Annotated in this window: 96 protein-coding genes, 1 tRNA gene and 2 pseudogenes (1 of these 99 running past the window's edge); 43 read left to right on the top strand and 56 right to left on the bottom strand. The window is 70.9% G+C overall.

Going from position 1 to position 103,072, the window contains the following annotated elements; translation table 11 throughout:
• The 3 genes and pseudogenes from BM419_RS18580 to BM419_RS18570 form a co-directional block, all read right to left on the bottom strand.
• The coding region (locus tag BM419_RS18580; RefSeq protein ID WP_139257074.1) for a helix-turn-helix domain-containing protein at positions 1–252 on the bottom strand (252 nt) is incomplete at its 3' end.
• Between the two features lie 59 nt (positions 253–311).
• Positions 312–539: pseudogene (locus tag BM419_RS18575) on the bottom strand (IS630 family transposase); the annotation flags it as partial.
• A gap of 35 nt (positions 540–574) precedes the next feature.
• Positions 575–1,740, bottom strand: a protein-coding gene (locus BM419_RS18570) for an IS3 family transposase (protein ID WP_091927304.1) whose coding sequence is annotated in 2 segments (ribosomal slippage) — positions 575–1,476 and positions 1,476–1,740 — 1,167 coding nt in all. Because the reading frame shifts where the segments join, the coding sequence is not laid out codon by codon here.
• Between the two features lie 1,519 nt (positions 1,741–3,259).
• On the opposite strand from BM419_RS18570, the gene BM419_RS18560 reads away from it, so the two are divergent.
• The gene (locus BM419_RS18560) at positions 3,260–3,457 is read left to right on the top strand and encodes a hypothetical protein (protein ID WP_091927302.1); all 198 of its coding nucleotides are present in this window, start codon (positions 3,260–3,262) and stop codon (positions 3,455–3,457) included.
• Here BM419_RS18560 and BM419_RS18555 read toward each other — a convergent pair.
• The 11 genes from BM419_RS18555 to pdxY form a co-directional block, all read right to left on the bottom strand.
• On the bottom strand, positions 3,454–3,666 hold the full coding sequence (locus BM419_RS18555; protein WP_091927301.1) for a hypothetical protein: 213 nt from the start codon (positions 3,664–3,666) through the stop codon (positions 3,454–3,456). The genes BM419_RS18560 and BM419_RS18555 overlap by 4 nt on opposite strands.
• A complete protein-coding gene (locus tag BM419_RS18550) occupies positions 3,663–3,953 on the bottom strand; it encodes a hypothetical protein (protein ID WP_091927300.1) in 291 nt (96 codons plus the stop codon). The genes BM419_RS18555 and BM419_RS18550 overlap by 4 nt, the downstream gene beginning before the upstream one ends.
• Positions 3,950–4,192, bottom strand: a complete 243-nt coding sequence (locus tag BM419_RS18545; RefSeq protein ID WP_091927299.1) for a hypothetical protein — start codon at positions 4,190–4,192, stop codon at positions 3,950–3,952. Before BM419_RS18545 ends, BM419_RS18550 begins: the two co-directional genes overlap by 4 nt.
• 203 nt (positions 4,193–4,395) lie before the next feature.
• Positions 4,396–5,271 (bottom strand): class I SAM-dependent methyltransferase, encoded by an 876-nt coding sequence (locus tag BM419_RS31675; protein ID WP_139257073.1) that lies wholly within the window; start codon positions 5,269–5,271, stop codon positions 4,396–4,398.
• Between the two features lie 653 nt (positions 5,272–5,924).
• Positions 5,925–6,719: an ABC transporter permease gene (locus tag BM419_RS18530; protein ID WP_091927297.1), complete on the bottom strand. Its 795-nt coding sequence runs from the start codon at positions 6,717–6,719 to the stop codon at positions 5,925–5,927.
• 404 nt (positions 6,720–7,123) lie between these two features.
• Positions 7,124–7,213: transfer RNA gene (locus BM419_RS18525), tRNA-Ser, on the bottom strand.
• Between the two features lie 153 nt (positions 7,214–7,366).
• Positions 7,367–9,637 carry a glycogen debranching protein GlgX gene (gene glgX, locus BM419_RS18520; protein WP_091927296.1) on the bottom strand — a complete coding sequence of 757 codons (2,271 nt, stop codon included), beginning with the start codon at positions 9,635–9,637 and terminating at the stop codon, positions 7,367–7,369.
• Between the two features lie 124 nt (positions 9,638–9,761).
• A complete protein-coding gene (locus tag BM419_RS18515; RefSeq protein ID WP_091927295.1) occupies positions 9,762–10,745 on the bottom strand; it encodes an ABC transporter substrate-binding protein in 984 nt (327 codons plus the stop codon).
• Between the two features lie 180 nt (positions 10,746–10,925).
• Positions 10,926–11,660, bottom strand: coding sequence for an NUDIX hydrolase (locus BM419_RS18510; RefSeq protein WP_091927294.1), 735 nt, complete (start codon positions 11,658–11,660; stop codon positions 10,926–10,928).
• A complete protein-coding gene (locus BM419_RS18505) occupies positions 11,653–12,537 on the bottom strand; it encodes a PhzF family phenazine biosynthesis protein (RefSeq protein WP_091927293.1) in 885 nt (294 codons plus the stop codon). Before BM419_RS18505 ends, BM419_RS18510 begins: the two co-directional genes overlap by 8 nt.
• A gap of 54 nt (positions 12,538–12,591) precedes the next feature.
• Positions 12,592–13,440, bottom strand: a complete 849-nt coding sequence (gene pdxY, locus BM419_RS18500; protein WP_091927292.1) for a pyridoxal kinase PdxY — start codon at positions 13,438–13,440, stop codon at positions 12,592–12,594.
• 136 nt (positions 13,441–13,576) lie between these two features.
• Here pdxY and BM419_RS18495 point away from each other — a divergent pair, with 136 nt between their 5' ends.
• From BM419_RS18495 to BM419_RS18480, 4 genes are all read left to right on the top strand, one after another.
• A complete protein-coding gene (locus BM419_RS18495) occupies positions 13,577–14,098 on the top strand; it encodes a DedA family protein (protein ID WP_056523547.1) in 522 nt (173 codons plus the stop codon).
• Positions 14,099–14,131: 33 nt separating this feature from the next.
• Complete coding sequence (locus tag BM419_RS18490; RefSeq protein ID WP_091927291.1) at positions 14,132–14,908, top strand: cobalamin-binding protein; 777 nt, start codon at positions 14,132–14,134, stop codon at positions 14,906–14,908.
• Positions 14,909–15,022: 114 nt separating this feature from the next.
• A complete protein-coding gene (locus BM419_RS18485; RefSeq protein ID WP_091927290.1) occupies positions 15,023–15,535 on the top strand; it encodes an MmcB family DNA repair protein in 513 nt (170 codons plus the stop codon).
• 118 nt (positions 15,536–15,653) lie between these two features.
• Entirely contained in the window at positions 15,654–17,258 is a 1,605-nt protein-coding gene (locus BM419_RS18480; protein WP_091927289.1) for a Na+/H+ antiporter, read from the top strand.
• A gap of 15 nt (positions 17,259–17,273) precedes the next feature.
• Here BM419_RS18480 and BM419_RS18475 read toward each other — a convergent pair whose 3' ends face one another.
• Together BM419_RS18475 and BM419_RS18470 are read right to left on the bottom strand one after the other, a co-directional pair.
• Positions 17,274–17,552: a hypothetical protein gene (locus BM419_RS18475; RefSeq protein ID WP_020092471.1), complete on the bottom strand. Its 279-nt coding sequence runs from the start codon at positions 17,550–17,552 to the stop codon at positions 17,274–17,276.
• Positions 17,553–17,701: 149 nt separating this feature from the next.
• Positions 17,702–18,151 carry a GNAT family N-acetyltransferase gene (locus BM419_RS18470; protein WP_042671540.1) on the bottom strand — a complete coding sequence of 150 codons (450 nt, stop codon included), beginning with the start codon at positions 18,149–18,151 and terminating at the stop codon, positions 17,702–17,704.
• A 176-nt stretch (positions 18,152–18,327) separates the two neighbouring features.
• Between BM419_RS18470 and BM419_RS18465 the strand changes: the two genes are divergently transcribed.
• The 3 genes from BM419_RS18465 to glyS all read left to right on the top strand — a co-directional run bounded on the left by BM419_RS18465 (position 18,328) and on the right by glyS (position 22,086).
• Positions 18,328–19,236, top strand: coding sequence for a glycine--tRNA ligase subunit alpha (locus tag BM419_RS18465; protein WP_042671539.1), 909 nt, complete (start codon positions 18,328–18,330; stop codon positions 19,234–19,236).
• 254 nt (positions 19,237–19,490) lie between these two features.
• Positions 19,491–19,934 carry a DUF3828 domain-containing protein gene (locus BM419_RS18460; RefSeq protein WP_042671538.1) on the top strand — a complete coding sequence of 148 codons (444 nt, stop codon included), beginning with the start codon at positions 19,491–19,493 and terminating at the stop codon, positions 19,932–19,934.
• Positions 19,935–19,986: 52 nt separating this feature from the next.
• Positions 19,987–22,086: a glycine--tRNA ligase subunit beta gene (glyS, locus tag BM419_RS18455; protein ID WP_091927288.1), complete on the top strand. Its 2,100-nt coding sequence runs from the start codon at positions 19,987–19,989 to the stop codon at positions 22,084–22,086.
• 151 nt (positions 22,087–22,237) lie between these two features.
• On the opposite strand, the gene BM419_RS18450 is transcribed toward glyS, so the two are convergent.
• Together BM419_RS18450 and BM419_RS18445 are read right to left on the bottom strand one after the other, a co-directional pair.
• Positions 22,238–22,918 carry a 3-oxo-tetronate 4-phosphate decarboxylase gene (locus tag BM419_RS18450; RefSeq protein ID WP_091927287.1) on the bottom strand — a complete coding sequence of 227 codons (681 nt, stop codon included), beginning with the start codon at positions 22,916–22,918 and terminating at the stop codon, positions 22,238–22,240.
• The gene (locus tag BM419_RS18445; protein WP_091927286.1) at positions 22,915–23,922 is read right to left on the bottom strand and encodes a LacI family DNA-binding transcriptional regulator; all 1,008 of its coding nucleotides are present in this window, start codon (positions 23,920–23,922) and stop codon (positions 22,915–22,917) included. Before BM419_RS18445 ends, BM419_RS18450 begins: the two co-directional genes overlap by 4 nt.
• A gap of 308 nt (positions 23,923–24,230) precedes the next feature.
• On the opposite strand from BM419_RS18445, the gene BM419_RS18440 reads away from it, so the two are divergent.
• The 5 genes from BM419_RS18440 to denD all read left to right on the top strand — a co-directional run bounded on the left by BM419_RS18440 (position 24,231) and on the right by denD (position 29,638).
• Entirely contained in the window at positions 24,231–25,553 is a 1,323-nt protein-coding gene (locus tag BM419_RS18440) for an MFS transporter (RefSeq protein ID WP_091927285.1), read from the top strand.
• A 106-nt stretch (positions 25,554–25,659) separates the two neighbouring features.
• A complete protein-coding gene (gene ltnD, locus BM419_RS18435; RefSeq protein ID WP_091927284.1) occupies positions 25,660–26,568 on the top strand; it encodes an L-threonate dehydrogenase in 909 nt (302 codons plus the stop codon).
• 12 nt (positions 26,569–26,580) lie between these two features.
• On the top strand, positions 26,581–27,363 hold the full coding sequence (gene otnI, locus BM419_RS18430) for a 2-oxo-tetronate isomerase (RefSeq protein ID WP_091927283.1): 783 nt from the start codon (positions 26,581–26,583) through the stop codon (positions 27,361–27,363).
• A complete protein-coding gene (otnK, locus tag BM419_RS18425) occupies positions 27,360–28,634 on the top strand; it encodes a 3-oxo-tetronate kinase (RefSeq protein WP_091927282.1) in 1,275 nt (424 codons plus the stop codon). The genes otnI and otnK overlap by 4 nt, the downstream gene beginning before the upstream one ends.
• Before the next feature lie 26 nt (positions 28,635–28,660).
• A complete protein-coding gene (gene denD / locus BM419_RS18420) occupies positions 28,661–29,638 on the top strand; it encodes a D-erythronate dehydrogenase (protein ID WP_091927281.1) in 978 nt (325 codons plus the stop codon).
• Between the two features lie 4 nt (positions 29,639–29,642).
• Here denD and BM419_RS18415 read toward each other — a convergent pair whose 3' ends face one another.
• Both BM419_RS18415 and BM419_RS18410 read right to left on the bottom strand, forming a co-directional pair.
• Complete coding sequence (locus BM419_RS18415) at positions 29,643–30,044, bottom strand: type II toxin-antitoxin system VapC family toxin (protein ID WP_091927280.1); 402 nt, start codon at positions 30,042–30,044, stop codon at positions 29,643–29,645.
• Complete coding sequence (locus tag BM419_RS18410) at positions 30,044–30,283, bottom strand: type II toxin-antitoxin system VapB family antitoxin (RefSeq protein WP_056523518.1); 240 nt, start codon at positions 30,281–30,283, stop codon at positions 30,044–30,046. Before BM419_RS18410 ends, BM419_RS18415 begins: the two co-directional genes overlap by 1 nt.
• A gap of 83 nt (positions 30,284–30,366) precedes the next feature.
• Between BM419_RS18410 and recQ the strand changes: the two genes are divergently transcribed.
• The 5 genes from recQ to grxD all read left to right on the top strand — a co-directional run bounded on the left by recQ (position 30,367) and on the right by grxD (position 35,747).
• The gene (recQ, locus tag BM419_RS18405) at positions 30,367–32,208 is read left to right on the top strand and encodes a DNA helicase RecQ (protein ID WP_091927279.1); all 1,842 of its coding nucleotides are present in this window, start codon (positions 30,367–30,369) and stop codon (positions 32,206–32,208) included.
• A gap of 154 nt (positions 32,209–32,362) precedes the next feature.
• The gene (gene purL, locus BM419_RS18400; RefSeq protein ID WP_091927278.1) at positions 32,363–34,588 is read left to right on the top strand and encodes a phosphoribosylformylglycinamidine synthase subunit PurL; all 2,226 of its coding nucleotides are present in this window, start codon (positions 32,363–32,365) and stop codon (positions 34,586–34,588) included.
• A gap of 26 nt (positions 34,589–34,614) precedes the next feature.
• Positions 34,615–34,851, top strand: a complete 237-nt coding sequence (locus BM419_RS18395; protein WP_007568343.1) for a BolA family protein — start codon at positions 34,615–34,617, stop codon at positions 34,849–34,851.
• Between the two features lie 23 nt (positions 34,852–34,874).
• On the top strand, positions 34,875–35,369 hold the full coding sequence (locus tag BM419_RS18390) for a DUF29 domain-containing protein (protein WP_091927277.1): 495 nt from the start codon (positions 34,875–34,877) through the stop codon (positions 35,367–35,369).
• 39 nt (positions 35,370–35,408) lie between these two features.
• Entirely contained in the window at positions 35,409–35,747 is a 339-nt protein-coding gene (gene grxD / locus BM419_RS18385; RefSeq protein ID WP_012318124.1) for a Grx4 family monothiol glutaredoxin, read from the top strand.
• 156 nt (positions 35,748–35,903) lie between these two features.
• Here grxD and BM419_RS18380 read toward each other — a convergent pair whose 3' ends face one another.
• Positions 35,904–36,560, bottom strand: a complete 657-nt coding sequence (locus BM419_RS18380; protein ID WP_091927276.1) for a class I SAM-dependent methyltransferase — start codon at positions 36,558–36,560, stop codon at positions 35,904–35,906.
• 98 nt (positions 36,561–36,658) lie between these two features.
• Here BM419_RS18380 and rlmN point away from each other — a divergent pair, with 98 nt between their 5' ends.
• A complete protein-coding gene (rlmN, locus tag BM419_RS18375) occupies positions 36,659–37,933 on the top strand; it encodes a dual-specificity RNA methyltransferase RlmN (RefSeq protein ID WP_091927275.1) in 1,275 nt (424 codons plus the stop codon).
• Between the two features lie 103 nt (positions 37,934–38,036).
• Here the strand turns inward: rlmN and BM419_RS18370 are convergent, their stop codons facing one another.
• The 4 genes and pseudogenes from BM419_RS18370 to BM419_RS31670 all read right to left on the bottom strand — a co-directional run.
• Positions 38,037–39,161, bottom strand: coding sequence for a mechanosensitive ion channel family protein (locus BM419_RS18370; RefSeq protein WP_091927274.1), 1,125 nt, complete (start codon positions 39,159–39,161; stop codon positions 38,037–38,039).
• Between the two features lie 293 nt (positions 39,162–39,454).
• Positions 39,455–44,761: an alpha-2-macroglobulin family protein gene (locus BM419_RS18365; RefSeq protein WP_091927273.1), complete on the bottom strand. Its 5,307-nt coding sequence runs from the start codon at positions 44,759–44,761 to the stop codon at positions 39,455–39,457.
• Between the two features lie 126 nt (positions 44,762–44,887).
• On the bottom strand, positions 44,888–45,187 hold the full coding sequence (locus BM419_RS18360) for an antibiotic biosynthesis monooxygenase family protein (protein ID WP_010685588.1): 300 nt from the start codon (positions 45,185–45,187) through the stop codon (positions 44,888–44,890).
• A gap of 16 nt (positions 45,188–45,203) precedes the next feature.
• Positions 45,204–45,353, bottom strand: a pseudogene (locus tag BM419_RS31670) (Kdo hydroxylase family protein); the annotation flags it as partial.
• Positions 45,354–45,683: 330 nt separating this feature from the next.
• Here BM419_RS31670 and BM419_RS18355 point away from each other — a divergent pair.
• Positions 45,684–46,133 (top strand): RNA polymerase subunit sigma-70, encoded by a 450-nt coding sequence (locus BM419_RS18355; RefSeq protein ID WP_091927272.1) that lies wholly within the window; start codon positions 45,684–45,686, stop codon positions 46,131–46,133.
• Between the two features lie 136 nt (positions 46,134–46,269).
• Here the strand turns inward: BM419_RS18355 and BM419_RS18350 are convergent, their stop codons facing one another.
• Positions 46,270–47,268, bottom strand: coding sequence for a l-ornithine N(alpha)-acyltransferase (locus tag BM419_RS18350; protein ID WP_056523569.1), 999 nt, complete (start codon positions 47,266–47,268; stop codon positions 46,270–46,272).
• 172 nt (positions 47,269–47,440) lie between these two features.
• Positions 47,441–47,923: an Hsp20 family protein gene (locus tag BM419_RS18345; RefSeq protein WP_042673074.1), complete on the bottom strand. Its 483-nt coding sequence runs from the start codon at positions 47,921–47,923 to the stop codon at positions 47,441–47,443.
• A 217-nt stretch (positions 47,924–48,140) separates the two neighbouring features.
• Here BM419_RS18345 and BM419_RS18340 point away from each other — a divergent pair, with 217 nt between their 5' ends.
• A complete protein-coding gene (locus tag BM419_RS18340) occupies positions 48,141–49,175 on the top strand; it encodes an alpha/beta fold hydrolase (RefSeq protein WP_056523499.1) in 1,035 nt (344 codons plus the stop codon).
• Between the two features lie 4 nt (positions 49,176–49,179).
• On the opposite strand, the gene BM419_RS18335 is transcribed toward BM419_RS18340, so the two are convergent.
• Entirely contained in the window at positions 49,180–49,704 is a 525-nt protein-coding gene (locus tag BM419_RS18335; protein ID WP_091927271.1) for a SixA phosphatase family protein, read from the bottom strand.
• 214 nt (positions 49,705–49,918) lie between these two features.
• On the opposite strand from BM419_RS18335, the gene BM419_RS18330 reads away from it, so the two are divergent.
• Complete coding sequence (locus tag BM419_RS18330) at positions 49,919–50,842, top strand: class I fructose-bisphosphate aldolase (protein WP_056523495.1); 924 nt, start codon at positions 49,919–49,921, stop codon at positions 50,840–50,842.
• A 13-nt stretch (positions 50,843–50,855) separates the two neighbouring features.
• On the opposite strand, the gene BM419_RS18325 is transcribed toward BM419_RS18330, so the two are convergent.
• The 4 genes from BM419_RS18325 to BM419_RS18310 all read right to left on the bottom strand — a co-directional run bounded on the left by BM419_RS18325 (position 50,856) and on the right by BM419_RS18310 (position 56,755).
• Complete coding sequence (locus BM419_RS18325; protein ID WP_056523493.1) at positions 50,856–51,776, bottom strand: NAD-dependent epimerase/dehydratase family protein; 921 nt, start codon at positions 51,774–51,776, stop codon at positions 50,856–50,858.
• Between the two features lie 16 nt (positions 51,777–51,792).
• Positions 51,793–52,875, bottom strand: coding sequence for an MraY family glycosyltransferase (locus BM419_RS18320; protein WP_091927270.1), 1,083 nt, complete (start codon positions 52,873–52,875; stop codon positions 51,793–51,795).
• A gap of 41 nt (positions 52,876–52,916) precedes the next feature.
• Positions 52,917–54,602, bottom strand: coding sequence for a methyl-accepting chemotaxis protein (locus BM419_RS18315; protein ID WP_091927269.1), 1,686 nt, complete (start codon positions 54,600–54,602; stop codon positions 52,917–52,919).
• Positions 54,603–54,712: 110 nt separating this feature from the next.
• Positions 54,713–56,755, bottom strand: a complete 2,043-nt coding sequence (locus BM419_RS18310) for a protein meaA (protein ID WP_020092440.1) — start codon at positions 56,753–56,755, stop codon at positions 54,713–54,715.
• Positions 56,756–57,367: 612 nt separating this feature from the next.
• On the opposite strand from BM419_RS18310, the gene ccrA reads away from it, so the two are divergent.
• Together ccrA and BM419_RS18300 are read left to right on the top strand one after the other, a co-directional pair.
• Complete coding sequence (gene ccrA, locus BM419_RS18305; RefSeq protein WP_042672037.1) at positions 57,368–58,654, top strand: crotonyl-CoA carboxylase/reductase; 1,287 nt, start codon at positions 57,368–57,370, stop codon at positions 58,652–58,654.
• Positions 58,655–58,820: 166 nt separating this feature from the next.
• A complete protein-coding gene (locus BM419_RS18300) occupies positions 58,821–59,120 on the top strand; it encodes an alkylphosphonate utilization protein (protein WP_091927268.1) in 300 nt (99 codons plus the stop codon).
• A 33-nt stretch (positions 59,121–59,153) separates the two neighbouring features.
• Here BM419_RS18300 and BM419_RS32430 read toward each other — a convergent pair whose 3' ends face one another.
• Positions 59,154–59,330, bottom strand: coding sequence for a hypothetical protein (locus tag BM419_RS32430; protein WP_012318104.1), 177 nt, complete (start codon positions 59,328–59,330; stop codon positions 59,154–59,156).
• 224 nt (positions 59,331–59,554) lie between these two features.
• Here BM419_RS32430 and BM419_RS18290 point away from each other — a divergent pair, with 224 nt between their 5' ends.
• Positions 59,555–61,015 carry a serine protease family protein gene (locus BM419_RS18290; protein ID WP_091927267.1) on the top strand — a complete coding sequence of 487 codons (1,461 nt, stop codon included), beginning with the start codon at positions 59,555–59,557 and terminating at the stop codon, positions 61,013–61,015.
• A 100-nt stretch (positions 61,016–61,115) separates the two neighbouring features.
• Here BM419_RS18290 and BM419_RS18285 read toward each other — a convergent pair whose 3' ends face one another.
• From BM419_RS18285 to BM419_RS18255, 7 genes are all read right to left on the bottom strand, one after another.
• Positions 61,116–61,271 carry a hypothetical protein gene (locus BM419_RS18285; protein WP_007563230.1) on the bottom strand — a complete coding sequence of 52 codons (156 nt, stop codon included), beginning with the start codon at positions 61,269–61,271 and terminating at the stop codon, positions 61,116–61,118.
• Positions 61,272–61,392: 121 nt separating this feature from the next.
• A complete protein-coding gene (locus BM419_RS18280) occupies positions 61,393–62,442 on the bottom strand; it encodes a cysteine synthase A (protein ID WP_091927266.1) in 1,050 nt (349 codons plus the stop codon).
• Positions 62,443–62,481: 39 nt separating this feature from the next.
• The gene (locus tag BM419_RS18275; RefSeq protein WP_244491830.1) at positions 62,482–63,552 is read right to left on the bottom strand and encodes a sulfate/molybdate ABC transporter ATP-binding protein; all 1,071 of its coding nucleotides are present in this window, start codon (positions 63,550–63,552) and stop codon (positions 62,482–62,484) included.
• A complete protein-coding gene (gene cysW / locus BM419_RS18270) occupies positions 63,524–64,405 on the bottom strand; it encodes a sulfate ABC transporter permease subunit CysW (RefSeq protein ID WP_091927265.1) in 882 nt (293 codons plus the stop codon). Before cysW ends, BM419_RS18275 begins: the two co-directional genes overlap by 29 nt.
• A complete protein-coding gene (gene cysT, locus BM419_RS18265) occupies positions 64,398–65,252 on the bottom strand; it encodes a sulfate ABC transporter permease subunit CysT (RefSeq protein ID WP_012318099.1) in 855 nt (284 codons plus the stop codon). Before cysT ends, cysW begins: the two co-directional genes overlap by 8 nt.
• 11 nt (positions 65,253–65,263) lie before the next feature.
• A complete protein-coding gene (locus BM419_RS18260) occupies positions 65,264–66,274 on the bottom strand; it encodes a sulfate ABC transporter substrate-binding protein (RefSeq protein ID WP_020092431.1) in 1,011 nt (336 codons plus the stop codon).
• 412 nt (positions 66,275–66,686) lie between these two features.
• The gene (locus tag BM419_RS18255) at positions 66,687–66,872 is read right to left on the bottom strand and encodes a hypothetical protein (RefSeq protein WP_091927264.1); all 186 of its coding nucleotides are present in this window, start codon (positions 66,870–66,872) and stop codon (positions 66,687–66,689) included.
• Positions 66,873–67,070: 198 nt separating this feature from the next.
• Here BM419_RS18255 and BM419_RS18250 point away from each other — a divergent pair, with 198 nt between their 5' ends.
• The 5 genes from BM419_RS18250 (at position 67,071) to fdhE (ending at position 73,468) form a co-directional block, all read left to right on the top strand.
• Positions 67,071–67,412: a hypothetical protein gene (locus BM419_RS18250; RefSeq protein WP_091927263.1), complete on the top strand. Its 342-nt coding sequence runs from the start codon at positions 67,071–67,073 to the stop codon at positions 67,410–67,412.
• A gap of 153 nt (positions 67,413–67,565) precedes the next feature.
• Positions 67,566–70,646 (top strand): formate dehydrogenase-N subunit alpha, encoded by a 3,081-nt coding sequence (fdnG, locus tag BM419_RS18245; protein ID WP_091927262.1) that lies wholly within the window; start codon positions 67,566–67,568, stop codon positions 70,644–70,646.
• Positions 70,647–70,661: 15 nt separating this feature from the next.
• On the top strand, positions 70,662–71,594 hold the full coding sequence (gene fdxH, locus BM419_RS18240) for a formate dehydrogenase subunit beta (RefSeq protein WP_020092426.1): 933 nt from the start codon (positions 70,662–70,664) through the stop codon (positions 71,592–71,594).
• Between the two features lie 151 nt (positions 71,595–71,745).
• Positions 71,746–72,468 carry a formate dehydrogenase subunit gamma gene (locus BM419_RS18235; protein ID WP_020092425.1) on the top strand — a complete coding sequence of 241 codons (723 nt, stop codon included), beginning with the start codon at positions 71,746–71,748 and terminating at the stop codon, positions 72,466–72,468.
• Between the two features lie 4 nt (positions 72,469–72,472).
• A complete protein-coding gene (gene fdhE / locus BM419_RS18230) occupies positions 72,473–73,468 on the top strand; it encodes a formate dehydrogenase accessory protein FdhE (protein WP_091927261.1) in 996 nt (331 codons plus the stop codon).
• Between the two features lie 211 nt (positions 73,469–73,679).
• Here the strand turns inward: fdhE and BM419_RS18225 are convergent, their stop codons facing one another.
• The 4 genes from BM419_RS18225 to BM419_RS18210 all read right to left on the bottom strand — a co-directional run bounded on the left by BM419_RS18225 (position 73,680) and on the right by BM419_RS18210 (position 76,736).
• Positions 73,680–74,024, bottom strand: a complete 345-nt coding sequence (locus BM419_RS18225) for a hypothetical protein (protein ID WP_020092423.1) — start codon at positions 74,022–74,024, stop codon at positions 73,680–73,682.
• 199 nt (positions 74,025–74,223) lie between these two features.
• On the bottom strand, positions 74,224–74,709 hold the full coding sequence (locus BM419_RS18220; protein WP_012318087.1) for an SRPBCC family protein: 486 nt from the start codon (positions 74,707–74,709) through the stop codon (positions 74,224–74,226).
• A gap of 212 nt (positions 74,710–74,921) precedes the next feature.
• The gene (locus tag BM419_RS18215; protein ID WP_091927260.1) at positions 74,922–75,560 is read right to left on the bottom strand and encodes a L,D-transpeptidase; all 639 of its coding nucleotides are present in this window, start codon (positions 75,558–75,560) and stop codon (positions 74,922–74,924) included.
• 189 nt (positions 75,561–75,749) lie between these two features.
• The gene (locus BM419_RS18210; RefSeq protein ID WP_091927259.1) at positions 75,750–76,736 is read right to left on the bottom strand and encodes an NAD(P)H-dependent flavin oxidoreductase; all 987 of its coding nucleotides are present in this window, start codon (positions 76,734–76,736) and stop codon (positions 75,750–75,752) included.
• A 116-nt stretch (positions 76,737–76,852) separates the two neighbouring features.
• Here BM419_RS18210 and BM419_RS18205 point away from each other — a divergent pair, with 116 nt between their 5' ends.
• Both BM419_RS18205 and BM419_RS18200 read left to right on the top strand, forming a co-directional pair.
• Positions 76,853–77,743 (top strand): LysR family transcriptional regulator, encoded by an 891-nt coding sequence (locus BM419_RS18205; protein WP_091927258.1) that lies wholly within the window; start codon positions 76,853–76,855, stop codon positions 77,741–77,743.
• A gap of 99 nt (positions 77,744–77,842) precedes the next feature.
• On the top strand, positions 77,843–79,135 hold the full coding sequence (locus BM419_RS18200; protein WP_091927257.1) for an ArgE/DapE family deacylase: 1,293 nt from the start codon (positions 77,843–77,845) through the stop codon (positions 79,133–79,135).
• Positions 79,136–79,248: 113 nt separating this feature from the next.
• Here the strand turns inward: BM419_RS18200 and BM419_RS18195 are convergent, their stop codons facing one another.
• Together BM419_RS18195 and BM419_RS18190 are read right to left on the bottom strand one after the other, a co-directional pair.
• Positions 79,249–80,310 (bottom strand): SDR family oxidoreductase, encoded by a 1,062-nt coding sequence (locus tag BM419_RS18195; protein ID WP_091927256.1) that lies wholly within the window; start codon positions 80,308–80,310, stop codon positions 79,249–79,251.
• Positions 80,311–80,536: 226 nt separating this feature from the next.
• On the bottom strand, positions 80,537–81,871 hold the full coding sequence (locus tag BM419_RS18190; protein ID WP_091927255.1) for an omega-aminotransferase AptA: 1,335 nt from the start codon (positions 81,869–81,871) through the stop codon (positions 80,537–80,539).
• Positions 81,872–82,037: 166 nt separating this feature from the next.
• Here BM419_RS18190 and BM419_RS18185 point away from each other — a divergent pair, with 166 nt between their 5' ends.
• The 3 genes from BM419_RS18185 to BM419_RS18175 all read left to right on the top strand — a co-directional run bounded on the left by BM419_RS18185 (position 82,038) and on the right by BM419_RS18175 (position 84,302).
• Positions 82,038–82,598 (top strand): cupin domain-containing protein, encoded by a 561-nt coding sequence (locus BM419_RS18185; RefSeq protein WP_020092415.1) that lies wholly within the window; start codon positions 82,038–82,040, stop codon positions 82,596–82,598.
• Between the two features lie 118 nt (positions 82,599–82,716).
• On the top strand, positions 82,717–84,036 hold the full coding sequence (locus tag BM419_RS18180) for an MFS transporter (RefSeq protein WP_091927254.1): 1,320 nt from the start codon (positions 82,717–82,719) through the stop codon (positions 84,034–84,036).
• A 68-nt stretch (positions 84,037–84,104) separates the two neighbouring features.
• On the top strand, positions 84,105–84,302 hold the full coding sequence (locus tag BM419_RS18175) for a hypothetical protein (RefSeq protein WP_091682246.1): 198 nt from the start codon (positions 84,105–84,107) through the stop codon (positions 84,300–84,302).
• Between the two features lie 102 nt (positions 84,303–84,404).
• Here BM419_RS18175 and BM419_RS18170 read toward each other — a convergent pair whose 3' ends face one another.
• The 3 genes from BM419_RS18170 to BM419_RS18160 form a co-directional block, all read right to left on the bottom strand.
• Positions 84,405–85,274, bottom strand: coding sequence for an amidohydrolase family protein (locus tag BM419_RS18170; RefSeq protein WP_091927253.1), 870 nt, complete (start codon positions 85,272–85,274; stop codon positions 84,405–84,407).
• Between the two features lie 2 nt (positions 85,275–85,276).
• A complete protein-coding gene (locus tag BM419_RS18165; RefSeq protein WP_026604804.1) occupies positions 85,277–86,581 on the bottom strand; it encodes an MFS transporter in 1,305 nt (434 codons plus the stop codon).
• 139 nt (positions 86,582–86,720) lie between these two features.
• The gene (locus tag BM419_RS18160) at positions 86,721–87,254 is read right to left on the bottom strand and encodes a hypothetical protein (RefSeq protein WP_091927252.1); all 534 of its coding nucleotides are present in this window, start codon (positions 87,252–87,254) and stop codon (positions 86,721–86,723) included.
• A gap of 223 nt (positions 87,255–87,477) precedes the next feature.
• On the opposite strand from BM419_RS18160, the gene BM419_RS18155 reads away from it, so the two are divergent.
• Positions 87,478–88,227, top strand: coding sequence for a phosphodiester glycosidase family protein (locus BM419_RS18155; protein ID WP_091927307.1), 750 nt, complete (start codon positions 87,478–87,480; stop codon positions 88,225–88,227).
• A 9-nt stretch (positions 88,228–88,236) separates the two neighbouring features.
• On the opposite strand, the gene BM419_RS18150 is transcribed toward BM419_RS18155, so the two are convergent.
• The gene (locus tag BM419_RS18150) at positions 88,237–89,355 is read right to left on the bottom strand and encodes an NADH:flavin oxidoreductase/NADH oxidase (RefSeq protein ID WP_091927251.1); all 1,119 of its coding nucleotides are present in this window, start codon (positions 89,353–89,355) and stop codon (positions 88,237–88,239) included.
• 187 nt (positions 89,356–89,542) lie between these two features.
• On the opposite strand from BM419_RS18150, the gene BM419_RS18145 reads away from it, so the two are divergent.
• Positions 89,543–90,016: a phospholipase A2 family protein gene (locus tag BM419_RS18145; protein ID WP_020092407.1), complete on the top strand. Its 474-nt coding sequence runs from the start codon at positions 89,543–89,545 to the stop codon at positions 90,014–90,016.
• A 48-nt stretch (positions 90,017–90,064) separates the two neighbouring features.
• On the opposite strand, the gene BM419_RS18140 is transcribed toward BM419_RS18145, so the two are convergent.
• Both BM419_RS18140 and BM419_RS18135 read right to left on the bottom strand, forming a co-directional pair.
• Complete coding sequence (locus BM419_RS18140; RefSeq protein WP_091927250.1) at positions 90,065–91,993, bottom strand: propionyl-CoA synthetase; 1,929 nt, start codon at positions 91,991–91,993, stop codon at positions 90,065–90,067.
• Between the two features lie 205 nt (positions 91,994–92,198).
• On the bottom strand, positions 92,199–92,381 hold the full coding sequence (locus BM419_RS18135) for a YdcH family protein (RefSeq protein ID WP_012318068.1): 183 nt from the start codon (positions 92,379–92,381) through the stop codon (positions 92,199–92,201).
• Between the two features lie 131 nt (positions 92,382–92,512).
• On the opposite strand from BM419_RS18135, the gene BM419_RS18130 reads away from it, so the two are divergent.
• The 4 genes from BM419_RS18130 (at position 92,513) to BM419_RS18115 (ending at position 95,666) form a co-directional block, all read left to right on the top strand.
• Entirely contained in the window at positions 92,513–92,773 is a 261-nt protein-coding gene (locus BM419_RS18130) for a YdcH family protein (protein WP_081636461.1), read from the top strand.
• 78 nt (positions 92,774–92,851) lie between these two features.
• Positions 92,852–93,352 carry a 5-(carboxyamino)imidazole ribonucleotide mutase gene (purE, locus tag BM419_RS18125; protein ID WP_020092404.1) on the top strand — a complete coding sequence of 167 codons (501 nt, stop codon included), beginning with the start codon at positions 92,852–92,854 and terminating at the stop codon, positions 93,350–93,352.
• Entirely contained in the window at positions 93,349–94,461 is a 1,113-nt protein-coding gene (locus BM419_RS18120; RefSeq protein ID WP_091927249.1) for a 5-(carboxyamino)imidazole ribonucleotide synthase, read from the top strand. The genes purE and BM419_RS18120 overlap by 4 nt, the downstream gene beginning before the upstream one ends.
• Positions 94,462–94,793: 332 nt before the next feature.
• Positions 94,794–95,666, top strand: coding sequence for a tetratricopeptide repeat protein (locus tag BM419_RS18115; protein ID WP_020092402.1), 873 nt, complete (start codon positions 94,794–94,796; stop codon positions 95,664–95,666).
• A 108-nt stretch (positions 95,667–95,774) separates the two neighbouring features.
• Here BM419_RS18115 and BM419_RS18110 read toward each other — a convergent pair whose 3' ends face one another.
• From BM419_RS18110 to BM419_RS18095, 4 genes are all read right to left on the bottom strand, one after another.
• On the bottom strand, positions 95,775–96,929 hold the full coding sequence (locus tag BM419_RS18110; RefSeq protein ID WP_020092401.1) for an acyl-CoA dehydrogenase family protein: 1,155 nt from the start codon (positions 96,927–96,929) through the stop codon (positions 95,775–95,777).
• A gap of 74 nt (positions 96,930–97,003) precedes the next feature.
• Positions 97,004–98,200 (bottom strand): acyl-CoA dehydrogenase family protein, encoded by a 1,197-nt coding sequence (locus BM419_RS18105; protein ID WP_091682218.1) that lies wholly within the window; start codon positions 98,198–98,200, stop codon positions 97,004–97,006.
• 4 nt (positions 98,201–98,204) lie between these two features.
• Positions 98,205–99,392 carry an acetyl-CoA C-acyltransferase gene (locus BM419_RS18100; protein WP_091927248.1) on the bottom strand — a complete coding sequence of 396 codons (1,188 nt, stop codon included), beginning with the start codon at positions 99,390–99,392 and terminating at the stop codon, positions 98,205–98,207.
• 14 nt (positions 99,393–99,406) lie between these two features.
• Positions 99,407–101,476, bottom strand: coding sequence for a 3-hydroxyacyl-CoA dehydrogenase NAD-binding domain-containing protein (locus BM419_RS18095; RefSeq protein WP_091927247.1), 2,070 nt, complete (start codon positions 101,474–101,476; stop codon positions 99,407–99,409).
• A 336-nt stretch (positions 101,477–101,812) separates the two neighbouring features.
• Here BM419_RS18095 and BM419_RS18090 point away from each other — a divergent pair, with 336 nt between their 5' ends.
• Both BM419_RS18090 and BM419_RS18085 read left to right on the top strand, forming a co-directional pair.
• Positions 101,813–102,853: an NAD(P)H-dependent flavin oxidoreductase gene (locus tag BM419_RS18090; protein WP_091927246.1), complete on the top strand. Its 1,041-nt coding sequence runs from the start codon at positions 101,813–101,815 to the stop codon at positions 102,851–102,853.
• Positions 102,850–103,072 carry the start of an enoyl-CoA hydratase-related protein gene (locus BM419_RS18085; RefSeq protein WP_091927245.1) on the top strand. It continues 515 nt past the right edge of the window, so the window shows 223 of its 738 coding nt (coding positions 1–223); it begins with the start codon at positions 102,850–102,852; its stop codon lies off the right edge, out of view. The genes BM419_RS18090 and BM419_RS18085 overlap by 4 nt, the downstream gene beginning before the upstream one ends.

Here is a 103,072-nt window from a genome sequence, read left to right as displayed (position 1 = left end):
GTCCAGCGGCAACAGGGTATGCCGGCGGAAGGCGACGATGGTCGCCTCGTCCTCCAGTGTCAGGACCGTCGACCGAGCTTCTTTCGGCCCCATGGCAGCATCGGCCGTCGACTGCCGTCCGCGCCATTTCTGGATCGTCGTCGGGCTGACGCCGTAGCGCTTGGCCGCCGCTCTCACACTCTCTTGACGTAGCTGTATTGCGCGACGGATCGCCTCCGTCGTGCGGGCGCTGCCGTGGAGAATTTGGCCCATAGCGCATCCCTCGCCGCATGGTGGTCAACTGTACCACCACATCGCGGGATCAAACACCTAGTCTGGACGCCCTGCTCAGCCAGCCGGTCGCGCAGCTCGCGAAGGAAGAGACGCGGCTCCTGCTTGGAGATCCTCAGGATCAGCCCGGCATGCGCCTCGATGCGCTTCGAGGTGTGATCGCCGCCCATCGGCTTGGGCGCGACATGGCCCTCTTGGTGCGAGCGCTGCGACCAGCGGCTGGCGCTGGACACGCTGACCCCAAAGCGAGCTGCGGCTCGGTGGCACGAGTGATCGGCCCCCACGAGGTGGTCCAAGGTCAAAGTTAGTGCAGGGTTGGTCGCTGGACCACAGCGAGCTTGGCTGGTGCAGCCGGCCTAGCGGCTATAGCTGGCACGAACGCCTCTGGCGCTGGCGGCCGATAGCCCAATGCGCCATGCGGTCGAACCGTATTGTAGTGCCGTCGCCAGCCCTCGATCATGATCTGCGCCTCCTTGAGCGTGTAGAAAATCTCGCCATTCAGAAGTTCATTGCGTATCTGTGCATTGAAGCTCTCGACATACCCGTTCTCCCACGGTGAGCCGGGGGTAATGTAGGCGGTCTTTGCGCCCACCGAAGTGACCCAGGACTGCACCGACTTGGCGATGAACTCCGGGCCGTTGTCTGAACGAATGTGAGCCGGCACGCCGCGCAGGATGAATAGGTCGGACAGAACATTGATCACGTCGGCCGCCTTGAGCTTGCGATCCACCCGGATGGCCAGGCACTCGCGGCTGAATTCGTCGAGGACGTTGAGCATCCGGAACTTGCGCCCGTCGTGGGTGCGCGCCTCGACGAAGTCGTAGGACCAGACGTGATTGCGGTGCTCCGGGCGCAGCCGCATACAGGAACCATCCCCGTCCCACAGCCGTGCGCGCTTGGGCTGCTTGGCCGGGACCTTCAGCCCCTCCTGCCGCCAGAGGCGCTCGACCCGCTTGTCGTTGACCCACCAGCCAGCCGCCCGCAGCAGGGCAGCGACCTTCCGGTAGCCGTAGCGCCCGTAGGTGCGGGCAAGTTCGATCAACTCGGCCACGAGCGCGGCCTCGTCATCTCTGCCCCGCGGCAGCTTGCGCTGTGTCGAGCGATGCTGGCCGAGCGCACGACACGCGCGGCGCTCGGAGACCTTCAGCACGGTCCGAACATGCTCGATACAGGTGCGTCGGCGCGCGGGGCTGGTCAGTTTCCCCGGGCGGCCTCCTGCAGGATCAGCTTGTCGAGCGTAAGATCCGCGATCGCCTTCCGGAGCCGCTGGTTCTCGGTCTCCAGATCCTTCATCCGCCGGACCTGATCCGACTTCAGGCCGCCGTACTCACGCCGCCAGCGGTAGTACGTCACCTCGCTCACGCCGATCGCGCGGATCGCCTCCGCCACGCTCTGGCCTTGGCCGACCAGCACGTCCGCCTGCCGCAACTTCGCGACGATCTCCTCAGGCTTGGGTCGCTTCCTCGACATCGATCCGTCCTCCAGGCTCGAAAGCCATACCAAAGGGCGGACCACTCTCGCGGGGGTGGATCACGAGGCCCCTGCCGCCACGGCAGCCACGACACGCTCGCGTAAGTCGACCGACAGAGGTGAAGGCATGGGCATGCTCCTTCACCCGGCAACGCGCCACCCGCTAACCTGTCGCAAGCCGCCCGGGACCGGCTCTAGCTCGCGACTTCGGCGATTCATGCCGCGCGGTAGAGGGCATAGGCCTACCCGAATGCAGCCCTGATGCCGATGGCGGTGTCCGGCTTGGTGCAAGTGAATGCGGGAATTCAGCGGACCATCACGGTGGCCGTCAGCACTTGGGCGTGGGTCTGCTGTGATGCGCCCGCCCATCCTCTCCGTCCTGGTGGAGCTCGCCTACATCCCCATGAACTCGGCCTCCACACTGGCGCCCAAGAGGATCAGATTTGATCTGGCCGCGCGAGCCACCCCAGCCTCATCGCAATCGTGCGTGGCCTTGCAGGTCTTGCCGGGGCATGCCGCATTGGCCAACGAAGCTGGCTCCCTACACCAATGATTCAGACCCAGGGTTCGTGAAACCCGGAGAGACGCCGGCGGCCCTGGCACACGGCTGCCTCCTATTTCGGCGGCCCTCTTGTCGCTTGTCTTCCGGGCTCGTGTAGCCGCGTACCACAGCTCAGATTGCAGCCTGGGCGAGCATGTGTCATTCGATGATCTGCCGGTCAATTTAACGTGATCAACCATGCTCACAAAGTTGCTCAAGAATAGATTCCGCGCGAGCGTCGAGCAAAAGCCAAAGTTCGCGTTAGTGCAGTATGCAGCTGGCGGTGCACACCAAGAGATGCTTAACCTTACAAAAGAGCGTCACAGAGCTTATTGTGAACAAATAGGCGCTGAATATTTGTGCGACCATGCGGATACAAGCGACGAAAGGACATTTCACTGGAGGAAGATTAGGCTCATAGAAGATGCCCTCGTCTTAGGATTCGACAAGGTTATATGGCTCGATAGCGATGCCGTTATTGTGGACACTAAGGTGAATCTTTTCGATTTGATTGGATACGGGATAGGGGTTTGTGAATGTTTCGACTCGCCCACGATCCAGCGGCACCTCAATACTGGTGTTGTCTGGGCCGTCAACTCGCCGGAAGTTCTCGATTTCGTCAGAGAATGGAATCGCACGCCTCGTAACAGCGAAAATGCGTGGCAGGATCAAAATGCCTTTATCCAGCTGATGAAGGGGCGTCCTTACCGAGACCTACTCACCGTGTTGCCGAATAGGTTCAATCACGTCGAATTGCATATGGAGGCGCGAGATCCGGTCGTTCGCCATTATGCAGGAGACCCAGACAGAATTGCGAAAATGTGCGCTCTGTTGCGAAGTATATAGCACCGGATGCATTGGCCGTCGTTGATTGACCGATCAGCTCAAGATAGAAGTTGGGCTGTTCTGTTTTTACCATTTGCTGAATTTACCAGTCTCGATACCCTCGGCTGAGCACAGGCAGTTACCGGGTCAACCATGCACTTCGAGATCCGATCCACCGGCCGCCATCTCTGGACCTGGGTGCTGCTTGACGCGGAGCATATGACGGTGATGGAATCGGATCGGACCTGCCCGTCCGAGGCACAGGCATCCGCCGCCGCGCTCGCCTTCTCGCAGCTTGTGACGCGGGCTGGCAACACGCTGACCGCGCCGACGTCAGGTGGCCTACTTTAGGCCCTGGGCTCAAGCCCGCCGCGACGCCGCTCGGCTTGATCCTCGGCCGCGTGCTGCTGCTTCATGGCGATCAGCAGGTTGAGGTAGGCGATGGCATCCTCGTGGGTTTGCATGGCCCGCACGTCGCCGATCGCCTGCCCAATCTGCCATCGGTGCCAGGACCGCAGGTCGGACAGCGCCTGCACGTAGCCCTTCTGCTCGTCGGTCACGTGCCGCCCTGCACCAGCGGCAGCCCTGTCCGCGCGCTCCAAGCTTTCGCTCGGGCGCATGCGGCGGCCAACGCTTCGATCGCCTCGTCCCGGGTGTCAGCCATTCCCTTCAGCGGGCGCACGCCTTCGGCCTCGTGCCCGCGCTGGCAGCCGGTGCAGCTCCACGTCCATGTGCCATTCTGTGGGCCGCCGTCGGTCCGCTTGATGCGGCCGACGTGCTGGCCGGCTTCCTCGGCCACGAAGTCGTGGTGCGTGTCCGGGAACGTGCGGCGCCACGTGAAGGTCACGGCTCAGCGCTCTTGCGGATCCCGAGCGTGATCAGCAACTCGCGTTCACCAGGGGTCAGGTGCCATGCTCGCCGGCCAGTGCGGCCGCGAGTGGCGCGCTGCTCGACGTAGCCGAGCTCTTCCAGGATCGGCATGACGGTCGGGTAGGCCTCATGCCGCAGGCCGCCAAGGTTCTCGGCGACGGCGCGCAGAGCCTCAAGGTGACGGCCGCGCATCGGGGCTTTTGGTTCGGAAGGCATGGCGGCGCCGGCCTATCGCGAGACGCCGTCCTCGGCCAGCCCGCGGCTCGTTGCCAGGCGCCACAGCTCGGCATTCGGGAAGGCCAGGTCGCCGGTGTGCTAGCGGTTGAGATCGTCATTGACCGGGGCCACCGTGACTCCGGCGGCCCGCAGTGCCCCGACTGCTGAGGCACGCATCGATTGGTAGCTACCGCAGCAAACTCCTAATTGGTATTAATGTATCGCAGATAATCGACCGGGGGGTGAGCGCGTTCGCGTCCGATCCTTCGCATGGTGTCAACGGCGCTCTCCGACATCGAGAACAATGAGATAAGGGTGTCAAGCTCATCGTTCCGAGCAGCGGGACCTATTACTCCCAATCCAGAAGATGTTGCTGTTGCCAGCCAAAGCTTCATATTCGGGCTGCCCGTCTGAACGTATGCTTCTTTTAACGCCCCAGACAGGTCGAACGTAAGCACATCATGGAAAATATACGTCGTGTTAGGACCGCAGAGCGAAAAGACGCTGGAAAAATCTTTAATGACGCTTTCTTTATCATGCATGCCGTCGATAAGCACAAGATCCGGAACTTCGGTAAATTCCGATGCAACAACCCTATCATTGTCTTGAGGCGAGTAGCCCTTCACGACTTTGCAATTCAGATTGTGGCGCATTGCAATGGAATTGGTAAGATCGATGCCGGCCTCAGGCTCGATGGCAATTATATTTGCCTGCCCGAGCATCAAACTTAAACCTATGGTGCTCCAACCAAGTCCGTTGCCGATAATGAATACATTTTTAGCTGAAATGTTGCGGCATATCTGTCCAATTAATAGTAATTCGTCGTATCCAATGCCTGAATGTGGCGTCAGGAGACTGCCGTCCCTGTGATATTGTACAAACTGCGCACTCCTTACATTGTTGCAAAGGTAAGAATTAACACCTTGCGTAATCTCTATTCCTTCTGCGGCATAGATAGTTCTTACTCGACGGAGTAGCGAAAAATACTCGCCTTCTACGTTTGAGGCCGAAGCAACATTAGATTTGTTTCTTGATGGCCATTTTGAAATTAAAGCCGCAATTGCCTCCAGGTACTTCATCAACTTCTCCGAGAGCAAAGTGCAGAGTTGCACCGTCCAAAAGACGGAGGCCGCCTAGGTTTCCGCTTTCTCACCCTTTCAACGGATGCACCAGCAGGATTTCGATCCGCGCCATGTTGCGCTTCGAGGCTGTCTTGTCGTGGTCGGCGCCTCGGCGGCCCGGGTGTTGGTGCGGACCGTCTCGACGAGGTCAAGGGTCCAGCCCTTCGCGAGTGGGTAGTCATCGGTCGCTAGATCCGCGAGCACCGCATCAACCGCGGCGTCGATCTCCTGGTCGCTGATCCTCGGCGGCATTGTGCGGTTCGGAGATGATCGGGGGTTCTTTGGCCACGGGGTGGCCTATTGCAACCTAGTCGTCGTCGAGTTCACCAGAGCGAGGCGTAGAGCCAGCTCCATCAGCTCAGCGTCCGACAGAGACTCGCCGTCAACCAACCGGAGGGGATAGCTTTTGCTCCAGGGTTCGACCTTGCAGCCATAGGCTCGGAGCGCCGCAGCACATTTGTAAATCGGGCTTTGGGGTTCGCTCATGAGGCTGGGCGAGCGAGTGGAGTAGAGCGGCGTCGATACTGCACCGTGTACCGCTGACATGCCGGCTGCCGAGACGTTTGGCGCCATCGGCCGTCCGGCATGCTGTTTCCACCCGTTTCCCGCCTCTAGGCGTTCATCTTGCTAACGACGTGCTTGATAAGCAACAATCCGATGGTGGCTGAGGTTAAGGCAAACATCACAACGTAAAGTCCATCAACTTGGATGCCTGCATACGGATAATAAGCCGACCTGACCCATTCAGCGCACTGGAGCGCGGGATTGTATTTCATCCAATAGTAAATCTTGTCGGGCATGTAGCTTGGTAGAAACATCACGCCACTAGAGACATAAAGAATAATACTAAACAGAGCGTAGCCAATCATCCATCCTGGGAAGAAGCCAATAATAGCGACATTGATGGTTCCGATGCCAATGCCGAGTAGGATGGCGGCTACATATCCGCACATGGCAGTGAATGGATCTGCTGGGATAGGATTGCTGCCAATCGCGACTAGCACCGAGACGACTACTAAGAGCGCTAGAAAACCTGTTACGATCTCGACAAGGATGCGAGACAAAACGACATCGAATAATTTTACTTGTGGATAATAGGTTAGTGGTCGGTTCATGATCACTGACTTCATAACTTCGCGCGAGATGTACTGAAAAACTAGAACTGGAACTGCACCTGTCGCGAAGAATAAAGCTCTGTTGTCGCCCAACGGTGCGGCGAGTTTCTGAAACGTATAAATTGCGATCAGCATGAAGACGTGAACGCATGGCCAGAGCACGACGACGCCATAACCCCACAAAGACGCCCCAAATCGGGTTCGCATGTCTCGAAGGATCAGCGCGTGCAGGACGTGCAGATACGACTCGGCTGGGGTTTTCTCGTACCGAGCCGCGATTGGAAGTTCCATGGTACCTAGCCTCGATCGCTCGGCACTCCTCTCAGCAAAAAAGCGGGCGAAAGTGCGTTGACGGAGCGTCAAACGGTTTCGCTGACCGTCGAGGCCTTGAGCTTGGCCGCTGCGTCATGCTGCGGACCAGTTGGAGAGCCGCTGCCCCACCGCTGGTAAGCCTCCCACCTTAAGCTAAGGGGCTCGCCGTCCGATGGGCCCTGGCATGTCGGGAGAGATCCTTTGAACGGTCCGCCGACTCTTCAAGCCAACCCGACGAGCGAATCAGACCAAAATCCGCATCACCTGCTGGGAGTGCACCGTTCAGGTTGGAGGTACCGACGCCGGGAGCGTGCCCATTGGTGGGGCAGCTGGTGGGGTAGGATCCCCAAGCCAGAAAATTCTTCAATAAAATCAAAGCAAATTGGCGGAGGGAGCGGGATTCGAACCCGCGATACCGTTTCCGGTATACACACTTTCCAGGCGTGCGCCTTCAACCACTCGGCCACCCCTCCGTCCGCGAACCGAGCACCCGGGCGCGCACGCGGCGCGCTGGGCGCGGCCAGGGCCGCGCGGTGCCGTGCTGTTAGCCGGGTGTGCCGTCCGGCGCAAGGCGCTGACGGCCGGGCGATGCGAAAACCGCCCGGCCGCGTCCCTCACCCCTCGCCTCACGCCTCGGCGTCGTCGAGGTGGAAGCGGACATGCTCCACGTTCGCCCGCTCGAAGGCCTGCATCACGTGCTGGTAGGAGCGCTCCATGGCGTTGTCCTCGACCCCGGGGCTGTCCTCAGGCTTCAGCACGAACATAAGGAGGGAGCGCCCGGTCACGTCGTAGCCGGAGCCGAACTTGAAGCTCTCCACGTCCTGGCTGTCGGGCAGATTGGTGTCGAGGAGCCGCGTCCAGGCCACGCCGCCGACCGATTTCGGCAGCGTGAACGTCACGAGGTCGTGGTAGGCGTTGAACATGATCAGCAGCGTCGCGTCGCCGCCGCGGCGATGCAGGCCGGTGGCCTGGGCGCGCCCGTCGAGCTGGACCGCGAAGGCCCGGGCCTCGCCGTCCGACCAGTTCTCGCCCGCCATCTCGCTCCCGTCCGGCCGCAGCCACGTCACGTCCTTGACGCCGAACTCCTCGTCGTACTGGCCGGTGAGGAACCGCCCGCGGCTCAGGATCGGCAGGGCGTTGCGCAGGATGATCAGACGCTGGGTGAACTCGGCGAGATCCCGCTCCTCGTCGCCGATCGCCCCCCAGTCGAGCCAGGAGACCTCGTTGTCCTGGCAGTAGGCGTTGTTGTTGCCCTTCTGGGTCCGGGCGAACTCGTCGCCGGCGAGCAGCATCGGCGTGCCGCGGGACAGGAACAGGGTCGCCAGCATGTTGCGCATCTGGCGCAGGCGCACCGCACGGATCTCCGGATCGTCCGTCGGGCCCTCCACCCCGTAATTGTACGAGAGGTTGTGCGAGTGGCCGTCGCGGTTGCCCTCGCCGTTCGCCTCGTTGTGCTTGTCGTTGTACGAGACCGTGTCATGCAGGGTGAAGCCGTCGTGGGCGGTGAGGAAGTTCACCGAGGCCCAAGGCTTGCGCCCGCGCTTGTTGAACTTGTCGGCCGAGCCCGAGACGCGCGCCGCCAGATCCGGCAGCAGCCCGCCGTCGCCCTTCCAATAGGCGCGGACGTCGTCGCGGAACCTGTCGTTCCACTCGGCCCAGCCGGGCGGGAAGCCGCCGACTTGATAGCCGCCCGGTCCGCAATCCCACGGCTCGGCGATCAGCTTGACGTTGTTGAGCACCGGGTCCTGCCGGCAGGTGTCGAGGAAGCCGCCGCCCTCGTCGAAACCGTAGGGCTCGCGGCCCAGGATCGTGGCGAGGTCGAAGCGGAACCCGTCCACCTGCATTTCCTGCGCCCAGTAGCGCAGGGAGTCGGTGACGAGCTGCAGCACCCGCGGATGCGACAGGTTGAAGGTGTTCCCGGTGCCGGTGTCGTTGATGTAGTAGCGCGGATCGTTCGGCAGCAGCCGGTAGTAGGAGGCGTTGTCGACGCCCTTGAACGACAGGGTCGGACCCTTCTCGTTGCCCTCGGCGGTGTGATTGTAGACCACGTCGAGGATCACCTCGAGGCCGGCGCCGTGGAAGCGCGAGACCATCTCCTTGAACTCGGAGAAGGCGAAATCCGGCACCGCGGCGTAGCGCCGTGCGGGGGTAAAGAACGAGATCGTGTTGTAGCCCCAGTAATTCACCAGGTCCTTCTGCTGCAGGTAGTCGTCCTGCACGAAGGCGTGGACCGGCAGCAGCTCAACCGAGGTGACACCGAGGCTCTTGATGTAGTCGAGCACGTCCCTTGTGCCGAGGCCGGCATAGGTGCCGCGCAGCTTCTCCGGCACCCGCGGGTCGAGCTTGGTCATGCCCTTGACGTGGGCCTCGTACACGATGGTCTTCTCCCAGGGGATCAGCGGCTTGCGGTGCCGCCCCCAGGTGAAGGCCGGGTCGATGACGCGGGAGCGGCGCGTGTAGGGGGCGCTGTCGCGCTCGTCGAAGGTCAGGTCGTCGCCCGTCTCCATCTGGTAGCCGAACAGGGCCGGGTTCCAGGTGATCGAGCCGACGAGCCCCTTGGCGTAGGGGTCGATCAGCAACTTGTTGGGGTTGAACCGGTGGCCGGCCTTCGGCTCGTAGGGGCCGTGGACGCGGTAGCCGTAGATCGTGCCGGGGCGCGCGTCGGGCAGGTAGCCGTGCCAGATCTCGTCCGTGTACTCGGGCAGCTCGATGCGCTCGATCTCCTGCTCGCCCTGGTCGTCGAACAGGCAGAGCTCGACCTTGGTGGCGTGGGCCGAGAACAGCGCGAAATTGACCCCGAGCCCGTCCCAGGTGGCGCCGAGGGGATAGGGTTGGCCTTCCTGGATGCGCGAGCGGGTCGCGCGGGCCTGCGATGCGGGACGACGGGAATCGGGCATGGACACTCCGGAACGCGACCCGCCCGGCCACGTGCCGCTGCGGGGAGCCCCTGGTGAACGTGCCGGAAACAGCGAAGCTCCCGCAGTGCCGCAAAAATCGCGGGGCGTGACGACCGCGCCTCCCTCAGTTCAGAGCCGCTTCCGTGAAGCTCCGGTCCACAGCCCGGCCGACGTCGAGCGTCTTCGACAGGATGCCGTACCGTGTCGCCCGGTCCGAGGCGTCCTGGACCTCCTTGACGACGGCCTCGTCGAGCGCTATCGGGCGCGTCCGCTGCGCCGTGTAGGCCGCGCGCAGGACGTCCTCCGGCATCTTGGTCAGCGCGGCCGTGTTCCGGGCGTAGGCGTCGAGGTGGTCCAGCGACCAGAGCCGCGCCCGGTTCAGGCGGCTCAGGAAATCCTGCAGGGCCGCCCGCTTGGTGGCGATGGCGCTGTCCGAGGCGACGATGAAGGTGATGGTCGGCGTGAGGCCGGCGCCGTCCGCGATCGGCCGGGCCTTGTCCTTGAGCGTCGCGAACGCGACGTAGGGCTCCCAGACCGCCCAGGCATCCACCGAGCCGGCCATCAGCGCGACTTTGGCGTCGACCGGGTTAAGTGGCGCGAACGTGGCCTCGGACGGCGCGATCCCGGCCTTCTCCAGCGTCGCGCTGATCAGGAACTGGCCCCAGCCGCCGCGAGTGCCGGCGAGCCGCTTTCCCTTCAGGTCGGCGGCCGAGCGGATCGGCGAATCCGCGCGGACCAGGATCGCCTGCGTCCGCGGATCCGACTTGGTGCCGCCGATCGCCTTGATCGGCGCCCCGGCCGCGACGCCGGTGAGGAAGGAGAGGTCGCCGGTGTAGCCGACATCGAGGGCGCCGGCGTTGAGCGCCTCCAGGATCGGCGCGGCGGCGGGGAATTCCGACCACGCGATCCGGTAGGGCAGATCCTTCGCGTCGCCGGCGATCTCGAGGAGCGACCGGTTCCCGCCCTTCTGATCGCCGACCCGCAAGACGACCTCCTCCGCGCTGGCGGTCACCGCGGCCAGCGTCGTCATGGCTAGCGTCAGTGCGGCGGCGAGCAGCGCTCCGGCGAGCCGGCGGCTGCCGGGACGCGCGTGAGATCCGATGAGCATGAGGCCTGCCGCGATCCGCTGCCCGCGTTGTGCGGTTCTGTTCTGTGGAAAGCCAAGTTTATGCTTGCCGTCAGGGCGGTCAATGAAACGAAAATCTGTATTTCCCGCGGTCGATGCGCGAGATGACATCCGATCGACCTCCGCGGGGAGACGAATGTCTTTCCCCGCGCGCCGCGGCGGTCAGCGGGCGGGCGGGAACGCGTCCGCCAGGTAGGCCCGCACGAAGCCCGGCATCCGCGCGGCGTCGATGTCGTCGCGGCCCCGCACCACGTGCATCCGGGCGAGTTCCGGCTCGGCCTCGGCGCCGAGATGGTCGGCGATCCGCGCCACGAGCCGCGCGGCCGGCTCGGGGAAGCGCACCGGCCGCAGGAAGGCGAGCTGGCCCTCCCCCTCCAGCAGCACCCAGTCCGTCTCGGCCTCGTCCGGCAGCGCGAGGCCGGTCTCCTCGGCGAGTTCCCGGGCGGCGCTGCCAGTGAGATCGACCTGCGCCCCGCGCACGTCGTCCGGATCCGGTGTGCCGCAGGGGAAGTAGAGCTGGCCGGCATTGGCCGTGTGGGCGCCCATCTCACCGAGCAGGACGGCGCCGTCCGCCGTCCAGGGCACGATCGCCGCGAAGGCGTTGGCGATGCGCGCATCGGGGTGGGGCCTGTCCCGGTAGTAGGTGAAGGTCGCGTAGCGCGTCGCGAACAGGTCGAGCCGGGCGACCCCGTCGGCGACCGCGTGGTCGCAGCACAGCAGGACGGTCCCGTCGAACATGCCGGGGCTGCGGCGCAGCCGGGTCTGCCAGTGGGCCGCGATGGCGGCTTCGTGCACGCGCGGGAAGGCCCAGTCGTGGTCTACGAACCGCGCCGCCACCTCCGCGACGCGGGTGATCCGGAAGCCGTCGGAGACGCCGTCGGAGGAGCCTTCAGACATGCAGGCTGCCGTCCGACAGGATCACGGCGGCGCCGCCGATCTCGACGCCCTGCAGGGCGCCGGCCGCGATCGTGAGCTGGAGCGCGATGTCGCTCGGCCGCCCCATCGCCTCGCCCTGGCGGATCGCCACGTCGTGGGTGCCGTCGCCCAGCGCCTCGAACTGCATCAGCACCCCCGCGAAGGCGGAGGCCGCCGAGCCGGTGGCGGGATCCTCCGGCACGCCGACATTCGGCGCGAACATGCGGACGCGCCAGCGCTGACCGGTGCCCTCGGGATCCGGGGCGTAGAGGTAGAGCCCGTCGGCCGGATCGGGCGCCTGGGCCGTCCGGGCGGCGTCGAGGGCGGCGACCGACGCCACCGGCACGCAGGTGAAGGTCGGCCCCACGCCGTGGCGGCTCGGGGCGTGCCGGCCGGTGCCGATGTCGCCGGGTTCGAGGCCCAGGAGCCGCGCCAGCGCGGCGGGATCGGGGCCGGGACCGAGGTAGTCCGGCAGGACCGGGAGGCGGAACCGGGCCCGGCCGCCGGTCCCGTCCGCCAGGGTCTCGACCACGCAGGGGACGATGCCGATCCCCTCCTCCAGGCCGAAGGCCCGGGCATCGCCCCGTGTCGGGTCCTGCAGCGCCAGGAGCACGGCGGTGCCCAGCGTCGGGTGGCCGGCGAAGGGAAGCTCCCGGGCGGGGGTGAAGATGCGCAGCGCCGCCCGGTGCCGGGCCTCCGCGGGCGGAAGGACGAAGACCGTCTCCGACAGGTTGAACTCCCGCGCGATGGCCTGCATGGCTGCGGTGTCGAGCCCCTCCGCGTCGAGCACCACGGCGAGGGGATTGCCGGCGAGCCTCCGCTCGGTGAACACGTCGAGGGTGACGAAGCGGCGCGCCATCGTGTCGATCCTTTGCTCTCTGCGGACTTGGGCGGAGCGATTCGCCGGGGGGCCTCAGACCGCCTCGACCGGAAACCGCGCGCTCGGGTTCACGTACTCCTCCTGCGCGGCGACCGTCAGGATCTCCCGCGACCCCGCCTCGGCGGTGCGCTTGAGCAGCCCGTAGATCGAGGCCGCCGCCGCGCCCAGCGCCGCCTCGGCCGAGCCGGTCCGGGCGTAATGCACCAGGAACAGCGCCGCGATGCAGTCGCCGGCCCCGTTCACCGCGATGGCGAGCCGCGGCGTCCGGACCCGGAACACCCGCCCCTCCGCGCCCGCGAGCAGGTCGATGCTGTCGGCGGGCGTGTCGGCGCAGAGCGCCGAGGTGACCAGGACCACCCGCGGCCCGCGCGTCTGGAGCGCCGCGATCGCGGCCCCGGCCTCCGCCAGGGTGCCGCTCGGCATGCCGGTGAGCAGGCCGAGCTCGAACTGGTTGGGGGTGAGGATGTCGGCGGCCGGGACCGCGCGCTCGCGCAGGAACGCCTCGATGCCGGGCCGAACGTAGACGCCCTCCTCGACGTCGCCGATCACCGGGTCGCAGCAGTAGAGCGCCCGCGGGTTCGCCGCGCGCACGGCGTCCACTGCCTCCAGGATCGCTCCGCCGATCTCGGCCGAGCCCATGTAGCCCGACAGGACCGCGTCGCAGCCGCCCAGGACCCCGCGCTCGCCGATGCCGCGCACCACCTCGCGGATCATCGCCGCGTCGAAGACAGGGCCGCGCCACGCGCCGTAGCCGGTGTGATTGGAGAACTGCACCGTGTGGACCGGCCAGACCTCGACCCCGAGCCGCTGCATCGGGAACACCGCGGAGGCGTTGCCGACATGGCCGTAGGCGACGTGGGACTGGATCGACAGGACGTTCAACGCGGGACTCGCTCGTTGTCCCGCTACGGTTAGCCGGTTCCCGCGCCGGCCGCACCCCTGTCCCTTGCCGCCCTCCCCCGCGCGCCTCAGATGGGACCAACCCGCCCCCTATCCCTACAGCCCCGTTCGGAGCCCCATGGACATCGAAGCCCTGCGCACCTCGACCCTCGCCTTCGTGGAGGCGCACAAGGCCTGGACGCCGGTCATCGCGGGCGGCCTCGCCTTCTGCGAATCGATCGCGATCCTGTCGCTGTTCGTCCCGGCGACCGTGATCCTGGTCGGCATCGGGGCCCTCGTCGGCGGCGCCGACATCCCGTTCTGGCCGGTGGTGATCGCCGCGGCGCTCGGGGCCGCCCTCGGCGACTGGATCTCCTACGAGGCCGGGCGCTGGCTCGGGCCGGGGGCGAAGACCAAGTGGCCGCTGCGGCGCTATCCCGAGCTCATGGCCAAGGCCGAGGCCTTCATCGGCCGGTGGGGCATCGCCGCGGTGGCCCTGGGGCGCTTCTTCGGGCCGGCCCGCGCTCTGGTCCCGCTCTTTGCCGGGATCCTCGGCCTGGCGCGGCTGCCGTTCCAGCTGGCCAACGTCGCCTCCGCGCTGGTCTGGGCCTTCGTCCTTCTGGCCCCCGGGGCCGGGCTGCTCACGTGGCTCGACCGGTGATGCGGCTCGACCGATGATCCGGCCCGACCGCTGATGCGCCGCTTCCCGCCCGAGCGGATCGTCTGCCTCACCGAGGAGACGGTCGAGACCCTGTACCTCCTGGGCGCGGAGGACAGGATCGTCGGCGTCTCGGGCTACGCGGTGCGCCCGCCCCGGGTCCGCCGGGAGAAGCCGCGCGTCTCCGCCTTCACCAGTGCGGACATTCCGAAGATCCTGGCGCTGGCGCCGGACCTCGTCCTGGCCTTCTCGGACCTCCAGGCCGGCATCGTCGCCGACCTCGCCCGCGCGGGCGTGGCGGTCCACCTGTTCAACCAGCGCGACGTGGCGGGCTGCCTCGCGATGGTGCGCACGCTCGGCGCCCTCGTGGGCCTGCCGGAGCGGGCCGAGACCCTGGCGGCGGGCCTCGAGGCGCGGCTGGCCGCGGCCGCCGCGGAGGTGCGGGAGCGGCCGCCCCCGCGCGTCTACTTCGAGGAGTGGGACGCGCCGATGATCTCCGGCATCGGCTGGGTCTCGGACCTGATCGGCCTCGCGGGCGGCCGGGACGTCTTCCCAGAGCTGAGCCGCCAGCCGGCCGCGAAGGACCGGATCGTCACCGCCGAGCAGGTGATCGCGGCCGCGCCCGACGTGATCCTCGCCTCGTGGTGCGGCAAGCGGGTCAACGCCGAGCGCATCCGGTCCCGGCCCGGCTGGGCGGCGATCCCGGCGGTGCGCGACGGGCGCATCCACGAGATCAAGTCGCCGCTGATCCTGCAGCCCGGCCCGGCCGCCCTCACCGACGGGTTCGACGTGATCCGGGCCTGCCTCGGGTAATCGCGTTAAAGAGTTGCGTGGGGCGATGCCGCGCCGCAGGTGACGGACCGGGCGCGACTTGGCAGGATGTCCCGATTCGGTACAGACGCACCCGCAGACGCATCCCCGAGCTCGATGTCCGCTTCCCTCGGCCTTCCCGATTCCGCGCCCCCGGCCGTCGAGGCGCTGCTGCCGCCCGACCGGCGGCAATCGCCCACGGCCCTGCGCATCCAGCGCGGCGTGCGCCGGCTGTTCTCCGAGATGGGGTGCGTCAGCCTGCCGGAATTCTCTCTCGTCAACGGCCGCCGCGCCGACGTGATCGCGCTCTGCGGCGCCGGCAAGCTCACCATCGTGGAGATCAAGTCGAGCGTGGCCGATTTCCGCGCCGACCGGAAATGGCCGGATTACCGCGACTTCTGCGACCGGTTCTTCTTCGCCATCCCGGAGGACGTGCCCGAGTCGCTGATCCCGGAAGAGTGCGGCCTGATCGTCGCCGACGCCTACGGGGCCGGGATCCTGCGGGAGCCGCCGGAGCACCCGCTGAGCGGCGCCCGCCGCAAGGCCGTGACGCTGCGCTTCGCCCACAGCGCCGCGCGCATCCTGCACGCGCTGGCCGACCCGGGCGCCGTGCGGGAAGGGGCACTCTAGGGCGCGGCCCGCACCGCGACCCTCGGCGAACCTTCGGCCGACGCGGTATTCATCCGACAAGGAAACGTCCTAGAACGGCCGAGCTTGCCGGGCCTCCGGCGCCGGGCCCGATCCACCGATGACATCCGTCGCCCTGTTCGAGCTGATCCTCGGTCTCCTCGGCGCGGCCCTGCTGCTGTCGCTGGCGGCCGGGCGCCTCGGTTTCCCGCCGGCCGCCGCCCTCGTCGTCGGCGGCATGACGCTGGCGGTGGTGCCGGGCCTGCCGGCCTTCGATCTCGATCCGGACCTGATCATGGTCCTGTTCCTGCCGCCGCTCCTGCTCGAATCCGCCTACTTCACCGTCTGGCGCGACTTCCGCGCGAGCCTCGGCCCGATCCTGTCCTTGTCCCTCGGCGCGGTCCTGTTCACGACCCTCGTGGTCGGGCTCGTCGCCCACGCGGTGGTGCCGTCCCTGCCCTGGCCCGCCTGCTTCGCCCTCGGCGCCATCGTCTCGCCGCCGGACGCGGTCGCCGCCAAGGCGGTGCTGGCGCGCGTCGCCCTGCCCCGCCGGATGATCACGGTCCTGGAGGGCGAGAGCCTCGTGAACGACGCCTCGGGCCTCGTGCTCTACCGCTTCGCGGTGGCGGCGGCGCTCACCGGCACCTTCAGCGCCTGGGCGGCGGCCGGCAGCTTCGCGTGGCTCGCGGTGGCGGGTGTCGCGGTCGGGATCGCGTGCGGGGTGGCGGTGACCCTGGTGATACGCCGGATGCACGACGCCAACGCCATCACGGTGCTGAGCTTCCTCGCCGCCTACGTCGCCTACCTCGCGGCCGAGGAGATCCACGCCTCCGGCGTTCTGGCCGTGGTCGCTTGCGGCCTGATGATGGGCGGCCGGGAGCACGAGACCTTCGACGCGCATGCCCGCCGCCATTCCGTGGCGGTGTGGGAGTTCGTGGTCTTCGTGCTGGAGGCCCTGGTCTTCGTGCTGATCGGCTTGGCGCTCCGCGGCGTGCTCGCCCGGACCGGCGGCCAGATGGGCGCGCTCGCGGCGGAGCTGCCGCTGGCGCTCGCCGTCACGGCGACCTGCGTCGTCGCCCGTCTGCTCTGGGTGTTCCCGGCCGTCTACCTGCGGCGGCTCCTGTCGCCGCGGGTCCGCGCGCAGGAGCCCGCCCCGAACCCGGCCGTTCCGCTGATCGTCGGGTGGGCCGGCATGCGCGGGGTCGTCACCCTGGCGGCCGCCCTGGCGCTGCCGGTGGACTTCCCCGGCCGCGACGCGATCCTGGTCGCGGCCTTCGCGGTGATCCTGTTCACCGTGCTCGTGCAGGGCACGACTCTGGGGCCGCTGATCCGAAGCCTCCGCCTCGACCCCGCGGCGCACCTCCCCGAGGGCCACCTCGACGCGCCGATGGCCCGCGTCGTCGTGAACGAGGCCGGGCTCGCCGCCCTACAGGGCTTGGTGTTCGCCGAGACCGGGGCGCTGAAGCACCCGCGCCTCGTGGAGGAGTACCGTCGCCGGGTGCGGGCGGCCTCGCGGGACCGCGACGAGCGGGCGGCGCTGGAGGCCGAGAAGACCGAGCACTTCGCCGCCGCCCTGCTCGCCGTGCGCTCAGGCCGGTCGGCCCTGATCGACCTGCACCGGCAGAACCGGATCCACAGCTCGGTGCTGCGGCAGCTCGAGACGGAGATCGACTTGGAGGAACTCCATCTCAAGCGTCTGGCCGGGACCGCACCGGCCCACGGCTGAGTCGGGGCGCTGGCGTCAGTGGGCCGCGCACCCGTCCGCCGACTGGCCGTAGCCGCTGTAGACCACCCGGACCTTGCGCAGGCAGCTTCCCTCAGCCTTCGGCGCGGCCGCCACGGGGGCGACCTCTACCGGCTCGACCCGCAGGGTGGCGGCCACCGGCTGGTCTTCGGAAGTGGCGAGCGCACGGCTGGCGCTCATCACGAAGGGCGTGGCGGCCAGCGACGAGATGGCGAGCGCGGCGAAGACGGCGATGTTCTTGCGGCCGAAGCTGGTGCGGATGCGAGCATTGTACATGACGGGTCGTCCGACGTTCTGTATTCGGCAGCGCTGAGGTGCCGAGATCCCCTGTTGCGCTGATAACTTGGCCGTCAGCTCGGCGGTTCCGGTTTATTGCCAAAAAACCGCCACGCTTGGGTGTCCCGGCGCACGTCGGGCGCCGGCGCTCAGAAGATCCTGCGGTACTGAACGAAGCCCGACTTCTCGGCGATCCGGTCGTAGAGCTGCATCGCGTCCGCGTTGGTCTCGTGCGTCAGCCAGTGGACGCGCGAGCAGCCGGCGGCCTGCGCGGCCGCGTAGACGTGCTCGATCAGCCGACGGCCGATCCCGAGCCCGCGCGTGCCGTCCGCCACGAACAGGTCCTGGAGGTAGCAGTAGTCGCCGATCGTCCAGGCCGAGCGGTGGCGGATGTGGTGGACGAGGCCGACCGCCTCGGCACCGCGCCACGCCAGGGCGCCGTCCACCGGTTCGGCCGGATCGTTGAGGCGCTGCCAGGTCGTGTCGGTGACCGCGTCCGACAGGTCGACCTTGTAGAAGGACTGGTAGCCCCGCCAGAGCGGCAGCCAGGCGTCCCGGTCGCCGGGGCCGATCGGGCGGATCGCGAGGTCAGGATCCATGATTCTCTCCGTGGGTGCGCAGCCAGCGGACCATCATCGGCACCGCGTAGGCAACCCGGGCTGCCCGCGCCCCGCCCCCTCGGTCGACACCCTTCGCCTTGCACCCCCGGCCGCCCGCACCTAAACCGGCCCGCCGGCGGCCCCAGCCGCCGCGCGATCCCGAGCCGCCGAGACCGATGTCCGAGAAAAAATCCTTCCAGGGTCTGATCCTGACGCTTCAGGAATTCTGGGCGGCGCAGGGCTGCGTGATCCTCCAGCCCTACGACATGGAGGTCGGTGCCGGTACGTTCCATCCGGCCACGACCCTGCGGGCACTCGGCCCGAAGCCCTGGAAGGCAGCCTATGTCCAGCCCTCGCGCCGGCCCAAGGACGGCCGCTACGGCGAGAACCCGAACCGGCTCCAGCACTATTACCAGTTCCAGGTGATCCTGAAGCCGAACCCGCCGAACCTGCAGGAGCTCTACCTCGCCTCGCTCGCCGCCATCGGCGTCGACCTCAAGCTCCACGACATCCGCTTCGTCGAGGACGACTGGGAGAGCCCGACCCTGGGCGCCTGGGGCCTCGGCTGGGAGTGCTGGTGCGACGGGATGGAGGTCAGCCAGTTCACCTATTTCCAGCAGGTCGCGGGCTTCGAGTGCGCGCCGGTGGCGGGCGAGCTGACCTACGGGCTGGAGCGGCTCGCCATGTACGTCCAGGGCGTCGAGAACGTCTACGACCTCGACTTCAACGGCGCCGAGGGCGCCGACCGGATCACCTACGGGGACGTGTTCCTGCAGGCCGAGCAGGAGTACTCCCGCCACAACTTCGAGGCGGCTGACACCGCGATGCTGTTCCGCCAGTTCACCGACGCGGAGGCCGCCTGCCGATCCTACCTCGCGGCCGGCGCGCCGGACGCGGAGGGTGAACGCCACCGCATGGCGCAGCCGGCCTACGACCAGTGCATCAAGGCGAGCCACGTGTTCAACCTGCTCGACGCGCGCGGCGTGATCTCGGTGACGGAGCGCCAGAGCTACATCCTCCGCGTGCGCGAACTGGCCAAGGCCTGCGGCGCGGCGTGGTTGAGGACCGCCGCCGGCGGGGCGTGAGGTCGTCGCTGGCGCTCGACCAGACGGCTGCGGACGACGCAGTCCGGAGTGCCCGGATGCGCCGCCGTCTTTGCGAGCGCAGCGAAGCAATCCAGGGTCGCGCCTCGCTGCCAGACGTCCCGACGCCCTGGGTCGCTTCGCTGTGCTCGCGATGACGGAGCTGCCCCTCATCGCGGAGCCCCTTGAGCCCTCGCGCGTTGCAACCCCCGCCAACCGGCGCGCCTCGGCGCGTCCGCAGACGCGGGACATGCCCAATGAAGAAGACGATCCTCGCCCTCAGCCTCCTCGGATTCGGCCTCGCCCCCGCGCTGGCGGCCGATCCCGGGCCTGAGGCCACGGTGAAGAAGCTCTACGCCGAGCCGCACCCGAATCACTCCTCCGTGTACTCGAAGCGCCTGCAGGGCCTGTTCGACGCCGACGCGAAGCAGGCCAACGGCGCCACCGGCAACCTCGATTTCGACTACCGCCTGAACGGCGAGCCCCTGAAGCCCGACACGGTGAAGAACCTGACCTTCAAGGAGGCCACCGAGGGCAAGGACCAGGCGAAGGTCACGGTCGAGCGCAAGGGCGGCAACGGCGCCAACGTCATCGTGTACGACCTCGTGCGCGAGGACGGCGGCTGGAAGGTCTCCGACGCCCACGCGATCGGCGACCGGAAGTGGCAGCTCTCGACCATCCTCAAGGGCGAGTCGCGCTGAGCCCCGCGCGCCGACCCTCGACAGGGGTGCGGCGCGGCGATATGGCCGCCCCATGCCCGACCTCCTGCTCGAACTCCGCTCGGAAGAGATCCCCGCCCGCATGCAGCGGCGCGCGGCGGAGGATCTGAAGAAGCTCGTCACCGACGCCCTCGTGGCGCGCGGCTTCCTGTACGAGGGCGCCCGGGCGTTCTCGACGCCGCGCCGCTTGGCGCTCCACATTGCCGGCCTCCCCGCCCGGGGCGAGGCCGTGCGCGAGGAGCGCCGCGGCCCGCGGGTCGGCGCGCCCGAAGCGGCCGTCCAGGGCTTCCTGAAGGGCGCGGGCCTGACGAGCCTCGACCAGGCCACGACCGTCACCGACCCGAAGAAGGGCGAGTTCTACCTCGCGGTGATCGAGCGGCCCGGCCGCGAGACGCTCGACGTGCTCGCCGAACTCCTGCCCGAGATCGTCAAGAGCTTCCCCTGGCCGAAATCCATGCGCTGGGGCGCGGCCTCGGCCGAGCCGGGCTCGCTGCGCTGGGTGCGCCCCCTGCAGTCGATCGTCGCGACCTTCGGGCCCGAGACGGAGACGCCGGAGGTGGTCCCCGTCTCGGTCGCCGGGATTGCGGCCGGCACCGTGACCTACGGCCACCGCTTCCTCGCCCCCGAGGCGATCGAGGTGCGCCGGTTCGACGACTACATCCAGGCGCTGGAGCGCGCGAAGGTCATCCTCGACGCCGACCGGCGCAAGGACGTGATCCTGCACGACGCCCGCGACCTCGCCTTCGCCCGCGGCCTCGACCTCGTGGAGGACGAGGGCCTGCTGGAGGAGGTGTCGGGCCTCGTGGAGTGGCCGGTGGTGCTGATGGGCTCGTTCGACGAGTCCTTCCTCGACATCCCCGCCGAGGCGATCCGGGCGACGATCCGGGCGAACCAGAAGTGCTTCGTGCTGCGCAAGGGCGGCTCGGAGGACCTGGCTCCGGCCTTCATCCTGGTCTCGAACCTCGTCGCCACCGACGGTGGCCAAGCGATCACCGCCGGCAACGAGCGGGTGGTCCGGGCGCGCCTGTCCGACGCGAAGTTCTTCTGGGAGACCGACAAGGCGACCCGCCTGGAGGACCGGCTGCCCAAGCTCGACGCCATCGTCTTCCACGAGAAGCTCGGGACGCAGGGCGAGCGCATCGCCCGAATCGCGGCCCTGGCGAAGGACCTCGCGCCGCTGGTGGGGGCCGACCCGGCGCTCGCCGAGCGCGCCGCGCGCCTCGCCAAGGCCGACCTCGTCACCGAGATGGTCGGCGAGTTCCCCGAGCTTCAGGGGTTGATGGGCCGCAAATACGCGGCGCTCCAGGGCGAGCACGACAGCGTCTGCGCGGCCATCGAGGAGCATTACAAGCCGCTCGGCCCCTCCGACCGGGTGCCGAGCGATCCGGTCTCGATCGCGGTGGCGCTCGCCGACAAGCTCGACACGCTCGCGGGCTTCTGGGCGATCGACGAGAAGCCCACGGGCAGCAAGGATCCGTTCGCCCTGCGCCGGGCGGCGCTGGGCGTGATCCGGCTGATCCTTGACCGCGGCCTGCGCCTGCGGCTGCTGGAGCAGGTCGGCGCGGCGGATCGCGGCCTCGCCGGGCGGGCCGGTGCCGACGCGCGGGATCTCCTCGGCTTCCTCGCCGACCGCCTGAAGGTCTATCTCCGCGATCAGGGCGCCCGCCACGACCTGATCGACGCCGTCTTCGCCCTCCCCGGCCAGGACGACCTGCTGATGGTCGTGCGCCGCGTCGAGGCGCTCGGCCAGTTCCTCGACACCGAGGACGGCAAGAACCTGCTCGCGGGCTACAAGCGTGCGGCCAACATCCTGCGGATCGAGGAGAAGAAGGACGGCCGCGCCTACGATTCCGCGCCGGACGCCGCTCTCGCTGCCGCGGGTGAGCCGGCCGAGCGCGCCCTGGCCGAGGCCCTGGCGAAGGCGCGGGAGACCGCCTCGGCGTCCATCGCCCGCGAGGATTTCGCCGGGGCGATGCAGGCGCTCTCGACGCTGCGCGCGCCGGTCGACGCGTTCTTCCAGGACGTGACCGTCAACGCCCCAGACCCGAAGCTCCGCGAGAACCGCTTGGCCCTGCTCAACGCGCTGCGCGCCGCGACGCGGGAAGTTGCGGAGTTCGCGAAGATCGAGGGGTGAGGCGCAGACCACCGCAGCCCCATCCTACCATCCCCCCCCTCATCCTGAGGTGCCGGAGCGTCGCGGAGGCCTCGAAGGAGGGCTCCTTCGAGGCTCGCTGCGCTCGCACCTCAGGATGAGCGGGTCTGATGGGAGAGCGGACCCACCGCCCTCACCCGTGATCGTGGCCGGCATGGTCGTCCGGCTCCGGCAGGGTCAGGCCGAAATGGCTCACCAGATCGGCCACCTGCCCGGGGCTCAGCTGCCGCGGGTTGAGGTTGCGCAGGAGCAGGTAGAGCTTGGCGGTCTCTTCCAGCTCCTCGGTGGCGAAGACCGCGCCCTCCAGGCTGTCGCCGGCCACCACCGGGCCGTGATTCGCGAGCAGCACCGAGCTGTACTTCCCCGCCAAGCCCCGGATCGCGTCCGCCACGGCCGGGTCGCCCGGGCGATAGTAGGGCACGAGCGCCGTGCCGCCGGTCCGCATCAGGTAGTAGGGCGTCAGCGGCGGCAGCACCTGCCTGGGGTCGACCTCCGGCAGCATCGAGACCGCCACCGCGTGGGTCGAGTGCAGGTGGACGATGGCCTTCGCCTCGTTCCGGCTCTCGTAGAGTGCGCTGTGCAGCGGGATCTCCTTGGTGGGCTTGTCGCCGGAGACCAGCCGCCCCGCATCGTCCAGCCGCGAGATCCGCGCCGGGTCGAGGAACCCGAGCGACGCGTTGGTCGGCGTGACCAGCCAGCCGCCGTCGGGCAGGCGCAGCGAGATGTTGCCGGACGAGCCCGGCGTCAAGCCGCGCTCGAACAGCGAGCGACCGTAGCGGCAGATCTCCTCGCGCAGCCGGCTCTCGTCGCTCATGCGGTCGCTCCCTCGATCAGCTCGAATCCGAGATCGATTTTCCTCGGGCCTGCGCCGGTCAGGCAGGCGGCGGCCTGCCGGCCGATCTCCAGGCGCGGCGTGCGCACCGTAGACAGGGGCTGCGGCATCGCCGCCGCGAAGTCGAGCCCGTTGAAGCCGAACAGCGCGATCCGTCCCGGCACCGCCAGCCCCGCCGTTAGGCAGGCGAAGTAGCCGCCGAGCGCCATGTCGTCGTTGGAGAAGTAGACCGCGTCGAGATCGGGCACGCGCGCCAGCAGCGCCTCCAGCCCGGCCCGGCCCGAGGCCGGCGAGGACGGTCCCGTCCGGATCTCCTTGCCGTGGAGCGCCAAACCCGCCTGCCCGAGCGCGGCCTCGAACCCGGCGAGCCGCTTGCCCGCGCGCAGGTCGACCGCGAGGTCGTGGCCGAGATAGCCGATCCGCCGGTACCCGCGCGCCACGAGGTGGCGCGCGCTCGCCGCCCCCACGGCCCGGTTGGAGAAGCCGACCACGGCGTCGATCCCCTCCCCATCCGTGTCGATCATCTCGACCACGCGCACGCCCCCGGCCTTCGCCAGGGCCACCGTCCCGGGATTGTGCTCCAGCCCGGTGAGCAGCAGCGCCGCCGGCCGCCAGGAGAGGAGCGCGGCGGCCAGCGCCTCCTCCCGGTCCGGGTCGTAGTCGCTCACCCCGATCACGCAGGGGATGCCGTCGGCGTCGAGGGCGGCGGTGAGGCCGCGCAGTAGGTCGGGGAAGACCACGTTGGCGAGCGACGGGATGACGACCCCCACGAGCCGCGCGCTCGCCCCGTGGCCGGCGAGGCTGCCGGCGAGGCGATTCGGAACGTAGCCGAGACGGGCGACCGCCTCCGCCACCCGCTCGCCGGCGCGCTTGGAGTAGGAGCCGTGGTTGCGCAGGACCCGCGAGACCGTGCTCTCGCCGACCCCGGCCTCGCGGGCGACGTCGGTGAGGGTGACGAGCCGCCCCGGCGGCTGGATGTCGTCCATGGCCCCGCTCTCCCGGCGCGGTTTTTTTTTCACGACGCCCGTCGAACCTCCCGGCGTCCTTCCCTCATCCTGAGACGACCGCGAAGCGGGCCCCGAAGGAGGCCTCCGCCACGCTGCGGCGCCTCGGCATAAGGCAGGAATGGGAAGACCGTCCGCGTCGATCCACGACTGACATAGCGGCCTGCATTATCTCGCACAACCGGATTGGCAGCGCTGCCAAAAGGCGATATGGCACCGCCCCAGCGCCGCCCGACGAGCGGTGAAGAGCAATGTCCGGCAGCCGTGCGGCCCGGACCAGGGAGTACGCCATGTCGGTTCAAGCCGCCCCGCTGGGGGGCGCCACCGCACCCGCGGACGAGAAGTCCTTCGCCGACCGCACCTACGCGAAGGTGTTCTGGCGCCTCGTGCCGTTCCTGATGCTCTGCTACGTCGTGGCATATCTCGACCGGGTGAATGTCGGCTTCGCCAAGCTCCAGATGTCCCAGGAGCTGAAGTTCTCCGAGACGGTCTACGGTCTCGGCGCCGGCATCTTCTTCCTCGGTTACTTCCTGTTCGAGGTGCCCTCGAACGTGATCCTGCACCGGGTCGGCGCCCGGGTGTGGATCGCCCGGATCATGATCACCTGGGGGGTGATCTCCGGGGCGTTCCTGTTCGTGAACTCCGAGTGGAGCTTCTACGGAATGCGCTTCCTCCTCGGTCTCGCCGAGGCCGGGTTCTACCCGGGCGTCATCCTCTACACGACCTCTTGGTTCCCGGCCCATCGCCGGGCCCGGGTGATCGCCGTGTTCATGGCGGCGATCCCGATCTCCGGCATCTTCGGCAACCCGCTCTCCGGCTGGATCATGGACGCGTTCAACGGCGCCCACGGCCTGTCGGGCTGGCAGTGGATGTTCCTGATCGAGGCGGTGCCGGCGGTGCTGATCGGCCTCGCGGTGTTCTTCTACCTCGACAACCGCCCCGCCGAGGCCAAGTGGCTGACGGATTCCGAGAAGCAGCTCCTCGAGCGCGACATCGCGGCCGACAACCAGGGTAAGGAATCGAGCCCACACTCCATCGCCACCGTGTTCCGCAACGGCCGCGTGTGGTTCATGAGCCTGATCTACTTCGCCTTCGTCACCGGCCAGTACGGGCTGACCTTCTGGATGCCGACGATCGTCAAAGCGTCGGGCGTGCAGGGCAACTTCAACATCGGCCTGATCAGCGCGATCCCGTTCGTCTGCGCGGCGATCGTGATGATCCTGCTCGGCCGCTCCGCCGACCGGATGCGCGAGCGCCGCTGGCACCTGATCATCCCGGCGCTGATCGGCGCGGTCGCCTTCGTGGTCTCGGCCAATGCCGGCTCGACGACGCTCGCCATCGCGGCCCTGTCGGTGGCGGCGGCCGGCGTGCTGACCTGCTCGCCCCTGTTCTGGTCGCTGCCCACGGCGTTCCTCAGCGGCGCGGGCGCGGCGGCCGGCATCGCGCTGATCAACTCGGTGGGGAACCTCGCGGGCTTCGTCAGCCCCTACGTGATCGGCGCCCTGCGGGATGCCACCGGCAGCACCGCCACGGGCCTCTACGCGCTCGCCGCCATGCTGGTGGTCGGCGCGGTCTGCGTGTTCGTCACACCCGCCCGGATGGTCAACCGCTGACCTCTGATCCAGGCGCGACTTGGCCCCTCTCCCGCACGGGAGAGGGGACCCGCGCTTCGAGCGGCGACGCCGAGGCGCCCTTTCCCAGCTTCAGGAGCCGTCCCCGATGACCAACGCAACACCCCGCGCCGCGGTGATCGGCCTGGGCTCCATGGGCTCCGGGATGGCCGGCTCGCTCCTGCGGGCGGGCTTCGCGGTCTCCGCCTGCGACGTGAACCCGGAGGCGGTGGCGCGCTTCGCGACCGCCGGCGGCCGGGGCGCCGCGAACCCCGCCGAGGCGGCGCGGGACGCCGACGTGGTGGTGAGCGTGGTGGTCAACGCCGCCCAGACCGAGGCGGTCCTGTTCGGCGAGAACGGCGCCGCCGCCGCGATGCCGGAGGGTGCGGTGTTCGTCTCCTCCGCCACCATGGACCCGGCCGTCGCCCGGGCGCTGGCGGCGCGGTTGGAGGCCACCGGCCGCCACTACCTCGACGCCCCGATGAGCGGCGGCGCCGCACGCGCGGCTGAGGGCGGCCTCACCTTCCTGGCCTCGGGCTCGGCGGCGGCCTTCGCGAAGGCGCGGCCCGCCCTCGATGCCATGGCGGGCACGCTCTACGAGCTCGGCGACGCCGCCGGCCAGGGCGCGGCCTTCAAGATGATCAACCAGCTGCTCGCGGGCGTTCACATCGCCGCCGCCTCGGAGGCGATGGCCTTCGCGGCCAAGCAGGGGCTCGACCTCCGGCGCGTCTACGAGGTGATCACCAAGTCGGCCGGCAATTCGTGGATGTTCGAGAACCGGGTGCCGCACATCCTCGACGCCGACTACAGCCCGAAGAGCGCGGTCGACATCTTCGTCAAGGATCTCGGCATCGTGCAGGACATGGCCCGGGCCGAGAAGTACCCAGTCCCGGTGGCGGCGGCGGCCCTGCAGATGTTCCTGATGGCGTCGGGCGCCGGCATGGGTCGGGACGACGACGCCTCGGTGGCGCGGCTCTACGCCCAGGTCTCGGGGGCGAAGCTGCCCGAGAAAGCTTGAGGGGACAGAACCATGCCGCGCTTCGCCGCCAACCTGAGCCTCATGTTCAACGAGGTGCCGTTCCTCGACCGGTTCGAGGCCGCGGCCCGGGCCGGGTTCGACGCCGTCGAGTTCCTGTTCCCCTACGAGCATGCGCCGGACGACATCGGCGCGCGGCTCCGGGCGAACGGCCTGACCCAGGCCCTGTTCAACCTGCCGCCGGGCGACTTCGCCCAGGGCGAGCGCGGGATCGCGGCCTTTCCCGAGCGGTTCGACGAGCTGAAGGCGGGGGTCGACACGGCGCTCCGCTACGCCGAGGCGACCGGCGTCGGCCGGCTCCACCTCATGGCGGGCCTCGCCCCCTGGGACGATCCCAGGGCGGTCGAATCCTACCGCCGGGCCGTGACCTGGACGGCGGAGCGGCTGGCGCCGGTCGGCCTCGACCTCGTCCTGGAGCCGATCAACGGCCGCAACATGCCGGGCTATTTCCTCAACGATTTCGGCCGCGCGGCCGACCTGATCCGCGACCTCGCCCTGCCGAACCTGAAGCTCCAGTTCGACCTCTACCACTGCCAGATCCTGCACGGCGACGTGACCGTGCGGCTGCGCGCCCTGATGCCGCTCATCGGCCACGTCCAGACCGCGAGCGTGCCCGAGCGGCATGAGCCCGGGACCGGCGAGATGGCCGACTTCTTCCTGTTCGACGAGCTGGACCGGCTCGGCTACCGCGGCTTCGTCGGCTGCGAGTACATTCCGGCCGCCGACACCGTCGCGGGCCTCGGCTGGCTCGCCGCCTACAAGGGGAGCGCCCGATGAGCCTCGCGCTGGGATGCGTCGCCGACGACTACACGGGCGCCTCGGACCTCGCCAACACGCTGACCAAGGCGGGCCTGCGCACGATCCAGACCATCGGCGTGCCTGAGGACGGCCGGTCGCTGCCGGAGGCCGACGCGGTGGTGGTGGCCCTCAAGAGCCGCTCGATCCCCGCCGACCAGGCCGTGGCGCGCTCCCGCGAGGCGGAAGCCTGGCTGCGGGCCCGGGGCGCGGCCCACGTGATGTTCAAGGTCTGCTCGACCTTCGACTCCACCGATGCGGGCAATATCGGTCCCGTGATGGACGCCTTGCGGGCGGAGGCGGGCGAGACCGTCGCCCTCGTCACCCCGGCCTTCCCCGAGACGGGGCGGAGCGTCTACCAGGGCAACCTGTTCGTCGGCTCGGTGCCGCTGAACGAGAGCCCGCTCAAGGACCACCCGCTCAACCCGATGCGCGACGCCAACCTCGTGCGCGTGCTCGGGCGCCAGAGCGGCAGTCCCGTCGGCCTGATCGACACCGCCACGGTGGCGAGGGGCGCGGAGGCCGTGGCCGCCCGCCTCGACGCCCTCGCGCAGGAGGGCAAGGGCGCCGCCATCGCGGACGCGATCTTCGACAGCGACCTCGAGGTGCTCGGCCGGGCGATCGTCGGCCGCAAGTTCTCGGTCGGCGCGTCCGGCCTCGGCCTCGGCCTCGCCCGGGCGCTCGCGGCCGACGGGCGGGGAACCCAGGACGCCGCCGGCGCGGCCGTGGGCGAGCCGGTGGGCGGCGCCTCCGCCTGCCTCGCCGGCAGCTGCTCGCAGGCGACCCTCCAGCAGGTCGCCGCCGCGGAGGCGATCATGCCGGTGCTGCGCCTCGACCCGGTGCGGCTGCTCGCGGGCGACGACGTGGTCGCTGAGGCCCTGGCGTTCGCGGAGGAGCACTTGGCCTCGGGCCCGGTGCTGATCGCCACCTCGGCGCCGCCCGAAGCGGTGCGCGCGCTCCAGGCCGCCCACGGCGTCGATGCGGCCGGCCACGCCATCGAGGCGGCGCTGGCAGCGATCGCCGAGGGCCTCGTCGCCCGCGGGGTGCGCCGGCTCGTCGTCGCCGGCGGCGAGACCTCCGGCGCGGTGGTCGACCGGCTGGGCCTCACCGCCTTCCTGCTTGGGCCGGAGATCGCCGCGGGCGTGCCGGTGCTGCGCACGGCGGGCCGGCCCGAGCCGATGCTGCTCGCCCTCAAATCCGGCAATTTCGGCGGCGCCGACTTCTTCGGCCGCGCCCTCGACATGATGGCCTGACGCCACAACCCGACGGGAGGTTTTCCATGCACGCCCTGATTCTCGGCGCCGCCGGCATGATCGGCCGCCGCCTCGTGGACGCCCTGGTGAGGGATGGCCGGGTCGGCGGGCAGCCGCTCACCGCCCTCACGCTCCTCGACGTGGTCCCGCCGTCGGCGCCCGAGGGCTTCTCCGGCCCGGTGCGGGCCGAGGCCGCCGACCTCACGGCGCCCGGCGCCGCCGAGGCCACCATCGCCGAGCGGCCGGGGGTCATCTTCCACCTCGCAGCCGTGGTCTCCGGCGAGGCCGAGGCGAACCTCGAGCTGGGCTACCGGGTCAACCTCGACGGCACCCGCCTGCTCCTCGACGCGATCCGGGCGGCCAGCGCGGCGGACGGCTACCGGCCGAAGCTGGTCTTCACCTCCTCACTCGCGGTGTTCGGGCCGCCCTTCCCCAAGGTCATCCCGGACGACCACATCCTGCGCCCGGCCTCCTCCTACGGGGTCCAGAAGGCCATGGGCGAGCTGATGCTCGCCGACTACGCGCGCCGCGGCTTCCTCGACGGGATCGGCCTGCGGCTGCCGACGATCTGCGTACGGCCGGGCAAGCCCAACAAGGCGGCCTCGGGCTTCTTCTCGGGCATCATCCGCGAGCCGCTCGCCGGCCAGGAGGCGATCCTGACGGTGCCCGACACGGTCCGGCACTGGTTCGCCAGCCCTGCGGCGGCGGTGGGCTTCCTCACGCACGCGGCCGGGCTCGACCTCGCGGCGATCGGCCCGCGGATCAGCCTGACCATGCCGGGCGTCTCGGCGACGGTGGCGGAGGAGATCGAGGCTCTGCGCCGCGCGGCGGGCGACAAGGCCGTGGCGCTGATCCGGCACGAACCCGACGCCACCATCGCGCGGATCGTCGGCTCCTGGCCGGAGGCGTTCGAGCCGGAGGCCGCCCTGGCCCTGGGCTTCCGGGCGGATGAATCCTTCGACGCGATCGTGGCCCAGCACGTGGCCGAGTTCCACGGGGGCTGAAGCCTCAGGCGAGGGCGGAGCGGATGTCGGTCTGCGGGAAATCGTCGCCGACATAGAGCAGCGGCACGCCGTGCACCTGTGCGCAGGCATAGGCGAAGCAGTCGCCGAGGTTCAGGCGCGCCGGGTGGCGGCCCTTGCCGTAGCGGGCATGGGCCGCAACGGCGATGCGGATTTCGGCAAGGCCGAGGGAGACCATCCCAATACCGACCGTCTCGCGGAAGCTGTTCACGAGTCTCTCGGCGGTCTCAGGCGGCAGCGACCGAATGCGAGCCACCGCCACGACAGCCTCGAACTGGGCGAGGGCGCTGGTCAGACGATGCGGAGCTTGGCGGAGACAATCTGCCACCCGTTCATATCCCTGCTCCTGGCACAGGATCGCCACCAGCGCCGAGGCATCGATGAACATCAGTCCTCATAGAGGCTGTCGTAGAAGGTCTTGTCGGCCTTGAGGCCGGTCTTCGGGTAGGCGGCAAGGGCCTCCTGTATCGGGCGGATCTTCTCCAGAAATTCGGTCAGCGACTCTTCCCGCCGATCCAGCTCGTTCTGAAGCGCGATCCGCACCGCCTCGGTCTTGCTCACGCCGGCCCGCGATGCCAGCTTCTCGGCCAGCTGATTCACCACTTCGCTGCGGATGTTGAGCGGCACGATCGCCTCCGTGTAGACAGCTGAGGCTAGTGTCTACACATCCGCGCCGCAAGCCCGGTGCAGACACCCGATCAAGGATCCCGATGACCCGCCTCGACGAGGCCCGCGCCGCGCTGAAGAAGACGTTCGGCTACGAGGATTTCCGCCCCGGCCAGGACGAGGTGATCGGCGCGGTGCTCGACGGGACCGACGTGTTCGCCGTGATGCCCACGGGCTCGGGCAAGTCGATGACCTACCAGCTCCCGGCGCTGGTCGATCCGGGGCTCACCGTGGTGGTCTCGCCGCTGATCGCGCTGATGCACGATCAGGTCCAGCAGATGCGCAGCGTCGGCATCCGCGCCGCGACCCTGAACTCGACGGTCGGGGAATCCGAGTCCCGCGAGACGTGGCGCGCCCTGCGCTCCGGCGACCTGCGGCTCCTGTTCGTCTCCCCCGAGCGCCTGCTGATGGACGGCTGTATGGACGCCCTGCGCGGCGCCGGCGTCCGGCGGCTGGCCGTCGACGAGGCCCACTGCGTCTCGCAGTGGGGGCACGATTTCCGGCCGGAGTACCGTGAGATCGCCCGCGCCCGGACGGCGCTGGGCAACGTCCAGACCCTGGCGCTCACCGCCACTGCCGACGCCGCGACCCGCGCCGAGATCGCGGAGCGCCTGTTCCCGCAGGACCGGCCCCCGAAGATCTTCGTCCACTCCTTCGACCGGCCGAACATCCGGCTGACCTTCCAGCCCAAGGACAACCCGGCCCGGCAGATCGAGCGGTTCCTGAAGCACCGGCGCGCGGAGAGCGGGATCATCTACTGCTCGTCGCGCAAGCGCACCGAGCAGCTCGCCGAAACCCTCCGGAAGGACGGCTTCGACGCCCTGCCCTACCATGCCGGCCTCGACCAAGCGACGCGGATGGCCAATCAGGACCGGTTCCTGCAGGAGGACGGGGTGGTGATGACCGCCACCGTCGCCTTCGGCATGGGCATCAACAAGCCGGACGTGCGCTTCGTCTGCCACGCCGACATGCCCAACAACGTCGAGGGCTACTATCAGGAGATCGGCCGCGCCGGCCGCGACGGGCTGCCCGCCGACACCCTGACCCTCTACGGCCTCGACGACATGGCGCTTCGCCGCCGCCAGATCGACGAGAAGGAGATCTCGGACGACCGCCGCCGGGTCGAGCGGCGCAAGCTCGAGGCGATGATCACCCTGTGCGAGGGCGCCACCTGCCGCCGCCAGTCGCTGCTCGCCTATTTCGGCGAGTCGAGCGGCGCTTGCGGCCGCTGCGACCTGTGCCGCGGCGGCGTCACCCTCGTGGACGGGACGGTCCCGGCCCAGAAGATCCTGTCGGCGATCGTGCGCACCGGCCAGCGCTTCGGCGCGGCCTATATCTGCGACGTGGTCCACGGGAAGGAGAGCGACCAGATCCGCCGCAACGGCCACGCGAGCCTCAAGACCTTCGGGGTCGGGGCGGACAAGCCGGTGGCGGCGTGGCGGGCGATCCTGCGTCAGCTCTTCGCCGCCGGGGCGATCGCCGAGAACGCCGACGGCTACGGCGGCCTGTCCATGACCGAGAAGGGCGAGGCGATCCTGTTCGGCCGGGAGCCGGTCCAGCTCCGTCCCGATCCGGAGCCGAAGACCGAATCCCGCGAGCGCCGCCGGGCCGCCGCCCGCGAGGACGGCGAGATCGCCCTCTCGGAGACCGACGAGGCGCTGTTCCAGCACCTGCGCGGCCTGCGCGCCACGCTCGCTCGGGCCGAGGGCATCGCGGCCTTCATGGTCTTCCCGGACCGGACCCTCATCGAGATGGCCCGCCAGAAGCCCGTCGATCTCTGGGCGCTGCGCACCGTCCACGGGGTCGGCGAGCGCAAGCGCGAGGCCTACGGCGACAGGTTCGTGGCCGCGATCGCCGATTTTCTGGCCCATCCGCCGGCCGCGTGACCGGCACCCATACACGGCCAGCAGGGCCGGCGTATTGCAACGCGGTGGCGGAACGCACTAATCCGTCACCGTCGCCGCGCGCGGCCCGGTTCGGGTCGCGCATCGGGTCGAGGGCCCTGCCGGGGCTCCCGGACCGCCCTCGTCGAGACCGCCCATGTTCCGCAACGACGTTCCGATCACCCCCGAGCTCGTGGCCCAGCACGGCCTGACGCCGGACGAGTACGAACGCTTCCGCGGCCTGATCGGGCGCGACCCGACGCTGACCGAGCTCGGCATCGTCTCGGCCATGTGGAACGAGCACTGTTCCTACAAGTCCTCCCGCAAGCATCTGCGCGGGCTGCCGACCTCGGCGCCGTGGGTGATCCAGGGACCGGGCGAGAACGCGGGCGTCATCGACATCGGCGACGGCCACGCCTGCGTCTTCAAGATGGAGAGCCACAACCACCCGAGCTACATCGAGCCTTACCAGGGCGCGGCGACCGGGGTCGGCGGCATCCTGCGCGACGTCTTCACCATGGGCGCGCGGCCGATCGCGGCGCTCAACGCCCTGCGCTTCGGCTCCCCCGACCACCCGCGCACCCGCAGCCTCGTCTCGGGCGTGGTCGCGGGCGTCGGCGGCTACGGCAACTCCTTCGGCGTGCCGACGGTCGGCGGCCTGACCGGCTTCCACAAGCGCTACGACGGCAACATCCTGGTCAACGCCATGGCTGTGGGCCTCGCCCGCACCGACGGGATCTTCTACGCGGCCGCCGCCGGCGTCGGGAACCCGATCGTCTATCTCGGCTCCAAGACCGGCCGCGACGGTATCCACGGCGCCACCATGGCGTCGGCCGAGTTCGACGAGGAATCCGAGTCGAAGCGCCCGACCGTGCAGGTCGGCGATCCCTTCGCCGAAAAGCTGCTGCTGGAGGCCTGCCTGGAGCTGATGGCCTCCGGCGCGGTCATCGCCATCCAGGACATGGGCGCGGCGGGCCTCACCTGCTCGGCGGTGGAGATGGGCGCCAAGGGCGACCTCGGCGTCGAGCTCGACATCGACAAGGTGCCGGCCCGCGAAGAGGGCATGACCCCCTACGAGATGATGCTCTCCGAGAGCCAGGAGCGCATGCTCATGGTGCTCAAGCCCGGCATGGAGGCCGAAGCCGAGGCGATTTTCGTGAAATGGGGCCTCGACTTCGCGGTGATCGGCCGGACCACCGACACGCTGCGCTTCGTCATCAAATGGCACGGCGAGACCGTGGCCGACCTGCCGATCAAGGAGCTCGGCGACGAGGCCCCGCTCTACGACCGGCCGCACCTCGCCAACACGCACCAGCCGGTGATCGCGGCCGCCGATGTGGCGGCCCCGGCCTCGCTCACCGACGCGCTGAAGCGCCTCGTCGGCTCCCCCGACCTCGCCTCGAAGCGCTGGGTCTTCGAGCAGTACGACCACTTCATCCTCGGCAACACCGTCCAGAAGCCCGGCGGCGACGCCGCCATCGTGCGGGTCGAGGACGGGCCGAAGGGGCTGGCGCTCACCTGCGACGTCACCCCGCGCTACTGCGAGGCCGACCCGGTCGAGGGCGGCCGGCAGGCCGTGGCCGAGGCGTGGCGCAACATCACCGCGGTCGGCGCCAAGCCGCTCGCCATCACCGACAACCTGAACTTCGGCAACCCGGAAAAACCCGAGGTCATGGGCCAGCTCGTCGGCTGCCTCCAGGGCATCGGCGAGGCCTGCCGGGCGCTCGACTTCCCGGTCGTGTCGGGCAACGTCTCGCTCTACAACGAAACCAACGGCGTCGGCATCCTGCCGACCCCGACCATCGGCGGCGTCGGCGTGCTCGACGACGTGGCGCGCCACGCGACCATCGCCCTGAAGCGCGAAGGCGACGTGCTGGTGCTGATCGGGGACAGCGAGGGCTGGCTCGGTCAGTCGGCCTACCTGTCGGTGATCGAGGGTCGCGAGGAGGGGGCGCCGCCGCCCGTCGACCTCGCCCTGGAGCGCCGCAACGGCGACTTCGTCCGCGGCCTGATCCAGGCCGGTACCGTCGACACGGTCCACGACCTCGCGGATGGCGGCCTCGCCGTCGCGCTCGCCGAGATGGCCATGGCGGGCCGGATCGGCGCGGCGCTCTCCGACGTGCCGGTGGACCTGCCGGCCCACGCCTACCTCTTCGGCGAGGACCAGGGCCGCTACCTGCTGGCGGTGCGGCCGGAGGCGGCCACCGATCTACTCGCGGCTGCCGCGGCACAGGGCGTGGCCGCGGCCTCGGTCGGCGTCGCGGGCTCCGACCGTTTGACCCTGCCGGGCGGCGAGACCATATCGCTCGCCGACCTGAATACGGCGCACGAGGGCTGGCTGCCCGACTACATGGCGAGCCAACCGGCCGCGCCGGCCGCCTGAGCCCCGTTCTGACGAGGAGTTTCCCGATGCCGATGGATGCGGGCGAGATCGAGCGCATGATCCGCGAGGCCCTGCCGGACGCGCAGGTGGAGATCCGCGACCTCGCGGGCGACGGCGACCACTACGCCGCCACCGTCCTGTCGGCGGCCTTCAAGGGCAAGACTCGGGTCGCGCAGCACCAGATGGTCTACGGCGCCCTCCAGGGCCGGATGGGCGGCGTGCTCCACGCCCTTGCGCTGACCACGGGCGTCCCGCAGGATTGAGCCTTCTCGCGGGAGCGCTCCCGATGGATCGACCGAGTCTCTACGACGACGACATCGTGACCTGGGCCGAGGAGCAGGCGGCGGCCCTGCGCGCGCTGGCTGAACGGCCTGAGTTATCGAACGCGGTCGATTGGGAGAACGTTGCCGAGGAGATCGAGAGCAAGGGGCGTTCGCATCTGCTGGCCGTCGAGGGGCTGTTGATCCAGACGCTCGCCCACCTCCTCAAGCGCGCGTCCGCCCCGCTCGCGCCGGCCAGCCTGCATTGGCGGGAGGAGGTCGCGACCTTCCAGATCACCGCCTGGAACGCCTACGAAGCGTCGATGCGGCAAAGGCTGAACTGGAGCAGGATCTGGAAATCGGCCGTCACGGCTGCCGAGGCTGGTCTTAGCGCCTATGGGAACGCGCTGCTCCCGGGGCTGCCGGAAGCCTGCCCGATCCGTCCTGAGGATCTGCTGACCGAGACTTTCGATATTGAGCGCGCACTTCGTACGATCGCCGCTTCGGTTGCGCGCCGCTGAATCAGACCTCACATACGACCGACGAACAAGGACAGAGCGATGACCGACGTCAACACGACCATCCAGAACGAGATCGCCTCCCAGGACGTGGTGGTGTTCATGAAGGGCACGCCGCAGATGCCGCAATGCGGCTTCTCGGGGCAGGTGGTGCAGATCCTCAACTACCTCGGCGTGCCGTTCAAGGGCGTGAACGTCCTGGCCGACCAGGAGATCCGGGAGGGCATCAAGGCCTTCTCGAACTGGCCGACCATCCCGCAGATCTACGTGAAGGGCGAGTTCGTCGGCGGCTGCGACATCACCCGCGAGATGTTCCAGTCGGGCGAGTTGCAGACCTTCCTGTCCGAGAAGGGCGTGCCGGTGAAGACCGCCGCCGCCTGACTCTTTTGAGACTCGGCACATTGGATGAGGGCGCCCGCGGGCGCCCTTTTTCGTGCCCGTCTTTGCGAGCGCAGCGAAGCAACCCAGGGCAGCGCGAGCTCGGCGGGCGTGGCGCCGCTGGATTGCTTCGCTCCGCTCGCAAAGACGGCAACCGACTCAGCGTGGCTCGCGCGCGACAAACAGCGCCACGCAGCCGACGACCGTGATCTCGACCGACCGGAACCGCTGCTCCAGCGCCGCGCGCAGCTCCGGCAGGGTGTCGGCGGCGTTCGAGAACACCCCTTTTCGGTTGTAGACCCGCATCAGCGCCCGCGCCGCGCCCGTGGTCGGGACGCCGCCCGACAGGATCGTGGCGCCGAACACCACGCCGTCATCGGCCAAGCACGGTCGCACCGTGTCGAAGGCCTTCGCCTTGGCGGCGATATCGCCCGGCAGGCAGTGCAGCAGGTAGGTCATCCCGATCGAGTCGAACGGCGCGATGCCGCTGGCCGGCGCGCCGAGAACGTCGACCCGGTAGGTTTCGGGCCGGTAGCGCGCGATCCGGTCGGCCGCGAAGGCGAGGCTGTCGGCGTTGAGGTCCATCAGGCCGACCCGCGGCGCGGGCGTCGGGAACCGGCATCGGTCGAGGTACCAGCCGGTCCCGACCCCGACGTCGAGATGCGCGAGGCCCGCGTGCCGGTCGTAGAGATCCAGGATCCGCGCCGTGGGGCAGCGCCAGATCAGCGGGTTCGAAAGGCGCAGCACGACAAGGTCGTAGATCTGCAGCGTCCGCGGATTGTAGATCGCCTGCCCGGCTCGGGTGTCGGTCGCCATGGCTCTCCGTCAGGGCCCCTGTGGGCGGCACGCATTCGCCTTCGCTGCCGCGATCGCCTATATCAGACCCTTTCCAACGTATGGATCGTTTGAACGCCATGGCGACGCCGTCGCTCGATAGCGCCCGCGCGGCCGATGCCGCGATCGAGAAGGCGCCGGATCTCCTCCCCGAGGCGCTGCCCGGCCGCCGCCCCTCGCTGGTCGGCCTGACCCGCGACGCCCTCAAGGCGCAGCTCATCGGCATGGGCGTGCCCGAGCGCGAGAGCCGGATGCGCGCCGGCCAGGTCTGGCACTGGGTCAATTTCCGCGGGGCGTCCGACTTCGCCGAGATGACCAATGTCGGCAAGGCGCTGAAGGCGCAGCTCGCCGAGCACTTCACCCTGGAGCGGCCGGAAGTCGCGAGCCGGCAGGTCTCGCGCGACGGCACCCGCAAGTGGCTGCTGCGCATGGCGCCGACCAACCGGCAGGAGCACAATCGCGGCGCCGAGATCGAGTGCGTCTACATTCCCGGCCCGGACCGGGGCACGCTGTGCGTGTCCTCCCAGGTCGGCTGCACGCTGACCTGCTCGTTCTGCCACACCGGCACGCAGCGCCTCGTGCGCAACCTGTCCGCGGCCGAGATCGTCCAGCAGCTCGTCACCGCCCGGGATGAGCTCGGCGACTGGCCAGGCCAGATGCCGAGCCGCGACGCCGGCGGCTCCGGCGAGGTCGGCCGGCTCGTGACCAACATCGTGTTCATGGGCATGGGCGAGCCCCTCTACAATCTCGACGCCGTGGTCAACGCGGTCGGGGTGATGTCGGATCAGGAGGGGCTCGCCCTGTCCCGCCGCCGGATCACGGTCTCGACCTCAGGGGTCGTGCCACAGATCCCGCGGCTCGGCGAGCAGGCCAACGCCATGCTGGCGATCTCGCTCCACGCCGTGCGCGACGACCTGCGCGACGAGCTGGTGCCGCTCAACCGGAAATACCCGATTGCCGAGCTGCTCGCGGCCTGCCGGGCGTATCCGGGCCTGAGCAACGCCCGCCGGATCACCTTCGAGTACGTGATGCTGAAGGGCGTCAACGATTCGGACGCGGACGCGCGGGAGCTGGTGCGCCTGCTCAAGGGCATCCCGGCCAAGATCAACCTGATCCCGTTCAACCCCTGGCCGGGCAGTCGCTACGAGTGCTCGGACTGGGACCGGATCGAGCGCTTCTCCGAGATCGTGTTCAACGCCGGCTACGCCTCGCCGGTGCGCACGCCCCGCGGCCGGGACATCCTGGCGGCCTGCGGCCAGCTCAAGAGCGAGACCGAGAAGCTGCGCGCCCGCGCCCGGCTGATGCAGGAGGAAGGCATCGGCGTGGAGAGTTTCTACGCGGGCGCCGACGACTGACACCCGTCCTTGCGAGCGCAGCGAAGCAATCCAGAGTAGCGCCACGCTCACCGATGGCGCGCTGCCCCGGGTCACTTCGCTGCGCGCGCGATCACAGCGCGTCTCACGCCGCGAACCGACGCTCCTCCGCCCGACGAAGCGGCATCTCCTCGGTGCCGACCCATTCCGTCCGGTGCCGCGGCAGGGCCTCCGGGTGCTCGGCCTGGAGCCACGTGATCATCGCCTCGCGGACCACGCAGCGCAGGTCCCAGGCCTGGGGGGCGTTGCGGGCGCTCACCAGCATCCGGATCTCGATCGTCGCTTCCTTCGCATCCGAGACCTGAAGGTTCACCACCTTGCCGTCCCACAGGGGCGTAGCCCTGGCGATCTCGGCGAGCTTCTCGCGCATCGCTGCCACCGGCACCCGGTGGTCGACGTAGACGAACACGCTGCCGATCAGCGAGGCGCCGTCGCGGGTCCAGTTCTGGAACGGCTTCTGGATGAAGTAGGTCAGGGGCAGGACCAGCCGGCGCCAGTCCCAGAGGCGGACCACCACGTAGGTCGCGGTGATCTCCTCGACCCAGCCCCACTCGTTCTCGACGATGATCGCGTCCTCGATCCGGATCGGCTGCGTGATGGCGATCTGGATGCCGGCCACGAGGTTCGACAGGACCGGCTGCATGGCCAGACCGAGGACGAGGCCCGCCGCGCCCGCCGAGGCGAGCAGGCTGACGCCGTACTGGCGCACCGGCTCGAAGGTCATCAGCGCCACCGACAGGGTGACCAGCGCCACCAGCGTCACGCCGGCCCGCTCCAGGATGCGCATCTGCGTGAAGTGCTTGCGCGCCAGGAGGTTGTCCTCGGCGTCGAGCTTGAACCGCCGCAGGTAGATCACCGTGGCGATGTGGAGCGCGGTGGCGCAGCACCAGCCGGTCAGCGTCACGAAGGCCACCAGCAGGATCTGATTGAGGGCAATCCGCACCTCCCAGGACAGGTGCACGGTGGTCGAGGCGAGGCTGATCGCCACCACGATCAGGCCGAGGCGGCTCGGCCCGCGGGTGCGCGACACCAGCGAGCGCCAGAACAGGCTCTTGCCCGCGACCGCCCGCTTCATCGCCCGGTAGACCACCCCGTGCAGGGGCATCACCACGGCGCAGCAGGCGACGATGAGGATCAGGCTCTCGGCCCACCACGGCAGGTAGGCCAGCGCGCGGGCTGCAGAGCCGGCGAGCGCGTCGAGGTCCGGCATCGGGCATCGCTCCACGGGTTCCGAACGGGACCTGTGGGAATGGGTGGGCGCTCGCGGCGGTTCCGCAGCGCACCATGTGCCTGCCGCAACGCAGCAGCCCGGCCCGGCGGGTTGCGCCTCCGTGCTCGAGGCCGAGGCCGGACGATGCCCTCAGCACCACCGTCCTTGCGAGCGGAGCGAAGCAATCCAGGGAAGCGCCACGCTCACCGACGGCGCGCTGGCCCTGGGTCGCTTCGCTGCGCTCGCGATGACGGGAGGTTGAAGTCGAGCGGAGCGCGCGAACGCCGGCCGCCCTACTTGGCCGCCCCCACCGTCACGCTGCCCGAGGCGGTCCGGCCGAACCGCGCCGGCCGGTACATGTCTTCCACGGTGGCGCCCGGATGGACGTAGGTCCCCGGCGAGACCGCACGCACCGTGTAGGCCACCGTGAAGAAGGCCGACTGGCTCGGGTCGCGGTCGTAGGCGGCCACGAACCGGTCGTCCCGGAACTCGGTGTGGACCGGCTGCACGTCCGACTTGGCGAAGGCGAGCCCCTGGAGTGCGTCGGCGTCGAGGAGCTTCGGATTGTCGATCTCCAGCCCCGCCGGCAGCGGATCGACCAGCAGGAGCCGCGCCGCCTCCGCCTTGGCCTCGGTGACCTTGAGCACCACCACCAGCCTGTCGTTCTGGCGCAGGCCGCTCGCCGGATCGACGACGCTGCCGTCGAGGCGGCGGAAGCTGCGCTCGATCGTGTAGCCCTGCTGCGCCGCCGGCTCCGGCACCAGAGGGCTGCCGTTGACGGTCACGGCCACCTGCACAGGCGCGCGGCCGGTATTGGTGAGCTGAACGCCCCGGTCGGCCAGGGCCGCCTCCCGATAGACCCGGGCCAGCAGGCCGGTCTGCGGGGCGCCGTCCAGGGTGAACGAGAGGGTGCCCGCCTCGTTCGACAGGCTCTCGGCGGCGAGCACCAGCCAAGCATTCTCCTGCGTGCTCGTCGAGCGCTCGGATTGCTGCTCCTCGCCGAGCACGGAAGCCGCGGGGCCCAGCGCCCCCTGCGCCAGCCCGCTCTCGGCGGCGAGCGTGATCAGCCCGGCTCCGTCGCGCAGGCGGGAGCCGTAATCGGCGCGGTAGACACCCTTGTCGCGCTCAGCGCGCAGGACCGTGAGCGCCGATTCCATGGTCTTGGCGGCGCGGCCGCGGTCGCCGAGCAGCGCCAGGGCGGCGGCGAGCTGCGCGCGCCCGAGGGCGGAGGAGAAGTCGCCGATCTTGGTGTCGGCGAGGTAGCGCAGGTCGCCCATCACCGGCCGCCCGTTCCGGGCGAGCACGTACGCCGCGTAGGCGAGGTCGGCGCCGCCGTTGCGCACCTCGGTGGCGTTGGCCACCGCGTTGCGCAGGTAGTCGAGGGCCTGGGCGAAGGCCTTCTGCGGGACCGCGAATCCGCGCTCGCGGGCGCGAGTCAGGAAGTCGGTCACGTAGGCGTCGAGCCAGAGGTCGCTCGACCCCTGCGCCGACCACAGGCCGAAATCGCCGCTCGAATCCTGGCGGGCGAGCAGGCGCTCGATCGATTCGCGCACCCTTTCGTCCGCGCCCGCGTCGAGGGCGAGCTTCTCCAGGGCCGCGAGCTTGTTGACGTAGAGCAGCGGCATCGCCCGGCTCACCACCTGCTCGGAGCAGCCGTAGGGATAGCGGTCGAGCGCCCGGAGCAGGGCCGCCACGTCGACCCCCGGCAGGGCCGTGGCCGAGAGCGAGACGCTGCCGGTGCCCGGCTGCAGGTCGGCGAGGAGGTCCGAGGTCAGCGTCAGGTTCGCCCCCGGGGCGAGGCTGCGCACCGAGCGGCGCAGCAGGGCGCCCGTCCCCGGCGAGATCCCTAGGGCGAAGCTCTGGTTGAGTGCGGCCGGGAGGCCCGGCCCCGACAGGGCGAGGTCGAGCCGTGCCGTGCCGGGTCCGGCGGCGGTGAGGGGGATCGCGAACTGGCCCTTCGCGCCGGCCTCCAGCCGCAGCGTCTGGCGCAGCGCGCTGGCGCCGACCACGACCGGGCCGGTCGGGCTCAGGTCGACCGTGTACTCGCCCGCCTGCCCCTCGACGTTGTCGAGGGCCACGAACAGGCGCGAGCGGTCGCCGGTGTCGAGGAAGCGCGGCAGCGTGGCGCTGAGCACGACCGGATCGCGGATGATCACGTCGGCCTGCGCCTGCCCGACCCGGTCGCCGCTCCAGGCGGTGACCATGACGCGGCCGGTGCCGTTGAAGGCCGGGATCGGGAAGGTGACGCTGGCCGCGCCGTCCGGCCCCACGGTTACCACGCCGGAATAGAGCGCCAGCGGCGCCTGGGTCGGCGGGGAATCGGCGAGTTCGCCGCCGCCCGCGTCGCCGCCGGAGCGGATCGCCCCGGCAGAGCCCTGCATGCCGTCGATCAGGTAGCCGTAGAGGTCGCGGACCTCCGGTCCGAGCGCCCGCTGGCCGAGGAAGTACTGGGTCGGGTCCGGCGCCGCGTAGCGGGTCAGGTTGAGGATGCCGACATCGACCAGCGCCACGGTGATCCGCGCCGGCTCGCCGGCCTTCAGTCCGGTGAGCTGGACCGGCAGGGTCAGGTCCTGGCGCGGGCGCGCCCGCTCCGGCGCCTTCAGGGCGACCCCGAGGCTGCGCCGCTCCCGGTCCACCGAGAACCACGCCAGACCCAGCGCCCGGCCGGGCAGGCGCTTGGCCGCTTGGTCGAGGGGCCGGTAGGCGGTGGCCACTAGGTAGGCGCCGGCGCCCCACTCGGCCTTCACCGGAATGCTGACCGTGGTGCCGCCCTCCGGCACGCTGACCTCCAGGGTCTGGTGAACGCGGTCGCTGACGACCATCAGGCTGGCCTGACCTTTGAACTTCGGGCTGAGCTTGGCCCGCAGCGTGTCGCCGGCCGCGTAGGCGGCCTTGTCGAGGGTCAGGTCGAGCAGGTCGGGCGCCTCCGCGGTCTCGGAGCCACCCCAGCCCACCTCGAAGCCGAGGCTCGCACCCGCCTCCGGGGCGCCCGCGGTCGAGACCTCCAGCCGGTAGCGGCCGAGGCCGACCGGCGCCTCGATCCGGCTCGGGCCGGCGGCCGTGAGGTCGACGGTGCCGCTGGCGACGCGCCGGGCGGACTTCACCGCCTCGAACGACCAGCGCCCGTCCGCCCGGTACCACTGATAGGAGGAGTCGATCCGCGACAGGGTCCAGCTCACGCCCGGCCGGGCAACGAGCGCCCCGTCGGGGCGCGCGAACACCACGTCGAAGCCCGCGATCCCGCCCTCCTTGAGGTCGGTAAAGCCCTTGCGCAGGGCGAGGACCGGGCTCGCCGGGAGGATCGGCAGGGTCAGGCTGCGCGACAGCGCCCGGCCTCCGGGCTCGCCGACCGCCAGCGTGATCTTCGCCTCCAGCGCTCGCGGTGCCGCGACCTGGGGCACCGGCACCGTGACGGTGGCGGCGCCCTGCGCGTTCGTGGTGGCGTGGTCCTGCAACTCCTGGGTCGTCGGCTCCACGGCCTCGTCGTCGAGACCGATGGAATAAGTCTCCAGTCCCTTGATGCCGCTGGTGGCCGCCGCCTGCACGGTCACACTGCCCGACACGTCGAGATCGGAGCCCGGGGCGCCGTAGAGGTAGCGGGCGGCGACGTCGACCTGCGCGGCCTCGCCCCGGTTCAGGGCCGCCTGCCGGGCCTTGAGGGTCACCTCCAGCCGCTCGGGGACGTAATCCTCCACGAGGAAGCTGGTCTCGCCGATCGCGGGCGCCTTCGGGTCCGTGTAGGCGGAGACCCGCCACGTGCCGTGCATCGCCCCCGACAGGAGCGGCAGCGGCAGGGCCCGGCCGCCGAGCCCCTGGTCGGGCACCGAGACGCGCCGGTACTCGACGCCGTCCGGCCGCTTCACCACCAGGGTCAGCGGCAGGTCCGGCACGGCGGCGCCGCGGGGGTCGCGCAGCAGGGCGGTGAGCTGGACGGTCTCGCCCGTGCGGTAGACCCCGCGCTCCGGGAACAGGTAGGCGTCGAGGCCGCCGGTCTCGGGCCGTCCCTTCACGCCGCGGTCGGTGAGGTCGAAGGCGCCGAGGTTGAGGTCGAGGAAGCCGTAATCGCCGCCCGCCTGGGCGACCACGAGGCTCGGCGCCAGACCGCCCTCCCCGCGGGCGAGCCCGGGATCGAAGGCGACGTGGCCCTGCGCGTCCGTGGTCCGGGTGCCCAGCACCTCGTTGTTGCGGGCGACCAGCCGGATCTCGGCGCCCGGCATCACCTGCGCGGAGGCGAGCGAGCGCAGGACCACGGTGACCCCGTCCCGGCCCTTGGTGGCGGTCAGCCCCAGATCGGAGACCACGAACCACTGGGTCGCCTGGGTGTCGTACTCCTCGTCGGCGGCGGCCGTGCCGGAGGGGCGGGCCAGCATCACGTAGAGGCCGGGCTCGAGCTTGCCCACGGCCTGGAGGACCGGGAAGGCGGTGACGGCCTCCTGGTTCAGCTCGGCCTTGGCGGTGTCGAGGGTGCCCTTCCAGACGCGCTGACCCTTCTCGGACGCGATCGTCCGAGCGGTGGACCCGCTGAGCTGGCCCAGGAAATCCTCCGACCGCAGGGTCGGCAGCAGGCCGCGATCGCCGATCCGCAGCACCTCGACGTCGAGCTTGGGCGCGTTCACCGAGACCAGGGGCACGCCCGCCTGGCCGGTCCGGGGCAGGACGTAGTTGCGCCCGGTGAAGCGCACCTGCGGGGCGCGGTCGCGGACGTAGATCTCGTAATCGGCGGCCTTGAGCAGGCTCTCGCCGACCGCGGAGGGCAGGCCCTGGCGGACCACGATGGCGTAGCGGCCGCCGTGCTTGAGCCCGTCGACGCAGACCTGGGAGCCCTCCCCGGTCACGGCGGCCGCGCTGCTGCCCGAGACGGCGACGAAGGGAGCGTAGTCGGTCTTGGGGCGGATCGCCTCCGAGAAGGTGAAGCAGGCCCGGGGAGCGGCCGCGTCGGAATCGACCTTGTAGTCGAGGATGCGGAAGCCGTGCTGCGCCCGCACGGTCTCGTAAGTCTCCCGGACCGAACCGGTCTCGGCCAGCGCGAGGCTCGCCGCGTAGGCGTCGAGCGCCGGGCGCCAGGATTCCTGCTCGGCCTCGGCGGCGCCGAGCGCCGCCAGCGCGGCCGCGGCGTCGGCCGCCGTGCCGGCGCGCTCGTAGGCGCGGTAGGCAGCGGCCGTCACCCGCCCGCGCAGGCGCGACCGGCCCTGGTAGTCGTTGTCCTCGAGGGCACCCAGGGCCGCCGCGGCCCCCCGGGCATAGGCCTGCCAGTTGCGCGCGTCGGCGGGATCGGCCGCCACCGCGGCGGTCAGAGGCGCCAGCGCCTCGTCGGGCTTGTCGGCGGCGAGCAGGGCCAGTCCGGCGGCGCGGGACTGGCCGGCGGGCCGCAGCGGGCCGCCGGCCTCCGCCTTCAGCGCGGTCTCCAGGCGGACCGCCGCGCTGGCGAGGTCGGCCCGGACGAAGGTCCTGGTGAACGGCGCGGCGACGGCCGTCGCCGGGCGGGGCGCGGTGCGGGCCGCAGGTGGGGACAGGGCTGGCGCGGTCTGGGCGAGGGCCGGATTGCTGGCGATCCCTCCGAGGAGCGCCAGGGCACCCGCGAGCCGTCCGAGCCGCGCCATCAGCCTGTTCCCCACCCGCAATCCCGATGATTCGTTCCGGGTCCCGTCGCGCGGGAGCCTAGCACCGGCGGTCGGGCTCGCAACGCTTCGGATCGCTGTAGACCCTGCCCGGCCTCGCGCCGAGGCTCAGAACGCCTTCAGCACCTGCTCGGCGTGCTCGACGGCGACCGGGCCGGCGAAGCAGTGGGAGACCAGGGCGCGGTAATCCTGCCAGGGCTGCGAGCCGGTGAAGTCCTTGGTGTGGGCCTCCAGCGTGTCCCAGTGGATCAGCAGGCGGTAGCGCTGCGGATGCTCGATCGAGCGCCGAACCTCGAAGTGCCGGCAGCCCTTGGCCTGCTTGAAGATCGCCGAGGCCTCGGTGATGCCCTTCTCGAACTCGGCCTCGAGGCCGGGCTTGATCTCGATCTGCGCGATTTCGAGGATCATCGGTGCGGTTCCTGTCTCAGGTGCGACGGGCGCGGCCGAGCTTGGCCGCGAGGATGCGCTGCGGGCTTAAGGTGGGGTCGGCCTGGGCGGCGACCGGCAGGTAGGCGGTCTGCTCCAGCATGTAGCGGCCGCCCATGGCACCGTGCATCACGAGGTCCGAGAGGGTCCCGGGTGAAGGCACGGTAGCGGATCAGCAGCCGGCGCAGGGACTCCTGCACCTCCGGCGAGGCGGCCGCGCCGCGCAGCTCGGCCGCCTCGCCGGGGACAATTCTGCGGATCGGGGTGATCATCGTCTGCGCGCCGGCGGCCGTCACGGTCCGGCCCCCTCTAGCGGAGCCGCCGGCGGGAGGCCAGGGCCGCGCATTTCCGGTGGACGGCGGGTGTCATCCACCGGCGCGGCGGAGGGCACGCGCCGGATCGGCTTGCGCAACCGCTTCGTTCCCGGCACGTTCCCCGGCCAGCACCCGGCCCGAGAGCCCGGCGGAGGATGGCGCCGATGGCGACCCTGAAGGAATTCGAGGAGGCCCTGCGCGAGCACGGCATGAACATGGCGCTGGCGCTGCTGGAGCGCCTGCGCGAGCGCGACCGCGCCACCCGGACGGTGAAGCCCGCCCGGCGGCTGACCGGACAGAAGATGACCCCGGAACTCGCCCGGGCGATCCTGGACCTGCACGCCACGACGGGCATGACCCAGCAGGAGATCGCCTTCAAGGTCGGGGTCAACCAGGGCCGCGTGAACGAGGTGATCAAGCGCGGCAAGTGGCTGAGCGACGACCCGAACGCCCCGGAGGCCGTGGCCCGCGACAAGGCGGTGGCCCGGATGCGCGGCGACCCGAAGCCCAGGAAGGCCGCCGCCGCGCGCCCCTCCTCCGGGCGGGCCAAGGAGCGCAAGGCCGCGCCGCCGAAGGCGCGCAACCAGGGTCAGCTGGCTCTGGGGGATCTCTGAGGGGCTGCCGCACCGTCGTCCTCGCGCGGAGCGAGGCAACCCAGGGCAGCGCGATTCTGCGAAGCGCGGCGACGCTGGATCGCTCCGCTCCGCTCGCGAGGACGGTGCGGGCTCCCGCCTCCGAGGGCCCGCGCTCTTACCCGGCCGGCGCGAAATGGCCCCGGTAGCGCGCCCCGATCACCTCGACCGGCAGCGCGACGAACACGTCCGTCGTTCCGAACTGGCGGTCGATCACCGCGCCGTCGCCGAAGGTGGCGCCGAGGCGCAGGTAGCCCTTGATCAGGGGCGGCAGCGCCTGCAGGGCGGCCTTGGCGTCCACCGCCTCGCGCGGCATCCGGTCCATCGCCACCGCCCGCTCCGGCAGCGCCCGGGCCCGCCAGCCCTCCGGCGCGCGGGCATGGTGGTGCAGGAAGGCGAGCGGTAGAGCCAGCCGGTCCGGGTCGGTGCCCTCCAGGCTCGCGCAGCCGATCAGCGCGTCGATCCGGTGGTGCAGGACGTAGGCGTAGATCCCCTGCCACAGCAGCTCGACGGTCCGCTTGCTCCGGTAGGGCTTGAGCACGCAGGAGCGGCCGAGCTCGAGGAGCCGCCGATGCCCCTGCGCGGCGAGAAGCGGCGCGAGGTCGTACTCGCTCTCCGAGTAGAAGCCGGTATGCCGCTCGGCCACCTCGCCGCGCAGCAGCCGGTAGGTGCCGACGACCTTCGGGCGCGGCTCGACGAAGGGCTTCTTCCGCCGCGGCGCCGCGTGGTCGAGGACGAGGAGGTGGTCGCAGACCGCGTCGTAGCCGTCGACGTCGCGCCGGGACAGGGCGGCGAGCCCGGAGGGCACCGCCGACATCTCCTCGTAGAAGACCTTGTAGCGCAGCCGCTGGGCCCGCCGGATCTCCGATTTCCGCGTCGCCAGCCGGACCTCGAGGCTGCCGATGCGGCCGAGGCTGCGACCCTCGAACGGCTCGGGCAGGCGGATCGCCCGCTCGGCCGAGAGCACGTCGTCGATTCCGCCCACGCCCTCGACGCCCGGCAGCGGGACCGACCGGCGGCGCAGCTTGGCGATCGGCGCGCCGACGCCCCACTGCACGCCCCTGTGCCAGCCGGCTCCGAGCGCGCTGTAGGCTCCGCGGGCGAGATTGGCGACCATCGTCGGGTTCACTCCGGGTGCGCATCCGTGCACCGTCGAATCCGACAGAGAGCACGACGGCCACACGCCATTATGACAGCCGCCACGAGAAAGCGCCCCGGCCGGGGCCGGGGCGCTCCAACAACCTGATCGGTACCTGATGTGGACCCGACGGTTCCCGCGCGGGGCGGGGTCAGGCGGCCTGCTGGACCGCGTCCTTGCGGACGTCGCCCTCGATCACCGGGGCGCTGGGGCGCGCCGCCGAGGCGATCTCGATGCGACGGGGCTTCTTCGCCTCCGGAACCTCGCGGACGAGGTCGATGTGGAGGAGGCCGTTCTCGAGCGCCGCACCCGTCACCTGGACGTGGTCGGCGAGCTGGAACCGCCGCTCGAAGGCGCGGGCCGCGATGCCCTGGTGCAGGAACTCCGCCCTGCCCTCGGCCTTGCGCTCGCCCTTCAGCGTGAGCGCGTTCTCCCGCACCTCGATCGACAGGTCGGACTCGGTGAAGCCGGCGACCGCGACGGTGATGCGGTAGGCGTTCTCGCCGGTCCGCTCGATGTTGTAGGGCGGGTAGGTCGGGGCCGCCTCGGCGCTCGCGAACTGGTCGAGGGCGGAGAACAGGCGGTCGAAGCCGACGGTGGAGCGGTACAGGGGAGCGAGATCGAACTGACGCATGACATATCCTCGTCTGAGCAACATGCAATTCCGGTCCGCCCGATGGGCCGGACCCGTCTCTCGTGCCGCCTGACGGCCGGCACAGACGAGATATCGGAGGGGGAAAATCGCGCTTCAAGACCCCCGGCGAGGGTCGGAAACGAGATTTTTTCGCTACGGTCGCAGAGTGCATCCGGGCGTGTATCGGACGATGCGCGGAGGCGCTGAGGTGAGGCCAGTGAGACGCTTCGACGGTGACACCGGGCGCGAGCCGCCGCTCCTGACGCTGCGCAGCACGCCCGACAACCCGGTCCCGCCGGGCGGCACGCTGATCGCCGTCGGCACGCGCGACGACTGCACCCTGCGGGCGGCCTACTGGCAGACCACGGCGCGCACCTGCCGGGGCACGGTCTGCCTGCTCCAGGGCCGGGCCGAGTTCATCGAGAAGTACTACGAGACGATCCACGAGCTGCGCGCCCGGGGCTTCGCCGTCGTGGCGTTCGACTGGCGCGGCCAGGGCGAATCGGACCGCCGGGTCGACGACCCCCACAAGGGCCACGTCGCCCGGTTCGACGATTACCGGCTCGACCTGCGGGCGGTGGCCGAGACGATCCTGGTGCCGCTGATGCCGGAGCCCCATGTCGGCCTCGCGCATTCCATGGGCGGATGCGTCGCGCTCCTCGCGGCCCTCGACGGCGCGCTGCCGTTCCGGCGGCTGGTGACCCTGGCGCCGATGCTTTCGATCCGGATGGTCCGCTGGCCGGCCGGCGCCGCGATCCTGTCGCGGGGCCTGCAGCGGCTCGGCCTCGGGAGCCGCTACATCCCGTTCGGCAAGCCGGTCTCGATCGCCACCAACCCGTACGCCGGCAACCGCCTGTCGCGCGATCCCATCCGCTACGCCCGCAACGCCGCGGCGGCGCGGCAGGTCGGCGCCGGCGCGGTCGGCGACCCGACGATCGCGTGGCTCGCCGAGGCGTTCCGCGCGATGGCGCGGCTGCGCGACCCGCGGGCGGCGCCGCGGATCGGGCTGCCGACCCTGATCGTCGCGGCGGGCGCCGACCCGGTCTGCGGCACGGCGGAAACCGAGCGCTTCGCCGCCCGGCTGAAGGCCGGCCATATCCTGGTCCTGCCGGATTCCCGGCATGAGATCCTGACCGAGCGCGACGCGATCCGGCAGGATTTCTGGGCGGCCTTCGAGGCCTTCGTGCCGGGCTCGCCCCTGCCGACCCACGCGGAGGTCGAGGCGCACGCCGTGGCGGTGCCGGTCGCCTGAGGCGTCAGCCGCCGAGATCCGGGTCGATGTCCCGCGGGCGCACGTACCGGTCGAGGTGCCCGCGGTCCGGCGCGATCTCCGCCCAGCGGTCGCCGTCAAAGTCGATCACCACGAAGGCCGCGGTCGGGAATTCCAGGGCCAGCCGGTCCCGGGCCGCCCGCGGTCCCGAGCCCGCGAGGATTGCGGCGAGGTCGCCGAGGCCCGGATTGTGGCCGACGACGATCAGCGTGGCGGCCGCGTCGGGCGCCTGCCGGATCACCCCGAGGATCCGGTCCGCCGGCGCCTCGTAGATCTCGGAATGCCAGCGCGTCTCGGGGCTGCCGAGGGCCGCCTCCATCGCGGCCCAGGTCTCGCGGGTCCGCGCGGCGGTGGAGACCAGGGCGAGGTCCGGACATAGGCCCTCCCGCGCGAGGTGGGCGCCCACCGCCGGGGCAGCCCGTTTCCCGCGCGCGTTGAGCGGGCGCTCGTGGTCCGCCACGCCCGGCGGACGGTCGGACTTGGCGTGCCGCAGCAGGATCAGCCTGCGCATGAGCGAACCTCTGACGCGTCTCGTGGGCCGGTCTCGGGGCTGCCGGTCCGGGCGCGCGCGACCGGACCGGGCGGCGCCCGCTCCCGCCCGGTTAGCCGAAAGCACCGCGTGCGGGAACCGCGGCTTTGCCCGCACCGTTCCGACCGGGAGCCGTCCGCAGCACGGCCCGCGGCCTGATCCGCGGCGCGACGGTCTCTGGCCAGGAGGCTGCCCGATGGACCGATCCGCCCGCGTCACCGAGATCCTGTCGTGGTACGGGGCCGACAGCCCCGGGACCCTCACCAACCTCGCCCGGATGCTGGAGCACGGCAAGCTCGGCGGCACCGGCAAGATGCTGATCCTGCCCGTCGACCAGGGCTTCGAGCACGGGCCCGCCCGCAGCTTCGGCCCAAACCCGCCGGCCTACGACCCGCACTACCATTTCGAGCTGGCCCTGGCGGCGGGGTGCAACGCCTACGCGGCGCCGCTCGGCTTCCTGGAGGCGGGCGCGCGCGACTATGCCGGGCGCATCCCGCTCATCCTGAAGCTCAACGATCACGACCTCCTGGCCGACGAGGAGGATCCCGAGCAGGCGATCACCGGCTCGGTGGCCGACGCCCTGCGGCTCGGCGCCTGCGCCATCGGCTTCACGATCTACCCGGGATCCGCACACCGCAACGCCATGTACGGGCAGATCCGCGCGATCGCCGAGGAGGCCAAGAGCGTCGGCCTCGTCGTGGTGATCTGGTCCTACGCCCGCGGCTCGGCCCTGTCGAAGGAGGGCGAGACCGCCATCGACGTGATCGGCTACGCGGCCCAGATCGCCGCGCAGCTCGGCGCCCACATCATCAAGGTGAAGCTGCCCTCGGCCCATATCGAGCAGCCGGCGGCGAAGAAGGTCTACGAATCGACCGGCATCCCGATCGGCACGGCGGCCGAGCGCGTCCGCCACGTGGTGCAGTGCGCCTTCAACGGCCGGCGGATCGTGATCTTCTCCGGCGGCGCCCAGGCCGAGGAGGCCAGCTTCCTCGACGAGATCCGCGCCATCCAGGCGGGCGGCGGATTCGGCTCGATCGTGGGCCGCAACGCGTTCCAGCGCTCGAAGGCGGACGCCCTGTCGCTGCTCGGCAAGATCACCGACATCTACGCGGGCCGCTGAGGCAGCCCTGCGTTCAGCCGCCGTCGCGGGCCAGCCGGGCGAGCCCGTCGCGGGTCGGCCCGGCCGGCCGCCAGCCGAGGGACGCGAGCCCGTCGGCGCGGGCGACGAGACCCTCGGCGACGCGGGCGAACTGCGCGTCCCGGCCGGTCAGCCGGCAGGCCAGCCGGAGGAGCCCGGCCGGGACCGGGACGAGGCCCGGGCCGCGGCCGAGGCCATGGCGGAGGGACGCGATCATCTCGGGCAGGCTGAGCGGGTCCGGGTCGGCCGCGACGAGGGCGCGGTTCAGGGGGGCGGGCGCCGCCAGCACCGCGTCCACGGCACCCGACAGGCTCTCCAGCGAGATCAGCGAGCGCCGCGCCGCGAGGCCGCCCAGCGGCAGCGGGTAGGGACTGCGCGCCAGCCGCAGGAGCGCGGCCATGTTGCCCTTCACGCCGGCGCCGTAGACGAGGACCGGGCGCAGCGCGACCCAGTCCAGGCCGGTCTCGGCGAGCGCCGCCTCGGCCTCGAGCTTGGAGCGGCCGTAGGCGTCGGTGGGCCGGGGCGGATCGCCCTCCCCGACCACGCCCGGCGCGCTCGCCCCGACCTGCGCGCGGATCGACGACAGGAACACGAAGCGGCGCACCTTCGCGCGCGCCGCGGCCTCCGCCAGCCGGCGCGTCGCCTCGGTGTTGAGCGTGCGGTAGTCGTCCTCCGGTGCCCCCGACATAGCATGGGCGAGGCCGGCCGAGTGCACCACCGCGTCGACGCCGCTGAGGGCCGCCGCCATGTTGATCGGGCGGGTCAGGTCGCCGACGACCGCGCTCGCCGCGCCCTCCGGCACGGTCGTGGGCCGGCGCAGCAGCACGCGGACCCGGTAGCCGCGCGCGGTGAGGTCGGCGAGCAGGTGGCGGCCGATGAACCCGGTCGCCCCGGTGAGCGCGATGAGTCCGGTCACGGCTGGGCGGCCTCTGTCACGGCTGGGCGGCACCTTCGGCTGGGGCCGGCGCCGGGGCGCGGGCGAAGCGGCGGAGCAGGGCGGCGACCAGGGCGAGCCCGGCGACCGATGCGGCGAGCGTGACCGGCCAGGACGGCCAAAACAAGGTCGCGGCGGCGAGCGCCGCCAGGGCGAGATTGGCCGCGAACACCCGTCCGACCACGCCGGGCACGGACAGCCCGTTGACGGTGGCCCGCTGGTAATAGTGCCCGCGATGGGCCTCCCAGACCCGCTCGCCCCGCGCCGCCCGCGCAGCGAGAGTCAGGCTGGAATCGGCGAGGTAGACGAGCGGCAGCAGCAGGGCGGCGGCGAGTCCGCCCGCCAGGGCGAGCTGGCACAGCAGCCACGCGGTGACGAGCCCGACCGGCAGCGAGCCGACATCCCCGAGGAAGAGCCGCGCGACCGGCCGGTTGAACGGTGCGAAGCCCAGCACCGCGCCCAGCAGGCTCGCCGCCACCAGGGTCGGCAGCGGCGGCAGGTGCCCGGCGAGGCCGATGAGCAGGAGCGCGCCCGCCACCGGGACGATCTCGGCCACCGTCATCCAGTCGAGCCCGTCCATGAAGTTCGTCAGGTTGACGAACCACAGGCCGGCCAGCAGCGCGAGACCGCGCTCCAGCCAGAGCGGCAGGCCGGGCAGCAGGCGCCCGTCGAGGTGCCAGACCAGCAGGCCGACCACGACGGCCTGCACGGCGAGCCGCAGGGCGGCCGGCAGCGGCCGGACGTCGTCCACGGCGCCGAGGAGAGCCAGGGCCAGGGCGCCACCGGCGAGCCAGATCCAGTCCGGCCGGCCGCCGATCTCCGGCGCCGCGATCAGCAGGCCCGAGATCGTGACCAGCGCCGTCACCACGGCGATCCCGCCCCCCTGCGGGGCCGGCACGGTGTGGCTGGAGCGGGCGTTCGGCCGGGCCAGGGCGTAGCGCTGCAGCAGCGGGCGCAGGCGCAGGATCAGGCCCGCCGAGAGCGCGGCGGCGAGGGGCACCGCCAGGAGCAGGATCGCGGTCAGGGCGGACGGCAGGGCGGACGGCAGGGCGGACAGGGCGGGCGGCAAGTTGGGCGGCATGGCGCCGTCCTACGCGATCCGCCGCCCGACCGTGAGGGGGGCTACGCCGCCCGCACCGTGGCGAGGAAGCGCGCGACCTCGGCCCCGAGATGCTCGGACTGACGCGACATCTCGCTCGCGGCCCCGAGCACCTGGGCGGCGGCGGCGCCGGTCTCCTCGGCGGACTGGGCGAGGCTCGCGATGGTGCCGGTGACCGCGCCGGTGCCGGCGGCCGCCTCGGCGACGTTGCGGACGATCTCCTGCGTGGCCGCGCCCTGCTGCTCCACGGCGGCCGCGATGCTGGCGGCCACGCCGTCGATCTCGCGGATGCGCCTGCCGATCCCGTCGATCGCCGACGCGGCCTGCCCGGTGGAGGACTGGATCCGGCCGATCTGGCCGGTGATCTCCTCGGTGGCCCGGGCGGTCTGCTCGGCGAGCGCCTTGACCTCCGAGGCCACCACCGCGAAGCCGCGGCCCGCGGCGCCGGCGCGCGCCGCCTCGATCGTGGCGTTGAGCGCCAAGAGGTTGGTCTGGGCGGCGATCCCGGAGATCAGCGCCACCACGTCGCCGACCTTCGCGGCCGCGCCGCTCAGGTCCTGGACCAGCGCCACCGTGTTGGTCGCCTCGGCGACGGCGACCCGCGCGAGCTCCGCCGAGCCGCTGACCTGCCGGCCGATCTCCTGCACGGAGGAGCCGAGCTCCTCGGCGGCGGCCGCGACGGTGTTGACGTTGGCGGCGGCGTCGCTTGCCGCACCCGCGACGGTGCCGGACTGCCCGGCGGCCTCGGTCGCGCTGCCGGTCAGGGTCCGGGCGGTGGCCTCCAGCTCGGTCGCGGCCGCCGACACGCCGCCGACGATGCCGCCCACCGCCTGCTCGAAGGCGTCGGCCATGGCCCGGGTCGCGGCCCGGCGCTGCGTCTCGGCATCGGCGCGGGCCAGCGCCGTCTCGGCCTCCAGGGCGCGCGCGCGGACGAGGTTGTCGCGGAACACCACCACGGAGCCCGCGAGCGCCCCGATCTCGTCGCGGCGCTCCTGCCCGGAGATCGCCACCTCGGCGTCGCCCGCCGCGAGGCGCTGCGTGACGGCGGCGATCTTGCGGAGCGGCCCGCTGACGCCGCGGGTCACCAGCACGAAGGCCCCGAGGGCCACCAGGAGGGCGAGGCCGGCGAGCGCCAGCACGTTCCGCTTGGCGGCGTCGTAGGTCTGCGCGATCAGCGTGCCGCTCGCCTGCGATCCGTCGCCGTTCAGGGCGACGAGCTTCTCCCAGTCGGCCATGATGGCGCGGATGCTGTCCGACATCGTCGTGTTGTAGATCCGCTGGCCGCCGGCGACGTCGCCTGCCTCGGCCTTGGCCACCGCCTCCCGCTGCTGCTCGGCGTAGGTGGCCACGTGCTGGCGGAACACCGCGTAGGCCTCGCGCTCGGGCTGGGTCAGCGGAAGGGCCTCGTACCGGGCGTACTGGGCCGCGAGCAGCGCGTCGCGCTTGGCGATCTGGTCGGCGACCTCGGCGCGCAGCGCCGGCGTGTCGGCGGTGATCAGGCGGACGGCGTTGACCCGCTGCCGCATGAAGTTGATGCCGATCCGGCCGAGGGCGTCGGTGGCCGGGATGCGCGTGTCGCGCAGCTGCGCGGCGGCGGATTCGATGCGGCCGAGCTCGGCCAGCGAGAGGCCGCTCGTGGCGGCGATCAGCAGTACCAGGGCCGCGAGACACAGGCCGAGCTTGGCCGCGATGGAGATACCGGCGCGCATAGGATTCGTCCCCGGTCCCGCACGTGGGACCAGGGCCTATGCTTGTCTGAGAAATATTAAGGTTGTTTGGTCCTGCCCGGACCGCGTGCGGTCCGGGCAGTCTCGGTCCGCTAGTAGACCTGGGCCTCGGCGCGCGGCGGATCCGCCGGGCCGTCCCGTCGATCCAGACCCTTCTCCACGACCTTGGCGAGCCCGACCATGATCTGGTCGATGGCGTAGTCCTTCGGCGTGTAGACGGCGCGCACGCCCATGTTCTTGAGGACCAGCTCGTCCTCCGGCGAGATGATGCCGCCGACCACCACCGGGATGTGGTCGAGCCCCGCCTCGCGCATCTTGGCGCGGACCTCCCGCACCAGCGGCACGTGGGAGCCGGACAGGATCGACAGGCCGACCACGTGGGCGCCGGTCTCCTTGGCCTTCGCGACGATCTCGGCCGGCGTCTGGCGGATGCCGTCGTAGGTGACGTCGAAGCCGACGTCGCGGGCGCGGAGCGCGATCTGCTCGGCGCCGTTGGAGTGGCCGTCGAGGCCGGGCTTGCCGACCACGAGCTTCGGCGTCTCGCCGAGCCGCTCGCCGAGATCGGCGATCAGGAGCTTGGCCTCCTCGGCCGCGCCGCTGGAGACGGTCTCCACGGTGACGCCGGTGGGCGCCCGGTACTCGCCGAAGACCGCGCGCAGGCGCGCGCCCCACTCGCCCGTCGTGACGCCGGCCCTGGCCGCCTCGATCGAGGGCGGCATGATGTTGGCGCCGGAGCGCGCCGCCTGCTCCAGGGCGTCGAGGGCTTGGCCCACGGCGTTCTCGTCGCGGCGGCCGCGCCACTCGCGGATCCGGCTCTGCGCCTCCATCTCGACGGTCTCGGAGACGGAGAAGATCGCCCCCTCCCCGGCCGTGAGCGGCGACGGCTCGCCCTGCTGCCACTTGTTGACGCCGACCACGATCTGATCGCCGGCCTCGATCGCCGAGATCCGGCGCGCGTTCGACTCCACCAGCGCGCGCTTGAGCGCCCCGGTTTCCACCGCCGCGACCGCGCCGCCGATGCCGCCGATCCGCTCCAGCTCGGCGCGGGTCTGCGCCTTCAGCTCCTCGACCTTGGCCTCGATCACGTGGCTGCCGTCGAAGATGTCGTCGTACTCGAGGAGGTCGGTCTCGAAGGCCAGGATCTGCTGCATGCGCATGGACCATTGCTGGTCCCAGGGCCGCGGCAGGCCGAGCGCCTCGTTCCAGGCCGGGAGCTGCACCGCGCGGGCGCGGGCGCGCTTGGACAGCGTCACCGCCAGCATCTCGATCAGGATGCGGTGGACGTTGTTCTCGGGCTGCTGCTCGGTGAGTCCCAGGGAGTTCACCTGCACGCCGTACCTGAAGATGCGCTTCTTCGGGTCGTCGATGCCGTAGCGCTCGCGGGCGATCTCGTCCCAGAGCTCCGAGAACGCCCGCATCTTGCAGATCTCGGTGACGAACCGCAGGCCCGCGTTCACGAAGAACGAGATCCGGCCGAACACCTCGGGGAAGCTCGCGGCGTCGAACTCGGGGTCCTCACGCACGGTGTCGAGCACCGCGATGGCGATGGCGAGCGCGTAGGACAGCTCCTGGACCGGCGTCGCCCCCGCCTCCTGCAGGTGGTAGGAGCAGACGTTCATCGGGTTCCACTTCGGCACGTTCTTGGTCGTGAACAGGATCACGTCCTTGGTGAGCCGGAGGGACGGCGCGGGCGGGAACACGTAGGTGCCGCGCGACAGGTACTCCTTGATGATGTCGTTCTGGGTCGTGCCCTGGAGGGCGGCGATCGGCGCGCCCTGCTCCTCGGCCACCGCGAGGTAGAGCGCCAGCAGCCACGGGGCCGTGGCGTTGATCGTCATCGAAGTGTTCATCTGGGCGAGCGGGATGTCCTGGAACAGGGTCCGCATGTCGCCGAGATGCGCGATCGAGACGCCGACCTTGCCGACCTCTCCGCGGGACAGCTCGTGGTCGGGGTCGTAGCCGGTCTGGGTCGGCAGGTCGAAGGCAACCGACAGGCCGGTCTGACCCTTGGCGAGGTTGCCCCGATAGAGCTTGTTGGACTCCGCCGCGGTCGAGTGCCCCGCGTAGGTGCGGATGATCCAGGGCTTGTCGCGGCTCGACTTGTCGCTCCTGGTCTCGGCGACGCTCGCGCCCATTCCTCGCCTCCGTGTGATCTTTGTATCCGCGCGGGGCGCGGCCTTGCGGTCACCGTAGCGAAGGCTTGAGCACGCGTCATCCGGGACGGAAGTGCAAGACGCCCGCGCGGGCATCCGCGGCTCATGAAAAAACTTGCCCGCCGGAACAGCGGGATTTGAAGGCGCCGCGGCGCGCCGCCGCCCGCGCGCCGCCCGCACCCGCGGTCCGGACGGTGCCGCGCGACGGTCCCGATCCGCTTTATCAGTTCTGGTATAATGTCCACCTGAACTGTCTTTAGCGGGACTTGCCGCTGTTCAGGCGCGAGAGATCAAGTCGAACCAATGACTTAGAGGTGCATGTGCTCGCCGGACGGCCCGGAGCAGCTCGGGCGCGCGGCGGTGGAGTCGGGCAAGGTCTCGGGGCCGGGGCGACCGAGGCCGGCGCCGAATAATACTTGGTCTGCCGGAAAGCCGATTTTGAATACGTGGTCGCGCGCCCTGTGCTCGCGCTTTTTTCATGTCGGAAACCGTCGGCTTTCGACTTTCGGCCCACTTGGACGCCTCCGGCATCGCCGGTATAGCGCGATGGAGAACCGCGGCCGTGAGAAACACGCGGGACGAGAGGAGAGCGAGATGGCGGCGAGCGCTGCGATCAGTCCGACGGGCGGGGAGGTCAAGGACCTCTACGAGATGGGTGAGATCCCGCCGCTGGGTCATGTGCCGGCCAAGATGTATGCCTGGGCGATCCGGCGCGAGCGGCACGGACCCCCGGAACAGTCCCACCAGCTCGAGGTGCTGCCGGTCTGGGAGATCGGCGACGACGAGGTGCTGGTCTACGTCATGGCGGCGGGCGTCAACTACAACGGCGTCTGGGCCGGCCTCGGCGAGCCGATCTCGCCCTTCGACGTTCACAAGGGCGAGTACCACATCGCGGGCTCCGACGCCTCCGGCATCGTCTGGAAGGTCGGCTCCAAGGTGAAGCGCTGGAAGGTCGGCGACGAAGTCATCGTCCACTGCAACCGCGACGACGGCGACGACGAGGAGTGCAACGGCGGCGACCCGATGTTCTCGCCCTCGCAGCGGATCTGGGGCTACGAGACCGGCGACGGCTCGTTCGCGCAGTTCTGCCGGGTGCAGTCCCGCCAGCTCATGGTCCGGCCGAAGCACCTCACCTGGGAGGAGGCCGCCTGCTACACGCTGACGCTCGCCACCGCCTACCGCATGCTGTTCGGCCACGCCCCGCACACGGTGAAGCCGGGTCAGAACGTGCTGATCTGGGGCGCCTCCGGCGGCCTCGGCGTGTTCGGCGTGCAGCTCTGCGCGGCCTCGGGCGCCAACGCCATCGCGGTGATCTCGGACGAGTCGAAGCGCGACTACGTGATGAGCCTCGGCGCCAAGGGCGTCATCAACCGCAAGGACTTCGACTGCTGGGGCCAGCTCCCCAAGGTCAACAGCCCCGAGTTCCACGCCTGGACCAAGGAGGCGCGCAAGTTCGGCAAGGCGATCTGGGACATCACCGGCAAGCAGGACGTCGACATCGTGTTCGAGCATCCGGGCGAGGCGACCTTCCCGGTCTCGGCGCTGGTGGTGAAGCGCGGCGGCATGGTGGTGTTCTGCGCCGGCACGACCGGCTTCAACATCACCTTCGACGCCCGCTACGTCTGGATGCGGCAGAAGCGCATCCAGGGCTCGCACTTCGCCCACCTCAAGCAGGCCTCGTCGGCGAACCAGTTCGTGCTCGACCGGCGGATCGACCCGTGCATGAGCGAGGTCTTCCCCTGGGACAAGATCCCCCAGGCCCACACCAAGATGTGGAAGAACCAGCACCCGCCGGGCAACATGGCCTGCCTCGTCAACTCCCCGCGCGCCGGCCTGCGCACGGTCGAGGACGTGATCGAGGCCGGTCCGCTGAAGCGGTAAGGCGCTCCGTCGGGCCGGTTCCCGCTCTCGCGCGGGGCCGGCCCGATCGGCTAGGCTCGCGGCGTCCCGCGCCGACTCGGCGACCGATTCGGTGTGCCGGGGCGCTGATGACGGGCCCACGCGATCCTCACAGGACCCGGCCCCGATCCGGACAAGGGGCACGGTTTTGAGCGGCGACGACGAGGCTTACGTCTACGACGAGGCGACGGGCGAGTGGCTCCCGCCCGGGTCCGCGGCCGCACCCGCCGAGACGAGAGCCGTCCGCGACGCGGCCGGCAACGTCCTGGCCGACGGCGATTCGGTCACGCTGATCAAGGACCTCAAGGTCAAGGGCGCGAACCAGACCCTGAAGCAGGGTACGGTCATCCGGTCGATCCGGCTCACGGACGATCCGGAGGAGATCGACTGCCGCCACGACACCATCAAGGGCCTCGTGCTGCGCACCGAGTTCGTGCGCAAGCGCTGAGGCCGATGCGGGGCAGCGCTTCTCCCGGCCGCGCTACCGCCGCCGCGTCTCGTCCTGCGGCAGGTGGCGGCCGTAGGCCTCCTGCTTCTCGGCGCGCTCCTGGATCAGGTCGGCGTAGGCCTGCCGCATCTCCGGCGAGACGCTGATGCTCTTGCCCTTGGCGGCCTTGCGCTTCGGCGCCTTCTTGAAGGTGTTGTTCGTGTCGCTCATGCCGGGCTCCGCGTCGAACCGTGGCGGCATCGCGTGGCCGGACGACCGATCCGGGATCCGGCCGCCGCCCAGGGCCGGACATCCGCCCTGTAGCGCATCGCGGCGCCGGACGCACGGCTGCCGGGACCGGGCCGACACCGGCCCGGCACCGGATTGATCTGGCCTGTCGCGGCGGCCTCTGCCAGGATCGGGACGACGCGGTGCAGAGAGGGTCGGGGGCGGGCATGGATTCGGGTGACGCGTCGCGGTGTCGGAACCCGGATACCCTGCGCGGCCGCGCCCGGCGCGCGACGGCCCTCGCGATCCTGATCGCCCTCGGCACCGGGCCTGTCGGGGCCCAGGACCGGCCGGCGCCCGCCCGGGCCGCCCCCAGACCCGCGCCGGCCGACCCCGTCTTCGAGGCGATGCGGGCGGGCTTCGAGGCCCTGCCGGAGGCCGACCGCAAGGCCGTCCAGGACGCCCTGGTCTGGACCGGCGATTTCAACGCCGTCGTGTCGGGGGCCTTCGGGCGCCGGACCTTCGAGGCGCTCACCGCCTACGGCGCCCGGACCGGCGGGGCCGACCCCCTCGATCCGCGCGGCCGTGCGGCGCTCCTGGCCGCCGGCGCGGCGGCGCGGAACGCGGCGCGCTTCCGCGTCGCGGTCGATCCCGGGACCGGCGCCGTGATGGGCGTGCCCGAGAGACTCCTGGCGAAACGGACCGCCCTGCCCTCCGGAACCCGCTGGCAGAGCCAAGACGGCCGCGTCACCCTGGAATCCCGCGCCTTCCCGCCGGGGGCCGAGAGCCTCGACGCGCTGTTCGAGAAGGCGACCGCGCCGCTCCCCGGCCGCAAGGTGACCTACAAGCTGCGGCGGCCGGACACCGTGGTGGTCACCGCCGAGACCGGGCCGGGACTGTCCTACATCCGCTACGCGTCCGGACCGGAGGGCGTGCGGGGGTTCCTGCTCGGCTACGATCGCGCCCTGGCGCCGGAGGTCGACCGGCTCGTGATCGCCGTGGCGAACGCCTTCGTGCCGTTTCCCGATCCCGCCGCGGCGCCGGCCGCGCAGCTACCCCCGAGCCCGGGTCCGGCACCGGCGGCCCGCGCCGCCGCCCACCCGGCGCCCCAGCCGCAGGCCGCGCCGCTGAGGCCGGCGAGCCTCTCCCCCGCGCCGGCCTCGGGCGCGGGTCTCGCGGTGGCGCCGGGACGCGTGCTGACCGCCGCCGCCGTGCTGGAGGGCTGCGCCCAGCCCAGGATCGGCGCGGCATCGGCGCGGGTGCTCGCCACCGATCCCGCCGGCCTCGCCCTCCTCGATGTGCCCGGCGCCCCCGCCCCGCTCCGGCCCGCGCTCCGGACCGAGCCCGTCGGTGCCGAGGAGAGCGTGATCGCCCTGGCGCCGGGTGCGGACGGGGTCCAGGCCGCTCCCGGTGAGGCGCGGGGCGGCGACGTGATCGCGGCGCTCCAGCCGGGTTCCGGCGGCGCGCCGGTGCTGGACCGGTCGGGGGCCCTCGTCGGTCTCGTCGCCCGCTATCCCGCGGCGCCGCGCCGGGTCGCCGGGGTGGTGCCGCCGGCACGCCTGCCGGTCGTTTCGGCGCGGGCGATCTCCGCCTTCCTCGCCGCCCAGGGCATCGCCGCGGCGGCGCCGCATTCGGGTGGCGGGCCCGGCGCGGTCGCGCCTGCCGTGGTGGGGATCACCTGCCGCTGAGATGCGGGTCGCGCGGCGGATCCCCTGTCGCTCGCGCGGGATCCGCCGGCGTTCACGAGCCTGGGCGGACGAGCCGTCCGCCCAGGCGACGGGCCGCTGCTCAGAGCCGCCCGGTGACCAGGAGCACGATCAGCACGATGAGCAGGATGCCGCCCAGGCCGAAGCCGGGGCCGCGATACGCACCGCCGCCGAGGAAGCCGCCGCCGCCGAAGGCCAGGATGATCAGGATGATGAGTAGGATGGTGACGAGGGACATCGGTCGCGTTCTCCGGACGGTCGCGCTGGTGCGAGCGTGACCGTTCAAACGCTGCGACATTCCGTTCCGTTCAACGCCAAGCCACGCTTTTGTGAGGAAAATTCCGGATGAGACCCCGGCCTCAGGCGTGCCAGTCCGGCAGAGCGTCCGCGGGCGCGTCGAGCCAGCCGGGAACCGGCAGGTCGCGCTCGGTGAGGAAGGCCGGGTTGAACAGCTTCGAGGCGTAGCGGGCCGCCCCGTCGCAGAGGATCGTCACGATCGTGTGACCGGGCCCGAGGTCCCGGGCCAGCCGGATCGCCCCGGCGACGTTGATGCCCGACGAGCCGCCCAGCGGCAGCCCCTCCTCCCGCATCAGCCCGAAGACGATGTCGAGGGCCTCGCTATCCGGAATCCGGAACGCGCGGTCGGGAGTGAAGCCCTCGAGGTTGCGGGTGATCCGCCCCTGGCCGATCCCCTCGGTGATCGAGGAGCCCTCGGCCTTCAGGGTGCCGGTCGTGTAGTGGGCGTAGAGGGCCGAGCCCTCCGGATCCGACAGCGCGATCCGCACCTGCGGGTTGCGGGCGCGCAGGGCCTCGGCAGTGCCGGCCAGCGTGCCGCCGGTGCCGGCCGCGCAGACGAAGCCGTCGACCCGGCCGCCGGTCTGCGCCCAGATCTCCGGGCCGGTGCCGTCGACATGGGCCTGCCGATTGGCGACGTTGTCGAACTGGTCGGCGAAGAAGGCGCCCGCCGGCTCGGTGGCCGCGAGCTTCTCTGCGAGCCGCCGGGCTACGTGGACGTAGTTGTTCGGGTTGGCGAAGGGCACCGCCGGCACTTCCACTAGCCGGGCGCCCGCGAGCCGCAGGGTCTGCTTCTTCTCCTCGGACTGGGTGACCGGGATGACGATCAGCGTCCGGTAGCCGCGCACCGAGGCCACCAGGGCGAGACCGATGCCGGTGTTGCCGGCGGTGCCCTCGACGATCGTGCCGCCCGGGCGGATCAGGCCCCGCGCCTCCGCGTCCCGCACGATCGAGAGCGCCGCCCGGTCCTTCACCGACAGGCCGGGATTCAGGAACTCCGCCTTGCCGTAGATGGTGCAGCCGGTCTCCTCGGAGGCGCGGCGCAGGCGGATCAGCGGCGTCTGGCCGATGGCGGCCAGGACGTCGGAGGCGGGTTCGCGACTCGGTACGGTCATGGTCGGGAGCCTAGGGTGCCGCGCGGCCGCTGGCGAGCCTCACCCGAACACGTGCCCGCCGTTGATCCGCAGGCCGACCGGGTGCCCGGCCGGGTAGCGCACGCCGTCGAAATCCTCCACGGCGAGGACGCGCCCCTCGGCGTCGGCCACCTCGATCCGCTGGCGCCCCTGCGTCCGGTACGAGCTGCGCACGGTGCCCGACAGGTGCGCGGCCTCGGGCTCGGCGAGCTGCAGCTGCCAGGGCCGGACGTAGAGCTTGACCGGGCCGAACAGGCTGGTGGGCGCGGCGACCGGCGTCTCCCGGCCCCGGACCAGCACCCGGCCGCCCTCGGCGATCGCCTCCACCTCGACGGAATCGCCCAGGAACTTCATCACGGTGGCGGAGGCCGGGTTCTCCTGCACCTCGTCGGGCGTGCCGACCTGCTCCAGGCGGCCGCGATCGAGCACGGCCACGCGGTCGGACAGTTCCAGGGCCTCGTCCTGGTCGTGGGTCACGAAGATCGTGGTCTGGCCGGTGCGGTCGTGGATCTCGCGCAGCCAGCGGCGCAGGTCCTTGCGGACCTGGGCGTCGAGCGCGCCGAAGGGCTCGTCCAGCAGGAGAACCCGCGGCTCGACCGCGAGGGCCCGGGCGAGCGCCACCCGCTGCCGCTGGCCGCCGGAGAGCTGCGACGGGTAGCGGTCGCCGAACCCGGAGAGGCGGATCAGGTCGAGCAGGTCGCCGACCCGGCGCTTGATCTCGGCCTTGGCCGGCCGGTCGGCCCGGCGCCGCGCGTTCAGCCCGTAGGCGATGTTGTCGGCCACGCTCATGTGCTTGAACAGGGCGTAGTGCTGGAACACGAAGCCCACGGCCCGCTCCTGCACCGGCAGGCCGGTGGCGTCGTCGCCGCCGAACAGGATCCGGCCCCGGTCCGGCGCGTCGAGCCCGGCGATGATCCGCAGCAGCGTCGTCTTGCCCGAGCCCGACGGGCCGAGGAGCCCGATCAGCTCGCCCGCCCGCACGTCCAGCGACAGGTCGTGCAGCACCGCCGCCGTGTCGAACGTCTTCGAGACGTTCTCGACCCGGATCGCCGTGGAGGGGCGATCAGTGTGCCCGGCCGTGCGCGAGCTCACCCGCGAAGCGCCATTCGAGGACGGATTTGAGGACGAGGGTGATGAGGGCAAGGACGGCGAGGAGCGAAGCGACGGCGAATGCGGCGACGAAGTTGTACTCATTGTAGAGGATCTCCACGTGGAGTGGGATAGTGTTGGTCAGGCCGCGGATGTGGCCCGACACCACCGACACCGCTCCGAATTCGCCCATCGCCCGGGCATTGCAGAGGAGCACGCTGTAGAGCAGGCCCCAGCGGATATTGGGCAGCGTCACCGTCCGGAACGCGTGCAGGCCCGAGGCGCCGAGCGTCAGCGCTGCCTCCTCCTCGGCGGTGCCCTGCTCCTGCATCAGCGGGATCAGCTCGCGGGCGACGAACGGGAAGGTCACGAACACCGTCGCCAGGACGATCCCCGGCAGGGCGAACAGGATCTGGACGCCGTGGTTGAGGAGCCAGGAGCCGAACAGGCCCTGGGACCCGAACAGCAGCACGTAGATCAGCCCGGAGACCACCGGAGAGACCGAGAACGGCAGGTCGATCAGGGTGATCAGCAGCGCCTTGCCGGGGAACTCGAACTTGGCGATCGCCCAGGAGGCGGCCAGCCCGAACACGACGTTGAACGGCACCGCGATCGCCGCCACGGTCAGCGTCAGGCGGATCGCGCTCCAGGCGTCGGGCTCCCGGAACGCGTCCAGGAAGGCCCCGAGCCCCTTCGAGAAGGCCTGGAGGAAGACCGCGAACAGCGGCAGCACCAGGAACAGCGCCAGGAACGCCACGGCGATCCCGATCAGGACCGCGCGGACGCCCGCCCCTTCCGAGGCGACCGGGGCCGGCTTGGCGGCCGGCACGAAGGCGGGGGAGAAGATCTCAGACATAGCCGAACCGCCGCCGTGACCAGGCCTGGATGAGGTTGATGGCGAGCAGCGTCAGGAACGAGATCCCGAGCATGATCGTCGCGATGGCCGCCGCGCCGCCGTAGTCGAACTCGGAGAGCTTGATGACGATGAGCAGCGGCGCGATCTCCGACACGTAGGGCAGGTTGCCGGCGATGAAGATGATCGAGCCGTACTCGCCGACACCCCGGGCGAAGGCGAGCGCGAAGCCGGTGAGCACCGCCGGGATCAGGGGCGGCAGCACCACCCGGGTGAGGGTGACGAGGCGCGTCGCCCCGAGGGTGGCCGAGGCCTCCTCGATCTCCTTGTCGATCTCGGCGATCAGCGGCTGCACGGTCCGCACCGCGAAGGGCAGGCCGATGAACACCATGGCGATGAAGATGCCGACCGGCGTGTAGGCCGCCTGGATGCCGAGGCGCGCGAGCGGCGCGCCGAGCAGACCGTCCGGCGCGTAGAGCGAGGCGAGCGCGATGCCGGCGACCGCGGTGGGCAGCGCGAAGGGCAGGTCGACGGCGGCGTCGACCAGCTTGCGGCCCGGGAAGCGGTAGCGGGTCAGCACCCAGGCCACCAGGAAGCCGAAGGCCGAGGCGACGAGCGCCGCGATGGCCGAGACGCCGAAGCTGATCCGCAGGGCGCTGGCGACCCGCGGATCGGTGGCGACCTCCCAGATGCCCGACAGGCCGAGCCCCGAGGCCTTCACCACCAGTCCGGCCAGCGGCAGCAGGACGATCAGGCCGAGGCAGGTCAGCGTGTAGCCGAAGCTGATCCCGAAGCCCGGGATCACGCTCGGCCGTCGGAATGTCCGACGGGGACGGGGCGTCTGGACCATGATCTGAAGCCTCAGCGGCCGGCCCGGCTCAGACGGTCGAACAGGCCGCCGGCGTCGAAGTTCCGCTTCTGGATCTCGTCCCAGGATCCCTGGAGGTCCTCGATCTTGAACAGCTTGATCTCGGGCAGCTGGGCGAGGTCTGCCGGAGCGGCCGCCTCCCGCCGGATCGGCCGGTAATGGTGCTTGGCGAAGATCGCCTGGGCGCGGTCGCCGTAGAGGAAGTCGAGATAGGCCTGGGCCGCCTTGGTGGTGCCCTTCCGCTCGGCATTGACCGCCACCAGGGCCACAGGCGGCTCGGCGTAGATCGAGGTCGGCGGCGAGACGATGTCGAACTTGTCGGCGCCGAATTCCTGGAGCACGAGGTAGGCCTCGTTCTCCCAGGTCGGCAGGACGTCGCCGAGGCCGCGCTGCGCGAAGGTCACCGTCGAGCCCCGGGCGCCGGTGTCGAGCACCGGCACGTTCTTGTAGACCTGCCCGACGAAGGCGTCGGCCTTCGCGGCGTCCTTGTCCTTCCCGTAGGCGTAGCCCCAGGCGGCGAGGAAGTTCCAGCGCCCCCCCGCCGAGGTCTTCGGATTCGGGGTGATCACCTTCACGTCGGGTTTGACCAGGTCGTCCCAGTCCTTGACGCCCTTCGGGTTGCCCTTCCGGACCAGGAACACCACCGTCGAGGTGTAGGGCGTCCCCTGGTTCGGCAGCTTGCTGCGCCAATCCTCGGGGATCTTGCGGGTGAGCTTGGCGATCGCGTCGATGTCGGACGGGATGCCGAGGGTGACCACGTCGGCGTCCACCCCGTCGATCACCGTGCGCGCCTGCGCGCCCGAGCCGCCGTGCGAGGCCCGCACCGTGATGGCCTCGCCGGTCTTGGCCTTCCACTCTTCCGCGAAGGCGGCGTTGATCTCGCGGTAGAGCTCGCGGGTCGGATCGTACGAGACGTTGAGGAGCGCGGTCTCGGCCGCGGCCGGCAGCGCGCAGGTCAGCAGGCCGGCTCCGGCCAGAAGGGTCAGCCCGATCGCCCGAGCCATCCGGCCCAGACCTGAAGCGTTCGTCATCACGTCCGATCCCCCAGCCATCCGCGGTTGCGACGCAGGGGACAGGCGTCCCCGGGAGGCGCGAAATCGTTCTTTTTACCGAACGAAGTCAAGCCTCGGGTGTGGACCCGCGTGATGCCGTAACGTGATCAGGATCGACGATCGTGCCGGAAATGCAAGATAACTCAGGGCGGTAGACGATCAGAACGCATGGATCTTCTCTCTGGCGTCGCCGATGGAGAAGATTTCCTGCGCGGAATCGGGTTTCTCAGAACGAACGATCTTAAGTGCTCTAGCGCACATCGGGCGGCATTCCGCGGGCGGGCGAGAGCCGTCGGCGGTTCGCGCCGCACGCGGTTGCCCGCAAGACGGCGATCTTCCGCTCCCCTGTCGGCGGCGGTCCGGGTCAGCGCTTCGGCTTGTCGAGCCGGGCGATCAGGGCCTCCAGCCGCTTGTCGACCGGGGCCGCCAGCGTGTCGGTGAAGAGCGCGCGCAGGTTCTGGCCGAGATGGCGCCGGATGTCGGAGGTGAGCGGTGGTGCGTCTACGGACCGCTCGGTCTCGCAGGGGCGCTCGGGATGCGGCTTCGACATGACCGGAAAATCCTCGCACCTGTGGACACGTACGGTTGCAAGGTTTGGTTAAGGAGCCGTCACCGCCGACACCGCGACCCCGCCGCGCGACCCGAGTGCCCGGTCCCCGGTCGGTGTCGCAGACCGGAACTGCGGCCGCGAAGGCTACGTTGCCCGGGCATTCCCCGCTGCCGTTCCCCCGCTGCCAGGAGGCGCCCCGTGTCCCGCTCGATCCCCCTGACGATATCGGTGCTCCTCGGCCTCGCGGCGGCCGCGTCGCCCTGCCTCGCGCAGACGAAGCCCGGCGAGATCAAGGGCATCGACGCGATGGGCGACAAGTCCCGCAGCGCGCAGGACGGCTGGAGCCAGGCCCCGGTGCCGCGCGAGCAGTCGGCCGCCAAGGACGCGCCGGACCCGGGCGGCAACTCGATCAAGGAGAATGCCGACCGTCCCGTGCCGCCGGCCCAGCCCGGCGGCACTTCCGCGACCGAGCCGCAGGCGCCCCTGGAGCACCGCACGGCCGGCCCGTCAGGCACCAATCCGGCCAATCCCAGCAAGTAAAAAAACCGTTCTCATGCAGGATGATGCCGGTGTGACAAACGTGTTGCTTCGGCTGAGACACGGCGACTTGCTGTGTCACGCAACCGCACTTGCCTCGCGCACGCTTTTTTGGGACAGCTTGGAATTATACCAGATCGCTTTTACGGAGCGGAGATGACGGTCCAGGTCTCAAGGCGTGGCCTGCTCAAGGGGGCCGGCGCCGGCCTCGCTGGCGGCTCGCTGGGCGCGCTCGGATTCGGCGGACTCGAGCCCGCCATGGCCGCCGCGGTGCGGCCGTTCAAGCTCGCGCAGATGCGCGAGACCCGCAACACCTGCCCGTACTGCTCGGTCGCGTGCGGCGTGATCCTCTACAGCCTGGGGGACCGTTCGAAGAACGCGCGCTCCTCGGTCATGCACATCGAGGGCGACCCGGATCATCCGGTCAACCGCGGCACGCTCTGCCCGAAGGGCTCGGCGCTGCTCGACTTCGTGCACGCCGAGACCCGCACCAAGTACCCGCTCCACCGCGCCCCGGGTTCCTCCGAGTTCAAGCGCGTGTCCTGGGATTTCGCCCTCGACCGCATCGCGCAGCTCATGAAGGAGGACCGGGACAAGAACTTCGTGGCCAAGAACGGCGACCTCACGGTCAACCGGTGGACCACGATGGGCTTCCTCGGGGCCTCGGCCACCACCAACGAGACGGCCTGGCTGACCTACAAGACAGTCCGAAGCATGGGGGCCCTGGTCTTCGATAATCAGGCCAGAGTTTGACACGGTCCGTCGGTCGCCAGTTTGGCGCCCTCCTTCGGACGCGGTGCGATGACCAACCTCTGGATGGACATCAAGCACGCGGACGTGATCACCGTGATGGGCGGCAATGCCGCCGAGGCTCACCCCTGCGGCTTCAAGTGGGTCGTGGAGGCGAAAGCCCATAACAATGCCAAGCTGATCGTCGTCGATCCGCGCTTCACCCGCACGGCGTCGGTGGCCGATCTCTACTGCCCGATCCGGCAGGGGACCGACATCGCCTTCCTGTCGGGCGTGGCCAAGTACCTGCTCGACAACGACAAGCTGCAGCACCGCTACGTCTCCGCCTACACCAACGCCGGGTACGTGGTCCGCGAGGGCTACGACTTCAGCGAGGGTCTGTTCACGGGCTACGACGCGGACAAGCGCGACTACGACAAGACCACCTGGGACTACGAGATCGGCCCCGACGGCTACGCCGTGGTCGACGAGACGATGCAGCATCCGCGCAGCGTGATGCAGCTCCTGAAGAAGCATCTCGCGATCTACACGCCCGAGATGGTCGAGAAGATCTGCGGCTCGCCCAAGGAGACCTTCCTGAAGGTCTGCGAGCTGATGGCGACGACGGCTTCCCCCGAGAAGTCGATGGCCTCGCTCTACGCGCTCGGCTGGACCCATCACTCCAAGGGCTCGCAGAACATCCGCTCGATGTGCATCGTGCAGACGCTGCTCGGGAACATCGGCGTGCTCGGCGGCGGCATGCAGGCGCTGCGCGGTCACTCCAACATCCAGGGGCTGACCGATATCGGGCTGATGTCGAACCTCATCCCCGGGTACCTGAACATCCCGGTGGAGAAGGAGCCCGACTACGCGAGCTATATCGCCAAGCGGCAGTTCAAGCCGCTGCGTCCCGGACAGACGAGCTACTGGCAGAACTACAACAAGTTCTTCGTCTCGTTCCAGAAGGCGATGTGGGGCGACAAGGCCACCAAGGAGAACGACTGGGCGTACGATTACCTGCCCAAGCTCGACGTGCCGACCTACGACGTGCTGCGCGGGTTCGAGCTCGCCAAGCAGGGCAAGATGACCGGCTACGTCATCCAGGGCTTCAACCCCCTGCTGTCGTTCCCGAATCGCGCCAAGATGACGGAAGCCTTCTCCAAGATGAAGTTCATCGTGGTGATGGATCCGCTCAAGACCGAGACGGCCCGGTTCTGGGAGAACCACGGCGAGTACAACGACGTCGATCCGACCAAAATCCAGACCGAGGTGTTCGAGCTTCCGACCACCCTGTTCGTGGAGGAGGAAGGCTCGCTGTCGAACTCCAGCCGGTGGCTGCAGTGGCACTGGCAGGCGCAGGAGGCGCCGGGCGAGTGCCGCTCGGACATCGAGATCATGTCGGAGATCTTCCTCCGCATGAAGGCGGCCTACAAGAAGGATGGCGGGGCCTTCCCGGACCCGATCGTTAATCTGAAGTGGGACTACGCGATCGCCGAGTCGCCGACGCCGACCGAGCTCGCCCGCGAGCTCAACGGCTACACGCTGGCGCCGACGCCGGACCTCAACGGGACGATCATCCCGGCGGGCAAGCAGGTCGACGGCTTCGCCCAGCTCAAGGACGACGGGACGACCGCCTGCGGCTGCTGGATCTACTCGGGCTGCTACACCGAGAAGGGCAACATGATGGCCCGCCGGGACAACACCGACCCCGGCGACCGCGGCATCGCGCCGAACTGGGCCTTCGCGTGGCCGGCCAACCGGCGCGTGCTCTACAACCGCGCCTCGTGCGACCCCGAGGGTCGCCCGTGGTCGGAGAAGAAGAAGCTCATCGAGTGGAACGGCAAGCAGTGGATCGGCTTCGACGTGCCGGATTACGGCGTCACCGTCGCCCCCGATAAGGGCGTCGGCCCGTTCATCCTGAACCAGGAGGGCGTCGCCCGCCTGTGGACCCGCGGCCTCATGCGCGACGGGCCGTTCCCGACGCACTACGAGCCCTTCGAGTCGCCGGTGGCCAACCTCGCCTTCCCGAAGATCAAGGGCGCGCCCGCGTCCCGCATCTTCAAGGACGACCTCGCCGACCTCGGCGACGCGAAGGAGTTCCCCTACGCGGCGACGAGCTACCGCCTGACCGAGCACTTCCACGGCTGGACCAAGCACGCCCGGATCAACGCGATCCTCCAGCCGGAGGCCTTCGTGGAGATCTCGGAGGAGCTCGCCAAGGAGAAGGGCATCGCCAAGGGCGGCTGGGTCCGCGTCTGGTCGAAGCGCGGCTCCCTGAAGGCTAAGGCGGTGGTGACCAAGCGGATCAAGCCGCTGATCTGCGACGGCAAGCCCGTCCACGTCGTCGGCATCCCGCAGCACTGGGGCTTCATGGGCCACACCAAGAAGGGATGGCACCCGAACTCGCTGACGCCCGTCGTCGGCGACGCGAACACCGAGACGCCGGAGTTCAAGGCTTGGCTCGTGAACATCGAGCCGACCACGCCTCCGTCGGACGCGGTCGCGTAAGGGGGAGCGGCAGACATGGCTGACTACAGCTCCCTCGACATCCGCCAGCGCTCCGCCTCCACGGAGACGCCGCCGGAGATCCGCCGTCAGGTGGAGGTCGCCAAACTCATCGACGTGTCGAAGTGCATCGGCTGCAAGGCCTGCCAGTCGGCGTGCGAGGAGTGGAACGACCTGCGCGACGACATCGGTGTCAACACGGGCACCTACCAGAACCCCCACGACCTCACGCCGAAGTCGTGGACCCTGATGCGGTTCACCGAGTACGAGAACCCGGAGACCAACAACCTCGAATGGCTGATCCGCAAGGACGGCTGCATGCACTGCACCGAGCCGGGCTGCCTGAAGGCCTGCCCGTCTCCCGGCGCGATCGTGCAGTACTCCAACGGCATCGTCGACTTCATCGAGGAGAACTGCATCGGCTGCGGCTACTGCGTGAAGGGCTGCCCCTTCAACATCCCGCGCATCAGCCAGACCGACCACAAGGCGTACAAGTGCACCCTGTGCTCGGACCGGGTGGCGGTGGGTCAGGCCCCGGCCTGCGCCAAGGCCTGCCCGACCGGCTCGATCATGTTCGGCACCAAGCAAGCCATGATCGATCAGGCCCACGACCGCGTCGAGGACCTGAAGTCGCGCGGCTTCGCCCATGCCGGCCTCTACGACCCGGCCGGGGTCGGCGGCACGCACGTCATGTACGTGCTGCACCACGCCGACCAGCCGAACCTCTACGCGGGCCTGCCGAACGACCCGAAGATCTCGCCGCTGGTCGCCTTCTGGAAGGGCGGTGCCAAGGTGTTCGGTCTCGCCGCGATGGGCTTCGCGGCGGTGGCGGGCTTCTTCCACTACGTCACGGCCGGCCCGAACGAGGTCGTGCCCGAGGAGGAGGAAGAGGCGGTCGAGTACGACGAGGCCAAGCGCCGGGAGAATGGCGGCGAGGCCCGGCCGCACTGAGACGCGACGGTCTCCCTCCCCCGCGGGGGGGGGAGGGAGCGCCGCGCCGAACGGTTTCGGCAGAGCGGAGACGGCTCGGGCGCCCGACCCGATTTCGAGTTTCACGGCCCGCCCGCCGCGACGGGCGGCCCCGTCAGGCGAGTGAAGGCCGATGACGATCCAGAACGATGTCCGGGACGGCGATTCCCGCCCCCTCCACCACGCCAAGTCCGAGGCGCCGGAGGTGATGTACGTCCCGCGCTACACCGGCGTGCAGCGCGTGAACCACTGGATCACCGCGATCCTGTTCACGCTGCTGACCCTCTCGGGGCTGGCGATGTTCACGCCCTACCTGTTCTCGCTGACCGGCCTGTTCGGCGGCGGACAGGCGACCCGGGCGGTCCACCCGTGGTTCGGCGTGGCGCTGGCGATCAGCTTCCTCTTCCTGTTCGTGCGCTTCTGGCGGCTCAACATCCCCAACAAGGACGATGTCGAGTGGTCGAAGAAGATCGGCGACGTGGTCACCAACCGCGAGGACCGGCTGCCGGAGCTCGGCAAGTACAATGCCGGCCAGAAGGGCGTGTTCTGGGGCCAGACCGCGCTGATCGGCGTGATGTTCGTGACCGGCCTCGTGATCTGGAACACCTATTTCGGCGGCCTCACCTCGATCGAGACCCAGCGCTGGGCGCTGCTCGCGCACTCGCTGGCCGCCGTCATCGCCATCGCGATCATCGTGGTGCACGTCTACGCCGGCATCTGGGTGCGCGGCACCGGCCGGGCGATGGTCCGCGGCACGGTCACGGGCGGCTGGGCCTACCGGCACCACCGCAAGTGGTTCCGTCAGATGGCCGGCGGCCCGGCGCGCCGCGGCTCGGTGGACAAGCGCGGATCCTGATCGCGTGGCCAACTTCTTCAGGCGGAAACCCGCGGCTCCGGCCGCGGACAACACCCCGAAACCCGCCGAGGCCCCGAAGCCCCGCCGCCGGGATTTCAGCGAGCTCAAGCCCGATCCCGACAAGATCGGGATCTCGGGCTCGGTCCCGCTCGTGCGCCTGCCCGATCCCGCGACTCTGTTCGCCGACCGGGCCGCGCGCCTGGCGGAGGCCGCGCCCGGGCACCCGCTGGAGGCCTATCTCCGGTTCGTCGGTGAGGTCGCCCGCGCCCAGGCGGCGATCCAGGCACGGTTTCCGGCCCCGCCGGCGCCGGATCCCGCCGATCAGGCGCTGCGGAGCGAGCACGGCATGCCGCCGCTGTCGCGGCACAGCCTCGAGGCCGACCAGGATTTCGACGCGTGCCTCCTGGCGCTGCTCGACGCGCTGGATCTCGCGACCGCGCCCGAGGCCTCGGCCGCGGCGCGGGATGCCCTGCGGGCCGCCGCGCCGGAGGAGCGCCGCGATCTCGCCGTGCAGGTTTTCGAGGGCGCGCTGCCGGTCGACCGGATCGCCGAATGCCTGTTCGTCTCAGCCGCATTGCAGGTGCGCTTCGCCGAGCGGGCCGCGCGCCTCGACACGCGGACGCTGAAGCCCGTCGCGGACGGCGTCTGCCCGTGCTGCGGCGGCGCGCCGGTGGCGAGCGTCATCGTCTCCTGGACCCCGGCCGACAAGGCCCGATATCTCAGCTGCTCGCTCTGCGGCACGTACTGGAACCACGTCCGGATCCGCTGCACCGCCTGCGGTGACGGCGAGAACGTGAGCTATTACGGGCTCGATGAGGTCTCGAAGGACGTTCAGGTCGAGACCTGCACGACCTGCCACAGCTACATCAAGCACCTCCACCAGCACCGGGCGCCGGCCCTCGACCCGGTGGCGGACGACATCGCGTCCTACGGGCTCGATCTGAAGATCGCCGAGGACGGGTTCCGGCGCGCCGGATTGAACCTGCTGTTCGTGATCTAGCGCGGGATGCGCCTGTCCGAACCGACGGCCTCGTCCCGAGGTGGCCGTGTCGGCGGGCCTCGAGGGCGAGTTCCAGGGAGCGCGCGGCGCCTGGAGGCCGCCTTCGAGACCTCCGCCGCGCTCCGCACCGCGGGATGAGGGGCCGGGTCGGACGCGCCTGCAGGATCGACGGCGCGATCCTGCAACGCGGCGGGAAAGGAAAGCCCCGCGCTCAGCGGTAGCCGTAGCGGCTCTTGGCGGCGGCGAGCAGGTGCAGGGCTTCGCCCGACTTGCCGGCCGAGCACTCCGCGGCGGCGTGGGCGAGGTCGGCGCTGAAGCGGTCGCCCACCGGCTTGTTGAGGTTGCCGGTGGCCACGTCGCTGTCGACGATCGCCTTCGTGCGGGCGATCTCCGGGCCGCAGCCGCTGCCCGTGGGCAGGGCCAGGGGCGCCGGCACGATCGGCGAGGGCTCGGTGACCGCGGGCGTGGCGCGCTGCTGGCAGGCGCCCAGCGCCGCGACGGCGAGGGCGACGAGGCTGAGGCGCATCGGGAGGCGGGACGCGGGCACGGCGATCATCCTGTTGGGGCGCGAGGGGCCGCGCCGCCGAGGTTCTGAGCCGAGCTTGGCAAGGGGTCAATCGCCCCGGCGACATGCCGAAGGGGCGCGAAGCGCGGGACGCGGTTCGCCGCGAACGCGCGATTCCGCTGTTGCCGGAGGGACTTGGTGCGCGCCGCCGGCATCCGGCGTCGGCGGCGCGCTCCGAATCGTGACGGGCTTACTTCGCCTTGTCGGCGAGCGCCTTCAGGCCGGAATCGTAGATGCCCTGGATCGCGTCGGTGGCGACCGTGTCCGGCGCGCCCTTGGCGTTGAAGGTCCCGGTCCAGGTCACCTTCGAGCCGGAGCCGGCGGGGGCGACCGAGAGGGTCGACTTGTAGTCCGAGACCGGCAGCGGGCTCTCCAGGATCGTGTAGGTGTAGCTCATCACCTTGTCGTCGCGGGAGACCTGCTCCTCCTTGATGGTGCCGCCACCCTTGAGGCTGAGGGTGCGGACCTTCATGCCGTCCTTGTCCGACAGGACGCACTTCTCGATGGCGGGGTGCCAGTCGCCGATGCCGCAGAACTCGCCGATGGTCTGCCAGACCTTGGCCGGCGGCGCGGCGATGTCGGCCGAGCGCGTCACCTCGAGGGCGTAGCCCGGCACGGTGGCCGCGGCGAGCGCCAGGGCGGCGAGGGGAAGGGACCGGCAGAAAGCGAAGGGCATCTCGGGGTGTCTCCGTCCGTCTCAGGTCGCGGCAGGGGCCGCGCAGGCTCTGATGGCCGCGCAGGAGCTAGGCCGGGAGGGCGCGCTCGGCAATGGGCGGGAGCGGCGGCGCATGACTTTCGCGCTCAGACGACGCGGTCGGTGATCGTCTGCGCGCAGGGGCTGTCGTGCCGCCGATCGGCCGATACTCGGGGCCTGGGCCGCGATCCGGCCTACCAGCCGTCCGTCTCGTCGGCCTCGGCCGGGTAGCCGTAGACCGTCGCGGGCGCGTAGGCGGGCCGGGCCGCCGGGCGGTAATAGGCCGGCACCGACCGGCGCCCCATCTGATCGCTGTTCGCCAGCAGGTCGTCCGGCTCGTAGGGGCTGCGGTTCCGGGCGAGCCGGGTGCCGCGCCGCCCGCGGTCCGCCATCGGGACATCCGCCCCCTCGATCACCACCCGCGTCCGGCCCATGCCCTGGCTCTTCACGAGGTTGAACAGGGTCGCGGCGTTGCGCACCGACAGGCGCACGCAGCCGTGCGAGGCCGCGCGCCCGAGGCTCCGGACGTGGTTGGTGCCGTGGATGGCGTGGCCCTGGGTCGTGAAGAACATCGCGAACGGCATGGGCGCGTCGTCCCACTCCTTCGAGAAGTGCGTGCGCTCCATCCGGAACGGGCGGTAGGCGCCGGACGGGGTGTCGTAGCTCGCGACGCCGGTCGAGACCGGCCAGGAATAGCGCGGCTGGCCGTCGACGGAGACCTCCATGCGCTGGGTGGTCTTGTCGACGTTGACGAGCACGTCCGCGCTGGCCGTCGCGGGAATCCCCGCGCACAGGAGCAGCCCGGACAGGACGGAGATCAGACCGATACGCATGAGCGACTCCGACTCGAGACGCGCCTCGAGAAACCGCGACGGTTTGCCGTCACGCTAAACCGTCGGCAACACCGAGGTTCCGGTCCGCGGCAACCCTGCGTAGTCACGCTTTGCTGAGCACCCTCACAGCACCCTCACAGCACCCTCACAGCACCCTCACAGCACCCTCACAGCACCCTGGCGGCGCCCTCACGGCGCCGCGGCGGCCATGCCGGAGATCCGGCGGATCGCGGCCTCGGCCTCCTCGGCGATGCGTAGGACGAGGTCGCCGGCGCCCGGCAGGTCGGCGATGAGCCCGACGGCCTCGCCGACCGTGACGTTGGCGACGTCGTAGTCGCCCGCCGCGTCGGCATCCTCCACGTCCCGGCGCCGCTCGGCCGAGGCCGCGCGCAGCGCGTCCTCGCGGCCGTGCCACGTCTCGATGAAGGTGTTGCGCAGGAGTCGCCCGGTATAGGGCGCCGGCCAGGCCCGCTGGCGGGCGATGTCGTAGACCTGCGTGCGGATCGTGTCGTCGCCGGTGGCGGCGAGAACCCGCTGCTTCGCGGCCGGGTGGATCAGCGCCTCCCGGCTGGCCCAGAACCGGGTCCCCATCAGGACACCGTCGGCCCCCAGCGCCAGGGCGGCGGCGAGGCCGCGCCCGTCCGCGATGCCGCCCGCCGCGAGGAGCAGCGTCTCGGGGCGCTCGCGGGCGATCAGGTCGGCGACCGCCGGCACGAACGCCGCGGTGCCGCGGGCGGTGAGGCCGTGGCCGCCGGCCTCCGTCCCCTGCGCCACCACCGCGGCCGCGCCGACCTCCAGGGCACGCCTCGCATGCGCCAGGGTGTGCACCTGGCAGATCAGCGGCACGCCGGCGGCGCGGATCCGGTCCGCGAAGGGCGCGGGATCCGCGAAGGAGAGCATCAGGGCCGCGGGCGACCGGGCGAGCGCCGCGTCGAGGAGCGATGGGTCCCGGGCCATCGACCACGTGATGAAGCCGCAGCCGACCCGCTGATTGCCCGCGCGGGCAAATTCCCGGTCGAGCGTCGCGTGGTCGCCGTAGCCGCCGCCGATCAGGCCGAGGCCGCCGGCGGCGCTCACCGCCGCCGCGAGGGCACCCCCCGAGGCCGGGTCCATGGGGGCCAGCACGATCGGGTGTCGCAGCCCGAAGGCGTCGGTGAGTCTGGTCCTCAAGGCCATGGATCCCCTCCCCGGGTAGCGTCTCGGTTGCGCGCGCCGCCCGCCAGGGATTAGCGCTCGCGCGATGGCGGAAAAAATGATTCCTTCTGAAGGAAGGCATCGGAAAAGCAGATGGCATGAACAGCACCGACCTGATGTTCTTCGCGGCGGTGGCCGAGACCGGCGGCATCGGGCGGGCGGCGGCGCGGCTCAACACCGTCCAGTCCAACGTCACAGGCCGGATCCGCGCCCTGGAGCAGGCCCTGCGCGTGCCGCTGTTCCACCGCGGCAGCCGCGGGGTGACGCTGACCCGGGCGGGGGAGCGGCTCCTGCCCTACGCGCTCCAGGTCGGGCAGCTGCTCGTGGAGGCGCGCCACGCCCTGCTGGCCGAGGGCGAGCCGCGCGGACCCCTGCGGATCGGCGCCATGGAGACGACCGCGGCCCTGCGCCTGCCCGGCCCGCTCGCGGATTTCGCCGCGCGCCACCCGGAGGTGGACATCGAGCTGGAGACCGGCCCGACCGAGCACCTGATCGCCCGGGTCCTCGACCGGAGCCTGGAGGGGGCCTTCGTGGCCGGCCCGGTCGCGCAGGCCGACCTCGTCGGGCTCCCGGTCTTCACGGAGGAGCTGGTGCTGGTGGCGCACCCGGCCGTCGGCGACCTCGCGGCGCTGCTCGACCGGCTGGCCCGGGCGCGCGACGCGAAGGTGCTCGTGTTCCGGGCCGGCTGCTCGTACCGGAGGCGCCTGGAGGCGTTCCTGGCCCGCCAGGGCCTCGTGCATGTGCGACGCATGGAATTCGGGACCCTCGACGGCATCCTCGGCTGCGTGGCGGCCGGCCTGGGCGTGACCCTGGTTCCGCGGGCCGTGGCAGAGCCGGCGCACCGCGCGGGCCGGGTCTCGGTTCACCCGGTGCCCGACGGGGACGGGCACGTCCCGACGCTGCTGGTCCACCGCGCCGACGACCGGCCGAGCGCGGCCTTCGCGCGGTTCGCCGAGCAGGTGCGGACGGCGCTCCCGGATGTGACCTAGGATCCCGGTTCCGGCACGCGCCATGCTCTCGGCAACCGCCGGTTGACAGCGGCCCGGGCCCGGGCGCTTCCTCCCGGCCGCAGACGGTTCGGAGTTTCCATGGCCCTCGACCCCACCCTCGCCGCCGAGATCGAAGCCTCCGTGGCGGAGGGCTTCGCCGATCAGGTCGCCCACACGCAGGCGCTCGTCCGGTTCGCGTCCCTGCGCGGGGAGGAGCATGCCTGCCAGGACTACGTCTTCGACCAGTTCCGTGCCCGCGGCTACGCCACCGAGCGCTTCGCCATGGACCGGGACGCCATCGCGGCCCATCCGGGCGGCTCGAAGATCGACGCCGCGCACCATTCTGACGCGCCGATCGTCGTCTGCCACCACAGGCCGGGCACCGAGACCGGGCGCTCGCTGATCCTGCAGGCCCATGTCGACGTCGTGCCGCCGGGGCCCCTCGACCTCTGGACCCACCGGCCCTTCGATCCGGTGATCCAGGGCGACTGGATGTACGGCCGCGGCGCCGGCGACATGAAGGCCGGGCACGCCGCCAACCTGTTCGCCCTCGACGCCCTGGCGCGCCTCGGCCTGCAGCCGGCGGCCTCCGTGACGGTGCAGTCGGTGGTCGAGGAGGAATCCACCGGCAACGGCGCCCTGATGACCCATCTGCGCGGCTACCGCGCCGACGCCGTGCTGATCCCCGAGCCGGAGGACGAGAAGCTCGTGCGCGCCAATACCGGCGTGCTCTGGTTCACCGTCGAGGTGCGGGGCGTCCCGGTCCATGTCCGCGAGATGGGCGCCGGCGCCAACGCCATCGACGCCACGTACCGGGTGATCGGCGCGCTGCGCGATGTCGAGGCCCGCTGGAACGCCGAGAAGGCCGCGCACCCGCATTTCGAGACCGAGGACCACCCGATCAACCTCAACATCGGCAAGATCGAGGGCGGCGACTGGGCCTCCTCGGTCCCGGCTTGGTGCCGGATCCACTGCCGGGTGGCGCTCTACCCCGGCGTGAGCGCCGCGCAGGCCGCCGCCGAGATCGAGGCCGCGGTGGCGTCCTTCTCCCGCACCGACCCGTTCCTGGCCAACAGCCCGCCGCGGGTGGTGTTCAACGGCTTCTTCGCTGAGGGTTACGTGCTGGAGGAAGGCTCGGAGGCCGAGGCGGTGCTCGGCCGCGCCCACGAGCGGGCGATCGGGTCGCCGCTCCAGAGCTTCATGACGGCGGGCTACCTCGATACCCGCGTCCACGCTCTCTACGATCGGGTGCCGGCCCTCTGCTACGGCCCGACCTCCCAGAACATCCACGGCTTCGACGAGCGCGTGAGCCTCGCCTCGGTGAAGCGGATCACGACCACCATGGCGCTGTTCGTGGCCGAGTGGTGCGGGACGGAGCGGAAGGTCTCCTGATCCGCCGCCGTCTTTGCGAGCGCAGCGAAGCAATCCAGGGCAGCGCTGCGCTCACGGGCGTCGTGCATCCCTGGGTCGCTTCGCTGCGCTCGCGATGACGGTGGTGTCCTCCGTCAGGGGATCAGCCGGTCCGCGCGGAGCTGGGCGAACAGGTCGTAGAACGCGTCGTCGGTCGGCTGGTAGGTCGTGAAGCCGAGGCGGCGGCTCTTGCTCATGTCGGTGACGACCTCGATCGGCCGGCCGAGATCGGCATCCGTGTGCCAGGGCGAGGCCAGCTTCTCGAGGTTCGGCTCGGCGAGGCCGTGGCGCGCCGCGATCTCGGCCCAGGCCGGGCCGTCCTGCGCCATCCGGGGCTCCAGCGGCCGGTGCGTGCCGTCGAACGGCACCGCCTCGATCCCGAACCACGCGGCGATCCGGCCCCACATCCAGCTCCAGCGGAAGACGTCGCCGTCGACGACGTTGAACGCCTCGTTGGCGGCCCTCTGTTCCGTCGACGCCCAGAGCAGCTGGCGGGCGAGAAGCCGCGCGTCGGTCATGTCGGTGAGGCCGTTCCACTGCGCGGCGGAGCCCGGGAAGATGAACGGGCGTCCCAGCTCCCGGCACAGGGTGGCGTAGCAGGCGAGCGTCGTGCCCATGTTCATGGCGTTGCCCACCGCCTTGCCGATGATCGTGTGCGGGCGGTGCACGCTCCAGGTGAAGCCGTCGCGCGCGGCGGCCGCGAACACGGCGTCCTCCTGGGCGTAGTAGAAATTCTCGATGTCGAGGCGGCCCTGGTCCTCGCGGAACGGCGTCTGCGGCAGGGTGCCTTTGCCGTAGGCCTCGAACGGGCCGAGATAGTGCTTCAGCCCGGTCACCAGGGCGACGTGGCGGACGCTCTTCTTGGGGCGGAGCGCGTCGAGCAGGTTCTCCACCATAGCCCGGTTGACGCGGATCATCTCCGCCTCGGTCGGACGCCGCTGCCAGGTCGCCAGGAACACGTGGCTCGGGGCGAGGTCGGAGAGCGCCTCCTCCAGGGAGGCCGGATCCTGCAGGTCGCCCGCCACCGGCGCGACGCCGTCCTGCTGCACCGGGTGACGGGCGAGGCCCGCGACCATCCAGCCTTCCTGGGTCAGCAGCGCCGCGGTGGCGCTGCCGACGATCCCGCTGGCGCCGACGATCAGGGCGGTGTTCGACATGGAAACCCTCGTGCCCGGCTTAAATCCGGGTCCGGGGCAGATGGGCGCGGGTGGTGTCGCGACAACCCCGCCGCGCGGCGGGGACGCCTGTGCGGCGCGCAAGGGTTGTGTGATCGCAAGCCCCACGTCATCGCGAGCGTAGCGAAGCGACCCAGGGCAGCGTGCGGTTTCGAACCATGGCGCGACCCTGGATTGCTTCGCTCCGCTCGCAGAGACGGGAGCGCTCTCAGGCGACCCGGTCGATCGCCGCGCCGAGGATATCCACGATCTCGCCGATCTGGCCGCGCTCGATGATCAGCGGCGGCGACAGGGCGATGATGTCGCCGGTCACCCGGGTGAGCAGGCCGCGCTCGAAGCAGTCCACGAACACGTCGTAGGCGCGCTTGCCCGGCGCGTCCGGGCGCGGCGCCAGCTCGACGCCGGCGACGAGCCCGATGGTGCGGATGTCGATGACGTTCTTGCGCCCGCGCAGATCGTGGATCGCCGCCGCCCAGTCGTCGGCGATGTCGGCGACACGGGTCAGCAGCCCCTCCTCCCGGTAGATGTCGAGCGTCGCGAGGCCGGCCGCGCAGGCGATCGGGTGCCCGGAATAGGTGTAGCCGTGGAACAGCTCGATCCCGTCCGGGCCGTGCATCAGGCCGTCGTGGACCGCGCGGCTCGCGAAGACCGCGCCCATCGGCACCGTGCCGTTGGTCAGGCCCTTGGCGCTGGTCACGAGGTCGGGGACGACACCGAAGAAGTCGGTCGCGAAGGGCGCGCCGAGGCGGCCGAAGCCGGAGATGACCTCGTCGAAGATCAGCAGGATGCCGTGCTTGGTGCAGATCTCGCGCAGGCGCTCGAGGTAGCCCTTCGGCGGGATCAGCACGCCGGTCGAGCCCGCCACCGGCTCGACGATGCAGGCCGCGATGGTCTCGGCGCCGTGGAGCGCCACCAGCCGCTCCAGATCCTCGGCGAGCTCGGCCCCGTGCTCGGGCTGGCCCTTCACGAAGGCGTTGCGGGCCGGGTCGTGGGTGTCGCGCAGGTGGTCGGTGCCGTTGAGCTGCGGGAAGACCCGCCGGTTCGACACGATGCCGCCGACCGACAGGCCGCCGAAGCCGACGCCGTGATAGCCGCGCTCGCGGCCGACGAGCCGGGTCCGCGTGCCCTGCCCGATCGCCCGCTGGTAGGCGAGCGCGATCTTGAGGGCGGTGTCGACCGATTCCGAGCCGGAATTGGTGAAGAACACCCGGTCGAGGCGCTTGTCCGGACCGCCCGGGGCGATCTCGGCCAGCCGCTCGGCGAACTCGAAGGCGACGGGGTGACCCATCTGGAAGGTCGGGGCGAAGTCGAGGGTCGCGAGCTGACGCTCCACCGCGGCGGCGATGCCCCGCCGCCCGTGGCCGGCATTGACGCACCAGAGGCCCGCGGAGCCGTCGAGGACCTTGCGGCCGTCGTCGGCGGTGTAGTGCATGCCCTCGGCCGAGACGAGCAGGCGCGGCGCCGCCTTGAACTGGCGGTTGGCCGTGAACGGCATCCAGAAGGCGTCCATCGCGGGCGTGTTGCGGAGCGGATGGTCGGTCATGGGGCGGTTCTCCGGGACGGGCGACGCGGATCGGCGGCGGGACCAGGGGACACCTTCGCCGATCGGGCAACAAGTCCTTTTCTGGTCGCCGCCAACCCCTTGCAGGACCGGGGCCACGGGTGGCACCGTTGCGGGATCCGCAACACCTGAAACGGGCCCTGGCCGGATGAGCATCGATGTCGGCGCGCGCCTGCGCTTCGTTCGGGCCCGCCACGGCCTGTCGCAGCGGACCCTCGCCAAGCGCGCCGGCGTGACCAACTCGGCGATCTCGCTGATCGAGGCCAACCGGGTGAACCCGTCGGTGGGCGCCCTGAAGCGGATCCTCGACGGGGTGCCGATTGGCATGGCCGAGTTCTTCGCCCTGGAGCCGGAGCCGGAGCGCAAGGCGTTCTTCGCCGCCGAGGACCTCACCGAGATCGGCCGCCGGGCCGCCAAGGGGGCGATCTCGTACCGTCAGGTCGGCGACAGCCTGTTCGGACGCAAGCTCCAGATCCTCAAGGAGCGCTACGAGCCGGGCGCCGATACCGGCCGGGTGCCGCTCTCCCACGAGGGCGAGGAGGGCGGCATCGTGCTCTCCGGGCGACTGGAGGTCACGGTGGATGCCGAGCGCCGGATCCTCGGCCCCGGCGACGCCTACAGCTTCGACAGCCGCCGCCCGCACCGATTCCGCTGCGTTGGGCCCAACCCCTGCGAGGTGGTGAGCGCCTGCACGCCGCCGAGTTTCTGAGACGGAGCCCGGCTGCGGCGGATGAAACGCCCGCCCTGTCGCGTGCAGGCGTTGCGGTCGGCCGGCAGACTGGCGCATGCAGGGCGGCGTTTGAATTCATAATGCCGCGCGAGGATCGATGGCCGTCACGACCGCAAGCCCGGCCGCCGGGCCCGGACAGAACCAGTCGGCGCGCGCGGCGCTCGCGGCCTTCGTGGGCACCACGATCGAGTGGTACGATTTCTTCATCTACGGCACGGCGGCGGCCCTGGTGTTCGGGCCGCTCTTCTTCACGGCGGAATCGCCTTACATCGCGACGCTCTCGGCCTTCGGCACCTTCGCGGTAGGCTTCCTCGCACGACCACTCGGCGGCCTGATTTTCGGCCATCTCGGCGACCGGTTCGGGCGCAAGCGCGCCCTGGTGGCGACGCTCGTGATGATGGGCATCGCCACCTCGTGTATCGGCCTGCTGCCGACCTACGCGTCGGTCGGCCTCTGGGCGCCGGTGATGCTGGTCGTCCTGCGGCTGATCCAGGGTCTCGCGGTCGGCGGCGAGTGGGGTGGGGCGGTGCTGATGGCCGCCGAGCACGCGCCGGCCGGGCGCAACACCTTCTTCGCCTCCTTCGCGCAGCTCGGCAGCCCGGCCGGGCAGATCCTGTCGCTGCTGGCCTTCCGGCTCGCGGGCCTCCTCGACAAGGAGAGCTTCCTGACCTGGGGCTGGCGGGTGCCGTTCCTCGTCAGCATCCTGCTGCTCGGCGTCGGGCTCGCGATCCGCCTCGGCGTCGCGGAATCCCCGGCCTTCGAGAAGGCCCGGGCCGCCGGCGGGCCGCCGCCGGCGCCGGTGCGCGAGGTGCTGACGACCTGCGTGAAGCCGGTGCTGCTGGCGGCGGGGGCCAACACCTTCGCGATCGCCTCGGTCTACCTGTTCAACACCTTCATGATCGCGTTCACCACGCAGTATCTCGGCATCGCGCGGGCGACGATCCTCGACGCCCTGCTGATCGCCGCCGTGGTCCAGCTGGTGATGACCCCGGTGGGCGCCCGGATCGCCGAGCTGATCCGCAACGAGCGGCTGTTCCTCCAGGGGACGCTGGTCTGGGCGATGCTGGCCCCCTACCCGCTGTTCTGGCTGGTCGAGACCAAGTCTGTGCCGCTGATCGTGCTGGGTCTCGCCCTCAACGTGGTCGGCAGCGCGACCTTCTACGCGGTGATCGCCGGCTACCTCGCGGGCGCGTTCCCGACGCGGGTGCGCTACACGGCGATCTCCATCGCGTACCAGTTCTGCGGGGCGCTCGCCGGCGGCCTGACGCCGATCGTCGGCACCGTGCTGGCCGAGCGCTTCCAGGGCCACTGGTGGCCGATCGCGGTGTTCGGCACGGCGCTGGCCGGCGTGTCGTTCCTGTGCGTCACGGCGATCGGCGGCTACCGGGCGCGGCAGCGGGGTTTCCTCGACGGGTGAGCGCGACCGGTCAAAGGCGCCGGATCCGGGTAACGCGGGATTCAGACCGGTGGTCCAGGATCGGCGGCATGGATTCGATCGCCGCAGCCGCCGTCCAGATGCTGGGTTCGTCCCAGAACCAGCAGATCGGCATCGCCGTCGCCAAGCAGCAGCTCTCCGCCGACAAGGCGGTCGCCGGGCTGGTGGCGGACAGCGCCGCCCAGGCGGCGAGCGCCGGCCCGCCGGCCCCTCCCGGACAGGGCCAGAGCGTCGACCTGCGGGTCTGACGGAGACGCCGCGCTCCGCTTTCCGGGCCTCGCGCGAACCTGGGGTGCTTCGCTGCGCGCGCGATGTCGGCGGGCTCTCCGGCGGCCGTTGAACGGCCGCCCCTACCCGAAGCCGTAGAGCCGCCGTGGGTTGTCCACGAACACCATCCGGCGCCTGGCCGCGTCCGGCACCCAGTCGGCCATCAGGTCGAGGAGGTCCCGCGTCCGCGGCGGCCCGTCCCAGGCGGCCACGTGCGGCCAGTCCGAGCCCCAGAGGCAGCGGTCCGGCGCGGCGTCGTTGAGCGCCCGGGCGAAGGGGATCGTGTCGGCGTAGGGGGGCCCGGTCACGGAATCCCGGAAGGCACCCGAGAGCTTCACCCAGTTGCCGTCGGCGACGAGGCCGAGCAGCGCCGCGAAGCCCGGGTGGTCCAGACCGGCCGAGGTCGGCATGTGCCCCATATGGTCGAAGACCAGCGGCACGGGCAGCCGCGACAGGCGGCCGGCGATCGGCGGCAGCTCGCGAGCATCGAGCAGGAACTGGAGGTGCCAGCCCATCTCGCGGGCGAGCGCCCCGTAGGACTCGACCGCGTCGAGCCCGACCCCGCCGCCGAACAGGACGTTGAGGCGCAGGCCGACGATTCCGGCCTCCTTCAGCGCGGCGAGCTCCGCGTCGGGCAGGCCGAGCGGGATCACCGCGACGCCGCGCAGGCGCTGCCGGTGGGCGCGCAGCGTCTCGACCATCAGCCGGTTGTCGGTGCCGTGCACGCTGACCTGGATCAGCACGCCGTTGGCCATGCCGGTCCCGTCGAGCATCGCCAGATACCGCTCGGCCGGCGCCGCCGGGGGCGTGTAGCTGCGGTCCGCCACCAGGGGATAGTCCGGCGGCAGGCCGATGACGTGGGCGTGCGTGTCGACCGCACCCTCCGGCACGGCGTAGCGGGTCGGGCCTTCCGGATGCGGGTCCGGGGCGGGGCAGTCTCGGATCTCGGGCATGATCAGGAATCCGCGTGCAGGACCTTGCCGCGCGTCTCGGGCAGCGCGAAGGCCGCCAGGAAGAAGATCCCGTAGGCGACGGCCGCGAAGATCGCGATGGCCGAGGCGAGGCCGGCGCGCTCTGCGAGGTAGCCGACCAGCGCCGGGAACAGGGCGCCGATGCCGCGGCCGAAATTGTAGCAGAACCCCTGCCCCGAGCCGCGCAGGCGGGTCGGGTACAGTTCGGTCAGGAAGGCGCCCATGCCGGAGAAGTAGCCGGAGGCGAAGAAGCCCAGCGGGAAGCCCAGCACCCAGAGCACGCCGTTCGAGAGCGGGATCTGCGTGTAGGCCACGATCACCGCGATGGCGCCCAGCGAGAAGATCAGGAAGAGCGGCCGCCGGCCGAGCCGGTCGGCGAGCCACGCGCCCACGAGGTAGCCGGTGAACGAGCCGATGATCAGGGCCGCGAGGTAGCCGGTGGAGGACACGATCGACAGGTGGCGCTCGGTGGTCAGGAAGCGCGGCACCCAGGTGGTGATCGCGTAGTAGCCGCCCTGGCAGCCCGCCGCCGCCAGGGAGGCGAGCAGCGTCGTCTTGAGGATCGGGCCGGAGAAGATCTCCCAGATCTGCGGCCGGTCGCCCGTGGCGGCGGCCCGGGCGCGGGATTCGGCGGCGACCTCCGGCTCCTTCACGTAGCGGCGCAGGTAGAACACCAGCAGCGCCGGCAGCGCGCCCACCGCGAACATCCAGCGCCACGCGGTCTCGGGCGGCAGAAGCGAGAACAGCACCGCCTGCGACAGGACCGCGAGGCCCCAGCCGATCGCCCAGCCGGACTGGACCGAGCCCACCGCCCGGCCGCGATACTCGGCCCGGATCGTCTCGCCGATCAGCACGGCGCCGGCCGCCCACTCGCCGCCGAAGCCGAGGCCGAGCAGCGCCCGCGCGATGAGCAGCTGCTCGAAGTTCTGCACGAAGGCGCAGAGGAGGGAGAACAGCGAGAACCAGAGGATCGTGATCTGCAGCGTCAGCACCCGGCCGATGCGGTCGGCGACGAAGCCCGCGAGCCAGCCGCCGAGCGCCGAGGCCAGCAGCGTCACCGTGGCGGCGAGCCCGGCCGTGCCGGCATCGACGTGCCACAGCGCCATGATCGTGCCGATCACCAGCGGGTAGATCATGAAGTCCATGCCGTCGAGGCACCAGCCGGCGGCGCACGCCCAGAAGGTGTGCCGCTCCGGCGGCGTCATCGATCGGTAGAAGGCGGTGAGGCTGGCGTCGCGGATCTCGACCGCGTCCACGCCCGTGGGCCCCTGCCCGGTTGCTGAACTCATCACCGCCTCCCGCCGCCCGATACCAGTATCAGCGTCCCGGGCAGAGCTGTCCAACGATGCGGCGGATCACGCAAGCAAACGGAAAGGAAAAGGCCGCCCGGAGGCGGCCTGTCCCGTTCTTTTCACGCTCGATCGAGGCTCAGTAGCAGCGCTCGACCAGAACCCGCCGGTAGCCGTAGGGCGTCCAGCGCACCCGCGGGACCGTGTAACAGCCGCCGCCGTAGCCGTAATCGCCGCCGTACCCGTAGCCGACGGGGGCGTAGCCGCCGCCGTAACCGTAGCCGTAACCCGGGTAGCCGTAGCCGCCGTAGAGACCACCGGCCGCGAGGCCGAGCCCGACGCCGAGGCCCAGGCCGCCGAGCCCGTAGCCGTAGCCGCCGCGGTAGCCGTAACCGCCGCGCCAGCCGTAGCCCCGGCCGTAGAAGCCGCGGCCGTAGCCGAAGCCGCCCGGACGGAAGCCGACGCCGCGGAAGCCGCCGCCGAAGCCGCCGTTGCGGAAGCCGCCGAACCCGCCGCCGCGGAAGCCGCCGCCGAACCCGCCACCGTGGAAGCCGCCGCCGAAACCGCCGCCATGGAAGCCGCCGCCGCCGAAGCCGCGCGCGTCCGCGCTGGCCGGCGCCAAGGCCAGAGCACCCGCCGCCAGCAGGGCCGAGCCGAGCACTGCACCCTTCATCACGTCATCTCCGTGGAAACACGCCCTCTGCGGCTAAGAACGCTCGAACCGGTAAAACGGTCCAGCCCCGGCCGCGGCGCGCGGTCGCGAGACGCACCCGGCCTCGTCCGGACCCATCCGGGCGCGGCTCGGACACGAAATTCGCCGCTTTCCAGGGCGAAGGGCGGGCCGAACGAGCTTCGCCGTCCCCGACTCGCCGTCCCCGAGCTGCCTGGAACGAATGATGATGCTGCGCCCGGCTCACGCCCTCTTGATCACGCTGCTCGCCCTCGCGGCCCCGGCCCGGGCGGCCGCCCCGGCCGCGACGGAGCCCTGCCGGGCGGTCGAGGCGCAGGGTGAGACCTTCACGGTCTGCACCATCGACCTCCGGAAGCAGCGGCTGCGGCTGTTCTGGCTCCAGGACGACGGCAAGCCCTACGGCGCCCTCGGCACCCTCGCCGAGAAGCAGGGCGGCCGCCTCGCCTTCGCGATGAACGCCGGCATGTACGACAAGGACCAGGCGCCGGTCGGCCTCTACGTCGAGAACGGGCACGAGCTGAAGCGCGTCTCCACGGCGGACGGGCCGGGCAATTTCCACCTGAAGCCCAACGGGATCTTCTGGCTGAAGGGTGAGCGCGCCGGGGTGGTCGACACGTCCCGCTACCTGCGGGCGAAGATCCGGCCGGATTTCGCCACGCAGTCCGGGCCGATGCTGGTGATCGACGGCCAGATCCACCCGAAGATCGCCGCCGACGGGCCGAGCCAGAAGATCCGCAACGGCGTCGGCGTGCCCGGCGACGGGCACGTGGCGATCTTCGCGATCTCCGAGCGCCCGGTGACCTTCGGCGCCTTCGCGCGGCTGTTCCGCGACGATCTCGGCTGCCGGAACGCCCTGTTCCTCGACGGCTCGGTCTCCAGCCTCTACGCGCCGAACCTCGGCCGCACCGACATCAGCCGCCCTCTCGGGCCGCTGGTCGGCGCGCTGCCGCGGTGAGGGCCGCCCTCAGCGCTGGCCGAAGGCCGTGTCCTTGAACAGGTCCTTGTACTCCCGCGGCTGCGAGCGCCAGTACTGCTTGGGCGCGCGCACCCGGGCGCCGAGCTCGGCGGCGGCGTGCCAGGGCCAGCGCGGATCGTACAGCATGGCGCGGGCGAGCGAGATCGCGTCCGCCCGGCCCTCCTGCAGGATCGTCTCCGCCTGCCGGGCCTCGGTGATCAGCCCGACCGCGATGGTGGTGAGCCCGGTCTCCGCCTTGATCCGCTCGGCGTAGGGCACCTGATAGCCCGGCCCGAGCCTGATCGCCTGCTTGGGCGAGACGCCGCCCGTGGAGACGTGGAGCGCCGGCGATCCGGCCCGCTTGAGGGCCTGGGCCAGCTCCACCGTCTCGTCGAGATCCCAGCCGTCCTCGACCCAGTCGGTGGCCGAGACCCGCAGCCAGACCGGGCTGCCGGCGGGGACGACATCCCGCACCGCGTCGTAGACCTCCAGGGGGAAGCGCATGCGGTTGGCGAGGCTGCCGCCGTATTCATCTGTCCGCTTGTTGGCGATCGGCGACAGGAACTGGTGCAGCAGGTAGCCGTGGGCGCCGTGCAGCTCGACGGCCTCGATGCCGAGGCGCACGGCCCGCTTGGCGGTGGCCACGAACTGGTCGCGGACGCGCTTCAGGTCGGCGGCGTCGAGGGCGTGGGGCGGGACCTCGCCCTCCCCGTGCGCGACCGCCGAGGGCGCCTCGGTGCGCCAGCCGTAGGCGTGCTCCGGCGCGATCTGCTGGCCGCCGGCCCAGGGGGCCTCGCTGGACGCCTTGCGCCCGGCATGGGCGATCTGGATGCAGACCGGGATCGGCGCGTACTCGCGCACGGCGTCGAGCACCCGACCCAGCGCCCGCTCGCAGCCGTCGTTGTAGAGGCCGAGATCCCAGGCGGTGATCCGCGCCTCCGGGGAGACCGCGGTGGCCTCCAGGGTCAGCAGGCCAGCCCCCGACATGGCGAGCTGGCCGAGATGCATCATGTGCCAGTCGGTCGCCTCGCCGTCCCGCGCCGAGTACTGGCACATCGGCGCGACGAGGATGCGGTTCTCGAGCGTCAGCGCGTCGAGCGTCAGCGGTTCGAACAGGCGAGCGGTCATCGGCAACTCCTGGTGGAGGGTTCACTCTGGCCCAGGACGGGCGCGCCGGCCAGTGCGGTGCGGCAGAGCACCTCTGCGAGCGGGCGTTGCGGGAACTTGCGGATGTGGCCGCCCGTTTCCTGGCCTGTCGCCGCATCGCGGCAATCGACGCGAACCGCCTGAGGGGGCGAGATCGCCCGAGGTCCAGATGATGCTCACCAGACTCGCCGTCCCGCTCGCCCTGGCCGCCGGCTGCGCCGCCCTCGCGGGCACCGCCCAGGCCCAGCCCGCCGCCTTCGGCGGCCCCAAGATGCTGATCCACGGGAATTACTGCGGACCGGGCAACAACGCGCCGCTCCCGCCGATCGACGCCCTCGACGCCGCCTGCGCCCGCCACGACGCCTGCACGCCGAACGGCGGCCTGCCTTCGGAGGCCTGCAATCTCCGCCTGCAACAGGAGGCGACGCTGATCTCGCGCGATCCGCGGCAGCCGCAGGATGTCCGGTCCCTCGCCGGCCTCGTGGCCGCCACCGCGACGCTGATCCCGTCCGAGCCGAACGCCCGGCGCGTCCCGGCCTCGGTCACCACGGGTCCGACCGCGGGGACCTACGCGCCCGCCCTGACGCAGCCGGCGCCGACGGTCGATATCGACACCGACGACGACGGCGCCGACGCGGATTGAGGCGGGCCGCGATCGCCCGTCAACGCGCAAGCGGCGCGGTCCGGCACCCTACCGGTCCGCGCCGATCCCCCGGTCCTTCAGGCTGTCGCCGATCTCGTCGAGGGCCGCCGCGTCGTCGATCGTCGCCGGCATCGTCCACGGCTCGTGATCGGCGATGCGCTTCATCGTGGCCCGCAGGATCTTCCCCGACCGGGTCTTGGGCAGCCGCGGCACGGTCAGCGCCAGCTTGAAGGCCGCCACCGGGCCGATCTCGTCCCGCACCTTGGCGACGAGTTCCCGCTCGATCGTCTCGGTCGGCCGGGCGACGCCGGCCTTCAGCACCACGAACCCGCAGGGCACCTCTCCCTTCAGCGCGTCGCGGATGCCGATGACCGCGCATTCCGCCACGTCCGGGTGGCTCGCCAGCACCGCCTCCATGCCGCCGGTGGACAGACGGTGGCCCGCGACGTTGATGATGTCGTCGGTCCGTCCCAGGACCGTGATGTAGCCGTCGGCGTCGATCACCCCGGCATCCGACGTGTCGTAGTAGCCCGGGAAGGTGGCGAGGTAACTCGACCGCATCCGGTTGTCCGAGCCCCAGAGGGTCGGCAGGCAGCCGGGCGGCAGGGGCAGGCGGATCGCGATGGTGCCCATGGTCCCCGCCGGAACCGGCTTCCCGCCCTCGTCCAGGACTTCGACCCGGTAACCCGGCATCGGCACGCAGGTGCTGCCGTGCTTCACCGGCAGGAGGCCGAGGCCCATCGGGTTGCCGGCGATCGGCCAGCCGGTCTCGGTCTGCCACCAGTGGTCGACGACCGGTCGGCCCAATACGCGCTCGGCCCAGGCGACCGAGTCGGGGTCAGCGCGCTCGCCCGCCAGGAACAGGCTGCGGAAGGCCGAGAGGTCGTGATCGGCGATCCGGGCGCCCTTCGAATCCTCCTTCTTGATCGCCCGCAGGGCCGTGGGCGCGGTGAACAGGCAGACCACCCCGTACTCGGCGACCACCCGCCAGAAGGCACCGGCATCGGGCGTGCCGACAGGTTTTCCCTCGTAGAGGACCGTGGTGCAGCCGTGCAGGAGCGGCGCGTAGACGATGTAGGAATGACCGACGACCCAGCCGATGTCGGAGGCGCAGAAGTAGGTCTCGCCGGGCTGGACGCCGTAGAGGTTCGGCATCGACCAGGCCAGGGCGACGAGGTAGCCACCGGTATCGCGGACCACGCCCTTCGGCTTCCCGGTCGTGCCGGAGGTGTAGAGGACGTAGAGCGGGTCGGTGGCGGCGACCGGCACGCACGCCGCGCTCCGCCCCGCCGTCCGGGCGGCCGCCACGGTCTCACCCCAGTCGCGATCCCGGTCCGCGACGAGGGTCGCGGGCCCTTGCGGGCGCTGGAGGATCAGGCAGGCCTCCGGCTTGTGCCGCGAGGCCGCGATCGCCGCGTCGAGGAGCGGCTTGTAGGCGACCACGCGGTTCGGCTCGATCCCGCAGGAGGCGGCGAGCACCACCTTCGGCGCCGCGTCCTCGATCCGCACCGCCAGCTCGTTGGCCGCGAAGCCGCCGAACACCACCGAGTGAACCGCGCCGAGCCGGGCGCAGGCCAGCATGCCGAACAGCGCCTCGGGCACCATCGGCATGTACAGGATCACCCGGTCGCCCTTGCCGACGCCGAGGTCGGCCAGCACGGCGGCCAGCACCGCCACCTCGTCGCGCAGCGCCCGGTAGGTGATGCTGCGCTTGGTCCCGGTCACGGGCGAGTCGTAGCGGATCGCCACCTGATCCGCCCGGGCCCCGTCCGCGTGGCGGTCCACCGCGTTGTGGCAGGCGTTCAGGGTGCCGTCCGGGAACCAGCGTCCGTAGGGGCCGGAATCCGGCGCGAAGGCCCGCTCCGGCGCCCGCGCCCAGTCGAGGGCCCGCGCCGCACCGAGCCAGAACGCCTCGGGGTCGCGGCAGGCCGATTCGTAGATCTCCGGGTAGCGGCCCGGCAGGCTGGCTCTCGTCATCGGTTGGGCGTTTCCTCGCGGACCGCTCTCCGGCGGCGGGTCGCAGAGTAGCCCATTCTCGCGCGCACGGGAGTGGCCACGGGAGGGAGTGGCCACGGGCGTGACGGCCGCGGCTCGGTGCCCCCCATGAGAAAACCGCCGCACCGGGGCTCCCGATGCGGCGGTCGTCAGCGTGAATTCGCTATCGGATTGGACGTCTCAGGCGTCAGTGCAACGTGTCGTTGCCCGCCTGAAGCTTGTTGATCTCGTCCTTGAGGAGGAGTTTCCGTCGCTTCAGCTCGGCGATGTGGAGGTCGTTCGCCGAAGGTCTGTGGATCGCTTCCTGAATCTCGCGCTCGAGGGCTTCGTGCTTCCGGGCGAGTTGGTTCAGATGCGTCTGCAGCGACATGAGTCGAATCTCCTGTCATCGTTTCGACACAACGAGATTGGCACAGGATGCCGGACCTGTCGAAGCGTTTTCTGCTGCTAAGTCTGATGATTGCTTACCGCGCCGCCTTGTCCGGCGCCGGAGCGTGACGCATGCTCTCGGGCGACGAACGGTCTTCGGGTTCTCAGGTGACGATGGCGGACGAGGCGGGTGAGGGTGCGCAGTCGGACCTCCTGGGCGAACTGGCGCGGCTGCGCGAGGAGCACCGGGATCTCGACAGCGCCATCGAGGCGCTGGAGCGCAGCGTCGCCGGGGACCAGCTCCAGATCCAGCGCCTGAAGAAGCGCAAGCTCACGCTGCGCGACCGCATCTATCACATCGAGGACGCGCTCACGCCGGACATCATCGCCTGATGCCGGTGGACGCCCTCCGGCCCCGCCTTGCCGCGGGCCCGCGCCGCCTGTAAGCGCCCTCTTTTGCCGGGATCAACGATGGCGTCGCCTCCTCCGGTCGCGATCATCATGGGCAGCCAGTCCGACTGGGCGACCATGCGTCATGCCGCCGAGACGCTCGACGCGCTCGGCGTACCGTACGACGCGCGCATCGTGTCGGCCCACCGCACGCCGGACCGGCTCGTCGCCTTCGCCAAGGGCGCGGTCGCAGCTGGCCTCAAGGTGGTGATCGCCGGTGCGGGCGGCGCCGCGCACCTGCCCGGCATGGCGGCCGCGATGACCCGCCTGCCGGTCTTCGGCGTGCCGGTGGAGTCGAAGGCCCTCTCCGGCCAGGACAGCCTGCTCTCCATCGTCCAGATGCCGGCCGGCATCCCGGTGGGGACCCTGGCGATCGGCCGGGCCGGGGCGGTGAACGCGGCCCTGCTCGCCGCCGCCGTCCTGGCGCTGACCGACCCGGACTTGGCGGAGCGCCTGGAGGCGTGGCGCGCGGCCCAGAGCGCCTCGGTGGCCGAACGGCCGGTGACGGAAGAGAACGCGTGACGGACAAGATCCTCGGCCCCGGCTCCATCCTCGGCATCGTCGGTGGGGGCCAGCTCGGGCGCATGATCGCGCTCGCGGCGGCCGATTACGGCCTCAAGGCGCATGTCTACGCGCCCGACGCGGACAGCCCCGCCTTCGACGTGGCCGCCCGGACCACCTGCGCGGCCTACGACGACGCCTCGGCGCTGGCGGATTTCGCCCGCGGCGTCGACGTCGTGACCTACGAGTTCGAGAACATCCCGCACGCCACCGCCGACGTCCTCGCCCGGCACGCCGCCCTGCACCCGAACGCGCGCGCGCTCTCGACCACGCAGGACCGGCTCTCCGAGAAGGAGTTCATCAACGGCCTGGGCATTCCGACGGCGCCGTTCCGGGCGGTGGACACGCCCGACGACCTCGACCGGGCGATCGAGGTGATCGGCCTGCCGGCCGTGCTCAAGACCCGCCGCTTCGGCTACGACGGCAAGGGGCAGCGCATGCTCCGCGAGCGGGCCGAGGGCGACCGCAACGCCCTGTTCGCCGAGTTCGGCGGCGCGCCGCTGATCCTGGAGGGCTTCGTGCCGTTCGAGCGCGAGGTCTCGGTGGTGGGCGCGCGCGGGCGCGACGGCAGCTTCGCGGCCTACGATCTCTGCGAGAACGAGCACCGCGACCACATCCTCGCGCTGACCCGGGTGCCGGCGCCCGGCGTGTCCGCCGAGACGGGCCGCGCCGCCGTCGAGATCGCCCGGCGGATCGCCGACGCCCTCGACTATGTCGGCGTGCTCGCGGTGGAGATGTTCCTCGTCCGCGAGGACGGGGCGGAGCGGCTCGTGGTCAACGAGATCGCGCCCCGGGTCCACAATTCCGGCCACTGGACCAGCGAGGGCGCGCTGACCTCGCAATTCGCCCAGCACGTCCGCGCCGTCTGCGGCTGGCCCCTGGGCGATGCGGGCCGGGTCGGCGGTCTGCCCGTCGAGATGCGCAACCTGATCGGCGCCCAGGCGGACGACTGGCACGCCCTGCTGGCCGAGCCCGGCGCCCACCTGCACCTGTACGGCAAGGGCGAGGCGCGCCTCGGCCGCAAGATGGGCCACGTCACGCGCCTCGGGCCGGGTCCGACCGGATCCTGAGGCTTCGAGGGCACACCCGCGTCGCCGCGTGATCGCCGGAGGGCCGTCCGCGGCCCCGCGGAACGGTCGAGCCATACCTTCGCCACATCCCGCCGCTTCCACGACAGTGTGGTCGGTTCCGTATGCTGTCGCTCGAACCCGCCCGCACCGCTTGGTCCCGCCGGGACCGGCGGGGGCCGGATCACGACGCGGCGCTTCTTAAGCCGGCCTTCACCGTGATGCGCGACGGTGCCCCGAACTCGGGCGTGCCCGGCGCTCGGCGCGGGCTCTTGGACTGTGAGGGGCGGGGCGGGCGCGCGCGGAGCGGGCGACGCCTCGGGGAGAGTGGGGCAATGAACGTACGCAACCGGCTGGGACGGAAGACGGCACTGATCGGCGCGGCCTTGGTCTCGGCTGCCGGCCTCGCGGGCTGCGAGACCGTCGGCAGCGCGGCCGGTCCGCGGCAATACGCGGTCCTGGAGAAGGACACGACCGGCGCCACGAACGTCAACATCGCCTCCCTGACCGAGGTCGTGCAGCGCAACCCGAACGACGCGGCTGCCTACAACACCCGCGGCGCCGCCTACGCCCGCGCCGGCCAGTTCAACGACGCCATCGGCGACTTCACCAAGGCGATCCAGCTCGATCCGAACTCCGCCTCCGCCTACAACAATCGCGCCCTGGCGAACCGCCAGATCGGCCGCGACGGCCCGGCGCTGCAGGACTTTTCCAAGGCGATCGGTATCGATCCGAATTACGGGCCGGCCTATATCGGCCGGGCCAATGTCGAGCGCGCGCAGGGCAACCTCGACCAGGCGCTGAACGACCTCAACGTCGCGATCCGCCTGAGCCCCGAATCCGCGCAGGCGTACCATGCCCGCGGCCTCGTGAAGCAGAAGCAGGGCCAGGACACCCAGGCGATCGCCGATTTCGACGCCGCCATCGACCGCGACCCGTTCGTGGCCGCGCCCTACGCGGCCCGCGGCCAGAGCCTGATCGCGACCAACCAGTACGCGAAGGCGATCGAGGACTACAACGCCGCGCTCAACGTGAACGCCAAGGACGCCACCTCCTGGGCCTATCGGGGCCTCGCCTACGAGAAGCAGGGCCAGCGCAAGGAGGCGATGGAGAACTACCAGCGCGCCTCGACGATCGACCCCAACAACACCGTCGCGCGGGCCGGCCTCGGCCGCGTTCAGGGCGGTGTCGGCACGCTGTTCAACTGATCGCTCCGTCATCGCGCGCGGAGCGGAGCGACGAAGGGCAGCGCGACACGTTCCGCCGCCGGATCGCTCCGCTCCGCGCGCGGAGACGGTGCCAGCGCCTGAGGCGAACTACGCCGCCAGCAGGCCGTTCTCGTCCTGCGTGATCCGGCGCAGGTGGTGGGCGGTGTCGCCGAGCTGGTACTCGATCATGGCGAGCCGCTTGAAGTGGTGGGCGCCGATATACTCGAGCGTCATGCCGATGCCGCCGTGGAGCTGCACCGCCTCCTGGCCGACGTAGCGGCAGGCCTTGTTGATCTGCACCTTCACGGCCGAGAGGGCCGCGGCCCGCGCCCCCGCGTCCGGCGTGTCCACCATCATGGCGGCGTAGAGCGCCATGGAGCGGGCCTGCTCAAGCTGGATCAGCATGTCGACGGCGCGGTGCTGCAGCGCCTGGAACGAGCCGACGCTGACGCCGAACTGCTTGCGGGTCTTGAGGTACTCCACCGTGAGCTTGTGGAGCGCGTCCATGGAGCCGACCGCCTCGGCGGCGAGCGCCGCGATCCCGTGTTCCACCACCCGCTCCAGGAGCGGCAGGCCGCCCTCCGGGTCGCCGAGCGCGGCGTCGGCCGGGAGCGTCGCGTCGGAGAAGGACACCTCGGCGGCCCGGCCGCCGTCTTGGGTCGGGTAGGCCTCGATGGCGACGCCCGCCGCGTCGGTCGGGACGAGGAACAGGCCGATCCCGCTCGGGTCGCGCCGCTCGCCCGAGACGCGGGCCGAGACCACCATCAGGCCGGCCGCGTCGGCATTGGGCACGACGCTCTTCGCCCCGCTCAGCACGTAGCCGTCGCCGCTGCGACGGGCGGTCGTCGCCACGTCGGCGAGGTCGTAGCGGGACTGGCGCTCGGTGTGGGCGAGGGTCAGGCGGAGGTCGCCGGCGACGAGCCCCGGGACGAGGCGCTCCCGCTGCGCGGCGCTGCCGCCGAGCCGCAGGGCCGTCGAGCCCAGCACGAGGCTCGCGAGCAGGGGCTCGACCACGAGGTTGCGGCCCACCGCCTCCATGACCAGCATGGTCTCGACCGGGCCGCCGCCGAGGCCGCCCTCGTCCTCGGAGAAGGGCAGGCCGGCGACGCCGAGTTCCGCGAAGGCCGCCCAGCCGTCCTCGGGGAAGCCGAGGGGCGCCTTGAGGCGCGCCTGCCGGCTCTCCAGCGACGGGTAGAGGTCGGCGGCCAGCCGCTCGACGCTGTCGCGCAGGAGCGACTGGTCCTCGTTCAGGTCGAAATCCATGGTGTTCCCTCGCGGAAATCGTCGGAGGCGCCCGGAACCTCAGGATGAGGGGGAGGTCGGGGCGAGGCGACCGCTCACAACCCCAGGATGCCCTTGGCGATGACGTTGTGCTGGATCTCGTTCGAGCCGCCGTAGATCGAGACCTTGCGGTTGTTGAAGTAGCTCGGCGCCGCCGCGTCGACCCAGTCGAAGCCGCCGGGCAGGTTGTTGGCCCCGGCCCCGCGCGCGGGCGCCGCCAGGGCGAAGGGCCCGGCGAGCTCCACCAGCAATTCTGTCGCCGCCTGCTGGAGCTGCGAGCCGCGGATCTTGAGGAGCGAGGAGGCCGGGTCCGGCTCCACCGAATCCGCCCTTCCCTGCTTGGCCGCCACCCGCATCTGGGTGATCTCCAGGGCCTTCAGCTCGACCTCGACCTCCGCGACGCGGGCGCGGAAGGCGGGATCGTCCCACATCGTGCCGGACCCGGCCGGCATCTCGCGGGCCAGCCGCTTGATGCGGGCGATCCGCTCCTTGGTCAGCCCGATCCGGGCGATGCCGGTGCGCTCGTTGGCGAGCAGGAATTTCGCGTAGTCCCAGCCCCGGTTCTCCTCGCCGACGAGGTTCTCGACGGGCACGCGGACGGAATCGAAGAAGACCTCGTTGACCTCGTGCCGCCCCTCCAGCGTCAGGATCGGCCGCACGGTGATCCCGGGCGTCGTCATGTCGATGAGCAGGAAGGAGATGCCGCGCTGCTTCTTGGCCTCGAAATCGGTGCGCACCAGGCAGAAGATCCAGTCGGCGTGCTGGCCGAGCGTCGTCCAGGTCTTCTGGCCGTCCACGACGTAGTGGTCGCCGTCGCGCACCGCCCTGGTTTTCAGCGAGGCGAGGTCCGAGCCGGCGCCGGGCTCGGAGAAGCCCTGGCACCACCAGTCGTCGAGGTTGGCGGCGCGCGGCAGGAAGCGCGCCTTCTGGTCCTGCCGCCCGAAGGTCGCCAGCACCGGGCCGAACATGTAGCAGTTGAATTGCTGGGGCAGCGGCACCGCCGCCTGGAACAGCTCCTCGGTGTAGATGTAGCGCTGGATCGGGGTCCAGTCCCGGCCTCCCCATTCCTGCGGCCAGTGCGGCACCGCCCAGCCCTTGGCGTTGAGGATTCGCTGGCTCGTGACGTAGTCCTCCTTCGAGAGACTGCGCCCCTCCGAGACCTTCTTCCGGATCTCCGCCGGGATTTCCGTCCTGCAGAAGGTCCGGACCTCGTCGCGGAACGCGATCTCGTCGTCGGTGAAGCGCAGGTCCATCGGCTCAGCTCCGGGCGATCTCGAACAGGCCGGCGCAGCCCTGGCCGCCGGCGACGCACATGGTCACGACGGCGTAGCGCGCGCCGCGGCGGCGGCCCTCCAGCAGGGCGTGGCCGACAAGCCGCGCCCCCGACATGCCGAACGGGTGGCCGACCGCGATGGCGCCGCCGTTGACGTTGACCTTCTCGGGGTCGATCCCGAGCGTGTCGCGGCAGTAGACCGACTGGGACGCGAAGGCCTCGTTCAGCTCCCACAGGTCGATGTCGGAGACGCGCAGGCCCTGGCGCTCGAGGAGCCGCGGCACCGCGAAGACCGGGCCGATGCCCATCTCGTCCGGCCCGCAGCCCGCCGAGGCGAAGCCTCGGAAGGTGCCGAGCGGTTCGAGGCCGCGCCGCGCCGCCTCGTCGGCCGACATCAGCACGCTGGCCGAGGCCCCGTCCGAGAGCTGGCTGGCATTGCCCGCCGTGATGAAGGCCCCCTCCCCGCGCACGGGCTTGAGCTTGGCGAGACCCTCCAGAGTCGTGTCCGGCCGGTTGCCCTCGTCCTTGGCGAGCCGGGTCTCGACCTCCCGGGTCTCGCCGGTGGCCTTGTCGGTCACCGCCATGACGGCGCTCATCGGGACGATCTCGTCGTCGAACAGCCCGCGTTCCTGCGCCGCCGCGGTCCGTCGCTGGCTCTCCAGGGCGAAGTGGTCCTGCGCCTCCCGGGAGATCCGATAGCGCTCCGCCACGATGTCGGCGGTCTCGATCATCGGCATGTAGATCGCCGGCAGATGCGCCTCCAGCCACGCGTTGCGGGTCAGCTCCCGCTGGACCTTCGGCTGGACGAGGCTGATCGACTCGACGCCGCCCGCCACCGCCACCGGCACGCCGTCGAGGATGATCCGGCGCGCCGCGCTGGCGATCGCCTCCAGGCCCGAGGCGCAGAAGCGCGAGACCGTGACGCCGGCCGACTCGACCGGGATCCCCGCCACCAGCGCCGCGTGGCGGGCGACGTTGCCGCCCGTGGCGTTCTCGGGATAGCCGCAGCCGAGCACCACCTCCTCGACGGCCGCGGGCTCCAGGCGCGCCCGGTCCAGGGCGCCGCGGATCGCGTGGGCCGCGAGGTCGGCGCCGCGGGTGAGGTTCAGCGCGCCGCGATGCGCCTTGCCGATGGGCGTGCGGGCGGTCGAGACGATCACCGCGTCGGTCATGATCGCTCTCCCGCTCAGGCGTTCTTCAGGCCGGCGAAGCTGCCGCCCTCGGCGGCGAGCTTCTTCAGGAGCGGCGCCGGCTCCTGGCTGTCGTCGCCGGTCTCGGCCGCGAAGCGCGACAAGGCTTCGGCGACGGTCTTCAATCCGACCGTGTCGGCCCAGTGCATCGGGCCGCCGCGCCAGGCGGGCCAATTGTAGCCGTTGATCCAGATCGTATCGATGTCGCCGGGCCGAGCCGCGATGCCCTCCTCCAGGATCCGCGCGCCCTCGTTGACCATCGGGTACATGAGCCGCGCGACGATCTCGTCGGCCGTGAAGCTGCGGCGCGCGACGCCGTGCTCGGCGGCGACGCGCGCGATCAGCGCCTCCACCTCCGGGTCGCGCGTGCCGGCGCGGGCGCCGTCCGGGTAGAGATAGAAGCCGCGGCCGGTCTTCTGGCCGAACCGGCCCTGCTCGGCGAGCGAGTCCGCCACCGGCGCCCGGCCGCCGAAATCCTTGCGCGAGCGCCAGCCGATATCGAGCCCCGCGAGGTCGCTCATGGCGAAGGGGCCCATCCGGAAGCCGAAGCCGGTCACCGCCGCGTCGACCTCGTGCGGCAGCGCGCCCTCGAGCAGCAGCCGCTCGCCGGCCCGGCTGCGGCGCTCCAGCATGCGGTTGCCCACGAAGCCGAAGCAGACCCCCACCGTCACCGGCAGCTTGTTGAGGCGCTTGCCCAGGTCGAGGGCGGTGGCCAGCACGTCCGGCGAGGTCTTCTCGGCCCGGACCACCTCGACGAGGCGCATGACGTTGGCCGGGCTGAAGAAGTGCAGGCCGAGCACGTCCTGCGGCCGGCCCGTCACCGCCGCGATGGCGTTCACGTCGAGGTAGGAGGTGTTGGTGGCCAGGATCGCGCCGAGCTTGGCGACCTGGTCGAGTTTGGTGAAGATCTCGCGCTTGACGCCCATGTCCTCGAAGGCCGCCTCGACGACGATGTCGGCCTCCCCGGCGTTCTCCAGGCCGAGCGCCCCCGTGATCCGGCCGACCCGCTCGTCGCGCTGGGCCTCGGTGATCGAGCCGCGCTTGGCCGAGCCGGCGTAGAGCCCCCTCACCCGGTCGAGGCCGCGCGCTAGGGCGCCCTCTTCCGTCTCGATCACCGTCACGGGGATCCCGGCATTGGCGAAGCACATGGCGATGCCGCCGCCCATCGTGCCGGCGCCGATCACCGCGGCCGTACGGACGGCGCGGCGGGGCGTGTCCTTCGGCAGGCCGGGCACCCGGCCGGCCTCGCGCTCGGCGAAGAAGGCGTAGCGCAGGGCCTTCGAGCGCGGATCCTCCACCAGGGTGCGGAACTCTGCCCGCTCCACCGCCACGGCGGCATCGAAATCCTGCTCCAAGCCCGCGCGGACCGCCCGCGCCAGGGCGTGGACGTTGGTGGCGTCGGGATCGCGCTTCACCGCCTCGGCGGCCTGCGCCTCGAATTTTTCCCGCGCCTCCGGCGTCAGCGTCTCGGACCGATCGCGCGCGCGTGGCAGGGCGCCGGAATCGGCGAGTTCCAGGGCGCGGGTGCGCGCCTCCGCGACGAGGTCGCCGAGCACCACGGCGTCCACGATGCCCAGCGCCGCCGCCGTCTCGGCGGAGACCGGCTCGCCGGTGAGCATCATCGGGAAGGCGGCGTCGGGCCCGATCAGGCGCGGCAGGCGCTGCGTGCCCCCCGCCCCCGGGATGATCCCGAGCTTGATCTCCGGCAGGCCGATCCGGGCCGACGGGGCCGCGACGCGGCCGTGGCAGGCCATCGCCAGCTCCAGGCCGCCGCCGAGGGCCGCGCCGCCGATCGCCGCCACCACCGGCTTCGTGCTGGCGTCGAGCCGGTCCAGGATGTCCGGCAGGCTCGGCGGGCGCTGCGGCTTGCCGAACTCGCCGATGTCGGCGCCGCCGACGAACACCTTGCCCTCCGCGGCCAGGACGACGGCCCGGACCGACGCGTCCGCGATGGCGTTCGTCAGGGCCTCGTCGAGGGCCGCCCGCAGCGCGGCGCCCAGCGCGTTGACCGGCGGGTTGGCGAGCGTGAGCACGGCCACGCCGCCGTCGACCTCCTGACGAACCACCCGATACTCCCTGTTGTTCTGCAGTGCAGAATAAGTGTCTGCATTTCGGCGGGATGTTGGTCCGAGTGCCCGCCAGCGTCAAGGACGGGCAAGGTCTGTCATCGGGGTGCAGCCAACTGTTCTGCAGTGCAGAAAAGCGTCGCCTCGGCCGTTTGACCCGCGGCCCGGGGCCATGCCATCACAACGGCCCTGAACGAGACTCGGTTGCGGACGCCGCCCGGCGCGCGAAGGCCGGGCCGCCGGAGGCACGGGGAGGATCGCGGTGCGCGGCAAGGATCGGGGCGAGCGGCCCGGGGGCGCCTGTCCGGCGCGGGTTCCGGCAGCGGGGAGCGGGCGGTGAGCGACGGTCCCGAGCGCGACCCGGGCGGGCGCCTGCCCGAGATCCTGCGCGGCCGGCTCGCCCTGCCGGTGATCTGCGCCCCGATGTTCATCGTCTCCGGCCCGGAGCTGGTCATCGCCCAGTGCCTGTCCGGGGTCGTCGGCTCCTTCCCCGCGCTGAATGCCCGGCCGGCCGAACTCCTCGACGCGTGGCTCGCGCGGATCACGCAGACGCTCGCGGAGGCCCGCGCCGCCGACCCGTCGCGGAAGATCGCGCCGTTCGCGGTGAACCAGATCGTCCACGCCTCCAACGACCGGCTGGCGCAGGATGTCGAGGCCTGCGTGCGGCACCGTGTGCCGATCATCATCACCTCCCTGCGGGCGCCGGACGCGGTGATCCGCCCGGTCCACGCCTATGGCGGGGTGGTGTTCCACGACGTCACCAATGTCCGCCACGCCGAGAAGGCGCTGGAGGCCGGCGTCGACGGGCTGATCCTGGTCTGCGCCGGGGCGGGCGGGCACGCGGGGACACTGAGCCCCTTCGCCCTGGTGGGCGAGATCCGGCGGTTCTACGACGGGCCGCTGATCCTGTCGGGGGCGATCACCTCGGGCTCCGCGATCCTGGCGGCCCAGGCCATGGGCGCCGACCTCGCCTACATGGGCACCCGCTTCATCGCCACCCGGGAGGCGAACGCGGCGGCGGCCTACAAGGACATGATCGCCGGCAGCGCGGCCGCCGACATCCTCTACACCCCCTACTTCACCGGCGTTCCGGGCAACTACCTGACGCCGAGCATCCGCGCCGCCGGGCTCGATCCCGAGGCCCTGCCGGTGCGCGACAAGACCGCGATGAACTTCGGCAGCGCCAGCGTGAAGGCGTGGCGCGACGTCTGGGGTGCCGGCCAGGGTGTCGGCACCATCGCGGACGCGCCGGCGACCGCCGACCTCGTCGCCCGGCTCGCCCGGGAATACGCGGCGGCGCGGGCGCGGACGGCCGGCAGCTCCGCGGACTACGCCGCGGATTTCGCCGCAGACCGCGACGGCGGGGCCGTTCCGTGAGCGTCCGCCTCGCCGATCCGGAGCCCGGGATCCGGCTCGTCACGATCGACCGGCCGGAGCGGCGCAACGCCCTCGACCGGGCGACCTACGCGGGCCTGACCGACGCCCTGGAGGCCGCGGGACGGGACGCGGAGGTGCGCGCCCTGGTCCTCACCGGCGCGGGCGGCTGCTTCACCGCCGGCAACGATCTCAAGGATTTCCAGGACGTCGAGACCGGGG

Source organism: Methylobacterium sp. yr668, from assembly GCF_900116245.1.
Lineage (GTDB): Bacteria > Pseudomonadota > Alphaproteobacteria > Rhizobiales > Beijerinckiaceae > Methylobacterium.
Note: the sequence above shows the minus strand (reverse complement) of the source record. Positions and strands in the feature narration are given on the sequence as shown.

Bases quoted from the DNA above. Each gene is read 5' to 3' on its own strand.
- BM419_RS18560 (WP_091927302.1), top strand. From the start codon at position 3,260: ATGCACTTCGAGATCCGATCCACCGGCCGCCATCTCTGGACCTGGGTG.
- BM419_RS18545 (WP_091927299.1), bottom strand. From the start codon at position 4,192: ATGCCTTCCGAACCAAAAGCCCCGATGCGCGGCCGTCACCTTGAGGCT.
- BM419_RS31675 (WP_139257073.1), bottom strand. From the start codon at position 5,271: ATGAAGTACCTGGAGGCAATTGCGGCTTTAATTTCAAAATGGCCATCA.
- BM419_RS18530 (WP_091927297.1), bottom strand. From the start codon at position 6,719: ATGGAACTTCCAATCGCGGCTCGGTACGAGAAAACCCCAGCCGAGTCG.
- glgX (WP_091927296.1), bottom strand. From the start codon at position 9,637: ATGCCCGATTCCCGTCGTCCCGCATCGCAGGCCCGCGCGACCCGCTCG.
- BM419_RS18515 (WP_091927295.1), bottom strand. From the start codon at position 10,745: ATGCTCATCGGATCTCACGCGCGTCCCGGCAGCCGCCGGCTCGCCGGA.
- BM419_RS18510 (WP_091927294.1), bottom strand. From the start codon at position 11,660: ATGTCTGAAGGCTCCTCCGACGGCGTCTCCGACGGCTTCCGGATCACC.
- BM419_RS18505 (WP_091927293.1), bottom strand. From the start codon at position 12,537: ATGGCGCGCCGCTTCGTCACCCTCGACGTGTTCACCGAGCGGAGGCTC.
- BM419_RS18495 (WP_056523547.1), top strand. From the start codon at position 13,577: ATGGACATCGAAGCCCTGCGCACCTCGACCCTCGCCTTCGTGGAGGCG.
- BM419_RS18490 (WP_091927291.1), top strand. From the start codon at position 14,132: ATGCGCCGCTTCCCGCCCGAGCGGATCGTCTGCCTCACCGAGGAGACG.
- BM419_RS18485 (WP_091927290.1), top strand. From the start codon at position 15,023: ATGTCCGCTTCCCTCGGCCTTCCCGATTCCGCGCCCCCGGCCGTCGAG.
- BM419_RS18480 (WP_091927289.1), top strand. From the start codon at position 15,654: ATGACATCCGTCGCCCTGTTCGAGCTGATCCTCGGTCTCCTCGGCGCG.
- BM419_RS18475 (WP_020092471.1), bottom strand. From the start codon at position 17,552: ATGTACAATGCTCGCATCCGCACCAGCTTCGGCCGCAAGAACATCGCC.
- BM419_RS18470 (WP_042671540.1), bottom strand. From the start codon at position 18,151: ATGGATCCTGACCTCGCGATCCGCCCGATCGGCCCCGGCGACCGGGAC.
- BM419_RS18465 (WP_042671539.1), top strand. From the start codon at position 18,328: ATGTCCGAGAAAAAATCCTTCCAGGGTCTGATCCTGACGCTTCAGGAA.
- BM419_RS18460 (WP_042671538.1), top strand. From the start codon at position 19,491: ATGAAGAAGACGATCCTCGCCCTCAGCCTCCTCGGATTCGGCCTCGCC.
- glyS (WP_091927288.1), top strand. From the start codon at position 19,987: ATGCCCGACCTCCTGCTCGAACTCCGCTCGGAAGAGATCCCCGCCCGC.
- BM419_RS18450 (WP_091927287.1), bottom strand. From the start codon at position 22,918: ATGAGCGACGAGAGCCGGCTGCGCGAGGAGATCTGCCGCTACGGTCGC.
- BM419_RS18445 (WP_091927286.1), bottom strand. From the start codon at position 23,922: ATGGACGACATCCAGCCGCCGGGGCGGCTCGTCACCCTCACCGACGTC.
- BM419_RS18440 (WP_091927285.1), top strand. From the start codon at position 24,231: ATGTCGGTTCAAGCCGCCCCGCTGGGGGGCGCCACCGCACCCGCGGAC.
- ltnD (WP_091927284.1), top strand. From the start codon at position 25,660: ATGACCAACGCAACACCCCGCGCCGCGGTGATCGGCCTGGGCTCCATG.
- otnI (WP_091927283.1), top strand. From the start codon at position 26,581: ATGCCGCGCTTCGCCGCCAACCTGAGCCTCATGTTCAACGAGGTGCCG.
- otnK (WP_091927282.1), top strand. From the start codon at position 27,360: ATGAGCCTCGCGCTGGGATGCGTCGCCGACGACTACACGGGCGCCTCG.
- denD (WP_091927281.1), top strand. From the start codon at position 28,661: ATGCACGCCCTGATTCTCGGCGCCGCCGGCATGATCGGCCGCCGCCTC.
- BM419_RS18415 (WP_091927280.1), bottom strand. From the start codon at position 30,044: ATGTTCATCGATGCCTCGGCGCTGGTGGCGATCCTGTGCCAGGAGCAG.
- recQ (WP_091927279.1), top strand. From the start codon at position 30,367: ATGACCCGCCTCGACGAGGCCCGCGCCGCGCTGAAGAAGACGTTCGGC.
- purL (WP_091927278.1), top strand. From the start codon at position 32,363: ATGTTCCGCAACGACGTTCCGATCACCCCCGAGCTCGTGGCCCAGCAC.
- BM419_RS18395 (WP_007568343.1), top strand. From the start codon at position 34,615: ATGCCGATGGATGCGGGCGAGATCGAGCGCATGATCCGCGAGGCCCTG.
- BM419_RS18390 (WP_091927277.1), top strand. From the start codon at position 34,875: ATGGATCGACCGAGTCTCTACGACGACGACATCGTGACCTGGGCCGAG.
- grxD (WP_012318124.1), top strand. From the start codon at position 35,409: ATGACCGACGTCAACACGACCATCCAGAACGAGATCGCCTCCCAGGAC.
- BM419_RS18380 (WP_091927276.1), bottom strand. From the start codon at position 36,560: ATGGCGACCGACACCCGAGCCGGGCAGGCGATCTACAATCCGCGGACG.
- rlmN (WP_091927275.1), top strand. From the start codon at position 36,659: ATGGCGACGCCGTCGCTCGATAGCGCCCGCGCGGCCGATGCCGCGATC.
- BM419_RS18370 (WP_091927274.1), bottom strand. From the start codon at position 39,161: ATGCCGGACCTCGACGCGCTCGCCGGCTCTGCAGCCCGCGCGCTGGCC.
- BM419_RS18365 (WP_091927273.1), bottom strand. From the start codon at position 44,761: ATGGCGCGGCTCGGACGGCTCGCGGGTGCCCTGGCGCTCCTCGGAGGG.
- BM419_RS18360 (WP_010685588.1), bottom strand. From the start codon at position 45,187: ATGATCCTCGAAATCGCGCAGATCGAGATCAAGCCCGGCCTCGAGGCC.
- BM419_RS18355 (WP_091927272.1), top strand. From the start codon at position 45,684: ATGGCGACCCTGAAGGAATTCGAGGAGGCCCTGCGCGAGCACGGCATG.
- BM419_RS18350 (WP_056523569.1), bottom strand. From the start codon at position 47,268: ATGGTCGCCAATCTCGCCCGCGGAGCCTACAGCGCGCTCGGAGCCGGC.
- BM419_RS18345 (WP_042673074.1), bottom strand. From the start codon at position 47,923: ATGCGTCAGTTCGATCTCGCTCCCCTGTACCGCTCCACCGTCGGCTTC.
- BM419_RS18335 (WP_091927271.1), bottom strand. From the start codon at position 49,704: ATGCGCAGGCTGATCCTGCTGCGGCACGCCAAGTCCGACCGTCCGCCG.
- BM419_RS18330 (WP_056523495.1), top strand. From the start codon at position 49,919: ATGGACCGATCCGCCCGCGTCACCGAGATCCTGTCGTGGTACGGGGCC.
- BM419_RS18320 (WP_091927270.1), bottom strand. From the start codon at position 52,875: ATGCCGCCCAACTTGCCGCCCGCCCTGTCCGCCCTGCCGTCCGCCCTG.
- BM419_RS18315 (WP_091927269.1), bottom strand. From the start codon at position 54,602: ATGCGCGCCGGTATCTCCATCGCGGCCAAGCTCGGCCTGTGTCTCGCG.
- BM419_RS18310 (WP_020092440.1), bottom strand. From the start codon at position 56,755: ATGGGCGCGAGCGTCGCCGAGACCAGGAGCGACAAGTCGAGCCGCGAC.
- ccrA (WP_042672037.1), top strand. From the start codon at position 57,368: ATGGCGGCGAGCGCTGCGATCAGTCCGACGGGCGGGGAGGTCAAGGAC.
- BM419_RS32430 (WP_012318104.1), bottom strand. From the start codon at position 59,330: ATGAGCGACACGAACAACACCTTCAAGAAGGCGCCGAAGCGCAAGGCC.
- BM419_RS18290 (WP_091927267.1), top strand. From the start codon at position 59,555: ATGGATTCGGGTGACGCGTCGCGGTGTCGGAACCCGGATACCCTGCGC.
- BM419_RS18285 (WP_007563230.1), bottom strand. From the start codon at position 61,271: ATGTCCCTCGTCACCATCCTACTCATCATCCTGATCATCCTGGCCTTC.
- BM419_RS18280 (WP_091927266.1), bottom strand. From the start codon at position 62,442: ATGACCGTACCGAGTCGCGAACCCGCCTCCGACGTCCTGGCCGCCATC.
- cysW (WP_091927265.1), bottom strand. From the start codon at position 64,405: ATGTCTGAGATCTTCTCCCCCGCCTTCGTGCCGGCCGCCAAGCCGGCC.
- cysT (WP_012318099.1), bottom strand. From the start codon at position 65,252: ATGGTCCAGACGCCCCGTCCCCGTCGGACATTCCGACGGCCGAGCGTG.
- BM419_RS18260 (WP_020092431.1), bottom strand. From the start codon at position 66,274: ATGGCTCGGGCGATCGGGCTGACCCTTCTGGCCGGAGCCGGCCTGCTG.
- BM419_RS18255 (WP_091927264.1), bottom strand. From the start codon at position 66,872: ATGTCGAAGCCGCATCCCGAGCGCCCCTGCGAGACCGAGCGGTCCGTA.
- fdxH (WP_020092426.1), top strand. From the start codon at position 70,662: ATGGCTGACTACAGCTCCCTCGACATCCGCCAGCGCTCCGCCTCCACG.
- BM419_RS18235 (WP_020092425.1), top strand. From the start codon at position 71,746: ATGACGATCCAGAACGATGTCCGGGACGGCGATTCCCGCCCCCTCCAC.
- BM419_RS18225 (WP_020092423.1), bottom strand. From the start codon at position 74,024: ATGATCGCCGTGCCCGCGTCCCGCCTCCCGATGCGCCTCAGCCTCGTC.
- BM419_RS18220 (WP_012318087.1), bottom strand. From the start codon at position 74,709: ATGCCCTTCGCTTTCTGCCGGTCCCTTCCCCTCGCCGCCCTGGCGCTC.
- BM419_RS18215 (WP_091927260.1), bottom strand. From the start codon at position 75,560: ATGCGTATCGGTCTGATCTCCGTCCTGTCCGGGCTGCTCCTGTGCGCG.
- BM419_RS18210 (WP_091927259.1), bottom strand. From the start codon at position 76,736: ATGGCCTTGAGGACCAGACTCACCGACGCCTTCGGGCTGCGACACCCG.
- BM419_RS18205 (WP_091927258.1), top strand. From the start codon at position 76,853: ATGAACAGCACCGACCTGATGTTCTTCGCGGCGGTGGCCGAGACCGGC.
- BM419_RS18200 (WP_091927257.1), top strand. From the start codon at position 77,843: ATGGCCCTCGACCCCACCCTCGCCGCCGAGATCGAAGCCTCCGTGGCG.
- BM419_RS18195 (WP_091927256.1), bottom strand. From the start codon at position 80,310: ATGTCGAACACCGCCCTGATCGTCGGCGCCAGCGGGATCGTCGGCAGC.
- BM419_RS18190 (WP_091927255.1), bottom strand. From the start codon at position 81,871: ATGACCGACCATCCGCTCCGCAACACGCCCGCGATGGACGCCTTCTGG.
- BM419_RS18185 (WP_020092415.1), top strand. From the start codon at position 82,038: ATGAGCATCGATGTCGGCGCGCGCCTGCGCTTCGTTCGGGCCCGCCAC.
- BM419_RS18180 (WP_091927254.1), top strand. From the start codon at position 82,717: ATGGCCGTCACGACCGCAAGCCCGGCCGCCGGGCCCGGACAGAACCAG.
- BM419_RS18175 (WP_091682246.1), top strand. From the start codon at position 84,105: ATGGATTCGATCGCCGCAGCCGCCGTCCAGATGCTGGGTTCGTCCCAG.
- BM419_RS18170 (WP_091927253.1), bottom strand. From the start codon at position 85,274: ATGCCCGAGATCCGAGACTGCCCCGCCCCGGACCCGCATCCGGAAGGC.
- BM419_RS18165 (WP_026604804.1), bottom strand. From the start codon at position 86,581: ATGAGTTCAGCAACCGGGCAGGGGCCCACGGGCGTGGACGCGGTCGAG.
- BM419_RS18160 (WP_091927252.1), bottom strand. From the start codon at position 87,254: ATGAAGGGTGCAGTGCTCGGCTCGGCCCTGCTGGCGGCGGGTGCTCTG.
- BM419_RS18155 (WP_091927307.1), top strand. From the start codon at position 87,478: ATGATGCTGCGCCCGGCTCACGCCCTCTTGATCACGCTGCTCGCCCTC.
- BM419_RS18150 (WP_091927251.1), bottom strand. From the start codon at position 89,355: ATGACCGCTCGCCTGTTCGAACCGCTGACGCTCGACGCGCTGACGCTC.
- BM419_RS18145 (WP_020092407.1), top strand. From the start codon at position 89,543: ATGATGCTCACCAGACTCGCCGTCCCGCTCGCCCTGGCCGCCGGCTGC.
- BM419_RS18140 (WP_091927250.1), bottom strand. From the start codon at position 91,993: ATGACGAGAGCCAGCCTGCCGGGCCGCTACCCGGAGATCTACGAATCG.
- BM419_RS18135 (WP_012318068.1), bottom strand. From the start codon at position 92,381: ATGTCGCTGCAGACGCATCTGAACCAACTCGCCCGGAAGCACGAAGCC.
- BM419_RS18130 (WP_081636461.1), top strand. From the start codon at position 92,513: ATGCTCTCGGGCGACGAACGGTCTTCGGGTTCTCAGGTGACGATGGCG.
- purE (WP_020092404.1), top strand. From the start codon at position 92,852: ATGGCGTCGCCTCCTCCGGTCGCGATCATCATGGGCAGCCAGTCCGAC.
- BM419_RS18115 (WP_020092402.1), top strand. From the start codon at position 94,794: ATGAACGTACGCAACCGGCTGGGACGGAAGACGGCACTGATCGGCGCG.
- BM419_RS18110 (WP_020092401.1), bottom strand. From the start codon at position 96,929: ATGGATTTCGACCTGAACGAGGACCAGTCGCTCCTGCGCGACAGCGTC.
- BM419_RS18105 (WP_091682218.1), bottom strand. From the start codon at position 98,200: ATGGACCTGCGCTTCACCGACGACGAGATCGCGTTCCGCGACGAGGTC.
- BM419_RS18100 (WP_091927248.1), bottom strand. From the start codon at position 99,392: ATGACCGACGCGGTGATCGTCTCGACCGCCCGCACGCCCATCGGCAAG.